Annotated in this window: 72 protein-coding genes and 2 pseudogenes (1 of these 74 running past the window's edge); 52 read left to right on the top strand and 22 right to left on the bottom strand. The window is 74.5% G+C overall.

The window, feature by feature from the left end; genetic code table 11:
- The 8 genes from AB0F71_RS16545 to AB0F71_RS16510 form a co-directional block, all read left to right on the top strand.
- Nucleotides 1-1,793 carry the 3' end of an AMP-binding protein gene (locus tag AB0F71_RS16545; protein ID WP_360233925.1) on the top strand. The gene continues 2,497 nt to the left of window position 1, outside the view, so only the last 1,793 of its 4,290 coding nucleotides appear in the window; its start codon lies beyond the left edge, outside the window; the stop codon is at nt 1,791-1,793.
- A gap of 122 nt (nt 1,794-1,915) precedes the next feature.
- Nucleotides 1,916-3,187 carry an aminotransferase class III-fold pyridoxal phosphate-dependent enzyme gene (locus AB0F71_RS16540; protein ID WP_360233922.1) on the top strand — a complete coding sequence of 424 codons (1,272 nt, stop codon included), beginning with the start codon at nt 1,916-1,918 and terminating at the stop codon, nt 3,185-3,187.
- On the top strand, nt 3,184-4,053 hold the full coding sequence (locus tag AB0F71_RS16535; RefSeq protein ID WP_360233919.1) for a TauD/TfdA family dioxygenase: 870 nt from the start codon (nt 3,184-3,186) through the stop codon (nt 4,051-4,053). Before AB0F71_RS16540 ends, AB0F71_RS16535 begins: the two co-directional genes overlap by 4 nt.
- Entirely contained in the window at nt 4,041-4,892 is an 852-nt protein-coding gene (locus tag AB0F71_RS16530; RefSeq protein ID WP_360233916.1) for an SDR family oxidoreductase, read from the top strand. Before AB0F71_RS16535 ends, AB0F71_RS16530 begins: the two co-directional genes overlap by 13 nt.
- Nucleotides 4,893-4,895: 3 nt before the next feature.
- Nucleotides 4,896-5,651 carry a methyltransferase domain-containing protein gene (locus tag AB0F71_RS16525; RefSeq protein ID WP_360233913.1) on the top strand — a complete coding sequence of 252 codons (756 nt, stop codon included), beginning with the start codon at nt 4,896-4,898 and terminating at the stop codon, nt 5,649-5,651.
- 108 nt (nt 5,652-5,759) lie between these two features.
- Entirely contained in the window at nt 5,760-6,593 is an 834-nt protein-coding gene (locus AB0F71_RS16520; RefSeq protein ID WP_360233911.1) for a hypothetical protein, read from the top strand.
- A gap of 216 nt (nt 6,594-6,809) precedes the next feature.
- On the top strand, nt 6,810-7,202 hold the full coding sequence (locus tag AB0F71_RS16515) for a RidA family protein (protein ID WP_360233908.1): 393 nt from the start codon (nt 6,810-6,812) through the stop codon (nt 7,200-7,202).
- A gap of 67 nt (nt 7,203-7,269) precedes the next feature.
- On the top strand, nt 7,270-7,968 hold the full coding sequence (locus AB0F71_RS16510; RefSeq protein ID WP_360233905.1) for an alpha/beta hydrolase family protein: 699 nt from the start codon (nt 7,270-7,272) through the stop codon (nt 7,966-7,968).
- Nucleotides 7,969-8,023: 55 nt separating this feature from the next.
- Here the strand turns inward: AB0F71_RS16510 and AB0F71_RS16505 are convergent, their stop codons facing one another.
- The gene (locus AB0F71_RS16505) at nt 8,024-8,368 is read right to left on the bottom strand and encodes a hypothetical protein (RefSeq protein WP_360233902.1); all 345 of its coding nucleotides are present in this window, start codon (nt 8,366-8,368) and stop codon (nt 8,024-8,026) included.
- Between the two features lie 311 nt (nt 8,369-8,679).
- Nucleotides 8,680-9,858: a hypothetical protein gene (locus tag AB0F71_RS16500; protein ID WP_360233899.1), complete on the bottom strand. Its 1,179-nt coding sequence runs from the start codon at nt 9,856-9,858 to the stop codon at nt 8,680-8,682.
- Between the two features lie 486 nt (nt 9,859-10,344).
- Between AB0F71_RS16500 and AB0F71_RS16495 the strand changes: the two genes are divergently transcribed.
- From AB0F71_RS16495 to AB0F71_RS16465, 7 genes are all read left to right on the top strand, one after another.
- Nucleotides 10,345-11,355, top strand: a complete 1,011-nt coding sequence (locus AB0F71_RS16495; protein ID WP_360233896.1) for a serine hydrolase — start codon at nt 10,345-10,347, stop codon at nt 11,353-11,355.
- A complete protein-coding gene (locus AB0F71_RS16490) occupies nt 11,352-12,449 on the top strand; it encodes an endonuclease/exonuclease/phosphatase family protein (protein WP_360233893.1) in 1,098 nt (365 codons plus the stop codon). Before AB0F71_RS16495 ends, AB0F71_RS16490 begins: the two co-directional genes overlap by 4 nt.
- Before the next feature lie 148 nt (nt 12,450-12,597).
- Nucleotides 12,598-13,356, top strand: a complete 759-nt coding sequence (gene cseB, locus AB0F71_RS16485; protein ID WP_360233890.1) for a two-component system response regulator CseB — start codon at nt 12,598-12,600, stop codon at nt 13,354-13,356.
- Nucleotides 13,357-13,360: 4 nt separating this feature from the next.
- Complete coding sequence (locus AB0F71_RS16480; protein WP_360233887.1) at nt 13,361-14,704, top strand: HAMP domain-containing sensor histidine kinase; 1,344 nt, start codon at nt 13,361-13,363, stop codon at nt 14,702-14,704.
- Nucleotides 14,705-14,921: 217 nt separating this feature from the next.
- Nucleotides 14,922-15,125, top strand: coding sequence for a hypothetical protein (locus tag AB0F71_RS16475; protein ID WP_360233884.1), 204 nt, complete (start codon nt 14,922-14,924; stop codon nt 15,123-15,125).
- 168 nt (nt 15,126-15,293) lie between these two features.
- Complete coding sequence (locus AB0F71_RS16470; protein ID WP_360233882.1) at nt 15,294-15,587, top strand: helix-turn-helix domain-containing protein; 294 nt, start codon at nt 15,294-15,296, stop codon at nt 15,585-15,587.
- 153 nt (nt 15,588-15,740) lie between these two features.
- Nucleotides 15,741-16,175 carry an STAS domain-containing protein gene (locus tag AB0F71_RS16465; RefSeq protein ID WP_360233879.1) on the top strand — a complete coding sequence of 145 codons (435 nt, stop codon included), beginning with the start codon at nt 15,741-15,743 and terminating at the stop codon, nt 16,173-16,175.
- A gap of 118 nt (nt 16,176-16,293) precedes the next feature.
- On the opposite strand, the gene AB0F71_RS16460 is transcribed toward AB0F71_RS16465, so the two are convergent.
- The gene (locus AB0F71_RS16460; protein WP_360233876.1) at nt 16,294-16,617 is read right to left on the bottom strand and encodes a plasmid stabilization protein; all 324 of its coding nucleotides are present in this window, start codon (nt 16,615-16,617) and stop codon (nt 16,294-16,296) included.
- A 231-nt stretch (nt 16,618-16,848) separates the two neighbouring features.
- Here AB0F71_RS16460 and AB0F71_RS16455 point away from each other — a divergent pair, with 231 nt between their 5' ends.
- The 3 genes from AB0F71_RS16455 (at nt 16,849) to AB0F71_RS16445 (ending at nt 18,774) form a co-directional block, all read left to right on the top strand.
- On the top strand, nt 16,849-17,598 hold the full coding sequence (locus tag AB0F71_RS16455) for a class I SAM-dependent methyltransferase (RefSeq protein WP_360233873.1): 750 nt from the start codon (nt 16,849-16,851) through the stop codon (nt 17,596-17,598).
- Nucleotides 17,599-17,785: 187 nt separating this feature from the next.
- Nucleotides 17,786-18,184, top strand: a complete 399-nt coding sequence (locus AB0F71_RS16450) for a hypothetical protein (protein ID WP_360233870.1) — start codon at nt 17,786-17,788, stop codon at nt 18,182-18,184.
- Nucleotides 18,185-18,231: 47 nt separating this feature from the next.
- Entirely contained in the window at nt 18,232-18,774 is a 543-nt protein-coding gene (locus tag AB0F71_RS16445) for a DUF6328 family protein (protein WP_360233867.1), read from the top strand.
- 3 nt (nt 18,775-18,777) lie between these two features.
- Here the strand turns inward: AB0F71_RS16445 and AB0F71_RS16440 are convergent, their stop codons facing one another.
- Together AB0F71_RS16440 and AB0F71_RS16435 are read right to left on the bottom strand one after the other, a co-directional pair.
- Complete coding sequence (locus AB0F71_RS16440) at nt 18,778-19,665, bottom strand: Rieske (2Fe-2S) protein (RefSeq protein ID WP_360233864.1); 888 nt, start codon at nt 19,663-19,665, stop codon at nt 18,778-18,780.
- A gap of 132 nt (nt 19,666-19,797) precedes the next feature.
- A complete protein-coding gene (locus tag AB0F71_RS16435; protein ID WP_360233861.1) occupies nt 19,798-20,301 on the bottom strand; it encodes a hypothetical protein in 504 nt (167 codons plus the stop codon).
- A 262-nt stretch (nt 20,302-20,563) separates the two neighbouring features.
- On the opposite strand from AB0F71_RS16435, the gene AB0F71_RS16430 reads away from it, so the two are divergent.
- Genes AB0F71_RS16430 through AB0F71_RS16415 form a run of 4 tightly spaced genes read left to right on the top strand, consistent with a single transcriptional unit; the run spans nt 20,564 to nt 27,195 of the window.
- On the top strand, nt 20,564-21,715 hold the full coding sequence (locus AB0F71_RS16430; RefSeq protein WP_360233858.1) for a hypothetical protein: 1,152 nt from the start codon (nt 20,564-20,566) through the stop codon (nt 21,713-21,715).
- A complete protein-coding gene (locus tag AB0F71_RS16425; RefSeq protein WP_360233855.1) occupies nt 21,712-22,374 on the top strand; it encodes a hypothetical protein in 663 nt (220 codons plus the stop codon). Before AB0F71_RS16430 ends, AB0F71_RS16425 begins: the two co-directional genes overlap by 4 nt.
- A 4-nt stretch (nt 22,375-22,378) precedes the next feature.
- A complete protein-coding gene (locus AB0F71_RS16420) occupies nt 22,379-23,032 on the top strand; it encodes an RES family NAD+ phosphorylase (RefSeq protein WP_360233852.1) in 654 nt (217 codons plus the stop codon).
- Nucleotides 23,029-27,195 (top strand): CHAT domain-containing protein, encoded by a 4,167-nt coding sequence (locus tag AB0F71_RS16415; protein ID WP_360233849.1) that lies wholly within the window; start codon nt 23,029-23,031, stop codon nt 27,193-27,195. Before AB0F71_RS16420 ends, AB0F71_RS16415 begins: the two co-directional genes overlap by 4 nt.
- A gap of 7 nt (nt 27,196-27,202) precedes the next feature.
- Here AB0F71_RS16415 and AB0F71_RS16410 read toward each other — a convergent pair whose 3' ends face one another.
- Nucleotides 27,203-29,095, bottom strand: coding sequence for a caspase family protein (locus AB0F71_RS16410; RefSeq protein ID WP_360233846.1), 1,893 nt, complete (start codon nt 29,093-29,095; stop codon nt 27,203-27,205).
- 196 nt (nt 29,096-29,291) lie between these two features.
- Here AB0F71_RS16410 and AB0F71_RS16405 point away from each other — a divergent pair, with 196 nt between their 5' ends.
- The 6 genes and pseudogenes from AB0F71_RS16405 to AB0F71_RS16380 all read left to right on the top strand — a co-directional run.
- Nucleotides 29,292-29,768, top strand: a complete 477-nt coding sequence (locus AB0F71_RS16405; protein WP_360233843.1) for a hypothetical protein — start codon at nt 29,292-29,294, stop codon at nt 29,766-29,768.
- Between the two features lie 40 nt (nt 29,769-29,808).
- The gene (locus tag AB0F71_RS16400) at nt 29,809-31,596 is read left to right on the top strand and encodes a hypothetical protein (RefSeq protein WP_360233840.1); all 1,788 of its coding nucleotides are present in this window, start codon (nt 29,809-29,811) and stop codon (nt 31,594-31,596) included.
- Nucleotides 31,593-31,778 (top strand): hypothetical protein, encoded by a 186-nt coding sequence (locus AB0F71_RS16395; RefSeq protein WP_360233837.1) that lies wholly within the window; start codon nt 31,593-31,595, stop codon nt 31,776-31,778. The genes AB0F71_RS16400 and AB0F71_RS16395 overlap by 4 nt, the downstream gene beginning before the upstream one ends.
- A 20-nt stretch (nt 31,779-31,798) precedes the next feature.
- A complete protein-coding gene (locus AB0F71_RS16390) occupies nt 31,799-32,380 on the top strand; it encodes a hypothetical protein (RefSeq protein WP_360233834.1) in 582 nt (193 codons plus the stop codon).
- 81 nt (nt 32,381-32,461) lie between these two features.
- Nucleotides 32,462-34,027: an AAA family ATPase gene (locus tag AB0F71_RS16385; RefSeq protein WP_360233831.1), complete on the top strand. Its 1,566-nt coding sequence runs from the start codon at nt 32,462-32,464 to the stop codon at nt 34,025-34,027.
- Between the two features lie 74 nt (nt 34,028-34,101).
- Nucleotides 34,102-34,485 (top strand): annotated as a pseudogene (locus AB0F71_RS16380) (FAD-dependent oxidoreductase); the annotation flags it as partial.
- 155 nt (nt 34,486-34,640) lie between these two features.
- Here the strand turns inward: AB0F71_RS16380 and AB0F71_RS16375 are convergent.
- Nucleotides 34,641-35,702, bottom strand: a complete 1,062-nt coding sequence (locus AB0F71_RS16375; protein WP_360233828.1) for a helix-turn-helix transcriptional regulator — start codon at nt 35,700-35,702, stop codon at nt 34,641-34,643.
- Nucleotides 35,703-35,844: 142 nt separating this feature from the next.
- Between AB0F71_RS16375 and AB0F71_RS16370 the strand changes: the two genes are divergently transcribed.
- The 3 genes from AB0F71_RS16370 to AB0F71_RS16360 all read left to right on the top strand — a co-directional run bounded on the left by AB0F71_RS16370 (nt 35,845) and on the right by AB0F71_RS16360 (nt 38,317).
- Nucleotides 35,845-36,129, top strand: a complete 285-nt coding sequence (locus tag AB0F71_RS16370; RefSeq protein WP_360233825.1) for a hypothetical protein — start codon at nt 35,845-35,847, stop codon at nt 36,127-36,129.
- A gap of 352 nt (nt 36,130-36,481) precedes the next feature.
- On the top strand, nt 36,482-37,225 hold the full coding sequence (locus AB0F71_RS16365; RefSeq protein WP_360233822.1) for a helix-turn-helix transcriptional regulator: 744 nt from the start codon (nt 36,482-36,484) through the stop codon (nt 37,223-37,225).
- A 153-nt stretch (nt 37,226-37,378) separates the two neighbouring features.
- Complete coding sequence (locus tag AB0F71_RS16360; protein WP_360233819.1) at nt 37,379-38,317, top strand: SagB family peptide dehydrogenase; 939 nt, start codon at nt 37,379-37,381, stop codon at nt 38,315-38,317.
- Between the two features lie 84 nt (nt 38,318-38,401).
- On the opposite strand, the gene AB0F71_RS16355 is transcribed toward AB0F71_RS16360, so the two are convergent.
- The 9 genes from AB0F71_RS16355 to AB0F71_RS16315 form a co-directional block, all read right to left on the bottom strand.
- On the bottom strand, nt 38,402-39,790 hold the full coding sequence (locus AB0F71_RS16355; protein WP_360233816.1) for an FAD-binding protein: 1,389 nt from the start codon (nt 39,788-39,790) through the stop codon (nt 38,402-38,404).
- Nucleotides 39,790-43,806 carry an amino acid adenylation domain-containing protein gene (locus tag AB0F71_RS16350; protein WP_360233813.1) on the bottom strand — a complete coding sequence of 1,339 codons (4,017 nt, stop codon included), beginning with the start codon at nt 43,804-43,806 and terminating at the stop codon, nt 39,790-39,792. Before AB0F71_RS16350 ends, AB0F71_RS16355 begins: the two co-directional genes overlap by 1 nt.
- Nucleotides 43,790-44,590 carry a thioesterase domain-containing protein gene (locus AB0F71_RS16345; protein ID WP_360233810.1) on the bottom strand — a complete coding sequence of 267 codons (801 nt, stop codon included), beginning with the start codon at nt 44,588-44,590 and terminating at the stop codon, nt 43,790-43,792. Before AB0F71_RS16345 ends, AB0F71_RS16350 begins: the two co-directional genes overlap by 17 nt.
- Nucleotides 44,575-46,101: a GMC family oxidoreductase N-terminal domain-containing protein gene (locus AB0F71_RS16340; protein ID WP_360233807.1), complete on the bottom strand. Its 1,527-nt coding sequence runs from the start codon at nt 46,099-46,101 to the stop codon at nt 44,575-44,577. Before AB0F71_RS16340 ends, AB0F71_RS16345 begins: the two co-directional genes overlap by 16 nt.
- A gap of 4 nt (nt 46,102-46,105) precedes the next feature.
- Nucleotides 46,106-49,468 (bottom strand): amino acid adenylation domain-containing protein, encoded by a 3,363-nt coding sequence (locus AB0F71_RS16335; protein ID WP_360233804.1) that lies wholly within the window; start codon nt 49,466-49,468, stop codon nt 46,106-46,108.
- The gene (locus AB0F71_RS16330) at nt 49,465-53,658 is read right to left on the bottom strand and encodes an amino acid adenylation domain-containing protein (RefSeq protein ID WP_360233801.1); all 4,194 of its coding nucleotides are present in this window, start codon (nt 53,656-53,658) and stop codon (nt 49,465-49,467) included. The genes AB0F71_RS16335 and AB0F71_RS16330 overlap by 4 nt, the downstream gene beginning before the upstream one ends.
- 64 nt (nt 53,659-53,722) lie before the next feature.
- Nucleotides 53,723-59,089 (bottom strand): type I polyketide synthase, encoded by a 5,367-nt coding sequence (locus AB0F71_RS16325; RefSeq protein ID WP_360233798.1) that lies wholly within the window; start codon nt 59,087-59,089, stop codon nt 53,723-53,725.
- Nucleotides 59,086-61,992 carry a beta-ketoacyl synthase N-terminal-like domain-containing protein gene (locus AB0F71_RS16320; RefSeq protein ID WP_360233795.1) on the bottom strand — a complete coding sequence of 969 codons (2,907 nt, stop codon included), beginning with the start codon at nt 61,990-61,992 and terminating at the stop codon, nt 59,086-59,088. Before AB0F71_RS16320 ends, AB0F71_RS16325 begins: the two co-directional genes overlap by 4 nt.
- A 110-nt stretch (nt 61,993-62,102) precedes the next feature.
- Nucleotides 62,103-64,043, bottom strand: a complete 1,941-nt coding sequence (locus tag AB0F71_RS16315) for a BTAD domain-containing putative transcriptional regulator (RefSeq protein WP_360233792.1) — start codon at nt 64,041-64,043, stop codon at nt 62,103-62,105.
- Between the two features lie 378 nt (nt 64,044-64,421).
- Here AB0F71_RS16315 and AB0F71_RS16310 point away from each other — a divergent pair, with 378 nt between their 5' ends.
- Both AB0F71_RS16310 and AB0F71_RS16305 read left to right on the top strand, forming a co-directional pair.
- Complete coding sequence (locus AB0F71_RS16310) at nt 64,422-65,120, top strand: helix-turn-helix transcriptional regulator (protein ID WP_360233789.1); 699 nt, start codon at nt 64,422-64,424, stop codon at nt 65,118-65,120.
- A 103-nt stretch (nt 65,121-65,223) separates the two neighbouring features.
- On the top strand, nt 65,224-66,564 hold the full coding sequence (locus AB0F71_RS16305; RefSeq protein ID WP_360233786.1) for an NAD(P)/FAD-dependent oxidoreductase: 1,341 nt from the start codon (nt 65,224-65,226) through the stop codon (nt 66,562-66,564).
- Nucleotides 66,565-66,639: 75 nt separating this feature from the next.
- On the opposite strand, the gene AB0F71_RS16300 is transcribed toward AB0F71_RS16305, so the two are convergent.
- Nucleotides 66,640-68,187 (bottom strand): MFS transporter, encoded by a 1,548-nt coding sequence (locus AB0F71_RS16300; protein ID WP_360233783.1) that lies wholly within the window; start codon nt 68,185-68,187, stop codon nt 66,640-66,642.
- Between the two features lie 215 nt (nt 68,188-68,402).
- Here AB0F71_RS16300 and AB0F71_RS16295 point away from each other — a divergent pair, with 215 nt between their 5' ends.
- From AB0F71_RS16295 to AB0F71_RS16250, 10 genes are all read left to right on the top strand, one after another.
- The gene (locus AB0F71_RS16295; protein ID WP_360233780.1) at nt 68,403-68,804 is read left to right on the top strand and encodes a nuclear transport factor 2 family protein; all 402 of its coding nucleotides are present in this window, start codon (nt 68,403-68,405) and stop codon (nt 68,802-68,804) included.
- Between the two features lie 85 nt (nt 68,805-68,889).
- The gene (locus tag AB0F71_RS16290) at nt 68,890-70,152 is read left to right on the top strand and encodes an NAD(P)/FAD-dependent oxidoreductase (protein WP_360233777.1); all 1,263 of its coding nucleotides are present in this window, start codon (nt 68,890-68,892) and stop codon (nt 70,150-70,152) included.
- Nucleotides 70,149-71,405 carry a cation:proton antiporter gene (locus tag AB0F71_RS16285; RefSeq protein WP_360233774.1) on the top strand — a complete coding sequence of 419 codons (1,257 nt, stop codon included), beginning with the start codon at nt 70,149-70,151 and terminating at the stop codon, nt 71,403-71,405. The genes AB0F71_RS16290 and AB0F71_RS16285 overlap by 4 nt, the downstream gene beginning before the upstream one ends.
- Nucleotides 71,406-71,432: 27 nt before the next feature.
- Nucleotides 71,433-73,097, top strand: a complete 1,665-nt coding sequence (locus tag AB0F71_RS16280) for a tryptophan 7-halogenase (protein ID WP_360233771.1) — start codon at nt 71,433-71,435, stop codon at nt 73,095-73,097.
- Nucleotides 73,094-79,240: an SDR family NAD(P)-dependent oxidoreductase gene (locus AB0F71_RS16275; RefSeq protein WP_360233768.1), complete on the top strand. Its 6,147-nt coding sequence runs from the start codon at nt 73,094-73,096 to the stop codon at nt 79,238-79,240. The genes AB0F71_RS16280 and AB0F71_RS16275 overlap by 4 nt, the downstream gene beginning before the upstream one ends.
- A gap of 79 nt (nt 79,241-79,319) precedes the next feature.
- Nucleotides 79,320-88,211, top strand: a complete 8,892-nt coding sequence (locus tag AB0F71_RS16270; protein WP_360233765.1) for an SDR family NAD(P)-dependent oxidoreductase — start codon at nt 79,320-79,322, stop codon at nt 88,209-88,211.
- A 35-nt stretch (nt 88,212-88,246) separates the two neighbouring features.
- Nucleotides 88,247-90,592: a beta-ketoacyl synthase N-terminal-like domain-containing protein gene (locus tag AB0F71_RS16265; protein ID WP_360233762.1), complete on the top strand. Its 2,346-nt coding sequence runs from the start codon at nt 88,247-88,249 to the stop codon at nt 90,590-90,592.
- A complete protein-coding gene (locus tag AB0F71_RS16260; RefSeq protein WP_360233759.1) occupies nt 90,589-91,368 on the top strand; it encodes an alpha/beta fold hydrolase in 780 nt (259 codons plus the stop codon). The genes AB0F71_RS16265 and AB0F71_RS16260 overlap by 4 nt, the downstream gene beginning before the upstream one ends.
- Nucleotides 91,369-91,384: 16 nt before the next feature.
- Complete coding sequence (locus AB0F71_RS16255) at nt 91,385-91,912, top strand: flavin reductase family protein (RefSeq protein WP_360233756.1); 528 nt, start codon at nt 91,385-91,387, stop codon at nt 91,910-91,912.
- A gap of 133 nt (nt 91,913-92,045) precedes the next feature.
- Complete coding sequence (locus AB0F71_RS16250) at nt 92,046-93,314, top strand: AMP-binding protein (RefSeq protein WP_360233753.1); 1,269 nt, start codon at nt 92,046-92,048, stop codon at nt 93,312-93,314.
- Between the two features lie 85 nt (nt 93,315-93,399).
- On the opposite strand, the gene AB0F71_RS16245 is transcribed toward AB0F71_RS16250, so the two are convergent.
- Together AB0F71_RS16245 and AB0F71_RS16240 are read right to left on the bottom strand one after the other, a co-directional pair.
- Entirely contained in the window at nt 93,400-94,857 is a 1,458-nt protein-coding gene (locus AB0F71_RS16245; protein ID WP_360233750.1) for an MFS transporter, read from the bottom strand.
- A gap of 109 nt (nt 94,858-94,966) precedes the next feature.
- Nucleotides 94,967-96,130: an MFS transporter gene (locus AB0F71_RS16240; RefSeq protein ID WP_360233747.1), complete on the bottom strand. Its 1,164-nt coding sequence runs from the start codon at nt 96,128-96,130 to the stop codon at nt 94,967-94,969.
- 122 nt (nt 96,131-96,252) lie between these two features.
- Here AB0F71_RS16240 and AB0F71_RS16235 point away from each other — a divergent pair, with 122 nt between their 5' ends.
- The 9 genes from AB0F71_RS16235 to AB0F71_RS16195 all read left to right on the top strand — a co-directional run bounded on the left by AB0F71_RS16235 (nt 96,253) and on the right by AB0F71_RS16195 (nt 110,965).
- Nucleotides 96,253-96,879, top strand: a complete 627-nt coding sequence (locus AB0F71_RS16235) for a TetR/AcrR family transcriptional regulator (protein WP_360233744.1) — start codon at nt 96,253-96,255, stop codon at nt 96,877-96,879.
- A gap of 60 nt (nt 96,880-96,939) precedes the next feature.
- Nucleotides 96,940-99,180: an MMPL family transporter gene (locus AB0F71_RS16230; RefSeq protein WP_360233741.1), complete on the top strand. Its 2,241-nt coding sequence runs from the start codon at nt 96,940-96,942 to the stop codon at nt 99,178-99,180.
- Nucleotides 99,181-99,508: 328 nt separating this feature from the next.
- Nucleotides 99,509-101,950 carry a hypothetical protein gene (locus tag AB0F71_RS16225; protein ID WP_360233738.1) on the top strand — a complete coding sequence of 814 codons (2,442 nt, stop codon included), beginning with the start codon at nt 99,509-99,511 and terminating at the stop codon, nt 101,948-101,950.
- On the top strand, nt 101,947-104,487 hold the full coding sequence (locus AB0F71_RS16220; protein WP_360233735.1) for an aminotransferase class III-fold pyridoxal phosphate-dependent enzyme: 2,541 nt from the start codon (nt 101,947-101,949) through the stop codon (nt 104,485-104,487). Before AB0F71_RS16225 ends, AB0F71_RS16220 begins: the two co-directional genes overlap by 4 nt.
- Nucleotides 104,484-104,756 carry an acyl carrier protein gene (locus tag AB0F71_RS16215; RefSeq protein WP_360233732.1) on the top strand — a complete coding sequence of 91 codons (273 nt, stop codon included), beginning with the start codon at nt 104,484-104,486 and terminating at the stop codon, nt 104,754-104,756. Before AB0F71_RS16220 ends, AB0F71_RS16215 begins: the two co-directional genes overlap by 4 nt.
- The gene (gene fabF, locus AB0F71_RS16210) at nt 104,753-106,000 is read left to right on the top strand and encodes a beta-ketoacyl-ACP synthase II (RefSeq protein ID WP_360233729.1); all 1,248 of its coding nucleotides are present in this window, start codon (nt 104,753-104,755) and stop codon (nt 105,998-106,000) included. Before AB0F71_RS16215 ends, fabF begins: the two co-directional genes overlap by 4 nt.
- A gap of 137 nt (nt 106,001-106,137) precedes the next feature.
- Nucleotides 106,138-108,018, top strand: a complete 1,881-nt coding sequence (locus tag AB0F71_RS16205) for a 2-oxoacid:acceptor oxidoreductase subunit alpha (RefSeq protein WP_360233726.1) — start codon at nt 106,138-106,140, stop codon at nt 108,016-108,018.
- Nucleotides 108,015-109,055 carry a 2-oxoacid:ferredoxin oxidoreductase subunit beta gene (locus AB0F71_RS16200; protein WP_360233723.1) on the top strand — a complete coding sequence of 347 codons (1,041 nt, stop codon included), beginning with the start codon at nt 108,015-108,017 and terminating at the stop codon, nt 109,053-109,055. The genes AB0F71_RS16205 and AB0F71_RS16200 overlap by 4 nt, the downstream gene beginning before the upstream one ends.
- 113 nt (nt 109,056-109,168) lie before the next feature.
- The gene (locus AB0F71_RS16195; RefSeq protein ID WP_360233720.1) at nt 109,169-110,965 is read left to right on the top strand and encodes an FAD-dependent oxidoreductase; all 1,797 of its coding nucleotides are present in this window, start codon (nt 109,169-109,171) and stop codon (nt 110,963-110,965) included.
- A 107-nt stretch (nt 110,966-111,072) separates the two neighbouring features.
- On the opposite strand, the gene AB0F71_RS16190 is transcribed toward AB0F71_RS16195, so the two are convergent.
- The 3 genes and pseudogenes from AB0F71_RS16190 to AB0F71_RS16180 all read right to left on the bottom strand — a co-directional run.
- Nucleotides 111,073-111,894 (bottom strand): alpha/beta hydrolase, encoded by an 822-nt coding sequence (locus AB0F71_RS16190; protein ID WP_360233717.1) that lies wholly within the window; start codon nt 111,892-111,894, stop codon nt 111,073-111,075.
- A 74-nt stretch (nt 111,895-111,968) separates the two neighbouring features.
- Complete coding sequence (locus AB0F71_RS16185) at nt 111,969-114,782, bottom strand: RICIN domain-containing protein (RefSeq protein ID WP_360233714.1); 2,814 nt, start codon at nt 114,780-114,782, stop codon at nt 111,969-111,971.
- 366 nt (nt 114,783-115,148) lie between these two features.
- Nucleotides 115,149-115,343 (bottom strand): annotated as a pseudogene (locus tag AB0F71_RS16180) (aminoglycoside phosphotransferase family protein); the annotation flags it as partial.

The raw sequence follows: 115,343 nt of genomic DNA, 5'->3' as shown, positions 1-115,343 counted from the left end.
TGCGGGCCGACGCCGATGCCGGTCCGCCCGTCCGACCGGCCGCGCTCAGCTGGGCGTTGGACGCCGAGGCCACCGCCCGGCTGGTCGCCCGGCACGGCGGTGGCGCCGGGCTGGAGGCCGTCCTGCTGGACGCCTTCGCCGATGCCGTTGCCCGTGCCGAGGTCGCCACCCGTGCCGAGGCCGCGACCGGTCGGCGCGGCGGGCCCCGGCTGGCCGTGGAGGTCGAGACCCACGGCCGGGACGCGGTCGGCGACCCGGGTGAATTCCTGGACACCGTAGGCTGGTTCACCGCCGTCAAGCACGTCGAGCTGGCCCCCGCGAGCGGCGCCGGACCGGCCGAGACGGCCCGCCGGCTGCGCGAGGCGCCCGTCCGGCCGATGGACGCCCCCGGTGCGCGGCCGGACCTCGGGTTCAACTTCCTCGGCACCTTCCGGCTGCCCGAGGAACCCGCGCTGGACTGGACCGTCGCCGACGAACAGGCCGGTACGGCCCGCTGCCCCGGCGGCGACCCGCTGTACCGGCTGCGGCTCACCGCCCGGGTGGTGGAGCGGCGCCTGGTCGCCGACCTGGTGTACGGATGGCCGAGGGTGGGGCACCCGGCCGCCCGGCGGGTCCTCGACCACTTCGCCACGGTGCTCGGCGGGCCCACCGCGGACGAGCCCGTCCGCTCGCCGCTGTCCACCTCCGGGCAGCTGCTGCACACCGGGGTGGCGCGCACCGCCCGGGCGACCGTCCGCGAACCCGCCCGGGTGCTGCTCACCGGCGCCACCGGCTACCTCGGGCGGCACCTGCTGGACGCCTTCCGGCGGCGCGGCGCCGTGGTCACCTGCCTGGTGCGGGCCGCCGACGACGCCGGAGCCGTCCGGCGGCTGGCCGGCGGCCGGGCCGCCCACGTCGTCGCCGGGGACCTCGAACGGGACGGTCTGGGCCTGTCCCCGGCCGGGCTGGAACGGGCCCGGCAGGCCCGGATCGTGGTGCACGCGGCGGCGGACGTCCGGCTGGTCGCGGCGCCCGAGGAGCTGGAGCGGGCCAACCACGCGGCGGTGCGCCGACTGCTGGGCTGGGTCGGCGAGCACACCCCGCAGGCCCGGTTCCACCACGTCTCCACGCTGACCGTGTCCGGCGGCGTGGACGGCCCGCCGCGCCGGTTCGGCGAGGCGGACCTGTGGATCGGCCAGCGCTTCCGCACCCCGTACGAGCGCAGCAAGTACCGGGCCGAGCAGGCCGTCCGGGCCTGGGCGGCCGGCGGGCACCCCGCCTGCCTGTACCGCAGCGGCCACATCGCCGCGCACAGCCGGACCGGCGCCTTCCAGGCCAACCCCGGCGACAACCGGGTCTACCAGCTGGTGCGCGGCTACCTGCTGGCCGGTGCCGCCCCCAGCCGACCGGACACGGCCTTCGCGTTCTCGTACGTGGACACGGTGGCCGCCGGGATCGCCGCGATCGCCCTCGACCCGTACGCGGCGCCCGGCGCGTACCACGTCGAGAACCCGTACCCGACGCCGCACGACGAACTGGTGGGCTGGCTCGCCGCGCACGGCCGCCCCGTCCGGCTCACCGACGAGGCGGGCTTCGCGGCCGCCATCGCCCGGGCCGAGCGGCGGCACCCGACGGCCGCCCGGCTGGCCGCCGCCTGGGCCCAGCAGGAGGAGCGCAACGTCCGGGTGGACTGCGGGTACACCACCGCCGTGCTGGACCGGCTGGGCGTCCGCTTCGCCGCGCCGACCGCGCGGTGGTGGGCGGCCGCGCAGACCTGGGCCGCCGAGGCGGGCCACCTGCCGCCACCCCGCTGAACCGTTCCGCCCGACCGGTCCCGTCCCGCTCGGTCCCATCCCACCCGCTCCGACCTGACCGCTTCGACCCGACCGCTCAGACCCCGCCCGCTCCGACCCGCCCCGAGAGAAGGCAGACTCCGTTGTCCCAGCTCTCCCCCGTGCTCAAGCAGGCCACCCCCGTCGTCGCCGTCCGCGGCGAAGGCCTCCACCTCTACGACGCCGCCGGCCGCCGCTACCTCGACTTCACCTCCGGCGTCGGCGTGACCAGCACCGGCCACTGCCACCCGAGGGTGGTCGAGGCCGTCCGCGAACAGGCCGGCCGGCTGCTGCACGGTCAGTACACCACCGTCCTGCACGACCAACTGCTCACCCTCACCGACCGGTTGGGCGACGTGCTGCCGCCCGGCCTGGACTCGCTCTGCTACGCCACCGCGGGGACGGAGGCGGTGGAGGCGGCGCTGCGGCTGGCCCGGCACGCCACCGGGCGGCAGAACGTGATCGTCTTCGAGGGCTCCTTCCACGGCCGCACCATGGGCGCCGCCTCGCTCACCACCGCCGGGACCCGCTTCCGGGCGGGCATCGGCCCGCTGCCGCCCGGGGTCGCGGTCGCGCCCTTCCCGGCCGCCTTCCGGCTCGGCCTGTCCGAGGAGGAGGCGGTGGCGCACGCCCTGCGCGGGCTGGACGAGGTGCTGGCCACCGTCGCCGCGCCCGCCGAGACCGCCGCCCTGTTCGTAGAACCGGTGCTCGGCGAGGGCGGCTACGTCCCCGCCCCGGCCGGGTTCCTGGCCGGGCTGCGCGAGCGCGCCGACCGGCACGGCCTGCTGCTCGTGCTGGACGAGGTGCAGACCGGCTTCGGCCGCACCGGCCGGTTCTGGGCCCACCAGTACGAGGCGGGGGTGCGGCCCGACGTGCTGATCACCGCCAAAGGCCTGGCCAGCGGCTTCCCGCTGTCCGCCGTCGCCGCGCCGACCGAGCTGATGCGGCGCGCCTGGCCGGGCTCCCAGGGCGGCACCTACGGCGGGAACCCGGTGGCCTGCGCCGCCGCCCTGGCCACCCTGGACGTGCTGCGCGAGGAACGGCTGGTGGAGAACGCGGCCGAGCAGGGCGAGCGGCTGCTGGACGGCTTGCGGACGGTCGCCGCCGGGGCGCCGGGCATCGGCGACGTCCGGGGCCGCGGGCTGATGGCGGCCAGCGAGTTCTGCCGCCCGGACGGCTCGCCGGACCCGGAGACGGCCCGGCGGGTCCAGCAGGCGGCGGCCGAGCTCGGACTGCTGCTCCTGCTCTGCGGGATCCACCTCAACGTGGTCCGGATGATCCCCGCGCTGGTCGTCACGGCCGCGCAGGTCGACGAGGCACTGGCGCTCTGGTCCAAGGCCGTCGCGGCCGGGACGGGGCAGGAGGAGACGCTGTGAACGAGCACACCGTGACCGAGATCGGCTGGAGCAGCCTGGAGTTGGAGGCCCGGCGGCAGCTGTGGTCGCTGCCGCTGAGCGACGGCGAGCGGCAGCTGCTGTGGGCCGACGCCCGGGCCCGGCGCTGGGGCGCGGCCGGGCCGGTGCGCGAGCGGCTGCGGTCCTTCGTCGGGGCGGCCGTCGACTCGGTCGGGCTCACCCACGTCGCCAACCTGGTCGACCCGGACCGGCCGGAGCGGGAGATCACCGAGGTGCTGTCCTTCCTGCTGCGGGACTACGGCCGGATCGTCCCGCAGAACGGCCGCGGCGACCTCACCTCGGTGCTGCGCGACCACGACGGGGACGGCAACACCGAACTCGGATTCCACTGCGACACCTGCGACCTGCTCGTCCTGCTCTGCCTCCAACCCGCCCACCACGGCGGAGGGTTGACCAAGCTGGCGAGCGCCCGGCACGTCCACGACCTGATCGGCCGGGAGCGGCCGGACGCCCTGGCCACGCTCGGCCAGGACTGGACCTTCGACCGGACCGGCCGGGCGGGCCCGCAGCTGGTGGTCACCCCGATCCTGTACCCGAGGAAGGACGGCACGATCGGCTGCTACTACCAGACCCGCACCGTGCGCTCCTCACCCGACCGCGGCGGGCCGGAGCTGACGGACCGTCAGTGGGAGGCGCTCGGCGTGCTGGACGAGGTGCTGTACCGCCCGGAGATCGCCTTCGGCCTGCCGATGGCCGCCGGAGACCTGCTGATCATCCGCAACAGCCGTGTCCTGCACGGACGTTCGGCGTACCTCGACGAACCCGGCCGGCACGCCCGGCGGATGCTGCGGATCTGGCTCAACGAGGGGGAGACATGGGCGCCGTGAGCCGACCGGACGGGAAGGTCGCCCTGGTCACCGGCGGCGGCAGCGGGCTCGGCCGGGCCTCCGCGCTGGCCCTGGTCGGCGCCGGCTGGACGGTGGTGGTCGCGGGCCGCCGCAAGGACGCGCTGGAGGAGACCGCCGCACTCGCCGCCGCACTCGCCGTCGGCTCCGGAGCCGTGGACTCCGGAGCTGTCGATACCGGAGCCGTCGGCTCCGGAGCTGTCGACACCGGCGTCGTCGACCCGGAACGGGTGCTGGCGGTGCCCACCGACATCCGCAACCCCGAGGAGGTCGCCCGGCTGTTCGACGCCGTCCGCGACCGCTACGGCCGGCTCGACCTGCTCTTCAACAACGCGGGCGCCGCCGCCCCGCGCCGGCCCATCACCGAGACGTCCTTCCACGACTGGAACCGCGTCCTGGACACCATCGTCACCGGCAGCTTCCTGTGCGCCCGGGAGGCCTTCCGGCTGATGAGCACCCAGCACCCGCAGGGCGGCCGGATCATCAACAACGGCGCGCCCTCCGCGCACGTTCCGCGTCCCAACTCCCATGCCTACACGGCCGCCAAGCACGCGGTCCTCGGCCTCACCAAGGTGCTCGCCCTGGACGGCCGGCCGTACGGCATCACCTGCGGGCAGATCGACGTCGGCAACGTCAGCCCGCCGGACGGCGCCCCGCAGCCCGCCGCGACGCAGGCCGACGGGACCTCGGCGGTGGAGGCGACCATCCCGGTCGAGCGCTTCACCGACGCCCTGCTGCTGATGGCCGCGCAGCCGCCGGACACCACCATCCAGTCCCTGGTGGTGCTGCCGGCCACCATGCCGTTCGTCGGGAGGGGTTGAGACGTGCTGGTCAGCGCCCGTTCCTTCGCCGAGTACCGCGCGATGTTCGCGCTCACCGACGGCGACCTCGACCAGCGCGTCCTGGACTGCCCGGCCGGGGCGGCGAGCTTCGTCGCCGAGGCCGGGCGGCGCGGGATCGACGCGGTCGCCGTCGACCGCGAATACGCCGTGCACCGGGAGGAGTTGGGCCTGCTGGTGGAGCGGGAGACCGGTTTCAAGCGGGACCTGCTGGTTCAGGAGACGGCAGGCTTCACCCCGTCCTGGTACGCCGACACGGACGACCTGGTCCGGCAGTGGACCGCCAACTCCCGACTGTTCCGGGCCGACATCGCCGCCCGCCCGGAGCGCTACGTCGCCGGGGCGCTGCCCGGACTCCCCTTCCCGGACGCCTCCTTCGACCTGGTGCTCAGCTCGCACCTGGTCTTCTCCTACGGCAACCGGCTGGGCGAGGAGTTCCACCGGGCCGCGCTGCTGGAGCTGGCCCGGGTCGCACGGCGGGAGGTCCGGCTGTTCCCCCTGATGGTGTACGACACCGGCGAGCGGTACCACGGCCTGGACCGGCTGCGCGAGGAACTGGCCGGGGCCGGGATCGGCAGCCGGGTGGAGCGGGTGGCGTACGAGTTCCAGCCGGGGGACGGCGAGATGCTGGTGCTCTCCTGCGCCGGGTACCGCCCGCCGCCCGCGGCGCCCCGGACCACCGCCGTCGACCCGGTGCGGTGGCGGCACCGGGAGGCCGCCTTGCCGCCCGCTTGTGGGTGACGCCCCGACGGTAGGGGGCCGCGCGTGGGCCGTCGTGGGCCGCACGAGTTCGCTCGGAGCGGACGCCGGCGGGGAACGCGGGCGCAACGGGCTGCGTTCGTGGACGGTATGAACACGCATCAGCATCACAGCCACCAGCAGCACCAGCAGCACGAGCACCACGCCGGTCACGGCGACCACCACGACCACCACGAGCACCACGAGAGCCACGGCCACGGCGACCACCACGCCGGTCACGGCGCTCCGCAGGGGCTGACGGCCTCCGACCAGGGCTACACCCTGATACCGGGGACCGTCGGCCCCGAGGGCGAGTTCACCTTCCGGATCACCGGGCCGGACGGCGAGGCCGTCACCGCGTACGAGCCCCAGCACGAGGCCCTGCTGCACCTGATCGTGGTCCGCCGCGACCTCTCCGGCTACCGGCACGTCCACCCCACGCTGGACGCGGACGGCACCTGGCGGGTGGCCAACCCCTTCGACGGCCCCGCCGCCTACCACGCCTACGCCGACTTCAAGGCCGTCGGCGCCGCCCCGCTCACCCTCGGCGTGGACCTCACCCTCCCCGGCGAGAGCGCCGGGCACCCGCTGCCGGAGGCCTCGGCCACCGCCACGGTCGACGGCTACACCGTCACCCTGGCCGGGCAGTTGACGGCGGGCACCGGCGCGCCGCTCACCTTCACCGTGACCCGCGACGGCGCCCCCGTCGCCGACCTCCAGCCCTACCTGGCCGCCTACGGCCACCTGGTCGCCCTGCGCGCCGCCGACCTCGCCTACCTGCACGTCCACCCGAACGGCGAGCCCGGCGACGGGGTCACCGCGCCCGGCCCGGAGATCACCTTCCACGCGGTGGCGCCGACGGCCGGCCCGTACCGGCTCTACCTCGACTTCAAGCACGGGGACGCCGTCCACACCGCCGAGTTCACGGCCGTGGCCGGCTCCTGATCACCGGGGGCCTGTCCATCCCGGTCGGGCCCGCGCGGCTGATCGGCCGCCTGGCGGACCGGCGTCCGGTCCGCTGAGCAGCTGCTCCGCCGCTCGACCGAGCCGGGCCGCGCCCGTCCGAACCGCGCCCGTCCGAACCGCGCCCGTCCGAACCGCGCCCGTCCGATCCTCGGGACGGCGTGGCCGGTCCGCCCGCCGCTCTGCCAGCATGGCGCGATGGACAACACGCGTCGGCTGGTCAGTTCGGGTTCGCCGTTGGAACCGCGCATCGGGTTCTCCCGGGCGGTCCGCAAGGGTCCCTACGTCGCGGTGGCGGGCACCGCGCCGATCGGCGCGGACGGCGGGACCGTCGGGCCCGGGGACGTCCACGCCCAGACCGTCCGGTGCCTGGACATCGCCGAGGCCGCGCTGGCGGAGGCGGGCGCCTCGCTGACGGACGTGGTGCGGACCAGGATCATGCTCACCGACGTGACGGCCTGGGAGGAGGCCGCCCGGGCGCACGGGGAACGCTTCGGGGCGATCCGCCCGGTCACCACCTTCGTCGAGGTCTCCCGCTTCATCGACCCGGACTGGCTGGTCGAGGTGGAGGTCGACGCCGTCCTCGGCTGACCGGGCCCGGGCGCCGGTCACCGATCTCCGCGCGACGCCCTTCGGGCCGCTCCACTACGGTGCGGCCATGGTGAACTTCGTACTGGTCGCCGGTGCCCGGCTCGGCGCCTGGGCCTGGGCCGACGTGATCCCGACGCTGCGCGCGGCCGGGCACGCCGTCCACCCGCTGACGCTGTCCGGGCTGGCCGGGGAGCGGGACGTCCCGGCCGGGCAGCGGACCCACGTCGAGGACGTCGTGGTCGAGGTCGAACGCCAGGACCTGCGCCGGGTCGTGCTGGTCGGCCACAGCTACGCGGGCGTCCCGGTCGGCCAGGCCGCCCAGCGGATCGGCGACCGGCTGGCCCGGCTGGTCCTCGTCGACGCGGCCGTCCCCGTCGACGGCCGTTCCTTCGCGGACGGCTGGCCGGACGGCGGCACGGCGCTGCGGGCCGCGCTCGCGGCCAACGGCGGCTCCTGGCCGTGCGCCCGGCCCGAGCACTTCGCCGGGCACGGCCTCACCGCGGAGCAGACCGCCCGCATCGTCGGCGGCGCGACCCCGCACCCGGGCGCCACCCTCACCGAGTCCGCCACCCTGACCGGCCCCCTCACCACCCTGCCCACGACGTACGTCAGGTGCCTCCTCGCGGGCGAGGAACCCGACGAGGACGTGGCCGAGCTGCTCGCCGCCCCGCACTGGCAGCTGGCCGAACTGGCCACCGGCCACTGGCCGATGTTCTCCCGCCCGACCGACCTGGCCCACCTGCTCCTCACCGCCGCAGCGCAGTGACGCCCGGCGCCGTCGCCCCCGGTGTGGGTGGGACGGGGGCGACGGCGGGGGCGGGTCAGGGGGTGTAGCTGACCCAGCCCTTGGTGACGGTGGTGTTCGGCGGGCAGTACAGCTGGACGTTCAGGAAGGTCGTGTGCGGGCCGTCGCTCCGGAACGAGCCGTCCGAACAGTTGACGTTCACCCACCACTTGGTGGTGCCCCAGGCGGAGCAGGAAATCCCGTAGTACCACTGGCCGTTGAGGAAGGCGATGGTCGGGGTGCTGCAGTTGATGCCCTCGACCCGGGCCGGTGCGGCCGACCGGGCCTGGGCGGCCGGCGCCGCGACGACGCCGATGGCCGCGAGCCCGGCCAGCAGGCAGGCGGCGGTTCCGAGTCTCCTGCTCCTGGTGTTCCTGCGCACGATGGTTCCGTCCTCGTCGTCGGTCGTGCCGAGCGCCGCTGCGACCCGCGGCCGGGACGTGCTCCGGCGAATCGTAGGGATCGTAGGGAGGGACGGCGCCGCTCCGCACATGACGTCCGCACATGACGGGGGAGAAGTCGCCACCGCGGCCGCACCCTGCCGCGTCCCCCGCGCCGCGGGGCAGGGCTCACCACCCGAGGCGCGCCGTACCCCACCGCCCCCGCGATCCGGACCCCGCCGGCCGCCCTTCGACCGGAACCCGCCCTCCCCGGTGCGGCAGCCCGCCCGGTGGGCGTCCGACGGCGGCGCGCTCAGTGGGTGCCGGTGATGAAGACGTCGAGGGCCTGGGTCACGATGTCGATCGGGTTCGCGAACGCCCTGCTCTGATCGGAGGCGCCGGCGAAGTGCAGGCCGACCGGGTTGCGGCTGTCGTCATCGGTCCAGACGATCGCTCCGGAATCCCCGCGCCCGGCGAACGGCCCGAGGTTTCCGGTGATCGCGATGGAGCCGGAGAAGAAGGCGGAGTTCCCGCCCGGGTAGTCGGCCCAGTGCGAGGCGCCCACCTCCTGGACGGTTCCCGCGGTCACCTCCGTCGTCCGCCCGCTCTTGCCGACCGCCAGGCCGACCGTCGCGGCCGCGGTCGTGGAGCTGATCGCCAGTTCGAACGTCCCGCCGGGCCCCCGGGCCAGGACGTTGGGGCTGACCTTGGCCGGGTCCGCCCATGCCGTCGCGCAGTCCACGATGTTGACGGGCCCGCCGAAGGCCACCGGGACGAAGCGCTCCAGGACGGCTATGAGGTCGTCGGGGCAGACTCCGAAGTCACCGGTGGCGGGCTGGTCGACGCAGTCCCCGAGCCGGCCCAGGTTGCTGTTCGCGAGGATGTGGTTGCAGCTGAGGATGAGCGTCCGCTGGTCGCGTGGGGAGGAGCGGCCGGTGGTCAGGCAGCCCAGCGTGCCGAAGCCGAGGCCGAGGGCGTTGGGGTTGCCGAGAACGGACGCGCCGCCTGGCGCCGGCCGCTGCCGCAGCTCGAAGGTCTGCGCCTCGATCGGCCCGGTCACGACCGGGACCACGACCACCCCGGATGACGCGGCGGCTCCGACGCCCATGCGGTCGACGAGCACCGCCCTGATGTCCTCGGCCGTCCTCGGCCGGGTCAGGTAGACCGTCAGCGTCGGCCGCCCCGGCTCCACGGCACCGCCGGCCGGACCGCGCTCGGACGGTGCGGACTTGCCGATGCCGATCCCCTGGATGTTGGTCAGCTCGGTGATGTCGGTCAGCTCGGTGACGTCGTCCGCGGACCGGACTCGGCTGCGCTCGTCACCCTGCCCGCTCAGGACTCCCTCGATCGCGGCCCGCGCCTCCAGCAGCTCCGGCGGGAGCTCGGCGGGGTCGAAGCCGGGGACCTCGGGCAGGCCGTCGGGTGGTCGGAGTTCCACGCCCTCGCCGGACCGTGCGAAGTCCTCGGGCGGTGGCTGAACGGGCCTTGACATGGGAGGAACTCCTCACGGATGTGCACCGAAGGTGAGCAGGTCCCGCGCCGAGAGCCCGGAAGCCCGCGCAGTACGGTCCATCCCCCGGAACCGGAAGCAGAGTCTCCAGGTCGCCGGGCCTCGGGTCTCCGGAGATCCAGGCTGCCGGATGGCCGTCATCACTACGACCATGCTCCCATTCCGGCAACTCGTCCGCCTTCGCACGGGCGTGGTCTCCGACGGCATCGGTACGGGCCGAAGCGCGTCGGCGGCCACTGGTACACAGCTGATACACGACTGCGCGCCGGTGGAAGTCCCGCTCCGACCGGGCGGAAGCGCTGGTCGCGGAGGCTGTGGGCACACCCGGTGGCCGTCGGTGGCACCGGGGTCCGTGTCCCTCTGCTCCGGGAGGCAGCCGTCGTGTCCGTCGTCGCGAAGTCCGTTGCGAAAGTTGCCGAACCCGCAAGCCGAGACTGCCGTACCGCGTCCGGCCGGGGCCGGGGCCGGGTGCCCCGCCGCGGGGTGCTGTGGGCGCTGGCCGGGGTGCTGGTCGCGGGGGCCGGCGGGGGCGCGCTGGCCGCCCTGCCCGACGGCGGCCCGGGTGCGGGCCCCGGCGCGGGCGGGGACGCCAGGGCGGACGGGGCACTGGTGCTCCCCGCGCCCGAGGCCGTCGCCGACCTCGACCTCCCGTGGCCGACGGACGGGCAGTCGGCCGTCGCCGTGGCGAAGGCCGGCGTCCTCGGGGTCAAGGGGCCGCAGCAACAGCCGGTGCCGATCGCGAGCGTCACCAAGGTGATGACGGCGTACGTCGTCCTCCGGGACCACCCGCTCAGGGACGGCGAGGACGGGCCGACGATCACGGTCGACGCGCAGGCCGCGGCCGAGTCGGCCTCGGCGAGCGAGTCCACGGCCCCCGTCACCGAGGGGCAGCGGCTCACCCAGCGCAAGCTGCTGGAGGTGATGCTGCTCCCCTCCGCCAACAACGTGGCCCGGCTGCTGGCCCGTTGGGACGCGGGCAGCCAGGAGGCGTTCGTGGCCCGGATGAACGCGGAGGCGGCCAGGCTGGGGATGACCAGCACGACCTACACCGGGGCCAGCGGCTTCGAGGCCACGACCGTGTCCACCGCCGCCGACCAGCTCAAGCTGGCCCGCGAGGCGATGAAGGAGCCGGCGCTGCGGGCCACGGTGGCGCTGCGCAGCACCACGCTCCCGGGGCGGGCCGAACCACTGCGGAACACCAACACCCTGCTCGACCGCCCCGGGGTGGTCGGCTTGAAGACCGGGTCGAGCACGCCGGCGGGCGGCAACCTGATGTGGGCCCTGGAGGTCCCGGACGGCAAGGGCGGCTCGGGCCGCCGGCTCGTCTACGGCGTGGTGCTCGGCCAGCGCGCGGGGACCACGCCCACCGAGGGCCTGCGGGCGGCGCTGGAGAACAGCGGTCGGCTCGTCGACGCCCTGCGGCAGAAGCTGCCGGGCGCCCTGGCGGCGCTCGACGGCGGTCAGCGGGAGTGGGCGTGAGCGCGGGCGCGAGCGCCGGGGCGGCTCCGGTGGTGCCGCTGGCGGCGCCTCCGGCGGTGGCCGGGGCGGTGGTCGGGGAGACGGGCCGGGAGACGGTGGCCGACGCGCCCGGGCCCGGCCGTCGCCGTCCGGCCCGTCGTCCGGTCCGCCGCCGTCCGGCCCGCCGTGCGGCGCGGCCGCGGCGCCCGCGTGGGCGGCTGATCGTGGTGGCCGCCGTGCTCTGCGCCGCCCTGATGGCCCTGAACTCCCAACTCCCCAACGGCGTCGGCAATCTCGGCAGCCTGTGGCAGACGGTGCTGCCCTGGTCGGGCCTGGGCGTCGCGCTGCTGCTGCTCCTGGCGGCGGTCCGGCGGTCCGCCCTGGCGGCGGCCGCGGTGCTCGTCCCCGCCCTCGTCTGGACCGTGCTCTTCGCTCCCGCCCTCGTCGACAAGCGCGCCGGCGGCGGGGACCTCACGGTGGTCAGCCACAACGTCAACGAGGAGAACCCCGACCCGCGCCGGACGGCCCGTGCGCTGGCCGCCTCGGGCGCCGACGTCCTGGCGGTGGAGGAGCTGGCGAGCCGGGCGCAGGAGACCTACCGGCACGAACTGGCCGCCGCCTACCCCTACGCCGAGGTGCGGGGCGGCGTCGGACTGTGGAGCAAGTACCCGCTCCAGGCGGTGGAGCCGGTGGAGATCATGCCCTGGACCAGGGCCCTGCGCGCCACCGTGCAGACCCCGAAGGGGCCGGTGGCCGTCTACGCGGCGCACCTCGCCTCGGTCCGGGTGCACCCGGCGGCCGGCTTCACCACGGCCCGCCGCAATGAGGCGGCCGCCAAGCTGGCCGAGGCCGTACGGGCCGAACGGCTCCCGCGGATCGTCGTCCTGGGGGACTTCAACGGCTCGGTCGACGACTCCGCGCTGGACGCGCTCACAGGGCCGTTGCGGTCGGCGCAGCGGGAGGCCGGTGCCGGCTTCGGCTTCACCTGGCCGGCGTCGTTCCCGGTGGTCCGGATCGACCAGATCCTGGTGAAGGGCATCACCCCGCGCTCGGCGTGGACCCTGCCCGACACCGGCAGCGACCACCTGCCGGTCGCCGCGACCCTGCGGCTGTGACCGGCCGCCGTCCGCCCCCTGGGCACCGCCCGGCCGTGCCCCCACGTGCCGCCCCGGGCATCCTCGGTGCCGCGCCCCGTCCGGCTACGATCGGTCACCAGTGAGCTCGAACGAGCACGAATCCCCAGGCCAAGACACGGGAGAACTCTTGTCCGGAACCCGCGTACCCGACCCGGTCAGCGTGCTGGTCGTCGAAGACGACGCGGTCATCCGCCGCTCGGTCCAGCTGGCCCTGGAGCGCTACGGGTACCAGGTCGAGGTCACCGGGGACGGGCTCGACGGCCTGGAGGCCTTCCGGGCCGGGGCGCACGACGTGCTGATCCTGGACGTGATGCTGCCCGGCCTCGACGGCATCGGCCTGTGCCGGCGGATCCGCGAGGAGGGCCTCACCCCGATCCTGATGATGTCCGCCCGCGGCGACGCCCTCGACGTCGTGGCCGGGCTGGAGGCCGGCGCCGACGACTACGTGGTCAAGCCCGTGGACATCCCCGTCCTGGTCGCCCGCATCCGCTCCCTGCTGCGCCGCGCCACCTTCCACCGGGGGCCGGCCGGGGAACGCACCCAGGAGCCCGCGCCCGGGCCCGCGCCGGAGCGCCCGCAGGACACCCGGACCGAGTCGGACCTCCTGGTTTTCGGCGACCTGACCATCGACCTGCGCGGCCTGGACGTCCGGCTGGACGGGCGGGCCGTCCCCCTCACGCCCACCGAACTGCGCCTGCTGCTGGCCTTCGCCGAGAACCCCGGCACGGTCCTGGACCGCCGCCGCCTGCTGCACGACGTCTGGGACTACGGCTGGGAGGGCGACACCCGGGTCGTCGACCTCTGCGTGGTGCGGCTGCGCAAGAAGATCGGCGCCGACCGCATCGAGACCGTCCGGGGCTTCGGCTACAAGCTCGTCCGGGGCTGACCGGATGACCGAGCGAACCCGCGACCCGGGAACCCCCGACCCGCGCCGCCGCCCCGACCCGTGCCGCCGCCGTGACCCCTGGCGCCTCAACCCGCGCTCCCTGCGCTGGAAGATCGCCGCGCTGGTCGCGCTCGCCTGCTGCACGGTCGCCGCGACGATCGGCCTGCTCGTCCACCGGGCGACCGCGGAGCGCGGCGACCGGACCGGACGCGACCGCGCGATCGCCCAACTGAGCTCCGCCGAGAAGGAGTTCGCCCGCACCGGCCGCCGCCCGGACCCCGCCGACCTCCAGCCCCCGGCCAACCTGCCCGCTCCGCTGGCGCACGCCGTCGCGAACCTGCGGACACCGGGGGAGTACGCCCTCTGGTACGACGTCAAAGCGCCCAACTGGTACTGGATGTGGGCGGCCGTGCCCGTCGGCGACAACCAGGTGCTCACCGTCCGCACCGACATGAGCGCCGAGGTGCGCAACCTCCAGCTGCTGGACCGCAACATGGTCAAGGCCGCCCTCGTCGCCCTGGCCGTGATCGTGCCCGTCACCGCGCTCGCGGCCGAGCAGATGAACCGGCGGCTGCGCCACGGCTCCCGGACCGCCCGCCGGATCGCCGACGGCGACCTCGACGCCCGGATCGGCCGCCGGGGCCGCGCCCGCGACGAGATCACCGAGATGTCGGCGGCCGTCGACGAGATGGCCGAGACCCTGCAAGGGCGGCTGGCCGCGGAGAAGCGCTTCACCGCCGACGTCGCCCACGAACTGCGCACCCCGCTGATGGGCCTGGTCACGGCCGCCGGACTGCTGCCCGAGGACGACGAGGCGGCCGACCTGGTCCGCACCCAGGTCCGCACCCTGCGCGGACTGGTCGAGGACCTGCTGGAGGTCTCCCGGCTCGACGCCGGGGCCGAGCGGGCCAGGCTCGACGAGGTGCCCCTCGGCGACCTCGTCGCCCACGCGATCGAGCAGGCGGGAGGCGACACCCGGCTCGGGCTGTCAGCCCCCGCCGTGGTCCGCACCGACCCGCGCCGGGTGGAACGCATCGTCACCAACCTGGTGGCCAACGCCCACCGGCACGGCGCCTGGCCCGTCGAGGTCACCGTCGCGGGCAGCTGCATCACGGTGCGCGACCACGGCCCTGGCTTCCCGGCCGACCTCCTCGCCCACGGGCCGCAGCGCTTCCGTACGGGCGCCGCCGAACGCGGCCAGGGCCACGGCCTCGGCCTCACCATCGCCGCCGGCCAGGCCGCGGTCCTCGACGCCCGGCTGACCTTCGCCAACGCCCCGGACGGCGGAGCCCTCGCCACCCTCGACCTCGCCCGCCCGGACGCTGCAGAACGCCCGGACAACAGCTGAGGGCGTCATCCGGTAGGCGGCGACGCAGGGTGAGGCCGGTGAGGCGGCCGGCGTCCTCCTGGCGTTCGCCGCCCCACTGCTCCCGGGCCAATTCGAGTACGGCCAGCACGCCGTTCGCCGTAGTAGACCTCGATGTCGGCGAGTGTGGAACCCGCGAAGCGGGGCAGCCGCCTGGTGCCGCCTCCGCCCGGAGGAGGCGCCAGGGAGAGGAGCAGTCATGAACACCCCCGACACAAACACCCCCGACACGAACACCACCCACGGGGACACCACGGCCCGGGGAGACGAGCAGGCACGGGAGCGGTCCGCGGAGACCCGGGAGATCGTGGCGCCCACGCCGGCGGACGTCCGAGCCAAGGGCGAGGACCCGGAAGACGACGACGAGCCGCACGCGCCGGCGGCCGACACGCGGGCCCCGTGACGGACGGGCACGCCGGGCCGGGCACGCCGGCGGTGAAGTCGTTCCGCAGGTCGGCCGCACATCGCCCACGTCCGCATTCGCCCGTGCCCGTATTCGTGCGTTCCACCTCAGAGGAATACGTGAATCTTGTTTCGTGTCTCGCCTATCGCGTCGGCCTATCCTGAGAAGGTGGAAGAACAACCGGCGCCCGGGCACCAGTGGACGTTCCTGACCAACCATGCGCGGGTCCTGGTGCAGATCGCGCGGGACCCGGGCATCAGGGTGCGGGACATCGCGGCCCGCTGCCTGCTGACCGAGCGGGCGGTCCAACGGATCATCGCCGACCTCGAAGCCGAGGGTTATCTCAGCCACCGCCGCGTCGGACGCTCGAACGTCTACCGCGTCATCGACGGCAAACAGCTGCGCCATCCCGCGGACAGCGGCCCCACGCTGGCCGAACTGCTGGCAGTCCTGCTGCGCTGACCGACCGACCGCACCAGTGGTATCAACGGTGATACCGAGCGTGATCATATGCAGTGTTATTGACGAATTTCCGTTCACGTATCGGTTGACGTGAGAAGGGATTCGGCAGACGCTGAATGTGTCATCCCGTGCTCCCAGGCAGGAGAAGGTGACATGAGCGGTGAGCTGCCCGTGGCGCGCTTCGCCACCCCGAATCCTCCCCCGCCCGAGCTGGTCGGCGGAAAGTCGCCCGCCGACCGGTGGATTGCCGACGGCCTGGTGGTCAAGCTGGACACCGTAGGCAGCCGAACCCGTGCGACGGTGTGCGGCGAGATCGACCTCGACGTCGCCGACGGCCTCGGCGAAACCCTTGAACGCGCGCTGCACGCCAGCGACGCAGGGCTCGAACTGGACCTGTCCGCGGTCACCTTCTGTGACAGCGCCGGTCTCAACCTCCTGGTGGGCCTGCGCAGAAGCGCGCACCGCAGTAACCGCACCCTCACGATCAGCGCGGCCAGCAGCCGGGTCGAGCGCCTGCTCGAGATAACCGAGACAACCAGCCTCTTCACCCCCGAAGAAGCCGGGGAAGGCCGCTCCGACGGTCCGTAGGTGCGGACGGCGCGTCCTGGCCCGGGCACCCCTGGGTGCCCGGGCCGGGTGGGTGCCCGTGGTGCGGGTGGATGCCCGGGTCGGGCGGTGCGGGAACGGTTCCCGCGGTCACCAACTCCTATCGGCCCAGGGCGTGTTCGAGTTCCTTCTTGTTCATCTTCGAGCGCCCGTGGATGTTGCGCTGCCTGGCCTCGTTGTACAGCTGCTCCTTCGTCGGCCCCTGGGCGCCGCTGTGCGAGTGCAGCCCGCCGCGACGGGCGGAGGAGATGTCCTGCACCGAGCTGCGGCTGGCGGTCTTCGACTCCCCGTGCCGGGCCCGTTCCTTGTTCACCGTACGGGCCGCGATCTCCTTGGCGCGCTTCTCGCTCTCACCGCGTTCCAGCGCACTCTCCTTGATGTGCTCGTACTGCCGCTCCCGCTTGGGACTCGATCCGCGAGGCATGTCACACCCTCCTGTCCGATGACCGTGGGGCTCGTTCCATGCTGTTGCGGCTTTCCCGGAATCGGCGGGGCAAACGGGCCCCGCGCCGCATGCACGGCCGGTCGTCGGGCCGTAGCGTCGACAGGGTGGACCCGCCCAGGGCAGGAGTGAGGGAGGCCTCGATGTCGACGGCACATTCCAGCCGGCTTGCGGACCCGCCGCGTTTGACGCCCGTCCACGGCTGAGTGCGCCGTGAACGACTCCTCCGTGAACGACTCCTCCGGCGGCGGATACGCGGTCTCCGCAGAGTTCTACGACCTCCTGCAGGCCGAGACCGACCGCCGCCTGGCCGAGCGGCGGTTCGCCGAGGCTGCCACCCGGGCCCGCCACGCGGTCCTGGACGTCGGCGCCGGCACCGGAATCGTCACCGAGGTGCTGCTGCGCGCCTCCAGCGTGCCCGTCCACGCCGTCGAACCGGCCCCGGCCATGCGCGCCGCCCTGCTGTCGCGCCTGGCCCACCTCGGGGCGGACCAGCGTGCCCGCGTCACCGTGCACGCCGAGACCCTTGCGGCGGCAGGCCTGGCGGCCGTGGCGGACCTGGCCGTCGCCTCCAACGTGGTCGCCTGCCTGGATCCCCCGACGAGGCGCGCCACCTGGCAGGCGATCTCGGCCGCCCTCCTGCCGGGCGGCCTGCTCCTGTTCGACCCCCCGCCCACCGACCTGCCCGCCGGGTGCGAGGAGGTGGGACGACTCGGTCCGGTGCGGGTGGGCCCGGACCTGTACAGCGCGGACGTCACCCGTCGGCCCCACCGCGGCGTCCTGCGTATGGTCTTCACCTACCGCGTCGAACGCGGGCAGGAGCTGCTGCGCGAGGCCCGGGAGGCGTTCGACCTGTGGCCTGCCTCGCCCGAGCGGCTCAGCGAGGAGCTCGAGGCCGCCGGCCTGCGACTGGTGCAGGCGCCGGGCGCGGACCTGATGGCCGCGCGTCGCCCCACCGCGTGACACCGACCCGGACGGGCCGGGCCCGGCCCGCCTCGGCCTGTCCCGCCCCGGCCGATGGTGGCGGCCGCCGCCGGGTGCGGTGGTTCACCCGAATGCCCGGGCATCCGACAGGGCACGCCCGTGCCGACGGGCCGTCCGGCCGTCCTGCCGCGCGGCGGGCAGTGGCAAGTCGTCGTAGGTTGCGGGCATGACCAGTGACGAGACGGAGATCCCGGCGGTGGGGGTGCGGGTGCTGGACGAGGTGTTCGACGCGATCGAGACCTCCAACCGGCGCCCGCAGCCCTGGACCCGGTTCGACCACGGTGTCCTGGGGGCCTACCGCTGGGCCGCCGGAGCCCAGATCGCGGCACCGGTCACCGCCGCCGCCGTGCTCGGGACCAGCGGACCGTGCCGGGCACAGCTGCTGGCCGAGTGCCAGGCCGCCGCGGTGCGCCTTCGCGACACGCTGGCAGACCGCGACGCGCTGGAAGGCCGAGGCGCGTTGGCAGATCGCGACGCGTTGGAGAACCGAACGGACGCCGGGCACGCCCTGGGCGTCTACCAGGCGCTGGCCTGGCTGTGCGGCCACCACGAGGACCGCCCCTGACCGGTCACCACGACCGAGGCCCCACCGCGCCAGGCGGGGAGGATCCGTTGACGAAGAACGACAGCACACCCGGCCGGGACGAGACGCCCCAGGAACGGGCCGACCGGCTCTGGAACGAGATGCTCCAGGAGGTCCGCGTGTGCCAGACCGGCGCGCAGATCCTCTTCGGCTTCCTCATCGGCGTGGCCTTCACCCCGCGCTTCGACGCCCTGCCCGACTTCGACAAGAACCTCTACGTCGCCACGGTCGTCCTCGGCGCCGTGGCCACGGGCGCCCTGATCGCACCCGTGGCCTTCCACCGCTTCCTCACCGGCCACGACATGAAACCGGAACTCATCCACGTCGCAGGCCGCCTCATCGCCACCGGGCTCACCACCCTGGCCCTGACCATCGCCGCCGCCCTGCTGCTCCTGCTGCGCACCGCGACCGGCAACCCGGCCGCGGCGTGGGCGCTGAGTGCCGCCGTCCTGGTCTGGTTCACCGCCACCTGGCTCGTCCTGCCCCATGTGGTGCTGCGCCGCACGGCGGCCCGCCGGGCGGCCGCGCGGGAGTACGGCGACACCGGCGGTGGGGGCGGGCCGCTGGGCTGACGGTCAGCCGGCGCCGGGCAGCCGGGCCTCCAGGTGCCCGGAGAGCACCCGGGTCTCGAACACCGGCTGCGGCGAGGTGGCCGGGCCGCTCACGACCTCGCCGTCCCGCAGGCGGAACTCGCTGCCGTGCCACGGGCAGCGCAGGCAGCCGTCGGCCACCGTGCCGTCGGCGAGCGGGCCGGAGAGGTGGGCGCAGCGCTCCGCGAGCACATGGCAGCGCTCGCCCTCGCGGACGACGACCACGGGCAGGTCGCCGGCCGTCCTGCGGACGGGTTCGCCCGGTGGGAAGTCGTCGACCGGGCCGAGTCCTATCCAGTCGGCGGGCGCGAGTCGGGGCGCGTCGGCGGCCCGGTTGGGGCCGGCGGCCTGTCCGTAGGCCAGGTGGCCGCCGAGGACACCGCCGCCCGTGATGGCGACGAGCCCGGCCAGGCCGAGCAGCCGGCCGCGGGCGCGTCGGCCCCGGCAGCGGGCCAGCAGCGAGCCGGCGTACAGCAGCACGCCGGTCGTGTTGGCGAGGGCGTGGACCAGGCCGGTGCGGCGGCGCGGCGGGTCGAGCCGGGCCCAGTCCACCCAGCCGGACAGCGCGGTCGGCACGGCCGTCAGCAGCCCGGTGGCGACGAGCGCGTCGGCCGACCGCCGAGCTCCCGGGGTGAAGTCCAGCAGGCCTGCCGATGTCCAGCAGCCGATGGGCAGTTGGACCAGGCCCGGGTGGAGCGGGTGGCCGAGCCACACGCCGCGCAGGGCGTCGCGGTACGGCCCGAGCGGGAGTGCTTCCACCGCGTCGGCGAGTTTCCCGGAGGGGAGGTCGAGGACCTCCCAGTGTGCCGGTGCGTCGAGCGTGCGGCGCAGTCGGCGGGACCAGCGGCGGTGGTGCAGTGCTGAAACGTCCATGCCTGGCGGCTTGCCGGACGCCGGGAGGCCAAACCCCGTCCGGGGTGCGCGTTGAGCCGCCCTGCACTCGTCGTGGCGTCGTGATCACGCTGCGGCGCCAACCGCCGTGACCACCGACGCCTCACCGACGTCTCAGGCGGTGGCCTTGCCCGCGGTGACCAGGGCGGCGAGCGCGGTGCGCTGGACGTACACCAGCAGGCCGACGGTGACGCCGGCCATCACCAGGGCCATCAGGACGTGGCCGAGTGCCGAGACGAGGGCGAATCCGAGTGCGCTGAGCAGGAGGTGGGTGCCGAGCCGCAGGCCCACCAGGGCGAAGGCCACCTTGCGGGTGCCCTTGCCGCGCCACAGGAGCTTGGCGAGCTGGAGCCGCTTGCGCAGCAGGGTGAGCGAGACGGTGATGTTGACCGCCACGAGGACGATCAGGGCGGGCCAGGCGGACGGGAAGGCCCGCAGCAGGTCGAAGGCGCCGGCCAGGACGCCCTCGAAGCCGAAGAACCAGGCGGGGAGCCGCATTTCGCCGATCGAGGGCAGCACTTCACCGGCCGCACCGGCCGCACCGGCCGCGCCGGCGACGTCGAGGCCGACGGCGGATATGGATTCGGATGCGGCCGCGTCGGTGCCGGTGTTCTGCATGGTGTTCCCCGTGGTGTCGTCCCCTGCCGGGGACCTGCGCTCTGCCGCCCCGGTGATGATCATCAGTCTCGCACGCCGGGCCGTCCGCCGGTAGCTCGACGGAGCTGCCTACCGTCCGAAGGTGCGGCGATGCCGTTTTCAGGTCGCCGAGCAGAGCGGCGCCGATGTGGATGGGCAAGCCGCCGTTGACGATCTCGGTGGCGAGGAGGCCGGTGCGGATCCGGCTTGTCGCCGCCGTCGGCGCGGTGCGATCCTTTCGGGCATGGTGCACAGCGACCCGCCGGACCACGCGTCAGTTCTCGGGGAGGTGCGGGAGTTGCGGCGGGTCGGCCTGGTGCGGCTGCGTGAGCTGGAGCTCCCGGCGCTGGTCCGGGCCGCAGGCATGATCGACCTGCCGGCCGGGCGGGAGTCGCGGCCCGCCGCTGTGGAGCGGCTGCTGCGGCTGGCGGTGGCGCGGATCGATCCCGGCAGCCTTCACAAGGCCGCCGAGTACAGCCTCGGCCTGGCCCAGGGCACTCGCGACTGGCCGCCCGCCGACCGTCGGAAGCATGCCGCGCGCGTGTACGGGGTGAGCGTGGAGCGGTTCCGCAAGCACCACGAGGCGCTGGTGCTGGGTGAGGTCGCCGAGCAGGTGATCCGGATGGCCGCGCGGGCGGGGCAGCCGGGTCGGGCGGCGCAGTCGCGCCAGGCGGACCAGGCAGGGGACGGCGGGGATGTCGGGCCGCCCTCGCCCGCGTCCTCGGGTCACCGGTCGCTGCGGGTCCGGGTGGGCGGGCGGACCGCGCTGGTGACGGTGCACGTCCACCCCGTCGATCTGCTGCGCGATGTGGACGTCGTGGTCTCGCCGACCAACACCTATCTGGCGCTGCCGGAGCCGTACAAGTCGTCGGTGTCGGCGTCGCTCCGGCGGGTGGGAGCGCTGCGCGGGCCGACCGGGGAGCTCGTCGAGGACCTGGTGCACGAGGAGTTGCGGAGGTGGGCCGTCCGGCACGGGGCGCCGGGCCGGGCGGTGCTGCCGGGAACCGTGGCGGCGGTCGGGGCGGGGGCGCTGGTGGAGCAGGGCGTTCGGCGGATCTACCACGCCGCGGTGGCGGTCCCGCGCCTGGGGACGAACGACTACGACGTGCTGCCGGCGGACGTGACCCGGGCGGTCGCCCGGGCGTTCGCCGTGCTGGCCGAGGAACACCGGCAGTTCGATCCTCCGCTGCGCTCGATCTGTCTTCCGCTGCTCGGTTCCGGCCGGGGCGGGCTGCCGTACGAGGTCAGTCTCGGCATGCTCTGGGCCGCGGTGGAGGCCGAACTGATCCGCGGTGCGCAGTGGGAGGTGCACCTCGTGGTGCGGCGGCCCGCTGTAGCAGATCTGATTGAACGTCAACTCACGGCCGTGAAGGCCGTCGACGGAAGGACCCGATGAACCCGTACCAGGTGCTTGCGGCGGCCGCCGCCGACTGGGACCGGTTGGCCGGCCTGCTGGAACCCGCGTCGGGCCGCCAACTGGAGGCGCTGCTGCAGGCGTTGAGATCCGCCGAGCAGGACGGGCCGGACCGACTGCAGGCGGCCGAGGAGGCGGCCCGGCTGCTGCTGGAAGCGCTGCCGGACGCCGAGTCCGGACGGCTCGACGACGCGTCCGGTGCCCGGTTCGCCGGGGACACGCAGGACCGGGCGCACCTCGGCTTCCATGCGGACGACCTGGCCGTGCTGGTGCTCGACGGCCACCGCATGGTCGGCCCGGTGCTCGGCCCGATCCGGGCGAGGATCCTGGCCGTACCGGCGCTCGACCCCGACGAGGTGCGGCTGCTGGGCGGTGATCCGGGCGCTGCCGGGCTGCTGAGGTTGACCGGGCCCGGCGGGAGGCCGCGGCTGCCCGGCTTCCAGTTCGGCGTCGCGGGCACGCCGTTGCCGACGGTGGTGGAGGTCAACACCGTTCTGGACGCCGAACGCGACCCGTGGGGCGTCGCGGACTGGTGGCTGTCGGCCAACGCCTGGCTGGGCGGCAACCCCGCCGACCTGCTCGGCGCCGGGCGGGACGGCCAACTCGTCGACGCAGCACGGTACCTGTCGGAGGAGGAGTAACCGGATGGCGAACACCAGGCCCCCGCGGGTGCTGCCGGGCACGCCCGCCAAGCTGACCCTGCCGGCCGGCACCCCGCTGTACCGCCTGCACGCGGCCCGCCACCCGGCGACCGCGTTCAATCCCGTACCCGCCCACTGCCTCTACGGCGGCGGCCGTTTCGACGCCACCAGGTGCGACCCGTTCGGCTATCTCTACGCCGGGCTCACCGCCGAGTCGGCGGCGTGCGAGTCGCTGCTGCGGTCGGTTCCGTTCGATCCGGGCGGGACGCCGCGGCTGGTGCCGAGGGCCGCGGTGCGCGGCCGCCGGCTGTCCTTCCTGAGGCTGGCCGCAGAGCTGGACGTGGTGTCCCTGGTGACCGGCCGGGAGCTGGCGAGTGTCGCCCAGGACTCCTGGCTGGTTCAGGCGGAGGCCGCCGAGTACCCGTTCACCCGTGACTGGGGCCACTGGATCCGCGAGCACACCGACCCGTGGGCGCAGGGCTTCCTCTGGCCGTCCAAGCGTGAGCCCGGCGACCGGGTGGTGGTCCTGTTCGGTGACCGCTGCGTGCCGGATGTTGTCGAGGAGACGGGCGTCCCGCCGGTCGACTTCGACACCGCCGAGGGGGAGAGGCGGCTCAACTCCTTGCTGGAGCCCTACCACGCGAGGATCGCCCCGTGACGCCGGAGCGGGCGACGGACCCGGACCCGGACCCGGACCGGGACCCGGACCCGGACGAGGTCTCCGACGACGAACTGCGTGCCGAGCGGGACGAGTTGCTGGAGCAGCTGGCGGGTCTGCGGGCGGACGACCCGCAGGCACCGAGGGCGTGGGCGGTCGCCGGGGACTTCAGCTACCAGCTCTTCCTGCGGCAGGCCCGCCCGGAGGACCTGGACCTGGCGGACGAGGCGTTCGAGCGGGCCTTCGCCCGGCCCGGTGAGGAGGAGATCTGGGACGCCTGGCGGATCCTCCGCGCCCGCGTGCTGCTGTTCCGGTACGACGACCGGCCGCAACCCGAACTGCTCGACCAGGCCTGGGCGTTGCTGGTCGACGGCCTGGCCGAGCAGGTCGCCGGGTCGTCGTTCGAGCACCTCAGGGTGCTCGGCAGGTACCTGGTGGCCCGGCTCGCCCGGTTGCGGTGGGTGCAGTCCGACGACCGGCCCGCCCCGCAACGGGCGGCCCTGCTCGCCGAGGCGCTGCGCCGGTACGACGCCGCGCTCGACGACCACGCACCCGGCAGCCCGGAGTCCGCCGAACTGCACGGGGAGGCCGGTGCACTGCACCACGAGCGGTACCGCACCGGCGGTGACCTGCCCGACGCACAGGCCTCCGTCCGGCATTTCCGCGCGGCTCTCGAGGCGGCCACGCCGGACAGCGACGTCCCGCTGCTGCGCTACGGACTCGCCACCGCCCAGCTGGTGCACGGCCAGCGCGCCCGGGACCGGGAACTGCTGACGGAGGCCCGGACCCAGTTCGGCCGAGCGCTGGCCGAGGCCGGCGAGCGATCCGCGGAGCGACCGTGGTGGGGCCGCGAGGCAATGGCCCGGATGGTCTACATCCGGGCGATGCTGTGGTGGCACTGGGACGACAGCACCCAGGTCGGGCCCGCCGAGGCGGAGTTGGTGCCACTGCTCGCCGAGCCGGGTGCCGTCGACGAACTGCTGCCCACGTACCTGGACTGCTTCGGACGGCTGCTCTACCAGCGTGCCACCGAGCGCGACGACGACGCCGGACGGGACCGGGCGCTCCACCTGCTGCAGCGGGCTCTCGACCGCTGGCAGCCCGAACACGACGGCGGCTCGGCCGCGCCGCTGGCCCTGCTGGTGGCGACTCTCCAGTGGGCCCGCTACCGGGCCGACGGCGACCCGGCGCGCCTGCCGGTGCTCGCCGCGGCCAGCGGGCGTGCCCTCGAGGACGAGAGCCAGAGCGCCGAGTTCCGGCGGATGGCCGTCATGTGCCACGGCTGGGTCAGACACGAACTGGTGAGCCAGGGCCTTGCCGAGGCGGGCCCCGAGGTCGACGCCCTCCTCCAGGAGGCCCACCGCGCCACCATGGGGACATTGGCGGACGTCGAACACGGCGGGGCCTTCGTGAACCTCAGCGATCAGGAGTTCAACGGTCTCGCCAACGACATCGGCGGCCTCGACCGGCTGTCCGTGGAATTCGACCGGCTGTACCGGACCTGGCGCGAAATGGACCCGGACAGCCGGGAGTCGGGGGAGACGGCCGCGTTCCTGTACGGCCTGGTGCCGTTCCTCGATCCGCACGGCACGCACGTCACCACCGAGCAGAAGACCGCGCTCCTGCAGGCCGCACTGCAGCACCGGAAGGGGGATGCCGCTGGGCTGAGCAACGTCCACGCGGTCGCCGGCCTGATCGGCCTGAACGAGGCGACAGCCGGAGACGGGTCGGGCCTGGACGGGGCGCTGGAGCACATCGATGCGGCCCGCGACCTGCGCACCGGCCAGGACGGGCGGATGACCGACGGCATCGAGCTGCTGCGCTCGGCCGTCCAGGGCCAGCGAGGTCAACTGCGCGGCGGCCTCGACGAGGTGGAGACGGCCGCGAGCGCCATCGCCCGGTTGCGCGACCGGCCCGGCACCACCCCCTACCTCCGGTCGCTCATCGACGGCCAGGTCGCGGGCATCGAGGCCATTCGGTGCGCGCGGCAGGGCGATCTGGCCGGCAGCGACCGGGCCATCGCGCGGCTCGCCGAGGTCCACGGCGCGCTCGACCCGGACGACCCCGCCCGCGGGGAGCTGTGGACGATGCTGGAGAACGCCCGGATGGGCCGCGACCAGCTCGCCAGGAGCCTGGGCCTGCCGACCACCCCTGCGGCGACCCACGGCGGTGCCACCCTCGACGAACTGCGCCGCCAAGCCGCGCGGCTGCCGCGCGACCACCGTGCCTGGGTGCTGGGGGACGCGGGTATCGCCCGCACCGCACGGGCGATGGAGCGGTCCGACCCTCGGCTGCTCGACGAAGGAATGACCCTGCTCCGGGAGGCCCTGGAGCTGTCCGACGAGGGAAGCGACGACTGGCTGCGCTACGCCTCCGTCCTGGGCAGCGTCCACTGCGCCAAGGCCTCCCGGAGCGGCGACCGCCGCGAGCTGGAGACCGGCATCGACCTGCTGGAGCGGGCCGCCCGGCTGGCCGGCGGCCCCGAGCACCGGCTCTGGGCGGTGTGCAACCTGACCCTCGGCCGGGCCTACCGGCTGCGCGCCGACCCGGCCCGCGACGACCGCCGCCGGGGACGCCTCGCCGGGCTCGAGTCGCTGCGCGGACACTCCTGGGCGGCGCTGCTCCAGTCCGGCACCGGGCACGCCGCCGAGGGCGCCGCCGAGGCCACCGCCGCGGCCCTGGAGGTGGCCGCCTGGTGCCTGGCCGACGACGCCCCCGAAGCCGCCGTGCAGGCACTGGACGCCTGCCGCGGACTGGTGCTGCACGCCGCGAACACCGCGATGACGGTGCCCGAGCTGCTGACCGCCACCGGCCGGCCCGATCTGGCCGAGGAGTGGCGGGCCGCGGGCGGTGCCGAACCGCCCGGCGGAGCGGACGGCTGGACCGGGCCCGGCGGCGTCCCGAGCGAACTGCGCCGCCGCGTCCTGACCGCGCTGACCGCCCCGGGCCCGGACGGCGGGCCGTCGGCCCGGCTGCTCGGCACCCCGGCCCCCGCGGAGATCGGCGAGGCGCTGCGCAGCTGCCGGGCGGACGCCCTGGTGTACCTGGTGCCGGCCTCCGACGACCGCGGCGGGGCGGCGGTCCTGGTCACCGCGGACGGTGGCGCGCACTGGCTGCCGCTGCCGCTGCTGAAGGAGGACGCCGGACCCCTGCGGGCCTACACCCCGGCCGGCCGGTCCGTCCGGGACATGGGGCCGGCCCCGCACGCTGCCGCACCCGACTCGGCCTCGCTGCGCCGGCAACTGGACCGGCTGTGCTCCTGGGCCTGGTACGCGGCGGTCAAGCCGCTGCTGGACCTGCTCGTGCCCCCACCCGGCCGCACCCGCCCGCCGTCGCTGGTCCTGGTGCCCATGGGCGCCCTCGGCGTGGTGCCGTGGCACGCGGCCTGGTCGGAGCCGGACACCACCGGACGCCGCCGGTACGCCGTCGAGCAGGCCGAGATCTCGTACGCCGCCTCGGCCCGGCTGCTGTGCGACGTGGCCGCCCGGCCGTCCGCACCGCACACCGGTGCCGCCCTGGTGGTCGGCAATCCGACCGGGGACCTGCGCTACGCCGGCGAGGAGGCGGACGCGGTGCAGCGGGCCTTCTACCCGCGGGGCAGCTTCCTCGGGCGGCGCGCGGCGGGCGAGGCCGACGGCCCGGGCACGCCGGCCGAGGTGCTCGCCTGGCTGCGCCGCGGCGGTGGTGGCGTCCTGCACCTGGCCTGCCATGCCACCGTGGCCGCCAACCAGCGCTACAGCTCGTACCTCTCCTTCAGCGGCGGTGAGCTGGCCGCCGAGGAGCTGACCGAGGCGGCCGGGCGGAGCGGCGACGGGCTGGAGCTGGTGGTCCTGGCGGCCTGCCGGAGCCACGTGTCCGGGCGCGGCCACAACGAGGCGTACAGCCTCGCCACGGCCTTCCTGGTGGCCGGAGCCCGCTCGGTGATCGGCTCGCTGTGGCCGGTTCCCGACGACGCCACCTCGGTCCTGATGTTCATGACGCACCATTTCCTGCGCCGGGAGCAGGAACAGGCGGGCCGGGCGCTGCGCCGGGCCCAGCTGTGGATGCTCGACCCGGACCGCCGGCTGCCGCCCGGTATGCCCGGCGCGCTGGCCGCCCGCGCCGCCGCGGTGGAGCCGGACGACCTCTCGGCCTGGGCCGGTTTCACCCACCTGGGGCAGTGACGGCGGATCAGTCCGGGACGACCGTGCGGAGCGGGAGGGTGAGCGCCGCCCAGCGGCCGGGTGAGGCCGCCGGGCGGCCGGGCAGCATGTCCCGGCTGCCGCCCGGGGCGAGCGGGCGGAACACGCCGTCCGTCGACCGGCCGCTCTGCCGGTCCGCGGGCAGCGCCGGGTCCCAGGGCCCGAACTGGAACGGCACGGTGTTCAGTTCGCCCTCGGCCACGATCAGCTTGAGCCAGTCACGGACGTAGGCGCCGGGCCGGACCGGTCGGGTGGACGGGAGACTGAGGTGAACGGGATCGCCGTTCAGCGCGTAACCGGTGCCGCCGGGGGCGATGAAGGCCCCGGGGAAGAGGACCGATCGGCTGGCGTAGCTGTCCGTGAGGTTCAGCAGGACGCACCAGAGGGCCTTGCTCGTCGAACGGTTGTGAATGCGGACGGACACCCTCGGCTCCTGCCGGCCGTTCGGCCCGCGACCGTAACTGCAGACGATCTCACCGGAGCCCTCGGGCATGATCGGGGCACCGCTGCCCCAGGGCGTCACCTCGACCCGGACGTGGGATCCGAGCGAGGGATCGGGGTTGGCGAGGTCGCGCAGCTGATGCCAGCCGGCCAGGTGGACGAGGCAGTCGACGATCCGCCGGGCGTCGGCCGTACCGCCCCACGGCAGCGCCGGGACGGCGGGGGATCCGTCCCGGAACAGCACCCGGGCCTGCGCCCGGTCCAGGACGACCCGCAGCAGCGTCCCGGGGGCGTCCCGCGGATCGTCCACGAGGCGAAGCAGCGGCGAGCGGGCGGTGCGCAGGGCGTCGGTCAACTCGGCATCCACCGCAGGGCGTTCTGCTGCCTCGACCAGTACCGACACCGGCGGCAGGGCCAGCGCGGAGAGCGTCACCGGGTAGCTGAGCGACGGATCGGGTGACCAGCCGGACGGCTCCACCAGGGTCCGGTCGACCCGGACCTCCCGGGCGGTCAGCAGGTGCCGGTCCTGGCTGCCGGGCCCGGGTTCGACGCTGAACTCGGTACCGCCGGCGTCCGGGCCGCCGCGCAGCCCGTGGACGGTTCCACAGTCCACCTCCCAGCCCGAAGCACTGTGGCGGAGCAGGTGAGGGCTCGGGGCGCGAACGGCCCCGCCGAGGAACGGCCGGTCGGCAGGGCCACCGGCCTCCAGGGGGAGCAGGACCGGGTGCTGGCGTTCACCCGAGCCCTGCACCCGGCACTGTACGGCCGCCATCAGCCGGCGGTAGCTCAGCTCCGGGCCGCCCTGCTCGCCGAGCGCGCCGAGGAGTGCGTGGGTGAACACGCCGTGCGTGCGTCCGTCGAACCAGTCCTCGAACGCGGGCTGGTTCAGCCGGCTCGCGGCCAGCAGGACGTGACCCGGCCCGGCCGCGGGAGCGGTGACGTCGCGGGCCGTCGCGAGCGCCGCCCAGGACGGATCCGGTGGCAGGAGGCGCGCGTTGCCCTCGGCGTCCCGGGTCGCGCCGCCCGAGAAACAGCAGTCGAGGACCGCGACGACATGGGCGCCGCGGGCGGCGACCTCGTCCAGCAGGGCCCCCAGCTCCTTGTCCAGCAACGGCCCGTCGGCGCAGACCAGGGCCTGGCAGCGGCCGGTGGACTCGACCTTCAACTGCTCGGCCGTGGCGTCGAACTCGGTCCCGTGGCCGGAGAACCAGAGCAGTGCGGTGTCCTGCGGCCCCGCCTGCCCGAGATGCCCGCGGATGCCGTCGGTGACCGCATGCACGGTGGCGTCGGAGTCGAGCAGTGTCCGCACGACCGGCTCCGTCACCTTCGCGTCCAGCCAACGCTCAGCAGCGGCCGCGTCGTTGACGCACCCTCGGAGCGAAGCGCGGCCGAGCGCCGAGTAGTCGTTGATCCCCACCAGGAGTGCAAATACCGTCCTCATGGTCAGAAGTGTTCCAGGCGGACACCGCCCCGGCGGTCCGGTCGACCGGGCGAATGGTGGGCGGGAACAGGTCGTCATCCGGCCATGCGCGTGCGATCACCTGCACGGCTTCGCAATATGGCGGTGCGATCACTATCCTTCCCTTCTCGACCGCGCGCTGTGAGCGCGGTGTCACTCCATGGTCATCGGGGGATTCATGGGTTTCATTGAGCAGCCCCGCCGCGTCGTGCGACCGGGCCAGGCGACCGCGCCCGGTCGGGCTGCGGCGAGCGGTCCGGCCACCGGCGGGCGACCGCCCCAGACCCGCGTCGGGGCGGACCGGCTGCGCGCGAGGCCGGTGGGCTTCCTGAACGCCGTACGCCGACTCGACGCCGGACTCGACCCGGCCGCCTGCAACGAGCTGGCCGACTGGCTCAAGGAGCACTACACCAACGAGTTCGGCGACGTCCCGCTCGGCTTCCTCGCCACCTGCTACCTCGGTGCACCGTACGTCGACCACCAGCTGAACCTCTTCCACTCGATCGTGGACCACTTCGCCCCCGGGGATCCGATGCCCCACCCCTTCGCGGCCGCCCGGATGCTGGTGCGCACCGGCGCCTACGCCTTCGTCGAGGTGTACGACGGCGGCCTGGTGCTGCCGGTGCTCCCGGACGGCAGCGTGGTACGCCCGTGAACCCGTCCCGCCGACTGCCACACCGTGAACGGAGACCCGCATGACAGAGGTGGACCACGTCCTGCGCAACCAGGTGGCGCAGGTCGACAGACTCGTGCACCGGCTCTCCGAGCAGGTCGGCCAGGTGTCCGGCAAGGTCTCCGCCGTCGGCATCGCGCAGCAGCAGACCCAGAGCGAACTGCAGCAACTGCGCGCCGACTTCCTGGCCTTCGTCCACCAGTCCCAGCTGACCGCCAACGTGCAGCGGGCCGAGACCCGCATCGGTGTCATCCAGGACAAGGTCGACCACGAGTTCGGCCACCACAAGGTGGTCCGGCGCACCGCCGTCGGCATGCTGCAGGCCTTCGACCTCGGCCTGGTGTCCGAGGCGACGGTGACCTCGGTGAGCGAGCAGCTGATGATCCAGACGCCGCGCTACTGGCTCGCGCCCGCTCTGGTCGCCCTCGCGGCCTGGTCCGCCGACGACCCGGCGCTGTGCGAGCGGGCGGTGGACGAGGCGTTCCGGCGCTCACCGGAGCGCACCTCGCTCCTCTTCGCCCTGGTGCTGCGCAGACAGGGCCGCCAGCAGGCCGCGGTGCGGTGGCTGCGGCACTACCTGATCGCCCAGGACCCGGCCGCCCTCGGTCGGGAGTTCGCGGTCATCCTGGAGTCCATCTCGCAGGGGGCCTTCGGCGCGGGCGGCCGCGAGATGCTGCACGAGACGCTCGGGCGGTGGCGCGAGACCCTGCTCGGCGACGACGAGGCCCGGGCCGCCCAGGTACGTCGGTGGCGTGCGGAGATCGACAGCCTGCGCGCACCGTCGGCCGCCGGCGAGTTCCCCCGGCTCTCCCAGGTGTCCCCGCAGTGGCCGCAGTTGGACGCCGTACTCGCCTCGGCCCGGGCCCAGCAGGCGATCCTCGCCAAGTACACCGCGATGATGGCGGGCGAGTCCCTCCCGTCCGAGCGGCTCGAGGACGCCATCGACGACATCCTGGACCGGCTGGTCTCGGAGTACGACAACGAGGAGCTGCCGCTCCGCCGCGACCTGGCGTTCAACCAGGCGGTGGTGGCGTGCGACGGCGACCTGGACGCCGCCAGGCAGGCCGTGGACGTGGACTCCGCTTCGCTGGAGGAGACGCTCGACTACCTCACCATCCAGTCCACCGCGGCACTCAACCCCTCGGCCATCGGTGCCTCGGCCTCCACCCAGCGGCTCGCCGTCGCCGCCTGCCACGAGTGGTTCGCGCAGGCCCACGCCGGTTTCAGCCGGGACTACCGGATGGCCGAACCGCCGGACGTCCACGCGGTGTTCGCCACCAGCCACACCTTCGGGGCCCAGGTCTTCAACCTGCCGCAGTGGGCAGGTTCGTTCAACACCCCGCTCCCCGCCCTGGAACAGTCGCTCGCCCAGCACTGGGACCAGCACACCGCCCCCTTCCTGGCCTCGCTGGCCTACCCGCTGCAGCGCCAGCTGGTCATGCTCGGCGGCGCGCTCGTGCTGCTGCTGCTCGTCGTCGGCCCGATGAACATCGCGGTCGCCCTCGGCCTGGCGGTCGTGGCCGGCGGCATCTGCGGAGTGGTGCTGTACACCCGCTCCGAGGCCGCCCGGAGGGCCACGGACTCGGCCAAGGAGCTGCTGGCGCGCGCCAAGAGCGACTCCATCCTCCAACTGCGCGGCGCGTGCGCCGAGTACACCGACTGGAAGACCGCCTACCGGAACGCGGACCAGGTGGAGGCCCGGACCCGCGAGTTCATCGGTTCACTGGCCGCCGCCGGCCACGCCCACAGCCCGTTCGACGGGCGCACCGTCCGACCCGCCGCCGCCCCGCAGTCCGGAGGAACGCAGTGACCACGCCCTACTCCGCCCCGCCACCACCGCGTCGCCCCGCCGCCTCCCCGTGGGCGGCCAGCCCCAAGTCCACCACGGAGCGGGCCACCAGTCGGCTGCGCCGGATCGTCGAGGGCCTGCCGGACTGGGAACCGCTGCCGCCCGGCGAGGTGACGGTGCGCCGCCCCGGAAGCGGGCTGTGACACCGGCCTGGCGGCGGCGCGTGAAACCGGCCGGGCAGCAGGCAGCGGGAACACCCGGACCACTCGGCGGCCGGTACCACGCCTGGGCCGACTTCCTGGAGCGCTGGTCGGCGGGCGAGCCGGTCGACGACACCGGCCTGCCCGCGCTCACGCCCACCGACTTCCCCGAGGACACCTGGCAGCGGCTCGGGGCGCGGATCACGGAAGCGCTCCAACAGCGCCTCCAGGCCTGGGCGGACGCGCTCGTCGCGGCGGTCAACGCGGCCGACGACGAGTTCGCCGTGGGCCGCGCCCTCGCTCAGGCACGCACCGGGCTGCACCGGATCCGGTCGCTCGCCGGCCACCCGCAGCTCCCGGCCGACCTGAGGGAGAAGCTGACCGCGATCATCGACGGGCAGACCCGCCGGGCCCAGGAGGATCTGGAACGCGAGCTGGAGCGCCGGGCGTCGTACGAGCACGACCAACAGGCCGTCGACGCGCGCCGCCGCACCCTGCGCGACAACCCGCTCACCGCCGTCATCACCGCCACGCCCCCGGCCGACCCGGGCGGCTGGTCCTACGACCCCGCCGACGGGCCGCGCCGCCGCATCGTCCCGGGCTGACCGGGTCCTCGACCCGCCGTCCTACCGCGTCCCGCCGAACTGCCGTCCCGCCGAACCGCTGAACCGAGACCCGAGGCCCAGATGTCCAACTACGCCGAGAGCCGAGACGACCTCGACAACTACCTCACCGCGCGAGTACCGGTGATCGGCCTGCGTACCATCGAGCAGCAGCGGGCGCTGCGGCTGGTGAAGGAGGTGGCGACCCGGTCGCGCCGTAGCAGCCAGCCGTTCTGGATCTACACCAGGGCCACCGGCCTGCGCGACCTGCGCTCCAACGCCACCGTCCAGGACGACCGCTCCCTGACCGGCGCCATGGAGTTCGCCGCCGCCCAGTTCACCAGCCGCCCGCAGGCCACCCTGATCCTGGTCGACCCGGACGGGCTGGAGACCGACACCCACTTCACCCGGCACGTCGCCGAACTCGCCCGGCTGGCCGACGCCAACGCCGGCAGCATCGTCCTGATCACCGACAGCCCGATCTGGAGCGGACTGCAACGGCTCGGCATGAGCCTGCAGCTCGAACTGCCGGACGCCGACGAGATGTACGGCACCATCAAGAGCTTCCTCGACGACCACCACGGCGTGGTGCCGATCGAATGGAACGAGGACGACGCGCGCCGGGCCTCGGAGTTCCTGCTCGGCGTGACCGAGGCCGAAGCGGTCAACCTGATGGCCACCATCGTCGCCAAGGGAGCGGTCCAGCGCGACGACGTCCTCGCGCTGGCCCGGGCCAAGGACCGGATCTTCAGCGACCTCGCCGGCCTCGAGCGGGTCCAGCTCAAGGCCTCGGACTACTCCGTCGGGGGCCTGAGCAGCCTGCGGGGATGGCTCCAGCGCAAGCACGAACTGATGCACGCCGATCTGCGCGGCACCGACCTGCGGCCGCCGCGCGGCGTGCTGCTGGTCGGCGTGCCCGGCTGCGGCAAGTCGCTGTCCGCCAAGGCCATCGCCTCGCAGTGGCAACTCCCGCTCTACCGGCTCGACATGGCGAGCATCCACGGCAAGTACCTCGGCGAGTCCGAGGGCCGGATGCGGGAGGCGCTGGAGACCGCCGACCGGGTGGCGCCGTGCATCCTGTGGATCGACGAGATCGAGAAGGGGCTGGCCGGCAGCCACGACATGTCCGGCGTGCCGCAGCGCGTCATCGGCCAGTTCCTCTTCTGGCTCCAGGAGTCGGACTCCCGCGCGTTCGTCGTCGCCACCGCGAACGACGTCCGCAGCCTCCCGCCCGAGCTCCTCCGCAAGGGTCGCTTCGACGAGCTCTTCTTCGTCGACCTCCCCGACGCACAGGACCGCAAGGAGATCATCGATCTCTACTACCGCAAGTACGTCAAGGTCGAGCCCGACCCGGACCAGGTGGACCGTCTCGTCGACCTCTCCGAGGGATTCGCCGGCTCGGACATCGAAGCCGCCCTCCACGAGGTCGGCGCCGAGGTGCACCTCAACGGCGGAGCCGCCAAGCTGCTCCCGTCGTTCGTGCTCGACACCTTCGCCAACACCACGCCGCTCAGCCGGACCAACCCCGAACAGATCGAGGAGATCCGTACCTGGGGCCGCGACCGAGCCGTCCCGGCCGGCCGCACCACGACCACCACGACCTCCGGCACCTCCGGCACACCCCGTCGCGTCGTCTTCATGGGCGAGTAACCGTCGGTGAGATCCGTGGATCTGCCATCCTGTGGCCCGCGTCACATCCAACTCCTGTCAGCAATCGGGGCGCCGTCACCGTCGTCAACGCCCTGCCCGACTTCGTCGAGCGGATGCGGCTCCACCAGGTCGAGACCGGCCGGGACCTCGCGTTCCGCAAGCTCGCCGACGTGTTCGCGGGCACCGGGGTGCGGCTGCGCCTGGCGAGCGTCACCGGCGTCGACCCCATGCGCAGGACCGTCGCATTGACCGGCGCGGACGGCGACGGCGAACTCGGGTACGACACGCTCCTCTACACGCTCGGCAGCTCCGTCGCCCACCACGGCGTCCCCGGAGTGGCCGAGTACGCCTTCGACGTGACCGGCCTGTCCTCGGCGCTGCGCCTGCGCGAGCGCCTGGCCACTCTGGGCGAGGGCGGCACACTGCTGGTTGTCGGGGAGGGCCTGGCCGGCATCGAGGCCACGCCTCGCTCGGGGGATGGGCAGACCTGCTCGCTGGGATTCCCCGCCCTCCCAGGGCTGTGGCTTGGGTGGGGAACGGCGCGCTTTCGTGGCGAGGTCTGACGTCCGGGGACCAAGGAGGGGCCGGGGGGCGTCCGAGGTTGGCTGTCAGCTCACTGGGTTCCCAAGGCGTGGGCGAGCAGGGTTTGCCGGGTGCGACTGCCCGTCTTCGCGAAGACCGACTTGAGGTGGTCCTGGACGGTGTTCTCGGACAGGAACATCAACCGGGCCACCTCGCGCGTGTTCGCGCCGGTGCGGAGGTGGGCCAGGAGCTCGGTCTCGCGGGTGCTGAGGCCGTAGGACCGCGCGAACAGCGTGAGGCGCTCGCTGGGGGCGGTGGTTTCGATGGTGACGGCGATGTCGCGCTCGGGCACCGGCGCGCCGGAGTCCATCCGGGCGGCGCGCAGGGTGAGCCAGTGGCCGCTGCCCAGGTGGACGCGGGCGCGTGCCGGGTTCGCGTCCACTGCGGCTTCACGGGCGAGGAGCTGGGCGCCCACGTTGTAGGCACCCGCCGGGATCGGCGCCCGGCCCGGGGAATCCGGCGGGATGAGCTGCCGAAGGTAGTGCTGCGTCGGCGGTGTCGTGGCCCGCACCTGGAGTTCCGGGGAGAGCAGCATGATGGCCGGTCCGGCGGGAGGCGGGGCCCCTGCGTGTTCGGTCGTGAACGTCGCCGCCTGGCTGCGGCGCAGCGCCGCGGTGAGCGGCGCGGTCACGCTGTGCAGGAAGTCCAGCTCCGCCGTTGTGAACGCGGGTGCGTCCTGCAGGCGCCACAGGTCGAGGAATCCCCAGCAGCCGAACCTGTCCCGGAAGACCGAGGAGGCGATGTCCGTGACCTGGTAGTGGCGCAGGAGGTCCCGCCACATCAGGCTGCGCTCCAGGTCGCCTCCCGTCGCCTGGTGCAGGGAAGCCACCGGGGCGCTCAGGCCGGTCCACCTGTTGACCGTGGTGCAGTACTTGAGCCGGATCAGCCGTGGCAGCTCCGGCAGGCACGGGACGTCCGCCAGCGGTGCGGAACCCACCGATGTCTCCGGGTCGGTGGCCAGCCAGACGTAGGCGTCGAACCCGATCACGCGCCGCAGCAGAGGGAGCAGGGCCAGACGCAGCGTCCGCACGTTGGTGTCCTGCTCGCACAGCAGCACCAGCTGTTCCCTGACCCGGGCGGTCCTGTCGGTCACGATCGCAGGTTAAACCCCGGTCGCCGCGCGCAACGGGAGTCGGCGCCTGCGAATCCCAGGAATCTGGGATGGGCTCGTCGGGAGGGTGCTTCTAGCGTGAGCAGCAAGAAGACAAGGCTGTATCGAGCCAAGGAGCGGGGCCATGTACACGATGGTGGTGCGGATGTCGGTCGACCCGTCGCGGACCGAGGTGGTCACGCGGCACCTGCGCGAGGACATCGTCGGCTGGGCAATGCGCCGGCCGGGTTTCGTGAGCGGTCAGTGGCTGCTCGGCCCCGAGGGCGACCAGGGGCTGGGCGTCGTCGTCTTCGCGTCCCAGGATGCCGCCGACAGTGCGGCGCAGGGCCCGAGCGGTTTCCGGCGCGACGAAGGCCGCGCCTGGAACGTCGAGGAGGTGACCGTCTACGAGCAGGTTGCGTCGGCCTAGGAGGAGTCATGGCTGCTGCTGGGGGAGTTGGCCTGATCAGCTGACGGTCCGTCGAAAAGTGCCATGCTTCGTGTCGGCCTGGGCCGTGTCCACAGTTTGGCGTGGACACGGTCAAATTCTTCTGTAGTGAGTCTCTAGAAATCGCAAGATTGAAGAAGACATTCGTGCCTCCACCCTGTGACCATGAGTGAGTGGCGCAGCTAGGGCTCCCCTCCAGGGGTGAGCGGTTCCGGCGGGCGTCCACGGGTTCGGTGCTTCAGCCGTCTCCGCTCTCGTGCGGGCGCGCCTGCGCCATCTGGCGCTCCGGCTCGGGTCAGCGGGTCGAATTGCAGGGGGAGCTCATATGGAGCGCATGATCGAGTCTGCCGTCAGCACCATCCGCTACAGATACTTCGAACCGCTGACCCTCGATGATCTCGCCCAGTCGGCAAGGGTCAGTAAATTCCATTTCCTGCGCACGTTCAGGCGTGTCACCGGCGTCACTCCCGGGCGATTCCTCACGGCCGTCCGCCTGGAGGAGGCGAAGCGCCTGCTGCTCACCACCTCGCTGAACGTCTCCGACGTCTCGGCGCAGGTCGGATACAGCAGTACGGGAAGCTTCACCCGGCGCTTCACCGAGTCGGTGGGCTGCTCGCCGACCCAGTACCGGCAGTACGGCCCGGGTGAGTCCGTCGGAGGGCCGGCGCTCGGACCGGCCGCCGTGACGGGCGGCAGGGACGGGCGGGGCGGGACCGTGACCGGCATCGTCCGGGTCTTCGACCCCGGGGTCACCGCCGTCTACATAGGAGTGTTCGAGAGTTCGATCCTGGAACGATGTCCCGCCGTCAGGGCGGTCATCATCGAACCCGGCTCCTTCCGGTTGACCGGCGTCCCCGAGGGGACCTGGTTCATCCACGCGGTCGGACACGGGACGCACCCGGACGGCGTCCCGAGTCCTGGAAAGCAGAACCTCCTCGTCGGCACCGTGGGGCCGATCGACATCGCCCCGGGCGAGGTGGTAGACCTCAACCTCACCGTGCGCCCGCCGGCCTGGCACCACCCGCCGATCCTGCTCGCCCTGCCCGACCTGGTCGAGCAGCCGTCGATCGCGGCCTGAGCGGCCTGAGCGGCCTGAGCGGCCTGAGCGGCCTGAGCGGCCGGAATCGGACGGGATTCGGACCGGTTTCGGCCCGGATTCGGACCGCGGCCCCGGGCGGGGCCGCGAGCGCACACGCCCACGGCCGGACGAGGACCGGCCTCTCCTCGGCAGGTGAGGAAGCTGAGTACGATTTCTGAGACCCACGGCACCTGGCGCGCCGTCGGAAGCACCGTGGCCCGGGGTCCCGAGCGGCTGCGGGCCGCCGTCGGCCTGCTGCCGGCGGCGCCGGCGGGCCCGCGCGAGCCCTACTTCGCGGACGGGCCGGCCGCCCCGGACCGGCGGTACCACGAGGAGAGCAACTTCGTGGAGGCCCGGATGACCGACCAGCGGCCGGGTTCGTCCCGGGAAGCGCCGGGCGCCCGGGCGGAGTTCGGGCCGGTGCTCGCGACCGTCCCGCTGCCCGATCCGGGGCTCGCGGCGTCCGCCGGGACGGCCGCCTCGTTCACCGAGGTGCTGCTCGCCCGGCGCACCGGGTACGGCCGCTACCGCGGGCCGTTCGGCCTCGCCGAACTGTCCGCCCTGCTGCACCACGCGGCCGGGATCACCGCCGTCAGGCGGCCCGGCCCGGACACCGTCCAACAGGTACGGGCGTACCCGAGCGGCGGCGCCCGCTACCCGCTCCAACTGCTGCTCTACTGCCACGGGATCGAGGGCCTGGAGCGCGGCCTGTACCGGTACGAGCCCCAGGCGCACACCCTCGAACAGCTCGACACCGCCGACCTGTCGGGCCGGCTGCGCCGCTGCGCCCCGGCCACCGACCCGGACGAGCCGGGCGGCGGCGCGATCGACGCCGAGCACTGCCCACTGTGGGTGTTCACCGTCGGGGACCTCAGCTACCAGCGGTCGCAGTACGGGCTGCGCTCCTACCGGCTGGTGCTCCAGGAGTCCGGACACCTGGCGCAGAATCTGGCGCTGGTGGCGACCTGGCTCGGCAAGACCTCGATCGGGCTGGCCGGGTACTTCGACGAGGCGGTCAACCACCTGATCGGCGTGGACGGGGTGAACTCCGCGGTGCTCTACCTGCACCTGTTCGGTGCCGCCGGGGACTGAGCGTCCCCTCCCCGCAGGCGTGGGCCGCCCCCGCCCCCGTTCGAGGAGAACGGGGACGGGGACCGGGGGCCCCGGGGGGAGGGCTCAGCGGGGCGGGATGTTGTGGTTCACCCGGAAGAAGTTCTCCGGGTCCCAGGTGCGCTTGGCCTCCTGGAGGCGGGACCAGTTGGCCTCGGTGTAGGCCGTCCTGGTCTTCGACCCGTCGGTGAGGAAGTTGAGGAACGTCCCGCCGGTGGCGAAGGGCTCCAGGCGGGCGTGCAGGCCGTCCGCCCACTCCCGCACCGGGGCCGCCATCGCGGGGGCCGGGATCATCGCCGTCGTGATCACCGAGAACGGCACGTCACGGTGGCCGACCGGTCCGGCGTCCGGGCCCGGGGTCGCCATCGCGCCGGACCAGTGGCGGATCTCCACCGTGGACATCGGCGGGGCCGCCGAGCCCGTACCGGCCGCCGCGACCATCGCGTCCACGCCCGCCTGCGGGACGGTGTGGAACAGGTCGATCACCTGGTGCGCCACCATCGGGGGCGGCGGCGGGCCGGCGATGGCCGGGCCGGCCTGCGCGAACGGCATCTCGGTGAGCGCGCCGGCCACCGGCGCGTCCAGGGTGTCGAACAGTGGCTTCAGCAGCCGCTCGCCCTCGGTGGCCGACCCGTCGAAGCACACCCGCAGGCAGAGGAACTGCTTGCCGCGGAACGGCTCCGGCACCGGCGGGCCCGGGGGCATTCGCATCATCAGCAGCGCGGTGGACAGTTGGCCGGGCTGCTGCGGCGCCCACTCCAGGTAGTGCGGGACGCCCTCGGGGGCCCGGTCGAGATCGAACAGCAGGTGGCCCGCGTACACCGTCGCGACCGGGTACAGCCGGACGGTGAACTCGGCGGCCACACCGAAGTTGCCGCTGCCGCCGCGCAGGGCCCAGTAGAGGTCCGGGTTCTCGGCGGCGCTCGCGATGCGCAGCTGCCCGTCGGCGCCGACCACCTCGGCCGAGACCAGGCTGTCGGCGGCGTAGCCGAACTCGCGGGAGAGCCAGCCGATGCCGCCGCCCAGCGTGAAGCCGGCCGCTCCGACCATCGGGGTGCCGGACAGCGGAGCCAGGCCGAACGGCGCGGCGGCCGCGATCACGTCGGACCACAGCGCGCCGGCCTGCACCACGGCGGTACGGCTCGCCGGGGCGACGGTGACCGCGTTCAGCGCCGAGGTGCGCAGCAGCAGCCCGCCGTCCGAGGGGTGGACCGCACCGTGGCCGGTGCCCTGCAGGGCGAACGGCACCCCGGCCTCGCGGGCGGCCCGGACGGCGGCCTGGATGTCCTCGGTGCCGGTGGCCATGGCGACGGCGGCGGGGCAGGACTCGACGGCACGCATCCAGGCGAGCCGCTCGGTGTCGTACGCCTCGTCACCGGGCAGGTGGACGGCGCCGGCGAAGGCCGGGCGCAGGGCGCGGGCCACCGCCTCCGAGGCCTGCGGACGGTCGGTCATCAGTTGTGCTCCCTTTCGTCACGGGGGGTTGCCCCGGGTGGCGTGTTCTTCAACCAGGTGGTCAACTCGCCGACCAGTAGGCTGAGTTCCTGAGCGGAGACGATCGTGTAGTGATTCTGAGGCCGCGTCAGAACGGCCAGGTCGGGGCAGAGTTGGCGCCAGTCGGCAGCCGGGTCGGCGCCGGGGTGGGCGTGCTCGGCCACCACCAGGAGGGCCGGGCGCTCGACCACGCCCGGGTGGTGCGCCGCGAGCAGTGCCAGGTTCCGGGCGTGGACCCGGGACAGCCGCCGGTGGGTCGGCAGGTCGGCCTCGGCGGGCAGCAGGCCGTGCGCGACGGCCGCGTCCCGGGCGGCGGCCGCCTCGGTGCCGGGGGCGGCGGCGCGGACGGCTTCGGCGGCCGCCTCGGGCAGCTCTCCGCCCGCCAGGTCGCTCAGGAACTCCAGCTGCCGGGCGGTCTCGTCCGACGGGACCCGGTGGTCCCGGACGGTGCTGTCGATCATGAACAGCCAGGATTCCCGGCCGTGTTCGGCGAGCTGCCGGGCGACCTCGTGGGCCAGCACCCCGCCCATCGACCAGCCGCCCAGCAGGTACGGGCCGTCCGGGCGCAGCCGTTCCAGTTCCTCCCGGTAGCGGGCGGCCAGCGAGGCGAGGTCCGGCGGCTCGGGTGCGTCGGATTCTCCGGAACCAGAGCCGAGCGCCGGGTGCTGGAAGGCCAGCACCGGGCCGGGCCACGCCTGGGCCAGCGGCAGGTAGCTGCTCACCGAGCCGCCCACCGGGTGGAACAGCACCAGTTCCGGGCCGGGCCGGTCGGCCAGTCGCACCGCGCAGGAGGCCGTCCGGCCGCCCTCGGCCAGCCGGGCCCCGAGCGCACGCAGGGTCGGGGCCTCGAACACCTCGCCGAACCGCAGCTCGACGCCGAACTCGGCGCGGATCCGGTTGACCAGCCGCAGCGCCAGCAGCGAGTTGCCGCCGAGCGCGAAGAAGTCGCTGTCCGGGCCGAGCGCCGGCACCTGCAGCAGTTCCGTCCACAGCTCGGCGAGCCGCTTGAGCAGCCCGTCGTCCAGTTCGCCGCCCTCCTGCTCGGGGCCGGGGGCGTCGAGCAGGGCCAGCGCGGCCCTGGCGTCCACCTTGCCGTTGCCGGTCAGCGGCAGCCGGTCCACCGGGCGGATCCGACCGGGCACCAGGTAGGAGGGCAGCCGGGCGCGCAGGAAGCCGGCCAGCTCGGCCGGGTCGCAGGCGGCGCCCTCGGCGGCCACCACCAGGGCGGCCAGGGCCAGTTGGCCACCGGGCGCGGGCACCGCGCAGACCGCGCACTCGGCCACCGCCGGGTGGGTGCGCAGCGCCGTCTCGACCTCGCCGGGCTCCACCCGGAAGCCCTGGATCTTCAGCTGCCGGTCCTCCCGGCCGAGGAACTCGATGGTGCCGTCCGGCCAGTACCGGCCCAGGTCGCCCGTCCAGTACAGCCGTTCGCCGGTCACCGGGTGGTGGTGGAAGCGTTCGGCGGTGCGCTCCTGGTCGCCCGCGTAGCCGCGGGCCAGGCCGGTACCGCCGATGTGGATCCGGCCGGTGGCGTGCGGGGGACGCAGCTCCAGCCGGTGGTCGAGCACCCGCATGGTCTGACCGCGCAGCGGCGTGCCGTACGGGACGGACCGCCAGGCCGGGTCGGGCTCGCCGACCTCGTACAGGTTGGACCAGATCGCGGCCTCGGTGGCGCCGCCCATCGCCAGTATCCGTACGTCCGGGCGGCAGCGGCGCATGCGTGCGGGCAGGGTGACCGGGATCCAGTCGCCGCTGAGGAGGAACGCCCGGACCGGCGGCGCGGCGGGGGTGTCCGGCTGTTCGACCACCTCGACCAGCATCTCGGCCAGCGCGGGCACCGAGTTCCACACCGTCACGCCGTGCTCGGCGGCGCAGCCCGCCCAGCCGGCCGGGTCGGGGCGGGAGGTGGCGGCGGGCAGGACCAGGGCGGCGCCGGCGGCGAGGGTGCCGAAGACGTCCCAGACCGAGAGGTCGAAGCTGAGCGAAGAGATGCCGAACACCCGGTCCTCGGGGCCGAGTTCGATCCGCTCGTCGATGTCGAGGACGGTGTTCAGGGCGGCCCGGTGCTCCACCGCCACGCCCTTGGGGACACCGGTGGAGCCGGAGGTGTAGATGACGTAGGCGAGGTCCTCGGCGGAGCCGGGCGCGGCCGGGGCCCACCCCGGGCGCGGGTCCACCGCGTCCACCTGGATCGGGGCGACCGTCGCGGGCAGCTCGGGCGAGCGGTGCGACTGGGTCAGGACGACCGGGCAGCCGCAGGCGTCCAGCAGGGCGGCGATCCGCTCCGCCGGGAGCGCGGCGTCCACCGGGCAGTACGCGGCCCCGGCCCGGAGCGTGCCGAGCACGGCGACGACCTGCTCCCAGCCCTTGCTCATCACCACCGGCACCACCTGGCCGGGGCCGACGGCGAGGTCGGCCAGCCGGGCGGCCACCGCGCCGGACAGCGCCTCGAGTTCGCCGTAGTCGAGGGTGCGCCCGGGGGCGATCACGGCGGGCGCGGCGGGTCGGCGGGCGGCCTGCGCCAGGAAGGGGTCCTCCAGTCGGCCGGTGGGCGCGGGGGCGGGCCGGTTGAGCGCCTCGACGGTCTCCCGGTGGCCGGGCGGCAGCAGCTCGGGCAGCCGCTCGGCGCCGTCCGGGGCGGCGAGGTCCTCGACCAGCCGGCGGTAGGTGTCGAAGAGGGTCTGCGGCAGGCCGGGCGGGAACGCCTCGTCGACCACGTCCCAGACGCACTCGATGCCGCCGTCGGCGGCGTCCTTGGTCTGGTTGTCGATCAGCACCTGCGGGGTGCGCAGCCCGGTGTGGACGGTCCGGCAGGCCGGGCGCGGGGCGGCGGCACCGTGCCCGACCGGGGCGAGCATGCTGTTGAACACGTACGGCAGGGCCGCCGAGGAGGTCCAGCCGCGCCGGGCCGCCAGCTCGCGGGTGACGTGGACGCCGGAGACGTCGGCGTGCTCCAGGTCCCGCCAGAGCTGCTTCTGCAGCCGGACGGCGCGGGCCCAGAAGTCGCCCTCGGTCAGGTCCGCCTCCACCGGCAGGGTGGCGCTGAACTGGCCCACCACGCCGGCCGCCTCGGGGTGCAGGTTGGTCCAGTTCTGGTGCAGCACGTTGAGGCAGAAGCGGGGGCTGCTCGCCCAGGCGCCGAGCACCTCGGCGTAGATGTGCAGCAGCGCGGTGGTCGGCAGGATGCGGTGGGCGCGGAAGTTGGCCCGCAGCCGCTGCCACCGCGCCCGGTCGATGGTGAAGCTGCGCCGGGTCAGCAGGACGGGGGAGATCGCCGCGGGGCGGCGCTCCATCGGCAGCCGGGGGGCCTCCGGCAGGGTGTCCAGCCGGGCCTCCCAGTACTCCTGGTGGGCCCGGTGCTCCGGGGTGCCGACCCGCGCGGCGGCGGCCAGCACGCAGTCGCGGAAGGTGCCGGTGACGGGAGGCAGTTCGGCGTCCGGGTCGAGGTAGAGGCGCCACCACTCGTCCTGCAGCAGCCGGGTGGAGCCGGAGTCCAGCAGCAGCAGGCTCATCGCCAGGTGCAGCCGGACGCGGTGCGGGCGCAGCCGGACGGCGGTGATCTCGAACAGCGGCCAGCCCGTGGGGTCGGGGCCGGTGTCGCGCATCCGCTCCCGGACGGCGGCCAGCCCGGCCCGCCGCTCCTCGGCGCCGGCCGCGCTCAGGTCGACCACGGTGAGCCGGAACGGCGCGGCCTCGCCGGGGTCGAGGACGCGCTGCTCGCCCTCCGGCAGGACGACGGTGCGCAGGTGCTCGTGGCGGTCGATCAGCTGCCGGACGGCCCGCTCGGCCCGGTCGGTGTCCAGCCCGACCACGTCGAGCTCGTAGTACAGGTTGGGCCGGAAGCCGCCCAGCTCCATCAGCGGGCTGGCGCCGACCAGGTAGGCGGCCTGCAGATCGGTCAGCGGGAAGGTCGGGGAGGTCGGGACGGCCGGCGAGGTCGGCGGGGTCGGGACGGTGCGGTCATGCGGCGCGGTCATCGCGGCCTCCGGCCGGGTGCTGGTCGGGCGGCAGCAGGGCCCCGGACACGGCGTCGACCACCGGGTGCGGGTCCTGGTGCAGGAAGAAGTGGTGGCCGGGGAACTGCCGGACCGTGCAGCCGGCGCTGGTGTGCAGCCGCCAGGCCGTGAGCTCCGCGAGGTCGGCCACCGGATCGTCGGTTCCGCCGAACACCGAGACCGGGACGGCGAGTTCGGGCCCGGGGCGCCACCGGTAGGTCTCCGACACGGAGAAGTCGGCGCGGAGCATCGGCAGGACCGTGCCGAGCAGGCCCGGGTGCTGCAGCAGTTCGTCCGGCGTGCCGTTCAACTCGGCGAGGTGGGCCAGTAGTTGCTCGGTCGGGGCGGCGTGCACGGGGGCGGCCCGGTCGGGCAGGTGCGGGGCGCGCCGGCCGGCCACCAGCAGCCGTACCGGCCTGGGCAGGCCGCGCCGCTCCAGTTCCCGGCACACCTCGTACGCCAGCAGCGCGCCCATGCTGTGCCCGAACCAGGCGTGCGGACCGTCGAGTTCGGGGGCGACGGCGTCGACCAGGGCGGGCACCAGCTCGTCCAGCCCGGCGTACGGGCGCTCGCGGAAGCGGCTCTCCCGGCCGGGCAGCCGGACGCAGCGCAGCTCGATCCGCGGGTCGAGCCGGGTGGCCCAGTGCCGGTAGACGCCGGCGCCGCCGCCGGTGTGCGGCAGGCAGAACAGGCGCACCGCGGCGGCGGGGCGGGGGCTCCAGCGGACGGTCCAGGCGGCCGCGTCGGCGATCACTGGCACATCCATGCGGCGGTCCTCTCGGCGATCATCAGGCAGGTCAGGTTGGTCGGGGCGCTGGGCATGGCGGGCATCACCGAGGCGTCCGCGATCCGCAGGCCGGTCAGCCCGCGGACGGCCAGCCGCTGGTCCACCACGGCCTCCCGGTCGTCGTCCGGGCCCATCCGGGCCGTGCCGACCGGGTGCCAGGCGGGGAAGACGAAGGAGGTCACGGCGCGGCGCAGCAGCTCGTCCTGGTGGACCATCCGCTCCGTCCACAGCAGCCGCTTGTCCAGGTGGCGGTCGAGCTCCTGATCGTGCGACAGCTCCCAGACCAGCCTGGTCCCGGCCATCAGCACCGCGACGTCCTCGGGGGTGGTGGCCAGCCCGAGGGTGATCTCCGGCTCGCCGTCCCGGAGCGTGACGCTGCCCCGGGAGGTCGGGCGCAGCGCGGTGGAGTGCAGCGACATCGCCGGGCGGCCGCGCAGCACCTGGGCGGCGCCGGGGACGGCCAGGCCGGCCAGGGTGTTCACCAGCGTCAGGTTGAGGTCGGGGCGGGAGCCGCCGGTGCTGTCGACCCGCGCCAGCACCTGGTGCATCTGCTCGCCGGGCCGGGCCACGCCGGGGCGGGTGACCGCCCACAGCGCGACGATCGGGTGGTCGATCAGGTTGCGGCCGACGCCGGGCAGGTCGAGGACCGGGGCGATCCCCTGCCCGGCCAGGTCGTCGGCCGGACCGATGCCCGAACGCAGCAGCAGCGCGGCGGTGTTGACCGCCCCGGCGGCCAGTGTGACGGACCCGGCGGACAGCGTCAGCTCGCGGCCGTCCCGGACGGCGGTCACGCCGGTGGCCCGGCCGCCGCGGACCTGCACCCGCCGCGCCGTGGTGCCGGTCCAGACGGTCAGGTTGGCGCGGTCGGCGGCGGGCTCCAGGTAGGCGTCGGCGGCCGAGTAGCGCCGCCGGCCGACCACGTTCAGCGGGATCGGGCCGGCCCCGAGGAGGCTGCCCGGGTCGTTCAGGTCAGCGGCCCGCGGGATGCCCAGGTCGGCGCAGGCCCGCAGGAACCCGGAGGCCAGCGGCGCGAGTTCGGACGGGGCGGTGCGCCGGACGGGCACCGGTCCGTCGGTGCCGTGGCCGGGGCCCAACACGTCGGCGTCGGACTCCAGCGCGGCGTACCAGGGCAGGACCTCCGTCCAGCCCCACTCGTCGAGCCCTGCGGCGGCCCAGCCGTCGAAGTCGAACGGCAGGCCGCGCAGCGCCAGCGCGCCGTTGACCGCCGAGGACCCGCCGAGCACCCGGCCGACCGGGTACGGGCAGCTGCGCCCGTCCGGTCCGCCGTCGCCGACCCGGGCCTCGAACTCCCAGTTGGAGCCGGACAGGACGGGTTGGTCGCCGCGGTCGGTGGGGCGCGGCCCGGCCTCCAGCAGCAGCACCCGCCGGTCCGGCCGCTCGGAGAGCCGGGCGGCCAGCACAGCGCCCGCGGAGCCGCCGCCGACGACGATGTCGTCCCAGATCAGCTGTTCGCGGTTCGAGGTCTCCATCGGATCAGCGACCCACCCGCTCGGACAGGGTGCGGGCCAGCTCGGCGACCGTCGGGTTGTCGAACAGCATCTCCAGGTCCTCCTCGGCGTCCTGCACGATGCCGAGCTCGGCGCGGATCTGGGCGATGATCCGCACCGCGTGCAGCGAGTCGCCACCGAGTTCGAAGAAGTTGTCGTGCACCCCGAACTTCTGGTCGCCGAGGGTCTCGGCCCACAGCCGCAGCAGCCGCTGCTCCATCTCGTCGCGCGGGGCGACGGCCGCCTCGCCCTCGCCGTCCTGCCAGGGCTCGGGCAGCGCCGCGCGGTCCACCTTGCCGTTCGCGCTGAGCGGCAGCCGCTCGATGAACATCAGGTGGTGCGGCACCATGTAGCCCGGCAGCAGCCGCTCCATGGCGGCCCTGAGGGTGTCGGCGTCGGTCGGGTCGCCGGGCGCCCCGACGATGTGGGCGACGAGCTGGCGGCGGCCGGTGCGCGGGTTGGTGCGCAGCGAGCACAGCGCCTCGGCGACGCCGGGCTGGGCGCGCAGCGCGGCCTCGATCTCGCCGAGCTCGATCCGGTAGCCGTTCAGCTTGACCTGGAAGTCCATCCGGCCGAGGAAGTCGATGTCGCCGCCGGGCAGGTAGCGGCCCAGGTCGCCGGTCCGGTAGAGGGCCTCGCCGGTGACCGGGTGGGTGACGAACCGTTCGGCGGTGCGCTCCTCGTCGGCCCAGTAGCCGCGGGCCAGGCCCGCGCCGCCGATGAAGATCTCGCCGGGCGTCCACACCGGACAGGGGCGGAAGTCCTGGTGCAGGACGTACGTCCGCTGGTTGGCCAGCGGACGGCCGTACGGGATCCGGGTCCAGTCCGCGGGGACCTCGCCGATCGGGTGGTGGATCGACCAGATCGACGCCTCGGTGGCGCCGCCGAGGCCGATCACCCGCGCGTGCGGGTGCGCGGTGCGGACTGCGTGCGGCAGTCCGACCGGGATCCAGTCGCCGCTGAGCAGGACCAGCCGCAGCGCCGTCGGCTCCGGGCCGGCGGTGGGGCTCTCGGTCAGCGCCTGCATCAGCGCGGGGACGGAGTTCCACACGGTGACCCGGTGACGGCGGATCAGCTCCTCCCAGTGCGCGGGGTCGTGCAGCCGGTCGGCGGCGGGCAGGACCACGGCCCCGCCCGCCGCCAGGATGCCGAACACGTCGTACACCGAGAGGTCGAAGCTGAGCGCGGACAGTGCCAGCACCCGGTCCTCGGGGCCCACGCCGAAGCGGGTGTTGAGGTCCTGGATGGTGTTGGCCGCGGCCCGGTGGTCGATCATCACGCCCTTGGGCCGCCCGGTGGAGCCCGAGGTGAAGATCACGTACGCCAGGTCGGCGGGCGCCGGGTGGTGCGGGGGCGCGGCGGTGTCGGCGGTGCGGACCTCCTCGTCGGCGGGGGACAGCACCCGCACCCCGTCCGGCAGGCCCGCCCCGTCGGCCGGACGCGCGGTGGTCACCACCAGCTTCACCCCGCCCTGCTCCAGCAGCCGGCGGCGGCGCTCGGCGGGCCAGCCGGGGTCGACCGGCAGGTACGCGGCGCCCGAGGCGGCCACCCCGAGCACGGCGGCGACCTGGTCGAAGCCCTTGTCCAGGACCACGCCGACCAGCTCGCCGGGGCGCACCCCGCGGGACTGCAGCACCCGGGCCAACCGGTGGGCCTCATCGAGTAGTTCGCGGTAGGTGTGGGAGCCCGAGGCGGTGATCACGGCGACCGCGTCCGGGGTGCGGCGGGCGCTCTCGGCGACCAGCCCGTACAGCGTCAGCTCGGGGATCGGCTGCTCGGTGGCGTTGATCCGGGCGCGCTCCGCGGCCTGGGCGGCGGGCAGGCCGACCAGCGCCGTGGCGTCCCAGACCGCCGGGTCGTCGGCCAGCCGGTCCAGCACCGCGCCGAAGGCGGCGAACATCTCGTCCACCAGTCCGGCAGGGAACAGCTCGTCCACCGCGTCCCAGTTGTAGACCAGGTCGCCGTGCTCCTCGGTGACCTGGTGGTCCAGCCAGACCTGCGGGGTCTGGCTGATCTGGTGCACCAGTCGGCCGAAGAACTCCATGCCGGCGGACGGGTCCTCGTCCTCGTTCCCGGCGATCATCGCGGTGAACACCACGGGCATGCCCGCGCCGAGACCGCCGCCGCCCGCCCTGGCGCGCTCGCGCAGCACCCGGACGCCGCTGAACTCGGCGTGGTCCACGTCGCGGAGCAGTTGCTCCTGCATCGCCCGGACCCGGGCGGCGAACGGCTCGCCGGGGGCGTCCGGGGCGGCCAGCAGCACGGTGGAGGTGAAGTCGCCGACCAGGCTGTCGATCCGGGGGTGCACCGGCGGGCGGTTCAGCAGCGTCAGGTTGAGCGTGAAGTCGGGCTGCTGGGACCACTGGCGCAGCACCTCGGCGTAGCCGGTCATGAGCACCGTGGACGGGGTCAGGCCGCGGGCCCGGGCGGCCGCCTTGACGGCGCGCCAGCGGGCGGCGGGCATCCGGCCGTGGTGGTGGGTGAACCGGGGCCGGCCGAGCACGCCGGGCTGCACGGCCAGCGGCAGCGCGGGTGCGGCCGGCAGCTCCGGCACGCGGGCCCGCCAGTACTCCTCGGCGGCCTGGTGCCGGGCGCTGTCCCGGGCCTCCTCCTCGGCCAGGACCACGTCCCGGAAGGAGAGTTCGAGCGGCTCGGGGGTCCAGTCGGGCTGCTCGTAGAAGCGCCGCCAGTCGCCGAACAGCACGTACATGCTGAACCCGTCGACGACCAGGATGTCCAGGCCGACGTGCAGCCGGACCACGTCGTCGTCCAGCAGCGAGGCACGGACGTCGAACAGCGGCCAGCGGTCGGTGGGCAGCACCTGGTGGTCCATCTGCTCCCGGGTCGCGGCGAGCCGCGCGGCCTGCTGCTGTTCGGGCAGGCCGCGCAGGTCGTCGACGGCGATCCGGTACGGCTCCACCTCGGGCAGCACCTGCTGGCGGCCGTCCGAGGTGATCACGGCGCGCAGCATGTCGTGCCGGGCGATCACCCTGCGCAGGCTGTCCTGGAGCCGTTCGAGGTCGAGGCCGGTGCGCTCGCGCTCGGTGTAGAGGTAGGTGGCGACGCCGCCGAGCTCGACGGCCGGGCGGCGGCCGACCCAGTAGGCGTGCTGGATGTCGGTGAGCGGGAACGGCTCGTGCCGCTCGGCGGGCCGGGGCACCAGCGCCGGGCGGGCCTCCCCGGCGGCCACGCCGCGCAGCACGGCCAGCAGGTCGTCGCGACTCGCCTTCAGCCGGTCGCGGAGCTCCGGGGTGAGCGAGCCGGCCGGGGCGACGACGTCGAGGCGGTCGTCGGCCAGCCGGAGTTTGATGCCGCGCCGGTGCAGTTCGGCGAGCAGGTCCTCGGTCATCGGGAATCGTCCTTCGCGGTGGACCGGGTGATCGCGTGCGCGACGGCGCCGGCCGACGGCCCGGTGAGGAGGGTGTGGTGGGTGCCGGGCACCCCGGTGGCCGTGACCCGGCCGTGGGTGAGGGCCGACCAGCCCCAGGCGGGTTCGGCGGTGTACGGGTGGTCGGCGAACTCGGAGACCGTGCCCTCGGTCGCCCGGACCACCGTGACGTCCGCGCCCGTGCGGGTCGCGGTGTAGCGGTTGCAGGCGAGCACCACGGCGCGGAACACCGTGTACGCGGCGGCCAGTTCGGCGGGGCCGAGGTCCGCGCCGGGGCCCGCCAGCCGGTGCAGCAGTGCGCCGGTCCCGTCCGCGACGGCCGCGACGGCGGGGTCGGCGGGGTCGGCCGGTTCGGCTGCCTCGGAGAGCAGCTTGAGCGCGTCCGGGTCGGCGGCGGCCGGGTCGAGGCCGAGGTCCAGGTCCTCCAGGAACCAGCGCGGCAGGTCGAGCGGCTCCGGCTCGCGCGCCTCCAGCGGGGCCGGCGCGTCGATCACCACCAGCCGCTCCACCCGCTCGCCCAGCGACTCCAGCCGCTCGGCCAGGGCGGCGGCGATCACCGCGCCGGAGGACCAGCCGCCGAGCAGGTACGGCCCGTGCGGGCGGACCTCGCGCAGCGCGTCCACGTACAGGGTGACCAGCTCGGCCATCGTCTCCGGCGGGTGGGCCGGGGCCTGGAGGGCGTGGCAGGCGCCGCCGAGGCGGTCCGCGAGCTCGCGGTAGCAGAGCACGTTGCCGCCCGCCGGGTGGACCAGGAACCAGGGGTTCTCCGGCCCCTCCCGCAGGGTCACCAGCGGCGACCAGGCGGTCTCCCCGGCCTCCAGCCACTGGGCCAGCCCGGCGACGGTGCGCCGCTCCAGCAGCGTGCCGAGCGGGACGCGGCGGCCCAGGCCGTGGGCGATCCGGCCGATCACCCGCAGCGCGGTGAACGACTGCCCGCCGAGCGCGAAGAAGTCCTCGTGGACGCCGACCCGGCCGGTGCCCAGCACGGCGGCCCAGATCTCGGCCAGCGCGGCCTCCAGCGGCGTGCGGGGCGCGGTGTACGGGCGGGGGGTGGCCGCGTCCTCGGCGGCCAGCGCCTGCAGGGCGGCGCGGTCGAGCTTGCCGTTGGCGGTCAGCGGCAGCCGGTCCAGGACGCTGATCCGGCTCGGCACCAGGTAGCGGGGCAGCCGGTCGGCGAGCCGGGCGGCCAGCTCCTCCGGCGTGGGCTCGGGCCCGCCCGGGGCGGGCGTCACGTACGCGGCCAGCTGCATGCCGGAGTCGGTGCGGTGGGCCACCACGGTGGCGCGGGCGACGGAGGGGAGTTCGGCGAGCGCGTGCTCGACCTCGCCCGGCTCGATCCGGAAGCCCTGGATCTTCACCTGGTGGTCGGCCCGGCCGAGGAACTCGATCTCGCCGCTGGGCAGGTAGCGGCCCAGGTCCCCTGTGCGGTAGAGCCGCTCGCCGGTCACCGGGTGGGTGACGAACGCGGCCCGGGTGCGCTCCTCGTCGCCCAGGTAGCCGAGGGCCAGGCCGACGCCGCCGATGTGCAGCTGGCCGGTGACCCAGGTCGGGGCGGGGCGGCCGTACTCGTCGAGGACGTGCCAGGTCTGGTTGGCCAGCGGACGGCCGTACGGGATCGAGGTCCAGTCGGCCCCGACCTCGTGGATCGGGTGGCAGATCGACCAGATCGACGCCTCGGTGGCGCCGCCCAGCCCGATCACGGCCGCGTTCGGGGCGACCGCCCGGATCCGGTCCGGCAGGTCGACCGGGATCCAGTCGCCGCTGAGCAGCACGGTGCGCAGTGACGGGCAGGTGGCGCCGGTCGCCTCCGCCTCCTCGACCAGCAGCTGCATCAGCGCCGGGACGGTGTTCCACACCGTCACCCCGTGCTCGCGCACCGCGGCGAGCCAGGCCGCCGGGTCGGGCTCGCCGGACTCCGGCAGCACCAGGGTGGCGCCGGCCCGCAGCGCGCCGAAGACGTCGTAGACCGACAGGTCGAAGCAGAGCGAGGACACCCCGAACAGCACGTCGGAGGCGGTGACGCCGAACCGGCGGTTGATCTCGGCGACGGTGTTCAGCGGCCCCCGGTGGTCGAGCATCGCGCCCTTCGGGCGGCCGGTGGAGCCGGAGGTGTAGATCACGTACGCCAGGTCGGTCGGCGCGGCCTCGGGCGCGGCGGGCGCCGGGTCGGCGGGGGCCGGCGCGGTGACGTCCAGCACCGGCGCGGGGGTCAGCACGGCGATCCGGTCGCGGTCGGCCGGGGCGGCCAGGACGGCGTCGGGGGCGGCGTCGCCGAGCACGGCGCGCAGCCGCTCGTCCGGCCAGGCCGGGTCGAGCGGCACGTACGCGGCGCCCGCGGCGAGCGCGCCGAGGACGGCGGCGATCTGGAACCGGCCCTTGGGCAGCACCACGCCGACCAGCCGGCCGGGACGGGTGCCGGCGGCCCGCAGCAGGGCGGCCACCCGGTCCGTCTCGGCCCGCAGCTCCCGGTAGTCCAGGGTGCCGTCGCCGGCGCGGACCGCCGGGTGGGCGGGCCGCTGCTCGGCCCAGCTGCGCAGCGGGTGGTGCAGCAGCCCCGAAGGCGGTTGGCAGGAGGGCCGGTTGAGGGCCGCACGGAGCTCCCGGTGGCTCTCCGGCAGCAGGTCGAAGGCGACGGTGGTCCAGGCGTCGTCGGAGGCGGCGAGCCGCGCCACCATGCTCCGGTAGCCCTGCTCCATGGCGTCGATCAGCCCGGCCGGGAACATCGTCTCGATGACGTCCCAGACCACCCAGAGCCGACCGTCCGTCAGGTCCCAGAACTCGCAGTCGATCAGGGTCTGCGGGGTCTCCAGGCGGCTGGCGACCGGCCGCTCCTGCTTGCCGACGAACAGCGCGCTGCCGATCGCGAACGGGCAGACCGCCCGGCCGGGGGTGCGGCGGGCCTGGTTGAGCGCCTGGAGCACCTTGACGCCGCTCCAGTGGCAGTGCTCGACGTCGGCCAGCACCCGGGCCTGGAGGCGGCGGACCCGGTCCTCGAAGGACTCCTCGGGGCGCCAGTCCACCTCCAGCGGGTAGAGCGAGGCGAAGTTGCCCAGCACATCCGGCATCTGGTGGTGCAGCGGCAGCCGGTGGGTGATCATGTTGTTCAGCAGGAAGTGCCGCGAGCCGCTCCAGTACGAGAGCACCTCGGCGTGCACCGCCGACAGCACGTTGGTGGTGGTCAGGTTGCGGGCGGCGGCCTTCTCCTTGAGCGCCGCCCACACCTGCGGCTCGAACAGCAGCTCGCGCCGTCGCAGGTCGGACCGGCAGCGCGGGTCGGCGTCGGCGGCCAGCGGCACCGGCGGCGCCTCCGGCCAGTCGGCGATCCGCTCGGTCCAGTAGGCCCGGGCGGCCCGGCCCGGCGCGGACTCCTCCAGCTCGGCCAGCGCCTGCACGCACTCGCGGAAGGTGATCTCCAACTCGGCCGGGGCCCAGTCGGGTTCGCGGTAGCGGCGGAGGATCACCGGGATGAAGCGGAGCAGCGAGGGGGCGTCGCTGAACAGGTTGTTGTTGTTGAGGTGCAGGCGGGCGCGGCCGCCGGGGAGCCGACTGAGCCGCAGGTCCACCCATGGCCAGCTGTCGTGCACCGGCTCGGTGTCCTCCATCTCCCGCCGGACCCGCTCGACCTCCCGCATCGCTTCGGCTTCCGGCAGGTGCCGGACGTCCAGCACCGGCAGCGGGGCCGGGGCCGGGTCGCGGACGGCCTCCAGCCGCATGTCGTCCCGGACCACCACCAGGTTGTGGCGCTGGTGGTGGAGTTCGGCGTTGAGGGCGGCCTCCAGCCGTTCCGGGTCCAGGTCCTCGACCTCGTACTCGAAGTACTGGTGCGGGCGGACGTAGTACTCGAAGCCCTCCCGGCTGCCGATCATGAACGACGCCTGCAGGTCGGAGGGCGCGAACGGCTCGTACCGGGAGGCCACGTCCGGCACCACCTGCGGCAGCACCGCGTCGGCCGGCCGCTCGGTTTCCAACGAGCCGAGCCAGGAGAGCAGTTCGGGCTTGAGGCGGCCGATCCGGTCGCGCAGCTCGGCGGTCAGCCGGCCGGCCGGGGCCTTGACCTCCAGCCGGCCGTCCTCGGTGGCGCGCAGCCGGATGCCGGTACGGGCGAGCTCGTCGAGCAGGTCGGCCACGGCCGTCGTGGCGGTTGCACTCACAGCGGTAGCTCCTTGTCCAGCAGGGTGTCGGGGCGGGGCCGGGCGGCGGGCCGGGGGGAGGGGATCACAGGGTCAGCACCTCGGTGTCGGCGTCGTCGTCGAAGCCGTCGTCGGCCAGGACGGACAGGGCGGTCAGCTGGCGGCACACCAGGTCGGTGATCTCGCCGCCGGTGCTGGAGAAGAGGACCTCGGTCGGCACGAAGGCGCCGAAGTCGGCCTGCAGCCGGTTGCGCAGCTGGATGATGGTGAGCGAGTCGTAGCCCAGCTTGTTCATCCGGCGGTCGGCGAACTCCGGTCGCAGCTCCTCCCGTTCGGCCTCGGTCAGGCCGAGCGTCCGGGCGGTGCGGGCCAGCAGCTCGGTCAGCACGGTCTCCCGGGTCCTGGCCGGGTCGGTCGCCGCCAGCAGGGCCAGTTCGCGGATCCGGTCCGGGTCCGACGCGTCCTGCTCGACGCCGCCGCCCGCGCCCGCCGGCCGCAGGTCGGCCAGCAGGGTGTACGAGGAGCGGCCGGGGCCGGTGGCGAAGCGCGCCCAGTCCACCGCGACCACCGTGGTGTGCGCCGCGCCGCCCAGGGTGCCGAGCAGGGTCAGTGCCTGGTCGGCGGGCAGCGGGGCGATGCCGGTGGCGGCGAAACGGGCCAGGATCTCCGGGGTGGCCGCCATGCCGAACTCCTCCCACGGGCCCCAGTTGACGCCCAGGGCGGGCAGTCCGTGGTGGCGCCGGTGCTCGGCCAGCGCGTCCAGGAAGGCGTTGCCCGCGACGTAGCCGGCCTGGCCGGGGGCGCCGAAGACCGAGGCGATCGAGGAGTAGAAGACGAAGAAGTCCAGGTCCAGACCGGCGGTGGCCCGGTGCAGCAGCCAGCCGCCGCGGACCTTCGGGTCCATGATCCGGCGCAGTTCGGCGGCGTCCTGGTGCTCCAGCACGACCTCGGACTGCACACCGGCGGCGTGCACCACACCGCGCAGCGGGGGCAGCCGGTCGCCGGTGGAGGCGACCAGGGCGGCCACCGCCGACGGGTCGGTGACGTCGGCGGCCACCATCTCGACCCGGACGCCCGCCGCGCGCAGCCGCGCCACCTCGGCGGGCTCCGTGGCGGGCACCCGGCGGCCCGTCAGCAGCAGGCAGCGGGCGCCCCGGTCGGCCAGCAGGGCCGCGGTGGCCAGGCCGAGCGCGCCCAGGCCGCCGGTGATCAGGTAGCTGCCGTCGGGGCGGACCGGCAGCGGATCGGCCGGGGCCGGGGCCTGCTCGCGCAGGCGGGCCTCGTACCACTGTCCGTCGCGGACGGCGAGGTGCCCGGAGCCGGGCAACCGCGCGGCCAGCCGCAGCAGTTCGGCCGGTTCGGGGGTGGGGGCGGCCGGATCCAGGTCCAGCTGCACGCAGCGGACGTCGGGGTACTCGGCCAGGACGGCGCGCAGCAGACCGGCGGCCGGGGCCTGCCGGACGTCCGGATCGTCGGTGCCCGGGCGCGGGGCGGTGGCGCCGGTGGTGCACAGCACCAGGTCCGGCCGGCCCGCGGCGTGGTCGCGCAGGAAGGCGGCGACCGCGTCGAGCACCGACTCGGCCAGGGCGGTGGCCCGGTCCATCGCGAGGGAAGGCTCTGTCGCTCCGGTCGCTCCGGTCGCTCCGGTCGCGCCGGGGGCCAGCCGGATCAGCAGGCCGCGGGGGACCGTGCTCTCGGCATCCACCGTCAACTGCTCGGTTCGGGAGGGGAGTTCAGCGTCCACGGTGTGCACCGTCCAGCTGCCGGACGGGGCGGTGGCCTCGGCGTCGCGCGCCGCGAGGGGCTGCCACCGGACGGTGTACCGGCCGGGCCCGACCGGTGCGGACGGGAAGGCGCCGCGCGGGACGGCCCGCATCCGCAGGCCCCGGACGGTGGCGAGCGGCGCGCCGTCCTCGGCCAGCAGGTCGAGGTCGAGGGTGCCCTCGGCCGCCCCCTCGGCGCGCTGCCAGCGGGCCAGGCACCAGAGCCGCTCGGGCAGCCGGTCGTACACGGTGAGCGCGGCCAGTCCGGTCGGCACCCACGGGTCGGGCTCCTCCTCGGTGAACGCCCCGACGCTCTGCACGCAGGCGTCCAGCACCACCGGGTGCAGCACGCCGTCCTCCGGCTCGGCCCGGCCGGTCACGTCGACCAGGGCGAGCGCCCGGTGGCCGTCGCGCCAGGCCCGGGTGATCGCGCGGAACGGCGGGCCGTAGTCCAGCCCGACCCGGGTGAAGCGTTCGTACAGTCGGGCCGGGTCCAGCTCGGTCATCCCGTCCCGCAGGCCGTCCGGGTCGACGGGGGCGGGCGCGGGAGCGCCGCCGGGGGCGACGGTCGCCGTCACGTGGGAGGTCCAGGCGCCGCCCGGGGCGGACCGGCCGAGGCAGCGGATCCGGCCGTCCTCGCCGATCACGGTCTGCACGGTCACGGCGCCACCGTCGGGTACCGGCAGGAAGCTGGTGAAGGCCGCGTCGGTGACCGTCCAGCCCGCCGGGCCGCCGTCGCGGCCGGCCCGGCCGGCGGCCAGCACCCACTCGAGCATCGCGCTGGCGGGCAGCACCGCGCCCGCGCCGAGCCGGTGGCCGCCCACGTACCAGGGGCGTTCGGTGGTGAGGGTCTGCCCGAACCGGCGCTCGGCCGTGTCGGCGAGCTCGATCTCGGCACCCAGCAGCGGGTGCCCCTCGGCCGCGCGCGGCCCCGCGGCCACCGGCTCCAGCCAGTGCCGGCGGCGCTGGAACGGGTAGGTGGGCAGGTCGATCCGGCGCGCCCCGGGCCCGTACAGCTCCTCGGGCCAGCGCACCGCCACGCCGTCCGCCTGCAGCCGGGCCAGCGCGGCCAGCAGGGTGCGGACCTCGGGACGGCCGCGGCGCAGCACCGTCACCGCGCCCTCGGTGCGGCCCTGGACGCCGCTCTGCTTGACCAGGCCGGTCAGGGTCGCGCCGGGGCCCAGTTCCAGCCAGTTGGCGACGCCCTGGCCCGCCAGGTGCCGTACGCCGGCCAGGAAGCGGACCGGGCGGCGGAGCTGGTCGGCCCAGTGACCGGGCGAGCGCAGCTGCTCGGGGGTGACGGGCAGGCCGGTGAGGTTGGAGACCAGGGGGATCCGCGCCGGGCGGAACTCGAGACCGGCGGCGGCGCTGCGGAAGTCGTCGAGCACCGGGTCCATCTGGGCGGAGTGGAAGGCGTGGCTGACCCGCAGCCGGGTGGTGGTGCGGCCGCGCGCGGCCCAGGCGGCGGCCACCCGCAGCACCGCCTGCTCCTCGCCGGAGACGACCGTCGCCCCGGGGGAGTTGACGGCGGCGACGGACACGGCGGGCTCGGCGGCCAGGGTCTGCGCCAGCTCCTCCTCGGTGGCCTCCACCTGCACCATGGCCCCGTTCCCGGGGGCGGCCTGCATCAGCCGGGCGCGCGCGCCGACCAGCGCGCAGGCGTCCGGCAGGGACAGCACCCCGGCGGCGTACGCGCCGCTCAGCTCGCCCACCGAGTGGCCGAGCAGGAAGTCCGGCTCGACGCCGAAGGAACGGACCAGCCGGTACAGCGCGGTCTCCAGCGCGAACAGCGCGGGCTGCGCGTAGCCCGTCCGCTCCAGCAGGGCGGAGGACTCCTCGGACTCCTCGGCGAACACCAGGTCGCGCAGCGGGCGGTCGAGCAGGGGGTCGAGCAGCGAGCAGGCCTCGTCGAAGGCGTCCGCGAACATCGGGAAGGCGGCGTGGAGTTCACGGCCCGTGCCGGGCCGCTGGGCGCCCTGGCCGGAGAACAGGAAGGCGGTCCGGCCGGGGCGGGCCACGCCGCGCACGGCCCCGGCCGGGTCCTCGCCGCGGGCCAGCGCGGCCAGGCCGGTCAGCAGGTCCTCGCGGCCCTCGGCGAGCAGCGTCGCGCGGTGCTCGAACAGGGTGCGGCCGGTGGCCAGCGAGCGGCCGAGGTCGCGGGGCTGCGCCGCCGGGTCGGCGGCGAGCCGGTTACGCAGCCGGTCGGCCTGGGCGCGCAGCGCGCCGGCGTCACGGGCGGCCAGCGTCACCGGGACGGGGTGCGGCGCGGGGGCCTGCTCGGTGGCGGGGGTCTGCTCGGTGGCGGGGGCCTGTTCCAGGATCAGGTGGGCGTTGGTGCCGCTGATGCCGAAGGAGGAGACCGCGCAGCGGCGCGGCCGCTCGGCGGCGGGCCAGGCGATGGGCTCGGGGACGAGCGCGATCCGGCTGCCCTCCCAGTCGACGTGCGGGGTCGGCCGGTCGGTGTGCAGCGTGGCCGGGACGATCCCGTGCCGCATCGCCAGCACCATCTTGACCATGCCCGCCGCACCGGCCGCCGCCTGGGTGTGGCCGAGGTTGGACTTCAGCGAGCCGACCAGCAGGTCCGCCGCCCTGCCGCGCCGCTCGCCGCCGTACGCGGCGATCAGGGCGCCGGCCTCGATCGGGTCGCCCTGGACGGTGCCGGTGCCGTGCGCCTCGACCACGTCGACCTCGGACGGGGTGAGCCCGGCGGCCTCCAGGGCCTTGCGGATGACCCGGGTCTGGGCGGTGCCGCTGGGCGCGGTGAGGCCGTTGCTGGCGCCGTCCTGGTTGATCGCGGAGCCGCGGATCACGGCCAGCACGGGGTGGCCCTCGCGCTGCGCGGTGGAGAGCCGCTCGAGGGCCAGCATCACGGCGCCCTCGCTCCAGCCGGTGCCGTCGGCGGCGGCGGCGAAGGGCTTGCAGCGGCCGTCGGGGGCCAGACCGCGCTGGCGGGCGAACTCCAGGAACATGCCGGGGTGCGGCATCACCGAGGCGCCGCCGGCCAGCACCAGGTCGCACTCGTCGGAGCGCAGCGACCGGCACGCCTGGTGCACGGCGACCAGGGAGGAGGAGCAGGCGGTGTCGAAGGTGACGGCGGGGCCGGTCAGGCCGAGGGTGTACGCGATCCGGCCGGAGGCGACGGCGTCGGAGGTGCCGGTGAGCAGGTAGCCGGCCGAGTCCCCGGTGGACTCGGCCAGGGTGCCGCCGTAGCCGTTGTGGCTGAGCCCGACGAAGACGCCGGTGGCGCTGCCGCGCAGCGAGGCCGGGTCGACGCCCGCCCGCTCGACGGCCTCCCAGGCCGTCTCCAGCAGCAGCCGCTGCTGCGGGTCGGCGGCGGCCGCCTCGCGCGGGGAGATGCCGAAGAAGGAGGCGTCGAACTCGGCGGCGCCGTGCAGGAATCCGCCGCTGCGGGTGTACGTCGAGCCGGGGCGGCCGGGTTCGGGGTGGTAGAGGCCCTCGACGTCCCAGCCGCGGTCGGCGGGGAAGTCGGTGACGGCGTCGCGGCCGTCGACCAGGAGCTGCCAGAGGTCCTCGGGGGTCTCGACGCCGCCGGGGAGGCGGCAGCCGATCCCGACCACGGCGATCGGTTCGGTGGCCCGCTCCTCGGTCTCGCGCAGCCGGGCTTCCGTCGCGTAGAGATCGAGGGTGACCTTCTTCAGGTACGTGCTGAGCCGGTCCGCGTTCGTCACTGTTGGCCTCTGTTGTCGATGAGATCGAGAATCTCTTCGGTGGTGGCGGAGAGGATGGCCTGGGCCAGGCCGTCGTTCGTCGCCTCGGGCGGGTCGATCTGCCGGAGCAGGGCGCGCAGACGGGCCGCCGCGGCGCCGCGGGTGGCCCCGTCGGTCTCGGCGGCGAGGTCGGGGCCCAGGGCGTCGATCCGGTCGAGCAGGGTCGGGGCGGCCTCGGCCGGGTCGGCGAGCAGGGTGTCCAGGTGCTCGGCGAGGGCCTCCGGGGTGGGGTGGTCGTAGACGAGCACGGTCGGCAGGTCGAGGTCGAGGTCGACGCCGAGCAGTTCGAGCAGCTCCTCGAGGCCGAGCGAGTCGAAGCCGAGGTCGCGGAAGGGCACGCCGGTGGGCAGGTCGGCGGCCGCGCGGCCGAGGACGGTGGCGGCGTGGGCGGTCACCAGCTCCCGGACCCGGCGCGGGCCTTCGGGGGCGGCCGTGGGCGCGGGCTCCTCGGTGGCGGGCGCCGGGGCCGGTCGGGCGGGCGCCGGGGCCGGTCGGGCGGGCGGGGCCTCGTCGAGCCAGTGCCGCTCGCGCTGGAAGGCGTACGTCGGCAGGTCGATCCGGCGGGCGGGCGCGCTGCCCAGGACGGCGGCCCAGTCGACCGGGGCTCCGTGGAGGTGCGCCTCGGCGAGCGCGGTGCGGAAGCCGGCCGGGTCGGCGGGGCCGGGGCGCAGCGCGCTGCCGGTGAAGGCCCGTCGACCGGTGCCGGTGGCGGCCCGCTCGAGCGGGCCGAGCTCCAGCAGGACGGTGTGACCGTCGGCCAGCAGGGTGTCGACGGCCTTGTCGAGGGGGCCCCGGCTCGGTACGCCGTGCCGCCAGTACGCGGCGGTGGGCCCGGCGGTGGGCCCGGCGTCGGGCCCGGCGCCCGGCACCGGTCGAGGGCGGGCGGCCAGCCGGGCGGCCTCGTCGAGGGTGAGCGCCCCGGCGGCGTGGGCGGCGGCGGGTTCGCCGTCGCCGGTGCCGAGGACCGCGTCGGGGCGGACGCCGGCCCGGCGCCAGAGCTCCGCGAGGGCGGTGGTGAGCGCGAACAGCGTCGACCGGGCGACGTCCTCCCGGGCGAGCAGGGCCGGGTCGGCGGCGGTGCCGGCCCGCAGCAGGTCCATCAGCGACCAGTCGGTGTGCGGGGCGAGCGCGTCCGCGCAGTCGGCCAGCCGGCCGGCGAACACCGGTTCGGTGGCGGTCAGGTGGTCCAGGACGGGCTCCGCGAAGATGCCGCGCCACCCGACGCCCCGGCCGGGGAACAGCAGGGCGACCGTGCCGCCGGTCGCGGTGCCGGTGAGCAGCCCGGAGGCCGTACGGCCTTCGGCGAGCGCGGCGAGCGCGGCGTGCCGGGTGGCCCGGTCGGTGCCGATGACCGCGGCGCGGTCGGGGAAGGCCGTACGGGTGGTCGCGAGGGCATGGCCGACGGCGGCCGGGTCGAGTTCGGGCCGGTGCTGGGCGAACACCAGCAGCCGGCGGGCCTGGCCGCCCAGCGCGGCGGGGCTGCGGCCGGAGAGCAGCCAGACCACGGGCGCCGGGTCCGGGGCGCCGTCGGAACCGTCGGCGTCGACGGAGGCTTCGGCGTCGAGCAGGGCTTCGGGCGCGGCCAGCACCACGTGGCAGTTGGTGCCGCCAACCCCGAACGAGCTGACCCCGGCCAGGAGTCGGCGCCGCGGATCCGGCCAGGGCCGGGTCTCGCGGACCACGGCGAGGTTGAGCGCCTCGGTCGGGATGTCCGGGTTGGGCCGCTCGTGGTTGAGGCTGGCGGGCAGCAGCCGGTGCTCGAGGCTGAGGGCGGTCTTCAGCAGGCCGACGATCCCGGCGGCGCCCTCCAGGTGACCGACGTTGGTCTTGGCCGAGCCGACCAGCAACGGGTCGCCGGCGGGGCGGACGGCGCCGACGGCCTCGCCCAGGGCGGCGGCCTCGATCGGGTCGCCGACCCGGGTGCCGGTGCCGTGCAGTTCGACGTACTGGAGGTCGGCGGGGGAGACGCGGGCCTGGCGGCAGGCCGCCCGGACGGCCTCGCCCTGGGCGGCGGCGGACGGTACGGTCAGGCCCTCGGAGGCGCCGTCGTTGTTGACGGCGCTGCCGAGGATCACGCACCGGATCCGGTCGCCGTCGGCGAGGGCGTCGTCCAGCGGTTTCAGGACGACCAGGCCGCCGCCCTCGCCCCGGACGTACCCGTTGGCGCGGTCGTCGAAGGTGTGGCAGCGGCCGTCGGGGGAGAGGCCGCCGAACCGGAGGACCCGGAGGGTGGAGTCCGCGAGCAGGTTGAGGTTGACACCGCCGGCCAGGGCGATCGCGGACTCGCCGCGGCGAAGGCTCTCGCAGGCCAGGTGGACGGCGACCAGCGAGGAGGATTGCCCGCTGTCCACGACCAGGCTGGGGCCGCGCAGGCCGAGCACGTACGAGAGCCGGTTGGCGATGATGCCGCGCTGGGTGCCGGTGAGGGTGTGGCGATCGATCCCGGCCGTGCCCAGACGGTCGGTCAGGGCGGCGTAGTCGTCGAGGATCGCGCCGACGAACACGCCGGTGGGAGTGCCCGCCAGGGCGGCGGGGAGCAGCCCGGCGTGCTCGAGGGCCTCCCAGCCGAGCTCCAGCAGCAGCCGCTGCTGCGGGTCGGTGGCGGCCGCCTCCCGGGGGGAGATGGTGAAGAAGTCGGCGTCGAACAGGTCGATTCCGTCGAGGAAGCCTCCGAACCGGATGTCCTCGGCCAGCGGCTCGTCGCGTCGCCAGCGGTCTGCGGGGGCTTCGGACACCGCTGACCGCGCGTTTATCAGCGCATTCCAGAAGGAATCCGGATCAGGCGCACCGGGAAGTCGACAGGATAAACCGATGACAGCTATCGGCCGTGCCGCCGACGACAATTCGGGTGCAATTCGCCGCATAACCCCGTGCTCCCCCGATGAGTTCTTTGCCACCGCGTTTCTTCCGGTCCGTCGGCGGGGCGGTTGAAATTCTGCACGATCCGTTGAACGCATTGCATCTCCGATATTGCTCAGCCGTCCCGCTCGGTGGAGCAGGCGACCAGCTCCGGCAGCTCGTCGTCGGCCGGGACCGGCTCGCGGTCGAGCCGGTCGCGGGCGGTGGCCCGGTCGGTCCGCTGGCCGCGGGCGCACTCGGCGGCGTACAGGCCGATGAGGTTGTGGAACCGGTAGCGGTCCCGGCCGACCTCCTCGAGCAGGTGGTGGTCGGCGAGGGCGGCCAGGCGGCGGGCGGCGGACTCCCGGTCGGTGCCGGTCAGGGCGGCGGTGAGCTCGACGGTGATCAGCTCGTTGCCGTGCTGCCCGAGGGCGCTGAAGGTCCGCGCGACCTCCGCGGTCAGCGAGCGGACGGAGGCGGCGAAGGCACTGCGCAGGCTCGCGGCGACGTCGTCCTCGATGGCCAGGCGGTCGAGCCGGGCGGTGTCGTCGGCGGCGTCGTCGACCAGTTCGGCCAGGGTGACGGCGGGTTTGGCGACCAGGCCGACGGCGGCGATCCGCAGGGCCAGCGGCAGGTTGCCGCAGATCCGGGCGAGGCTGTAGGCGGCCGCCTGCTGGTCGGCCACCCGGTCCTCGCCGAGCAGCCGGGTCAGCAGTTCGACGGACTCGGTGGGGGCCAGCGGGGCCAGTTCGAGGCGGTAGGCGCCGTCGCGGGCGGCCAGGCCGAACTGCCGCCGCCGGCTGGTGACCAGGACGCAGGCGGGGCCGCGCGGGACCAGTGGGCGGACCTGTTCGGCGTTCAGCGCGTCGTCGACGACGATCAGCACCTTGCGCCCGTGCAGCAGGCTGCGGAACAGGGTGGTCCGGCCGGGCAGGCCCCGGGGTAACTGGTCCTGCTCCACGCCGAGGCTGCGCAGCAGCAGGGCGAGGGCGCCGTGGGCGTCGACCGGCTCCTCGCCGGGGCGGGAGCCGCGCAGGTCGACGTAGAGCTGGCCCTCGGGGTAGTGGTCGGCGAGCTGGCGGGCCAGCCGCAGTGCGACGGCGGTCTTGCCGACGCCGGGCGGGCCCTCGACCACGGCGGTCACGGCGTGCTGCTCGGAGCGGCCGTGCTCGCGCAGGACGACGTTCCGCAGCCGGGCCAGCTCCTCCGTACGGCCGGTGAAGTCGCGGGTGCCGGGGGGGAGTTGGGCGGGCTTGACCAGCGGCGGGGCGATCGGCCGGACGGTCGGGGCGAGCGGTCGGGGGCCGGGGGCGGGCAGGTCCAGGTCGGCGTGGTCGCCGAGGATCTGCTGGTGGAGGCGGCGCAGTTCGGCGCCGGGGTCGATGCCGAGCTCCTCCTGGAGCAGCTGCCGGGTCTGCCGGTAGACGGTGAGCGCGTGGGCGCGTCGACCGGCGCGGTGCAGGGCGAGCATCAGCAGCCAGCGCAGCCGCTCGCGCAGCGGCTCCTTGGCGACGAGGTCGGTGAGCACGGTGGTGGTCTCCGCGTGCCGGCCGGTCTCCAGGGTGGCCTCGGCCCACTCCTCGACGGCGGTGAGCCGCAGCTCGTGCAGCCGGGCCTGTTCCAGGGCGGCGAACGGGCCGGGGACGTTGGCGTACGCGTCGCCGTGCCAGAGCGCCAGCGCGCTCTCGTAGGCCGCGATCGCGCCGTCCCGGTCGCCGGCCGCGAGCAGTCGGCGGGCCCGGGTGTGCTCCGTGGTGAAGCGGTCCACGTCGACCGCGTCGGGGTCGAGCCGCAGCGCGTAGCCGCCGCCGGCCGATACCAGGAGTCCGCCGGACTCGCGTGGTCCACGGTTCGGTTCGAGCGCGCGGCGCAGTCCGCCCACGTACGTGTGGACGCCGTTGACGGCGGTCGGGGGGACGTCGGTGCCCCAGACCGCGTCGATGATCTGGTCGATACCGGCCACCTGGTTCGGTCGGCTCGCCAGCAATCCGAGGACGGCCCGCTGCTTCGGCGGCCCGAGGACGACCTCGCGGTCCGCGTACCACATTCTCATCGGGCCCAAGAGCTCTAGGTGCATTCTTCCCCCGGATCTTCGGTCGCCGAAATGTTCGGAGCCTTCACTATGCTGTTCCGGTTGAATTCCCGTCACCGCCGAGATTGCTCACTGCCGTGGAGTTCGGAGTCACCGGCTCCAGTTGTGTGCAAACTCAGGGTTCGGTGAAGGCCCGGTTTGCCGCACGGTGTGCGGCGGTGGTGTCGGTCGGTGACGTCCACGATCGGGACGTCCGCGACCGGGCGGTCGCGCTCGCCGGGACGGTCCTTGACGGCGGCTCCGCCCTCTGTTTCCCTGTCTCGAACTGATCCTGGCCGCAAGGCCGTTGGTCGACGGGGGATTCCGATGAGAGTGGAGATCGAACGGGTTGTCAGTGGAATAAGAGAGGGGTACGCCGAGGGGTTGACCCTGGCGGAACTCGGGGAGATGGCGCGGCTGAGCCCGTTCCACATGGCGCGGCTGTTCCGGCAGGAGACCGGTCTGCCGCCGGCGTCGTTCCTGACCACGGTGCGTCTGGAGGAGGCGCGGCGACGGCTGCTGCGCAGCTCGGACAGCGTCGCCGACATCGCCGTCCGGTGCGGCTACACCAGCGTGGGGGCGTTCACCACCCGGTTCACCAAGGAGGTGGGCGTACCGCCGGGCCGGTTCCGGCGGCTGTCCAGGCTGGGCGCGGAGGCGGTGGACTTCGTCGCCGGCGGCGTGGAGTCGGCCTGCGCGTACGGGTCGGTCCGGGGCCAGGTGGAGCGGTCCGACGGGCTGGTCGACGAGCCGGTGTTCGTGGCGGCGTTCGCCGCGCCGCCCGGCGGGCAGCTCAAGCTCGGACGCGCCGCCCGGCCGGCCCGCTGCCACCGGATCGCGCAGGCCGGGGCGTGGCGGATCCCGCACGTCCCCGAGGGCACCTGGGTGATCCAGTCCGTGTCCCGCGCGGGCGGGACCGGCCGGGACGCGGTGGTGGTCGCCACCGCCGGGCCGCTGCGGGTGGTGGCGGGCGAGGGGGTCGTGGTCCGGCTACGGCTGGCGCCGCCGGACGGCGACCACCCGGACAACGACGTCCGGGCGGTGCTGGGCTACGCCCTGCCGGACCTCTTCGTGTCCAGCTGATCCACGGTTGAGCAACCCGGGAGGCGACAGCCTCCCGGGGGCTCGCACAGACTCCCGATGATGCCGCGAACCAGCGTGGCGTATCTGCGAGTTGGGAGTGCTGATGGGTGTGATCGGCGGCCACGCGGTGGTGATCGGCGGATCGATGGGCGGCATGACGGCCGCTCGGGTGCTCGCCGACAGATACGGGCGGGTGACCGTGCTCGACCGGGACGCCCTTCCGGACGGCCCGGCCGACCGGAAGGGCGTCCCGCAGAGCGGCCACTCCCACGCCCTGCTGATCAGCGGGAAGATGATGCTGGAGCAGCTGTTCCCCGGCCTGTCCGCCGAGTTGGTCGCCGGCGGCGCGGTGCACTTCGACCCCGGGAACGACCTGCTGTTCCACCAGATGGGTGCGCTGCGCACCCGGTTCAACAGCGGCAAGCTCGGGATCAGCCTCACCCGGGCCTACCTGGAGTACGTGGTGCGGGGCCGGGTGCGCGGGATCGGCAACGTCGACATCCGGGAGCGGACCACGGTGAGCCGGGTGATCGGCGGGCCGGGCCGGGTGACCGGGGTGGAGACCGACACCGGTGAGGTGCTGCGGGCGGACCTGGTGGTGGACGCCACCGGCCGCAGCGCGGGCCGGTCCGACAAGTGGCTGGCGGACCTGGGCTGCGACAGCCCGGAGACCGTCACGGTCAAGATCGACGTCGGCTACACCACCAAGCTGCTGCACCGGAAGGCCGGTGAGCGGATGCTGGACGGCGGTCTGCTGTACCTGATGTCGGCCGTCCCGCCGCAGGACAAGCGGGCCGCGGCGGTGTTCGCGGTCGAGGGCGACCGCTGGGTGGTCACCCTGGGTGGCTGGCACCGCTCGCACAGCCCGGTCGACCCGGCCGGTTTCCGGGCGTACGCCGAGAACCTGCCCAGCCCGCACGTCGCCGAACTGCTCGGGCGGTGCGAGCCGACGGAGCCGGGCGACGCCCGCAAGTTCACCTACCCGCAGGCCCGGCGGCGGTACTTCGAGAAGGTGCGCCGGCACCCGGCCGGGTATGTGGCGCTGGGCGACGCGATCTGCAGCTTCAACCCGCTGTACGGGCAGGGCATGACGGCCGGCGCGATGGAGGCGGCGGCCCTGGGCCGGACGCTGGACCGGTTCGGGTCGGCCTCGCCGGAGATGGCGCGGGCGTACTACCGGGCCGCGTCGAAGATCATCGCGACGCCCTGGCAGATGGCCACCGGCGGGGACTTCATGTACCCGGAGACGGAGGGCCCGAAGCCGCTGGGCGCGGACCTGCTGAACCGCTACGTGAAGCGGGTGATGCTGGCCTCCCACGTCTCGGCCGACGTGCACCGGGTGATGCTGGACATGCAGCACCTGCTGGTCCCGCCGACCGCCGTGATGCGGCCCGCCACGGTGGTCCGTTCGCTGCTGGCGGCCGGCCGCTCGCCCGCCGCCTGACCCGCCGGGAACGACCGAGCGCCCGCCGCCCTTCCCCGGGGCGGCGGGCGCTCGGTCGTGCGACGCCGGCCGGGATCAGACGGCGGCCATGCCGGCCGCGCCGCTGAGCGCGGCGAGGTCGCTGCGGCGGACCTTGATCACGAAGATCGAGGTCAGCAGCGCCAGGCCGATCAGCGCGGTGCCGGCCCAGTAGGCGGTGGCCACCCCGTGGGTGAGCACCGCGTGGCCCCACTCGCCGGGCAGCATGTGGGACTTGGCGAAGTCGGCCTGCTGCTCCGGGGTGGCGGAGGACAGGAAGGACGGGATCTGTGTCTTGGCCTCGTCGCGGCTGGCCGTGCCGAACACGGTGACCAGGATGGACAGGCCGAGCGCGCCGCCGACCTGCTGGGTGGCGTTGAGCAGGCCCGAGGCGGCGCCGGCCTGGTCGGCGGAGATGCCGGAGACGGCGGTCAGGGTCAGCGTGACGAAGGTCAGGCCGAGGCCCAGGCCGAAGAGGATCATCGGGCCGAGCACCCCGGTGGTGTAGCTGCTGTCCGGCTCGATCTGGGTGAACCAGAGCAGCGACGCGGTGGTGAGCACGGTGCCGGCGACCAGGAGCGGCTTGGGGCCGACCCTGGGGAGCAGCGGCTGGCTGACCCCGGCCGCGATCAGGATGGCCACGGTGATCGGCAGGAAGCTGACGCCGGACTTGATCGCGCTGTAGCCCAGCACGTTCTGGACGTACAGCACCAGGAAGAAGAACAGGCCGAGCAGGGCGGCGCCGAGCCCGAGCATGATCACGTAGCTGCCGGAGCGGTTGCGGTCGGCGAAGAGCTTCAGCGGGGTGATCGGCTGCGGGACGCGCCGCTCGACCAGGACGAACGCGATCAGCAGGACGGCGGCGGCGCCGAAGGAGGCCATCGTCCAGCCGTCCCGCCAGCCCTCCTCGGAGGCGCGGATGAAGCCGTAGACCAGGGAGGCCATGCCGAGGGTGGAGGTGAAGGCGCCGGGGAGGTCGAAGCGGCCGGGCCGGCGCTCGGCCTCGGCGATGGCCACCGGGGTGAGCAGGGCGATCGCCAGGCCGATCGGCAGGTTGATGAAGAACACCCAGCGCCAGTCGAGCCACTGGGTGAGCATGCCGCCGGCCAGCAGGCCGACCGCACCGGCGCCGCCGGAGACCGCCGCGTAGATGCCGAGGGCCTTGGTGCGCTGCGGCCCCTCGGTGAAGGTGGTGGTGATCAGCGCCAGCGAGGTCGGCGAGGCGATCGCGCCGCCGACGCCCTGCAGGGCGCGGGCCGCGAGCAGCTGCCAGGGCTCCTGGGCCAGTCCTGCCAGCAGGGAGGCGAAGGTGAACAGCAGGATGCCCGCGGTGAAGACCCGGCGGCGGCCGAGGATGTCGCCGACCCGGCCGCCGAGCAGCAGCAGGCCGCCGAAGGTCAGCGTGTAGGCGTTGACCACCCAGGACAGGTCCGAGGTGGAGAAGTCCAGGGCGCGCTGGATGTGCGGGTTGGCGATGTTCACGATCGTGGAGTCGAGGACCACCATCAGCTGGCAGCCCGCGATGACGGTGAGGGCGAGGCCGGGTCGGCTCGTCCGGGAGGTCAACGCGGGCACCTCCTCGGCCTCGAACTGATCAATCGTCACAGTCCTTCTCCTCCTGGAGAGATGAGCGAATCGGGCGGCGGGCCAGGTTTTCGTAGCGCGAAACTAGAGTTCAACTCTAACTATGCCGAGCGGAACCGTCCCAGGCAACTCGCCAATTGCGCAACCCGGGAGATGACGCCCCGTCACCCGCGCCGCGAGACTCGGCAGACGCGGGCCGCTCCACCGGGGTGGCCGTGACACGTGAGGAGACAGTGATGTCGGAGCAGACCAGGGCCGTCGTGGAGCGGCTGTACGAGGCCCTGTCCAAGGCGGACGTCCCGACCCTGATGGAGATCTTCGACCCCGAGGTGGACATCACCACCCCGGCCGCACTGCCCTGGTCCACCGGCCACTACACCGGCACCGCCGGAACCGCGCAGTACTTCGCCGGGGCGCTGGAGTACCTGGAGGAGACCGCCTTCGAGGTGACGGAGCTGCGGGTCAGCGGCGACTGGGCGGCCGCGATCGGCAACTGGACCGGCCGCTTCCGTCAGGGCGGCGGCGAGTTCGACGTGCGCTTCGTGCACTTCTGGGAGCTGCGCGAGGGCCGGGTGGTGCGCACCGAGGGCATCTCCGACACGGCCGGCATCGTCGCCGCCCACGCCGTCGGGGCCTGATCTTCAGACGGCGTCCAGAGGCTCTTCAGGTGCCCCGATCAAGACTGTCCGTACCGCACCGACTGAACGCAGGAAAGGACTTGGCATGCCGTCCACACTGTTCGGGGTACCTGAGGAGTTCGACGTCATCGTGATCGGCGGGGGCCCCGCCGGCTCCACCACCGCCGGGCTCCTGGCCAAGCGCGGCCACCGCGTCCTGGTGCTCGACAAGGAGCGGTTCCCGCGCTACCACGTGGGCGAGTCGCTCATCCCCGCCTTCATGCGCCCCATGGAGGAACTGGGCCTCACCGAGCGGATGGACGCCCGGGGCTTCGAGCGCAAGTACGGCGGCACCCTCGTCTGGGGCAACCAGCAGATCCCGTGGCACTTCTCGTTCGTCGAGGGCGGGGCGCAGCCGTACGCGTACCACACCCGCCGCGCCGACATGGACTCGATGATCCTGGACCGGGCCCGCGAGCTCGGCGCGTTCATCATCGAGGACGCGACCGTGAAGGAGCCGATCGAGGAGGACGGCCGCGTCGTCGGCGTCCGCTTCAACCTCCGCGGCGCCGACCAGCAGTACGAGGCCCGCGCCAAGCTCGTCGTCGACGCCTCCGGCCAGTCCCGGCTGCTCAGCCGCCGCTACGCGGACGTGACCTGGCACGAGGAGCTCCGCAACGTCGCGGTCTGGACGTACTTCGACAACTGCGAGCGCCTCCAGGGCGACGAGTACACCAACATCCTCATCGAGGGCCTGGACGAGGGCTGGTTCTGGGCGATCCCGCTGGACAAGGGCACCATCAGCGTCGGCTACGTGACCCGCTCCTCCGAGGCCAACAAGGACGGGCAGTCGCTGGAGGACCTGTTCAGGTCCGAGGCCCAGCGCACCACCAAGCTCAAGCGGATGCTGACCAACGCCAACCAGGCGGCCGGCTGGCGCACCGCCCGCGACTGGTCGTACACCAGCCACACCTTCCACGGCGACGGCTGGGTGTGCGTCGGCGACTCCGCGGCCTTCGTCGACCCGCTGTTCTCCACCGGCGTGGCCCTGGCCACCCTGGCCGGCAGCACCCTGTCGAAGATCGCCCACCAGATCCTCGAGCACCCGGAGATCGAGGAGCAGGCGCTCAAGCGCTACGCCACCGCCTACCGCGCCTTCTTCGACGAGATCCGCACCTTCGTCGAGCGCTTCTACGACCGCACCAAGTACAAGGAGTTCTACTACAGCCTCGCCCAGGAGCTGGTCGACCCGGAGAAGGAGCGCACCCCCTCGGCGGACTTCGTCACGCTGATCTCCGGCCTCAGTGGCAAGCACCCGATGCTCAACCTCTCGCTGGACGACCTCATCGGGGGAGCGGAAGCCCCGTGACCAGTCACCAGGTGGAGCTGCTGTTCGTCGACATCGCGCTGATCCTGTTGCTGGCCCGCGGGCTGGGGCGGCTCGCCGTGCGGATCAACCAGCCGCCGGTGGTCGGGGAGATCCTGGCCGGGGTGCTGCTCGGACCGACCCTGTTCCACGGGGCGATGTCCGACGCGTTGTTCCCCGGTGACATCCGGCCGCTGCTCACCGGGATGGCCAATGTCGGCGTGGCGCTGTTCATGTTCGGCATCGGGCTGGAACTGGACGGCGCGGCACTACGCGGGCGGGGCCGAGCCACCGCCGGCACGGTGCTCGGCTCCACCCTGGTGCCGTTCGTGCTCGGGATCGCGCTGGCCCTGTACCTGGCCCGCGACCAGGCCCCGCACAACAAGGCGGCCTTCGTGGTGTTCGTCGGGCTCGCCGTCTCCGTGACGGCGTTCCCGGTGCTCGCCCGGATCCTCGCCGACCGCGGGCTCACCACCACCGCGGTCGGCGGCCTGGCCCTGGCCACCGCGGCCGCCGTCGACGTGATCGCCTGGGTGGCGCTGGCCGCGGTCCAGGCGTCCGTCGGCGGAGGGTCGGACCACTGGCTGGTGGTGCTGATCCTGCCGTTCATGGGCGCGCTGGTGGTCATCGTCCGGCCGCTGCTGCGGCGCCTGCTGATGCCCGGTGGCAAGCCCGGCACGCTCTCCGCCGAGAAGCTGGCCGCCGTGCTGATCGGCGCCCTGCTGTCGGCCGCCGCCACCGAGGCCCTCGGCATGCACTACATCTTCGGCGCGTTCATGTTCGGCGTGGTGATGCCGAAGGCCGGCGCGGACGGCCTGCGGCTGGAGATCCACCGGTGCACCGAGCAGGTCACCGGCCTGCTGCTGCCGGTCTACTTCGTCGTGGCGGGCCTCAAGGTGGACCTCAGCGGGCTGAACGCGGGCCAACTGGTCGACCTGGCCCTGATCCTGGCCGTCGCGGTGGTCGGCAAGTTCGGCGGCACCTACCTGGGGGCGCGCTCCCAGCGGCTGGACCCCCGGCCGGCCGCCGCGCTGGCCGCGCTGATGAACACCCGCGGTCTCACCGAGCTGGTCATCCTCGGCATCGGCCTCCAACTGGGCCTGCTGGACGGCTCGCTGTACTCCCTCATGGTCGTCATGGCGGTGGTCACCACGGCCATGACCGGACCGCTGCTGTCCCGGGTCTTCACCAAGGCGGTGGAGGTCCCCGTAGTCCCCGAGCGCGGCCGCGAGCGGGCCGCCGCGGGCCGGAGCTAACCGCAGATCAGACGGAAGGAACGGAAGATGGCAGGCACGAGGCGGGCACAGCAGCAGCACAACGCCTACGACGTGGCGATCCTGGGAAGCGGCATGGCCGGCGGCATGCTCGGCGCCGTACTCGCGCGCAACGGCGTCCGGGTGCTCCTGCTCGACGCCGGGACGCACCCCAGGTTCGCCGTCGGCGAGTCCACCATTCCGTACACCTCCGGGATGACCCGGCTGATCGCGGACCGGTACCAGGTCCCCGAACTCATGCCGCTGTCCAGCTTCAAGGGGATCCGGCAGCGGGTCTCGCGCAACTGCGGCCAGAAGCAGAACTTCGGCTTCGTCTACCACCGGGAGGGCTCCGCCCAGCGCCCGGACGAGGTCAACCAGCTGGTCGTGCCCTCGGCCATCCGCACCGAGACCCACCTGTTCCGGCAGGACATCGACGCCTACCTGTTCCACGTCGCGGTGAAGTACGGCGCGCACCCCCGGCTCGCCACCCGCATCGCCGACGTGGAGATCGACCCGGACACCGGCGCCGTGCTCCGCACCGACAGCGGCGAGGAGTTCCGGGCCAACTACGTGGTCGACGGCAGCGGCTTCCGCTCGCCGCTGGCCGACAAGTTCCAGCTGCGCGAGACCCCGACCCGGGCCAACACCCACTCCCGGTGCCTGTTCACCCACATGGTCGGGGTCAAGCCCTTCGACGACTCGCGCACCGCCGCCAAGCACGGCCAGCCCAACCCCTGGCACCACGGCACCCTGCACCACGTCTTCGACGGCGGCTGGCTCTGGGTGATCCCGTTCGACAACCACCAGGACTCGATGAACCCGCTGTGCAGCGTCGGGCTCACCCTGGACCCGCGCAAGTTCCCCAAGGGCGAGCTGTCCGCGCAGCAGGAGTTCGACGACTTCCTGGCCCGCTTCCCGGAGATCGCCTGGCAGTTCGAGGGCGCCAAGGCCGTCCGTCCGTGGGTCTCCACCGGTCGGCTGCAGTACTCCGCGCACCAGGTGGTCGGCGACCGGTTCTGCCTCACCTCGCACGCCGCCGGCTTCATCGACGCGCTGTACTCGCGCGGCCTGACCAACACCCTGGAGCTGGTCAACGTCCTCGGCTGGCGGCTCATCGCGGCCTCCCGCGACGGCAACTGGTCGCGCGAGCGGTTCGACTACGTGGAGAGCCTGCAGCAGGGCCTGTTCGACTTCCACGACGACCTGGTGTTCAGCTCCTTCGTCGGCTTCCGCGACTACGAGCTGTGGAACGCCGTCAACCGCACCTGGATGCTCGGCACCATGCTCGGCAACGTGATGCTGGAGGACGCGTACTACCGCTTCCAGCGCACCGGCCGCGACGAGGTCTTCCTCGACCTGGAGCAGAGCAAGCAGCCCGGCTCCCCGCTGCCGGTCAGCGCCGGGTTCAACGAGATGGGCACGCTCACCCGCGACCTGTGCCTGGCCGTCGAGGCCGGCAAGGTCAGCACCGGCCGGGCCGCCGAGCAGATCCTCCAGCACATCAAGCACGCCGACTTCATCTCGCCCGGCTTCCGGCTCGGCGAGCGCGACACCCGCTGCTTCAACATGTCGCCCGGCAAGATGGCCAAGAACGCCGTCTGGTGCCGCCGCGAGGCGCCGCCGGAGATCGGCCCCCGCATGATCAACGCCTCCAAGGGCCTGGTCCGGATGCGCCTGCGGGGTGGCGAGTGACCGCGGAGGAGCCCATCGCGGTCGTCGGGATGGCGGGTCGGTTCCCCGGCGCCCCCGACACCGACAGCCTGTGGACCCTGCTGATGGGGCGCGGCGACGCGATCGGCCCCGTCCCGGCCGACCGCTGGGACACCGACCGCCCGCTCGACCCGGAGAAGGACGTCCAGACGGTCGGCGGCTTCCTGGAGGGCATCGACCGCTTCGACGCCGCCTTCTTCGGCGTCTCCCCGCGCGAGGCCGCCGCCATCGACCCCCAGCAGCGCCTGCTGCTGGAGGTCGCCTGGCGGGCCCTGGAGGACGCCGGCGTGCCCGCCGCCGCCCTCGCGGGCAGCCGCACCGGCGTCTACGTCGGCGCCTCCTGGCACGACTACGAGCTGCTCCGGATCAACCGCGGCGCCCGCCCCACCCCGCACAGCCTCTACGGCAACGCGCTGGACGTGGTCGCCGCCCGGCTCTCGTACGTCCTCAAGCTGCGCGGCCCCAGCCTCACCGTGGAGACCGGCTGCTCCTCCTCGCTGGTGGCCCTGCACCTGGCCGCCCAGGCGCTGCGCAGCGGCGAGGTCGAGGCCGCCCTGGTCGGCGGCGTCAACCTGATGGCCGACCCGTACGTCACCGTCGGCCTCACCCACTTCGGCGGGCTCTCCCCGGACGGCCGCTGCCAGGCGTTCGCCGCCTCCGCCAACGGCTTCGTGCGCGGCGAGGGCGTGGCCGCGCTCTGCCTCAAGACGCTGTCGCGCGCGCAGGCCGACGGCGACCGGATCCACGGCCTGGTGGTCCGCACCGTCGTCAACAACGACGGCGGCGGCGACAGCCTGGTCACGCCCAGCCCCGAGGGCCAGGAGGACCTGCTGCGGCAGGCGTACGGCACCGGCGCGGTGCCCGTCGGGCAGCCCGTCTACGTGGAGGCGCACGGCACCGGCACCGGACGCGGCGACCCGATCGAGGCCACCGCGCTCGGCACGGTGCTCGGCCGGCACCGGGACCCCGCGAACCCGCTGCACATCGGCTCGATCAAGACCAACATCGGCCACCTGGAGGCGTCCGCGGGCCTGGCCGGCCTGTTCAAGCTGCTGCTGGCGCTGCGCCACCGCACCGTCCCGCCGAGCCTGCACTCGGCCGAGCTCAACCCGGCCATCCCGTTCGAGGACCTGAACGTCCGGGTGGTCCGCGAACCACTCGCGCTGGACCCGGAGGGCCCCGTCCACCTCGGCCTCAACTCCTTCGGCTGGGGCGGTACCAACGCCCACGTGGTGCTGGCCTCCCCGCCCGCGGCCGGGCCCGCCGAGCCGGCCGCCGCCCCGGCGACCGGCCTGCCCGCCGTCGTCCCGCTCTCCGCCCGTGAACGCGGGGTGCTCGCCGAGCGGGCCCGCGAACTCCTCCCCCTGGTCCCCCAGGACCCGCAGGGCGTACGGGAGTTCGCCGGCACCCTGGCCTGGCGTCGGGACCACTTCCAGGTTCGCGCCGGACTGGTCGCCGACACCCCCGAGGAACTCCGCGCCGCCCTGGAGACCCTCGCCGCCGACCGGGAGAGCGAGGGCGCCGGCCGCGCCGTACCGCGCGGCCGGACCGCCTTCGTCTTCCCCGGCCAGGGCTCCCAGTGGGACGGCATGGGCCAGGAGCTGTACCGGGACAGCCCGGTCTTCGCCGCCACCGTCACCCGCTGCGCCGAGGCGCTGCGCCCGCACACCGACTGGGACCTGCTGGAGGTCTTCGCCGGCCGGGCCGGGGACGAGTGGACCACCCGGATCGACATGCTCCAGCCCGTGCTGTGGGCGATGTCCCTCGGCCTGGCCGAGCTGTGGCGGGCCAACGGCGTCGAACCCGACGTCGTCCTCGGCCACAGCCAGGGCGAGATCACCGCCGCCACCCTGGCCGGGATCCTCAGCTACGAGGACGCCGCGCTGGTGATGGCCCGCCGCAGCGCCATCGCCCGCCGCACCTCCGGGCAGGGCCGGATGCTGGCCGTCGACCTCGACCGGGAGGGCGCGCTGGCCGCCCTGGAGGGCTTCGAGGAGAGCATCTCGCTCGCCGTCCACAACGGCCCGCACTCCTGCGTGCTCTCCGGCGAGCAGGAGGCCGTGCTCACCCTGAAGGAACTGCTGGAGGCCGAGGGCACCTACTGCCGGCTGGTCAACGTCGACTACGCCTCGCACAGTCCCCAGATGGACCCGCTGCGCGAGGACCTGCTGGAGGCGCTCGCCCCCACCGCCCCCCGGGGCGGCGCGATCACGCTGATGTCCACCGTCCGGGTCCGGCAGCTGGACGGCCCCGAGATGGACGCCGCCTACTGGGTCGAGAACCTGCGCAGCCCCGTGCTGTTCGCCGACACCATGGCGGCCCTGCTCGACGAGGGCGTCACCCACGTCGTGGAGATCAGCCCGCACCCCGTGCTCGCCCCGGCCATCGAACAGCTCACCGCCGACCGCGCCGAGCCCGCTGCCGTGCTCACCACGATGCGCCACCACCAGGGCAGCCCGGCCGACTTCGCCCGGGCGCTGGCCACCGCCTACACCGCCGGGCTCGAACCGTTCGGCGCGCTGCCCCGCGACGCCCGCCTCACCCTGCCCGGCTACCCGCTCCGGCAGGACCGGTACTGGATCGACGAGCGGCCGCGCAGCCGCGCCGCCGCCCCCGGCCTCGAGCCGGAGCTGACCCCTGCGCCCGGCCAACCCGGCCGCCGACACGGCGCGTTGGAGCCCTCGACGGCCGACCTGCCCTGGCTCGGGGACCACCAGGTCCACGGCACCCCCGTGCTGCCCGGCGCGGCCGTCCTCGGCATCGCGCTCGCCACCGTACGGGCCCGCACCGGCCACCTGCCCAAGGCGCTGGAGCAGGTCGCCTTCCGCAAGGGCGTCCCGCTCGGCGACACCCCGGCCCGGCTCACCGCCGAATGGACCGACGACGCCGAGGACGGCGGCGCGTTCCGGCTGCTCGCCCTCCCCGAGGGCGGCGAGCAGTGGGAGGAGAGCGCCACCGCCCGCGCCGTCCTGCGCGAACTCCCGTGGCAGGCACCCGGGTTCCCCGGCTGGGGCGAGAGTGCCGAGCCGGGGGCCGCGGAGGAGCTCTACCGCACCTGGGCCGCCCGGGGGCTGGAGTACGGCCCGGCGTTCCGCACCGTCGGCGCGCTGGCCGTGGCCGAGGACGGCGAGCAGGCCGTCGGCCGGGTCGCCCTACCCGAGCGGCTGCGCCCGGCCAACCGCCCGTACGGGCTGCACCCCGCGCTCTGGGACGGGGCCCTGCAGGTCTCGCTCGCCCTCTGTGCCGCCGACGGCCCCGGCGACGCGGTGGTCCCGACCGGCGTCCAACGCGTGGTGGTCGTGGACGAGTTGGCGGATCCCGTCAGCGATCTGTGGTCGCACGCCCTGCGGCGCGCCGACGGCCTGATCGACGTCCACCTGTTCACCGCCGAGGAGCGCACCCCGCTGCTCAGCATGATCGGACTCACCCTCACCCCGCTGCCCACCGCGGACCGGGACGGGCGGACCGACGGCGAACGCCTGCACCGGATCGACTGGATCGAACTCACCGACGCCGAACTCACCGACGCCGAACTCACCGACACCGAAGCGAAGGTGCCGGCCGAACCCGGCCGCTGGGTGGTCTGCGGCGACGGGCCAACGGCCGAGGCACTGGCCGAGGCGCTCGCCGCCCGGGATGCCAAGACCGCCCGGATCCGCCCTGACGAGGAGATCGGCGCCGCCGACGGCGTGGTCTTCCTCGCCCCCGGCGCCGAGGCCGGCCCCGCCGCCCAGCAGCAGGGCCTGCTCCACCTCGCCGCCCTGGCCACCGCCTGCACCGCGCAGCCCGTACCGCCCCGGCTGGCCGTGGTCACCCTCGGCGGCCAGGCCGTCCTGGCCGCCGACCGGCCCGACCCCGGCGCCGCCCTGTACTGGGGTTTCACCCGGGTGCTGCGCCGCGAGCACGGCGAACTGACCCCCCGGATCATCGATCTCGACCCGAACGACGAGGGCCTGGCCGCCGCCTGCGCGGCCGAGCTGCTCACCGACCCGGCCGAGGCGGACGACCAGCTGGCCCTGCGCCCGGGCCGACGCCTCGCCGCCCGGCTGGCGCGCGGCGCCGCCGCACCGGCCGAGCTGCCGACGCCGCTCACCCGCCGTCAGCCGTTCCGGATCGACCCGGACGGCCGCCCGGCCGGGATCGCCCGCCGGGCCCCCGGGCCCGGCGAGATCGAGCTCGAGACCGCCGCCGCGACCCTGCCCGGGCGCGGCACCGGAACGGCCACCGGCCTGGTCGGCCGGGTGGTCGCGGTCGGCGAGGGCGTCACCGGCCTCGCCGTCGGCGACCGGGCCGCCGCCGTCACCGCCGACGGCCCGGTCAGCCACCTGACCGTCCGGGTCGACCACGCCGTGGCCGTCCCCGACACCCTCGGCGACGCCGAGGCGGCGGCCCTGCCGCCGGCCGTCGCCACCGCCCACCAGGCGCTGGTGGAGGCGGCCCGGGTAACCGCCGGGGACACCGTCCTGGTGCACGTCACCGACGGCACCGGGCTCGCCGCCGCCGCCCTGGCCCGGCGGCTCGGCGCCCGGGTGCTCGCCACCGTGCCCGGCGGCGCCGCGACCGGCCCGCAGCTCGAGGGTGTGGAACTGCTGGACGCGGAGGACCCCGGCTGGCCGCAGGCCGTCCGCTCCGCCACCGGCGGGTCCGGCGCGGACGTGGTGCTCGGCCGGCCCGCCGGGGCCACCCCCGCGCGCGCCCTCGCCGCCCTGGCCGCCGACGGACGGGCCGTCGCCCTCGACGGCCTGCGCCCCGGCCCGGAGGAACTTCCGGACGGCGCAGCCCAGTTCGCCGTGGACGCGGCCGGGTTGCTGCGCCGCCGCCCGGACCGGTTCGCCGCCGTGTTGGCCGCCGGCTGGGCGGGCGCCGCCGCCGCGCCGCTGCCGGTCGCCCCCCGCGGCCTCGCCGAGGCGGGGGAGGGGGCCGGGGCACCCGGCGCCACCGCCGTCCTGCTGCTCGGCCCGGCCGCCGTCGAGGCCGTCCCGGCCGCCCCGCTCACCGACGGCGCCTTCCGGGCCGACGGCAGCTACCTGATCACCGGCGGCCTCGGCGCCCTCGGCCTCTCCCTCGCCGGATACCTGGCCGAGCACGGCGCCGGAGCCCTCGTCCTGCTCGGCCGCTCCGCCCCGACCCCGGCCGCCGAGGCCGAGATCGAGCGGATCACCGCGCTCGGCGCCACCGTCAGGGTGGTGCGCTGCGACGTCGCCGACGCCGCCGCGCTGGGCGCCGCCCTGGAGACCGTCCGCGCCGAACTGCCGCCGCTGCGCGGGGTGGTGCACGCCGCCGGTCTGCTCGACGACGCCACCGTCCGCAACCTGACGGCGGAGCAGCTCGACCGGGTGCTGGCGCCCAAGGCCACCGGCGCGCGCCACCTGGACGCGCTGACGACCGAGGACCCGCTGGACCTGTTCGTGCTGTTCTCCTCGGCCGCCGCCCTGGTCGGCAACCCCGGCCAGTCCGCCTACGCCGCCGCCAACGCCTACCTGGACGCCCTGGCCGAGGCCCGGCGCCGGTGCGGCCGCCCCGCCCTCAGCGTGCAGTGGGGCCCGTTCACCGACATCGGCCTCGCCGCCACCGACGAGACCCGCGGTGCCCGCCTCGCCGAACGCGGCATGGGCGGCATCCCGGCCGAGGAGGCGTGGCCCGCCCTGGTCCGGATGCTGGAGCGCGACCGGCCGGTGGCCGGGTACGTCCCGATCGACCTGCGCCAGTGGTTCGACGCCAGCCCCGACACCGCCGCACTGCCGAGCTGGCAGCTGCTGCACGCCGCGGGCCGGGCCGGAGTGGCCACCGGCGGCGAGTTCCTCGCCCGGCTGCGGGCCGCCGCACCGGAGGAGCGGACCCCGCTCGCCGCGCGGCAGATCCGCGAACTCGCCGGACGCGTCCTGCGGCTCGATCCCGAACGGATCGAACCCGACACGCCGTTGAAGGCCCTCGGCCTGGACTCGCTGATGAGCCTCGAACTGCGCAACCGGCTCGAGGGCGCGTTCGGCACCAGGCTCTCGCCGACCCTGCTCTGGGCCTACGGCACCGCCACGGCGCTCGCCGAGTACCTCTGCGCCGAGTCGGACGGCGGGCCCGCCCGACCGCCCCGGACACCCACCGGTCCTGACACCGACCGGTCCTGACACCGACCGGTCCTGACACCGACCGGTCCTGACACCGACCGGTCCAGACACACCGGACCAGACCGCGAGGAACCGATCCATGCCTGAGACAAGCACCACCGACGGATCCCGCCAGACCCCGCTCACCCGGGCACTCGCCACGATCCGCACGCTGCGCCGCCAACTCGACGAGCAGCAGGGCGGGCAGGCGATCGCCGTCATCGGCGCCGGGCTCCGCCTGCCCGGTGGCATCGACGGCCAGGACGGCTACTGGACGGCCCTCGCGGAGGGCCGCGATCTGGTCGGTCGGCTGCGGCCCGAACGCAAGGGGCCGTTCGCGGCCGCCTGGGAGGGCCTGCCGCAGCGCGGCGGGTTCCTGGACGAGGTCCTGGACTTCGACGCGGCGTTCTTCGGAATCAGCCCGCGCGAGGCCCGGCACCTCGACCCGCAGCACCGCCTGCTGCTGGAGGTCAGCTGGGAGGCCCTGGAGAACGCCGGCCTGGCCGCCGACCGCCTCCAGGGCAGCCGGACCGGCCTCTACCTCGGCATCATGTGGCAGGACTACCGGGAGTGGCTGGCCGGGGACCCGGACGCGTACTGGACCACCGGCAACGGCCACAACTTCGCCGCGGGCCGGGTCGCGTACGCGCTCGGCCTCACCGGCCCGACCGTCTCCGTCGACACCGCCTGCTCCTCCTCGCTGGTCTCCGTCCACCTGGCGGTCCAGGCGCTGCGCCGCGGCGAGTGCGAGACCGCGCTCGCCGCGGGCACCAACCTGATCATGTCCCCGCAGTCGATGCGGCTGGTCCAGGAGACCCGCTCGCTCGCCCCCGACGGCCTCTGCAAGGCGTTCGACGCCCGCGCCAACGGCTTCACCCGGGGCGAGGGCTGCGGCGTCGTGGTGCTCAAGCGCCTCGACCACGCGCTGCGCGACGGCGACCGGGTGCAGGCCGTCATCCACGGTTCGGCCGTCAACCAGGACGGCCGTTCCGGCGGGTTCACCGCGCCCAACGTGCTCTCCCAGGTCGCCCTGCTCGAACAGGCCCTCGGCGACGCCCGGTTGGAGCCCGCCGACATCGGCTACGTCGAGGCGCACGGCACCGGAACCTCGCTCGGCGACCCGATCGAGCTCGAGGCCCTGGCCACCGCCCTCGGACGGCCCAGCGGCGGCGCCCCGCTCGTGGTCGGTGCCGTCAAGACCAACCTCGGCCACCTGGAGTCGGCGGCCGGGGTGGCCGGGCTGGTCAAGACCGTGCTCTGCCTGAAACACCGTCAACTCCCGCCGCTGGTCCACTTCCGCACCCTCAACCCGCGGATCGACCTCACCGGCACCGGCATCATCCTGCCCACCGAACTCACCGACTGGCCCGCCGGGGCCGGCCGCTACGCCGGCGTCAGCTCCTTCGGCATGAGCGGCACCAACGCCCACGTCATCCTGGGCGCCGCCGACCCCGTCGAGGCGCCCGAGGCCGTCGAGGTGACCGGCTTCGACCTGTCCGCCCGGACGCCCGAGGCGCTGCGCGAGCTCGCCGTCCGCTACGCCGAACGGCTGGACGGCCTGGCGGCCGCCGACTACCCGGCGTTCGCCCACACCGCCACCGAGGGCCGGGCCCGCCACGAGGCCGCCGCCCGGATCCTCGCCGCCGACCCCGCCTCCGCCGCCCGGGCCCTGCGCGCCCTGGCGGCCGGCGCCGAGGACCCGTCCGTGGTCCCCGGCCCGAACGCCCCGTTGCCCGCCCTGCCCCGCCGGGTCCTCGATCTGCCGACCTACCCGTGGCAGCGGCAGCGCCTCGCGCCCGAGACGGCGGCCGCCCCGTCCGCGGCCCCGGCCACCGCACCGGCCGCCGCCCACCAGCTGCGCTGGCAGGACCACGACCCGGCCGCCGCCGAGGCGGCCGAACTCCTCGTCCTCGCGGGGGACGACACTCGGACGCTGGAACTCGTCGCCGGGGAGGCGGCGGCCCGGGGGCTCGAGGGTGTGCTCCTGAGCCCCGGCCCGCTGAACCCGCCCCCGGGCTGGCGGCACGAAGCGCTGCCGGGGGACCGAACCGCCTGGACGGCCCACTGGGCCCGCCAGGTCGAGGCCGCGGCCGGTCTGGTCCTCGCCTACCGGCCGCGGCCGCTCACGGAGGCCGACCCGGCCACGGCCCAGGCCGCGCTCTGCGCCGCCGTCACCGACGCGGTCGTCGCCGCCGCCTCCGCCGCCGACCGGCCCGGCCTCCGGGTGCACGCCCTGACCCGGGCCGTCCGGCGGACCGCCGAGGGCGAGTCCACCGAGGCCACCGACCACGGCGCGCTGCACGGACTCGGGCCGGTCCTCGGCCTCGAGTTCGGCACCCGCTGGGGCGGCCTCGTCGACCTGCCCGCCGAGCCGACCCCGGCCGACGCCCGGGCCCTGCTCGCCCTGCTGACCTCGCCCGACCGCGCCGAGGACCTGGCCGCCGTCCGCGCGGGAACCGTCCGGGTGCCCCGGCTGGCCCCGGCCACGGCCGCCCCCGCCGCCACCGCCACCGCCGAGCTCCGCGCGGACGCCACCTACCTGGTGACCGGCGCGCTCGGCGGAGTGGGCCGTGAGCTGACCGCCGAGCTGGTCGCGCGCGGGGCCCGCTCCCTGCTGCTGATCGGCCGCCGCCCGGAGGGTGAACTGGAGCCCGCGGCAAGGGACTTCCTCGCCGAGCTGGCCGCCGGCGGCGTCCGCGCCGTCTACCGGGGCGGCGGCTGCGACACCGCCGAGGCGCTCGCCGAGGCGTGCACCGCCCTCACCGGTCTGCCGCCCGTCCGCGGCGTCCTGCACGCCGCCGGCACCCTCACCCGCACCCCCGCCGCGGAGCTCACCGCCGAGGGCTTCGCCGACTCGCTGCGGGCCAAGGCCGGGGGCGCCTGGTGGCTGCACCGGGCCGCCTCGGCCGAGGGCTGGGAGCTGGACTTCTTCGTCCTGGTCTCCTCGGTCTCCGCGGTCTGGGGCACCGAGGACTGCGCCGCCTACTCCGCCGCCAACGGCGCCCTGGACGCGCTCGCCGCCCACCGGGTCGGACTCGGCCTGCCCGCCGTCTCGCTCGGCTACGGGCCGTGGGCGCTGGCCGGTGCCGACCGCGCGGGCATGGCGGACGCCGCCCTGCTGGAACGTTCCGCCAGGCTCGGCGTCGGCTCCTTCGACGCCGCCTCCGGCCGGGCCGCCCTGGCCATCGCCGCCGACGGGCCGGAGGCCCACCTGATCGCCTGCCCGCTGGACCTCGCCCGGCTGCGCACGGTGCTGGCGGGCCTGCGCCCGCGCGGTGTGCTCGGCACCCCCGCCGCGGTCGGGCCCGCCGTCCGGCACGAGGCGTCGGTGACCGCCCGGCTCGCCGCCCTGCCCGAGCGGGCCCGGCCCGCCGCCGCCCGGACCGAGGTCGCCCGGCTGCTCGCCGCGCAGCTCGGCCACGCGGGCGCCGACGACATCGACGAGACCGCCGGGTTCCTCACCCTCGGGCTGGACTCCATCGCCGCCGTCGACCTGGCCGCCCGGCTCGGCGAGGCGTTCGACACCACCGTCGCGGTCGGCGAGGTCTTCGACCACCCCACCGTGGTCCGGCTCACCGAGCACCTCCTCCGCCCGGAAGCACCGGCCGCGCGCACCGCGAAGGCCGCCCCGCTCCGGCCGGCCGAGCCGCCGGCCCCCGCCGCGCCGACCGCCGCGCCGACCGCCGCGCCGACCACCGCCGAGGCGGTGCCCACGGGCGCCCCCGAGCCGATCGCGATCGTCGGCATGGCCGGGCGCTTCCCCCAGGCCGACACCGTCGAGGAGCTGTGGCAGCTGCTGCGCGAGGGCCGCGACGGCATCACCCGCGTCCCGGACGACCGGCCCGCCCTCGCCGGGCTCGGCGACGGCCCCTCCGTCACCGACCAGGGCGGCTTCCTGCGCGACCTGGACCGCTTCGACGCCGCGTTCTTCGGCATCCCGGCCCGCGAGGCCGAGAACCTCGACCCGCAGCAGCGCCTGCTGCTGGAGTCCGCCTGGCACGCCCTGGAGGACGCCGGCACCGACCCCGAGCGGCTGCGCGCCACCCGTACCGGCGTGTTCGTCGGCGTCAGCTACGCCGACTACGCCCGGCTGCTCGCCGAGGCCGGACCGGACGAGGTCGACGCGTACTACAGCACCGGTACCGCGCTGAACGCCGCCGCCGGGCGCCTCGCCTACACCCTCGGCCTGACCGGCCCCGCCGTCGCGGTGGACACCGCCTGCTCCTCCTCCTTGGTCGCGGTGCACCTCGCGGTGCGCTCGCTGCGCACGGGGGAGAGCGAGGCGGCGCTCGTCGGTGGCGTCAACGTGCTGCTCGACCGGGCCTCCTGGACGGCCGTCAGCCGGGCCCACATGCTCTCCCCGGACGGCCGCTGCCGGACCTTCTCGGCGGACGCCAACGGCTTCGCCCGCTCCGAGGCGTGCGGCGTGCTGGTGCTGAAGCGGCTGGGCGACGCCGTGCGCGACGGCGACCGGGTGTACGCGGTGATCCGCGGCAGCGCGATGAACCAGGACGGCGCCTCCTCCGGCCTGACCGCGCCGAACGGCGCCGCCCAGGAGGCGATGCTGCGGGCCGCCCTCCAGGACGCCCGGCTGGAGGGCCGCGAGGTCGGCTATCTGGAGGCGCACGGCACCGGCACCACCCTCGGCGACCCGATCGAACTCGGCGCCGCCTGGCGGGTGCTGGGCGAGGGGCGCCGCCCGGGGGAGACCCTGCAGGTCGGCTCGGTGAAGAGCAACCTGGGGCACTGCGAGTCCGCGGCCGGAGTGGTGTCGCTGATCAAGACGGTGCTGTCCCTGCACCACGACGTGATCCCGGGCAACCTGCACTTCACCGAGCCCAACGCGCACGTGTCCTGGGCGGACATGAACGTCCGGGTGGTCGAGACCACCTCGCCCTGGCGGCGCGGCAGCACCCCGAGGGTGGCCGGGGTCTCCGGGTTCGGCTTCACCGGCACCAACGCCCACGTGCTGCTGGCCGACCCGCCCGCAACCGTGACCACGCCCGCCACCGTGACCATGCCCGCGCCCGGCGGGCCGGACACCGCGCACCTGCTGACGCTCTCCGCCCCCGACGAGGACGGCCTGGCCCGGCTCACCGAGGCGTGGCAGCGGGAGCTGGCCGGGGCCGCCGACACCGACCTGGCCCGGCTGACCGCCGCCGCCGGGGCCGGCCGCCGCCACTTCCCGTACCGCCGGGCGCTGCTCGGCAGCAGCCGCGAGCGGTTGCTGGCGGGGCTGCGGGAGGCCGCGCCCGCCGGTCCGGCGCTGCGCTCCCCCCGGGTGGCCTTCCTGTTCTCCGGCCAGGGCAGCCAGTACTTCGGGATGGGCCGGGAGCTGTACGAGACCGAGCCGGTGTTCCGCGAGACCTTCGACCGCTGCGACGCGGTGCTGGCGCCGCTGCTCGGCGCCTCGCTGACCGAGCTGGTGTTCTCCGGCGCGGACCGGGCCGCGATCAACGAGACCCGGGTCACCCAGCCCGCCCTGGTCACCCTGCAGACCGCGCTGGCGGCGCTGTGGGCCTCCTGGGGCGTGACCCCGGCGGTGGTGATGGGCCACAGCGTCGGCGAGGTCTCCGCCGCCCTGCATGCCGGGGTGATGGACCTGCCGGCCGGCCTGGCGCTGATCGCCGAACGGGCCCGGCTGATGCAGGCCACCGAACGCGGCGCGATGCTCGCCGTGGTCGCCGGCGAGGAGCGGGTGGACGGGTGGATCCGGGGCCGCGCGCTGGACCTGGCGGCCGTCAACGGCCCCGAGTCGGTGGTGGTCGCCGGCCGGCCCGAGGAGATCGACGCCCTGGCTGCCGAGCTGCGCGAACAGGGCGTACGAGCGCGGAAGTTGAGCGTCTCGCACGCCTTCCACAGCCGCCTGCTGGACCCGGCGGTGGAGGGACTGAGGGCCGCCCTCGCCCCCCTGGAGTTCCGCGCCCCGGAGATTCCGGTGGTCTCCAACGTCACCGGCCGGCTCGCCGGACCGGAGGAGTACGACGCGGACTACTGGTGCCGGCACGCCCGCCGCCCGGTCCGCTTCCTGGACGGCCTGCGGTCGATGGCCGGCCTGGGCATCGACCTGTGCCTGGAGATCGGCCCCGACCGCACCCTGGTCAACCTGGTCAACGGCGCCGGGCTGGCCCCGACCGCCGGCCTCGCATCCTCGCTGCGGCGCGGCACCGGCGAGCGCGCCGCCCTGCTGGACGCGGCCCGGATCCTCTACCTCGGCGGCCAGAACCTGGACTGGCGCAACGTCAGGCCCGGCGCCGACCGCACCGGCGGCCCGCGCTACCCGTTCGCCGACACCCGGTACTGGACGCCGGTCAAGCCCGGCCAGGCCACCCGGCCGGTCGCCGCGCAGGGCCCGGCCTGGGGCACCGAGCTCAGCTCCCCGGCGCTGGACGGCCGGGTCTGGGCCACCGAGCGCAGCCCCGAGTACCCCGCCCACCTGACCGACCACCGGCTGTTCGGCACCGTCTCGGTGCCCGGCGCCTCGCAGACCGCGACCGCGCTGTCCGCGCTCGGTGCGGCCGGTGAACCGGTCGTCCTGGAGGACCTGCACTTCCCCCGCGCGCTCGTACTGCGCGAGGGCGAGCGCTACCCGCTCCAGGTGATCGAGGGCCACCGGGAGGGCGGCCGGCGGACCGTCAGCGTGCAGAGCCTGGTGGACCCGGCCCGGCGCCGCTGGCAGGAGCACCTGTCGGCGCGGGTCGTCCCGGAGGGGCGGCGCCGGGCCGACCGGGCCGTCCCCGTCCCGGCGGCCTTCGCCGCCGCCGCCGAACGCCGGCTCTCCGGCGAGGACTTCTACGCGCACCTGCGTACCCTCGGCTACCACCTCGGCCCGTCCTTCCGCTGGATCGGCGAGGTCTGGGTGCGCGGCGACGAGGCGCTGGTCCGGTACCAGGAGCCCGAGGACCCGCGCGAGGACCCGGCGGGCTGGCAGATCCACCCCGGTCTGCTGGACTCCTGCCTGCAGAGCTCCGTCACCTTCGCCGTCGCCGAGGCCGACCCGGCCGCGACCGTCGAGGAGGCCGCCCTGGCGATCCCGTTCGCGGTCGCCCGGCTGTCCTTCCCCGGCCGCCCCCGGCCCGGACGGCAGCTGTGGGGCCACATCCGGGCCCTCGGCCGGGACGCCGACGCCGACGGCCTGATGCGGGTGAGCGCCGCCGACATCCACCTGTTCGACGACAGCGGCGCCACCGTCCTCGACATCGAGGGCTTCCGATTCCGGCGCGCCCCCCGCGCCCTGCTGGAGAGCTCGCTGCGCGACGCCCCCCGGCACGCCTACGTCCTCGACCGAACCGACCGCGAGCCGGGCGCCGCCGCCGGGCCGCAGCGGGTGGCCCTGCTCGGCGGCGGGACCGGGACCGGCCGCGCCCTGGCGGACGCGTTCCGCGCCCTCGGACACACCGTCACGGAGCAGGAGAGCGTGCCGCCCGTCGGCGCGCCCCTCGACCTGCTGGTGGACGCTCGCTTCGCGCTCGGCAGTGGCGGGCCCGCCGAGGCGCTGGCTGCCGCCCGCGGCCTCGCCGACACCCTGCGGGCCGCCGACCCGGCGCTGCCGTACGCGGTGCTCGGCCTGGCCACCGCCGCGGCCGCGCCCGTCCGGGAGGCGCTGTGGGGCATGCTCGCCTCGCTGGAGGCCGAGCAGCCCGGGCGCCGGCTGGTCCGGCTGGGTCTGGCAGCCGACTGGGACGCCACCGCCGCCGCCGGGGAACTCGCCCGGCTGGTCGCCGAGGAGGTGCCGGAGACCCGGCTGGAGATCACCGGAACGACCGTCCGTACCACCCGGCTGGCGCCCTGCCCCGCCGAGGCGGCGCCCGGCGCGCCCGGGGCGGTGCTGATCACCGGCGGCCTCGGCTCGCTCGGGCTGAGCGCGGCCGGGTTCCTGGCCGGACTGGGCGCCCCGGCGATCACCCTGATGGGCCGTTCCGCGCCCGACGAGGTGGCCCGCGCCGTGCTGGACGGGCTGGCCGCGCGCGGGATCGAGGTCCGGACCGTCCAGGGCGACGTCACCGACCCGGTGGACTGCCGCCGGGCGGTGGAGGAGGCCGACCGGACGGCGCCCCTGGGCACCGTGCTGCACCTGGCGGGCGTGGCCGCGGACGGGGCCTTCGAACAGCTCACCGAGGACGCCTGGACCCGGGTGTTCGCCGCCAAGGCGCACGGCGCCGCCCACCTGGCCGAGGCCCTGGCGGGCCGTCAGGACGTCACCCTGGTGCTGTTCTCCTCCGCCTCCTCCGTGCTCGGCTCCGCCGGGCAGGTGAACTACGCGGCCGCCAACGGCTTCCTGGACGGCCTCGCGGAGCGGCTGAGCGAGCAGGACGGCCCGCGGGCCGTCGCGGTGGACTGGGGTCCCTGGATCCCGGAGGCCCGGCGGGGCCTGGCCGGCACCGCCGCGACCGAGCGGGCGATCGCCCGCCGGGGCGTCCGGGCGCTGGGCGACCAGGAGGCCGAGGAGCTGCTGCGGCTCGCGCTGGCCGGCCGCCGGCACCGCCTGGTGGCGGTCGCCGTGGAGGCCGAGCAGGCGGCGGGCGGGCGGCTGTTCGCCGACCCGGTCCGGCCCGGCGAACGCGCCGAGCGCCCGGGCGCGGTACGGACCGAACCGCGCGGCGGACTGCGCAAGCAGCTCGCCGACTGCCCCGCCGAGGGGCGGGAGGAGCTGCTGCGGCAGGCGATCCGGGAGATCGCCGGAGCCGTCCTGGGCGCACCGCTGACCGGCGACGACCACCTCGGGTTCACCGAGTGCGGCCTCGACTCGATCATGGTCATCGACCTGCGGGCCAGGCTCGGCCACGCGCTGGCCGAGGAGCTGCCCGCCACCGTGGCGCTGGACCACCCGTCCGTCGCCCAACTCGCCGCCCACGCGCTGGCGCTGGTCCTTCCCGAGGAGCCCGCCCCGGCCGGGCCGGAGGAGCCCGCCGAAGACCTCCCGGGCCTGGCGGGGCTGTCGTTCGAGGACCTCGTCCGGGCCGTGCGGACGGACGTCGCAGAAGAGGGGTGAGCACCGACATGGACACCGATACGATTCGCCGACTGATGGAGGACCAGCTCAAGCTGTCCCACCGCCTCCGGAACCGGGTCCGGGAGCTGGAGGAGGAACGGCACGCCCCGCTGGCGGTGGTGGGCACGGCCCTGCGGCTGCCCGGCGGGCTGGACTCGCCCGACTCCTACTGGGAGTTCCTGCGGGGCAGCGGCACCGCCTACTCGGAGATCCCCGAGGACCGGCCCGGCCTGCGGGCCGTCCACGACCCCGTGCCGGGCCGCCCCGGGCGCTCCTACGTGGACCGGGCCGGGTTCCTCACCGACATCTCGCACTTCGACGCCGAGTTCTTCGGCATCTCCAGGCGCGAGGCCAAACTGCTCGACCCGCAGCAGCGGATGCTGCTGGAGACCGCCTGGGAGGCGCTGGAGAGGGCCGGTGTGGCCGTGCGCCGCGCCGACCGGCTCGACGTCGGCGTGTACCTCGGGATGATGGCCTCCGAGTACACCGAGCGCCTGGAGGACCGGAGCGACCTGACCAGGATCGACCCGTACTACACCACCGGCGGCGGCCTCTGCTTCGGCGCCGGGCGGATCAGCCACGTGATGGGCTTCCGCGGGCCGGTGCTGAGCGTGGACACCGCCTGCTCCTCCGCGCTGTCCGCGCTGCACCTGGCCGTGCGCGGCCTTCGCGGCGGGGAGTGCCGGTACGCCCTGGTGTGCGGCTCCAACCTGCTGCTGTCGGCGAACCTGATGGTCTCGCTCTGCCAGACCCGGGCGCTCTCCCCGGAGGGCCGCTCCAAGTCCTTCCTGGCCTCCGCGGACGGGTACGGGCGGGGCGAGGGCGTCGGCGTGCTGGTGCTGATGCGGCTGGCCGACGCCGAGGCCGAGGGCCGGCCCGTGCTCGCGGTGGTGCGCGGCACCGCCGTCAACCACGACGGCGCCGCCTCCGGCCTGACCGTGCCCAACGGCCCCGCCCAGCAGGAGGTGATCCGGGCCGCCCTGGCGGACGCCCGGGTCGAGCCCGGCGAGATCGGCTACGTCGAGGCGCACGGCACCGGCACGGTGCTCGGCGACCCGATCGAGGTCGGCGCGCTCGACGGGGTGCTCGGCAGGGCCGTCCGCGAACGCGGGCTGCCGCTGGCGATCGGCAGCGTCAAGTCCCGGATCGGGCACCTCGAGGCCGGTTCCGGTGCGGCCGCGCTGCTGAAGGCCGTGCTGATGCTCCAGCACGGTGAGATCCCGGCCGCCCGCTCCGCCGAGGACGGCGAGCTCAACCCGCACATCCCGTGGGAGCGGCTGCGGATCACCGTGCCAGACCGGAACCACCCGTGGCCGGACGAGCTGGACCGGCGGATCGTGGGTGTCAACTCCTTCGGCATGAGCGGCACCAACGGGCACGCCGTACTGGAGTCCTACCGGGGCCCGGAGACCGCTCCCGAGCCGACGGCCGACCCGCACCCGGAGCTGCTCACGCTCTCCGCCAAGGACCCGGTGGCGCTGTCCGAACTGGCGGACGCCGTGGTCCGGTACCTCAAACAGGCCGACCCGGCCCGGCTGCCCTCGCTCTGCCACACGCTGCGTACCGGGCGGGCCGTGTTCGCCCACCGGATCGCCGTCACCGGCAGCGGCCCGGGGGAGCTGGCCGAGGCGCTGGCGGCGGCCGTGCGCGGCCCGGTCGCGGCGGTCGCCGGGCAGGGCCCGCACCGGCTGGTGCTGCGGCTGCCCGAGGACACCGTCGCCACCGCCGCCTGCCTGGCCGCCCTGGCCGGGGCGTTCCCCGCACTGGCGGACGCTTCGGCGACGGACCCGGCTGCCGCGCTGGCCGCCGCGCTCGGCGCGCTCGGCCCGGCGGTCGTCACCGCCCGCTCCACCGAGCCGGGCCCGGTGCGGCTGGAGTGGGACGCCGGCGGCACTGCGCACAGCACGGCGCTCACCGATCCGGCTGTCCAACTTCCTGGTCTGCTGGCCGAGTTGTTCACCGCCGGCGCGGATCTGGCGCTGGCCGGGCTGCGCGCCCCGGGCGCCCGGCTGCTGGGCGACCTGCCCACCTACCCGTTCCAGCGCCGCCGCTACTGGGTGGAGGAGCCCGCCCTCGGCGGCGGCTCCGCCCCGGCCCCGGCCGAGGCGGGACCGGTGGCACCCGAGCCGGTGGACGCGGCGGCGGTGCAGGCGTACCTGCTGGCCCAGCTCGGCGCGGTGCTGGACGCGCCGGAGGCCCTGGACCCGGAGCGGTCCTTCCTGGACTCCGGCGGTGACTCCTTCATGTCCACGCTGTTCATCACCCGGGTCGAGGAGCACTACCGGGTCGGCCTCACCGCCGAGGAACTGCCGCTCGACCTGCCGCTCACCGAACTGCTCGGGCGGCTCGCCGAGGACATCGTGGCCGGGGCACGGGCGTGACCGCGTTCGTGCGCCCGCGCCGGGTGGAGGACGCCGAGCTGCGGCTGGTGGTCTTCCACCACGCCGGCGGCTCGGCGGCCGCCTACTTCCCGCTCACCCGGGAGCTGCCGGAGAACTGGGACGTGCTGCTGCTGGACCTGCCCGGCCGGGGCAAGCGGCACGACCGGGCAGCCCTGGGCACCGTCCCCGAACTGGTTGCCTCCAGCGTGTCGGACATCCTGCCGTGGACGGACGGGGCGCCGCTCGCGCTGTTCGGCCACAGCCTGGGGGCGGTGCTGGCGTACGAGACCGCCCGGGCGCTGGAGGCGGCCGGCGTCCGGCTGGGCTGGCTCGGGGTGTCCGGCCGGGTGGCGCCCTCCGAGGAGCCGCCGCTGGCGCTGCCGGGCCACGAGCTGTCCGACCCGGAGCTGATGACCCAGCTGACCAGGATGGGCGGGCTGCACCCGCGGATCGACGAACTGCCGGAGTTCCGCGACCGGTTCCTCCGGCTGGTGCGCACCGACCTGCGGGCGGTGGCCCGCTACCGGCCGAGCCCGGCGCGGATCCCGCTGGCCGCGCCGGTGACGGCGTTCGGCGGCGTGGACGACCCGTGGGCACCGCCCTCCGCGCTGGCCGGCTGGGCCGCCGAGACGAGGGGGGCATTCCAGTGCCGGACCTTCTCCGGCGGTCATTTCCACTTCCTCGGCCCGGCTTTCCCGGCGTTCACCGCCGAACTGGTCGAGGAGATCCGCCGGTCCGGCGCGCCCGCGGGCCGGACGGAACTCGCAAGCCGTTGAGACCAGGAGGCCCGCCATGACATCCGACCGTGCACCGGATATCCGCCCGCTGATGGCCGGATTCCCGACCGGGGTCACCGTGGTCACCACGACGACCGCGCTCGGCGAGCCCCGGGGGATGACCCTCACCTCGCTGTGCAGCGTCGCGCTGGACCCGCCGACCGTGCTGGTGTGCCTGCGGCGCGGCAGTCCGACCGTCGAGGCCGTGCGGGAGAGTGGCGGCTACGCCGTCAACCTGCTGCACAGCGAGGCCCGTTCGACCGCCGAGCTGTTCGCCTCCGGGGCGGCCGACCGCTGGGACCGGGTCGCCTGGTCCCTCGGGCCGGGCGCCCGGGGGCCGCACCTGGAGGAGTCGGCGCACACCATCGCCGACTGCGAGGTGGCCGACGTGCACACCGTGGGCGACCACTGCGTGGTGTTCGCCCGGGTTCACGCGGTCACCCTCCTCCGTTTCCAGAAACCACTGCTGTACGGAATGCGTCGGTACGGCAATTGGGCGGAGTCCGGCGAGGACAGCAATCTGCTCTACGACTACATTTCCTGACGCCCCGAATGCCGCGAATTCACATGCGGCAATCTCGGAGGCGACCCCGGGCGGTACCGGAATGCAACATCGGTAAACGGGTGGGCGCGTTTTGGCCGGCGCCATTCCCAGCGCGATCCGTACCGCAGAAACCATGGGGGACCAGGTGACCAGTCAGCCCGTACTGCTCCATCACCGCCTGCACGACGCGCGGCGGGACGGAGGAACAGCGGCCACCCGGCCGTTCACGCTCGATTCGGTGTTCACCGGGGCGGCCCGTCGGTGCCCTGCGGCCGTGGCCGTACGGGAGGAGGCGGGCCGCCTCACGTATGCCCGGGCGAACGCCAGGTCGACCCAGCTGGCCTCCGCGCTGGTGCTCGGCGGCCTGCAGCTCGGTGACCCGGTGGTGGTGCACTGCGACGACCACCGGCAGTCCGTGGTCGGGCAGTTGGCGGTGCTGCGGGCCGGCGGGGTCTGCGTCCCGGTGCGGTCCGACCTGGCGCCGGCGGAAGTCGCGAGGACGGCCCTGGTGAGCGGCGCGCGGGTGGTGCTGTGCAGCACCTCGACCCGGTCGAGCTGGCCGGACCCGGGCCTGCTGATCACCCTGGACGAGCCCGGCACCTGGGAGCGGCTGGCGGAGGTTCGGATCGACCCGGCGCTGCCCCGGTCCGGCCCGATGGACGCCGCGTACCTGCTGGTGGACGAGGACGGCGGCCAACTGGTGGACCACCGCGCCTGGCAGTACGTGCTGGCGGCCCGGATGCAGCAGATCGGCCCGGCCCGGGGCCCGGTGGCGGTGCGTCAGGCCCCGGGCGGGCCGCGCACCCTGTCGGCCATGTGGTGGGCCTTCGCCTCCGGCGGCGCGCTGTGCGGCCGGGCCGGGGACGCGGCGGCGGTGCAGGCCCTCGGCGGCGCGGCCGGATCGGTGTTCAGCCCCGAGGAGTACGCGCGGTTGCTGACCGCGGCGGCCGACCGGCCGGTCGGGGCCGGGCCCGGGGCGGTGGTGCTGTTCGGCGGGCCCTGTCCGCCGGAGCTGGTGGAGCGCCACTTCGCGGCCTACCGGGCCAGCCGGCTGCGGGGCGAGTTCGCCCCGGACGGGGGCGTGACGCCGTGGACGGCCCAGGAGCTGAGCCCGGGCGGGCCCGTCGAGGCGGCGGCCTCCGGCGTCGGCACCCCGGTGCCGAACGTGCACATCCAGGTGACCGAGCCGGGCGGCCGGGTGCTGCCGTCCGGCCGGGTCGGCGAGCTGTGCGCCACCGGGCCCGCCCTCCCGTTCGACCGGATCGGGCTCCCGGAGGTCGGTCCCGAGGCCGAGGACTTCACCGGGTCCGGCCGGGCGTACCTGCACCGCTCGCCCTGGCTGGCCCGCTGGCGCGCGGACGGCACCCTCGAACTGGTCGGCGCGCGCCCGGCCCGGGCCTGACGGCCGCCCCCGTGTCCGAGGCCGAAAGGCCGGACGGGCAGGGGCGGCCCGGACGGCTGCCCCTGCCCAGCTCTGTGAGTCGCCGTCACTCGGCGGTCACCGGATCCCCGGTCGGCTCCGGAGCATCGGCCGGCTGCCCGGTCTGCCGAGGCTCCGGCCGGATCACGGTGAGGGCCACCACCAGCCCGAGGACGGCCAGGCCGGCCGCGCCCAGGAAGGCCAGGTGGTACCCGTCGACCAGGGCCTCGGCGTGGGTGCCCCCGGCGCCGGCCGTCCGGTCCTTCGCCACCGAGGCCAGCACCGCGACGCCGAGGCCGGCGCCGAGCCGCTGGGTGGTGTTGATGACGCCCGAGACGGTGCCGGTCTCCTCGGGCGCGGCGGCCTTCACGCCCGGCATGGTGGAGCCGACGAAGCAGGCCGGCAGGCCCACCGCGAAGACCACCGCGGCCGGGAGGAAGCGGGTCAGGTACGCGGCGTCGACCGGCAGGGTGCTCAGCATGAGCAGCGCCACCGTCATCAGCGCCATGCCGCCCGCCAGCACCCAGCGGGGCCCGACCTGCTTGAGCGCCACCGGGATCAGCATCCGGGAGACCGGGATGCTGATCAGGGCGATCGGCAGCACCGCCAGGCCGGACCGGGTCGCGCTGTAGCCGTGCACCTCCTGGAAGTACATCGCGACGAACACGAACACCGGCACGTGGGTGGCGCCGACGATGAAGTTCGCCACCGCGGAGCCGCTGATGTTGCGCTCGCGGAAGATCCGGAAGGGCAGCAGCGGCTCGGCGACCCGCTGCTCGACCAGCAGGAACGCGGCGCCGAGCAGGACGGCCAGCACGGCCAGCGTCCACTGCAGGGCGCCGAGGCCGCCCTCGGTCGCGGCCGTCACCACGTACACCGCCAGCAGCAGGCAGCCGGTGCCGGTGACCAGGCCGGGCAGGTCGAGCCGGCGGCCGGCCTCCCGGGTGTCCACCTCGTCGGCGGGGAGCAGCCGGTTGCTGAGCACCAGGCCGGCCACGCCGATCGGCAGGTTCAGCAGGAAGATCCACTCCCAGCCGAGGCCCTGGACGATGACGCCGCCGAGGGCGGTGCCGCCGGCCGCGCCGACCGCGCCCATCGCGCTCCACACGCCGAACGCCCGCCGGCTGGCCTCGGGTTCCGTGAACATCCGTGCGAGCAGGGCGAGTTCGGCCGGGATCAGGATCGCCGCGCCGAGCCCCTGCAGGGCCCGCGCGCCGATCAGCAGCCAGCCCGCGTGGGCGAGTCCGGCCAGTAGTGAGGCGCCGGTGAAGATGCCCAGGCCTGCCTGGAACATCCGTCGCGGGCCGAGCAGGTCGCTGGCCCGGCCCGCGCCGAGCTGGAAGCCGCCGAAGGAGACCTGGTAGGCCGTGCTGACCCAGACCAGGGCGACGATGCCGAGACCGAGCTTGGCCCCGATCGTCGGTAGGGCCAGATTGATGATCGATACGTCCAGGAAGACGATCAGTTCGACGCCGGTGAGCAGCAACAGTGCCGCCCGCCGTCCCGCGAGTACTCCGCCGGCCATCGTGATCTCCTCCTCCCCTCGTTTGTGGGCGGGTGGTACCCGGCCGTTTACTGGAGTCTAGCTCTAGTGAACCGCTCTAGAAAAGTCCCGGTGACCGGAGAACTGGTGTTCAGGCCGCCGCGGCCAGGGTCCTGCGGCCCGCCCGGGCGCAGACCGTGGCCAGCGCGAGCATCGCGGCGACCATCAGCCAGCCACCGCCGAAGCCCGCCGCACCGTCCGCGAGCCGGCCGAACACGATCGGTCCGACCGCGAAGCCGGCGAAGAACCCCATCGACACCAGGCCGGAGGCGTGCCCCGTCAGGCCGAACCCCCTGCCCCGGGTCACCGCGACCATCGCGACCGCGTTGGCTGCCGCGGCCGCCGTGCCGAGCCCCAGGGTCCCCACCCAGGCCAGCCAACTGCCGTGCGTGGAGGCCGGGATGAGGGCGCTGCAGACCGCCGCCGTGCCCGCGATGGCGAGCAGGGCGTCGGAGATGTCGGCCAGTCGGGTGCTGATCCGGCTCCACAACAGCCGGACGGCGATCCCGGCCAGGCCGATCGCCGAGATCAGCGCGCCCGCCTCGGTGGAGCTCATCCCCAGCCGCTGGTGGGCGTACAGCGGCAGGTAGGTGTTGAGCGGGGAGAGCCCGCAGCCGATCAGCAGCGCGTAGGCCATCAACCAGCGGGTGGGGGCGTTCGGCGGCTGGGGCAGGCCGAAGCGCGTCGGCCCGGCGGGCGCCGGGTCCCGGGGGAGCGCCGTGCGTGCCACCAGCGCCGTCAGCAGGGCCACCGGGACCACCACGAGGACCGCGACCCGCCAGGAGGCGGCACCGGCCAGCGCCGGGAAGACGAGCCCGGCGCCCATGGCCGCCAGCGGTATGCCGGACTGCTTCGCGCCTATCGCCAGCGCGCGCCGCTCGGGCGGGAGATGGGCGGCGATCAGCTTGTTGGTCGAGGGGTTGGCCAGCGCCTGGGGGAGGCCCGCGAGACAGAGGGCGACCAGCAGCAGCGCGTACGAGGGGCTGGCCGCCAGCAGGGCGAAGTCGGCGCCGATCACGGCGAGCAGGGCGAGGAACACCCGCCGGCCGCCGAGCAGGTCGGTGAGGTGCCCGGCGTAGAGGGACATCACGGTGGCGGTGCCGAACGCCGCGGCGGGCAGCAGGCCCAGTCCGGAGCGGGTGATCCCGAGGTCGTCGACGATGAACGGGCCCAGCGAGCCGATGGTGTAGAGCACCAGCATGGACAGACCCATCCCGGTGGTGAGCGCGGGGACGAGCGTCCTGGGTGTCGTCACGGGCTGTTCGTGCTTGGCGCGAGTGGTATTGAGGGGCATGAGCTTGCGTCCTCCTGTGCGCTGGGTATGATTCTAGTGGCACACTCTAGAGTTGTACTATAAAAAAGTGAGCAGTGATCCCCATGGCAAAGACCGACGGCCGCCGGCTGCGCTCCCAGGCGACCCGGCGCAGAATGCTCGACGCGGCGATGAAGCTCTTCGTCGAGCGCGGATACGGCCTCACGACGATCGACTCGATCGCCCAGGAAGCCGGCGTCGCGGTGCAGACGATGTACTTCTCGTTCGGGAACAAGGAGAAGATCCTCAAGGAGCTGATCGACCTCCACGTCGCCGGTGACGAGGAGCCGGTGCCCACCCTGGAACGGCCGCCGGTCGTCGACGCCCTGTCCAAGGAGGACCCGCACCAGCAACTGCGGGCCCTCGCCGCCATCACCCGGGTCATCAACGAGCGGGTCGCCCCGCTGCTCGAAGTGCTGCGCAACGCGGTCATCTCCAGCGGCGACGGTGCCGAGCTGTGGGAGACCAACAAGCAGCAACGTCGAACCGTCCAACGGCACTTCGTGGACGCGCTGATCGCCAAGGGAGCCCTCGTCGCGGGCCTCGACGCGGACCACGCGGTCGACGTCTGCTACGGAGTGCTCGGCCCCGAGATGTACCACCTGTTCGTCACCGAGCGCGGCTGGACCCCACAGGAATGGGAGGACTGGGCGGCCAACGCCCTGTGCTGCCACCTCCTGGGGCGGTGCTGAGCCGCGGCCTCCCCCGTCGCCGCGACGCGGCGGCATCGTCCACGACGACCCGAGGAAGCCATGTCGACAACCATCCGGGCCCGCACCGGAACCGACGGCGAACCCGCCCCGGTCACCGGCCGTCTGGCCTCGCTCGCCAGGACCCTGGTCAACCGCCGGGGCATCGCCATGCTGCTGGTCGCCCTGGTCGCCGTCGCGGCGGCGGTGATCGGAGCCGACGCCGAGAGCAAGCTCTCCAGCGGCGGCTACACGCCCACCAGCGCCGAGTCCCTGCAGGCCGACCGGCTGCTCGCCGACCGGTTCCACGCGGGCGCGCCCAACCTGGTGCTGGTCGCCACCGCCGACGGCGACCTGGACTCCGCCGCCGAGGCCGGCCGCAGCCTCACCGAGCAGGTCGCCACCACCCCGGACGTGGTGTACGCCCAGTCCTACTGGACCACCGGTGACCCGACCCTGCGCTCGCCCGACGGCCGTACCGGCCTCGTCCTGGTCAGGCTCGGCGGGGACGAGAACCACGCCGAGCACCTCGCCAAGGACCTGGTCCCGACCCTGGTCGGACGGCACGGCCCGCTGGACGTCAAGGCCACCGGCACGGCCCAGGTCAACGCCGAGGCCAACGAGCAGAGCGCCAAGGACCTCACCGGCGCCGAACTGATCGCCGCGCCGATCACCCTGCTGATCCTGCTCGCCACCTTCGGCTCGCTGGTCGCCGCCGCCCTGCCCGCCGTGCTCGGCGTGGTCTCCGTGCTCGGCACCTACGCCGTGCTGCGGCTGCTCGCCAGTGTGACCTCGGTGTCGGTGTTCTCGCTCAACATCACCACCGCGCTGGGCTTCGGCCTCGCCGTGGACTACAGCCTGTTCGTGGTCACCCGGTACCGCGAGGAGCTCGGGGCCGGGCGCGGCACCACCGAGGCGATCGCCGCCTCGCTGCGCAGCGCCGGACGGACCGTGCTGTTCTCCGCGCTCACCGTGGTGCTCTCGCTGGCCGCCCTGCTGGTCTTCCCGATCTACTTCCTGCGCTCGCTCGCCTACGCGGGCATCGTCGTGGTGGTCCTCGCGGCGGCGAGCTCGCTGCTGGTGCTGCCGCCGCTGCTGGCCCTGATCGGCCACCGGATCGACCGCTGGGACGTGTTCGCCCCGCTGCGCCGCCGCCTGCCCGGCGCCCGCAGCGGCGGTCGGGGCGGCGTGTGGCACCGGCTCGCGGTCACCGTGATGCGCCGCCCGGCGCTGATCGGCGGCACCGTCGCGGTGGTGCTGCTCGCGCTCGCCCTGCCGTTCGTCCAGGCCCGGTTCGCGCTGATGGACGACCGGGTGCTGCCGCGTGGCAGCGCCTCCCAGGTCGCCTCCGACACCATCCGCAGCGAGTTCCACGGGGCGCAGACCTCCCCGGTGGTCGTCGTGCTGCCCGACACCGACCCGGGCAACGGTCAACTCGCGGACTACGCCCAGCGGTTGTCCGCCCTGCCGGGCACCGTCCGGGTGGACGCCGCCACCGGCACCTACGCCCAGGGCGCGCCGGCCGCCCCGCCCGGGCCGGGGGCCGCCGCCTTCTCCGGCAGCGGCGGCACCTGGTTGTCGGTGGTCTCCGACCGCGAGGCGAGCTCGGCGGAGGGCGAGAGCTACGCCAAGGCCGTCCGCGCGGTGCACGCCCCCGGCCGGGCCCTGGTCGGCGGCGACGCCGCGACCCAGGTGGACACCAAGTCCAGCCTGTCCGGCCGCCTCCCATGGGCGGCCGCGATCATCGCGGTCAGCATGCTGGTGCTGCTGTTCCTGTTCTCCGGCAGCGTGGTGATCCCGTTCCAGCAGCTGCTGCTGAACATGCTCAGCCTCACCGCGTCCTTCGGGGCCATGGTGTACGTCTTCCAGGACGGCCATCTCAAGTGGCTGGTCGGCGACTTCGTGCACACCGGCCAACTGGAGGTGACGGTGCCGATCCTGATGTTCTGCGTCGCGTTCGGCCTGTCGATGGACTACAGCGTCTTCCTGCTCTCCCGGATCCGCGAGGAGTACCTGGCCACCGGGGACAACACCCGCGCGGTCGCCTTCGGGATGGAGCGCACCGGCAGGCTGATCACCGCCGCGGCGCTGATCGTCGCGACGGTGCTGGGCGCGCTGGCCACCTCCGGACTGTCGATCCTGAAACTGCTCGGCGCGGGCCTCGCGCTGGCCGTCCTGGTCGACGCCACGCTGGTCCGCGGCCTGCTGGTGCCGGCCGCGATGCGGCTGCTCGGCCGGGCCAACTGGTGGGCGCCGGCGCCGTTGAAGCGGCTGCACGCCCGGATCGGCCTGACCGAGGACTGAGCGCACGCCGAACGGTCGGACCGCCTCGGCGGTCCGACCGTTCACCGGTTCCGGCACCGGCCGGAGGTGCCGCGGGGGGCCGGTCGGAGTCTTTTCATTGCTGACCATCCATCACTAGGCGTTTTCCAGGCCAAGTTGAAGGGAAAACGGGGGTTCCACGCGACTCCTGGATTGCTTGGCTGAGGCGCCGGCCCCCGGAGGTCCGCCGACCCCGTCGCGGCGTGGGCCGCGCGGCCATGCACCGTCCAGAGGATGTGCAGACCGGCTTCAGTCGCGCTGATGCAGACTCCGAGGCGTCAGCAGCACTGCCACCGGGGGGAGTCGGAGAGTGGACGGCACGACCGGCGGCTCGCAGCCGCCGCGCTTCCTGATCGCGGCCGTCGGCAAACGCCCGGCCTTCCAGCGGACCGTCGCCGCCGCGCTCGGCGACCTGGTCGAGGGCTCGGAGCGGACCCTCACCACCGCGGCCCTGCCGGTCGGGCGCAGCTCCTGGCCCGAGCCGTACCAGCGGGCCCTGGACCGCTCCCGCCGCTTCCTCGACCGCGCCCTCCCGAGGGCCCGGGTCGCTCTGGTGCTCGCCGAGACCGTGGCCGAGGCCGCGCAGCTGATCGGCGAACAGGCCGGCGAGGACCCGGCCATGCTCGCCCTGCTGCTGGTGGACGCCGCCGCCGCGGGCCTGCCGGTCGGGCCGCTGGACACCGCCTTCGCCGACGAACTCGCGGCGATGTGCGAGGAGCTGCCGGCGAACGTGGCCTGCGAACCCTCCGCGTACACCGTGCACGTGTACGAGGACGCGCCCGCCCCGCGCGCCCGGATCGCCCAGCCGTACACCAGCCGGCGGCTGCCCGACCAGCTCTGGGTGCTGGCCGCCGACGTGCTCTGCGCCTTCACCGACGTGATCCAGCTCCGGCACACCGGGGGAGCGCTGCGCGCCTCCGCCCGGACGGCTCCGCCCGCGCTGGCCGGCGCCCTCGCCGACTTCCTGGACGCCCGGGCCGGCGACCGCTGGGGCCTGCACTACTACACCGGCTCGGTGGTCTCCGGCCTGATCGCCGCGCTCGACGAGCGCGCCGCCCGGGCGGGCAACCCGGTGCTGCGCGGGCCGAGCGAGCACAGCCTGGCCTGCGGCGCGCTGGCCCGCTGGCAGCTCGACGCGGCGCCCGCGCTGGTCGTGGTCACCAGCGGCATGGTCGACGAGTTCCGCGGCACCCTCGCCAACCTGCGCGAGGCCCGGGCCCGGGGCTTCCTGCTGTGCGCCGACTCGCGGGAGCAGAGCTGGTTCCCGTTCCAGGGCACCGTGCACTCCGCCGAGGACTCCCGCGAGGTGCTGCGGGCCCGCCGGATCCCGTACGTCCACCTCGACGACCCGGCCCGGCTCGACGCGGACCTGGCCGCCGCCTTCGCCCTGTACGACGAGGACCGGGGCCCGGTCGTGCTGCTCGCCACCGCCGAGGTCCTGGAGGCCGCCGGCCCCGTGAGCGCCCCGCCGCCGCCCGCCCCCGCCCCGCGCACCACCGTGGCCGAGGACGCCCTGGCCCCGGTGCTGGAGCTGCTCAACCACGGCCCCGAGCGGGTGCTCTGGCAGCTCGGCCCGCTCTCCGGCCCGGAACGCGACCTGGTCCACGAGATCGCCGCGGCCGCCGGCATCGGCCTGGCCGACTCGCTCACCCGCCCCGGCAGCGTCTCCCGCTACCGGGACGGCGCGGTCGTCCCCGAGTACCTCGGCACCCTCGGCCTGTACGGCTTCTCCGAGCGGGTGCACGCCTTCCTGCACCACGAGGGCCGGCTGCGGCCCCGCTCCGAGCAGTGCCTGTTCTTCGTCAACAGCCGGATCGCCGAGGCCGCCACCCCGTTCTCGCCCCGGGCCCTGGACCGCTCGCTGCGGATCGTCCAGGTCACCCGGGAGGCCGCGCACCTCGCCCCGTTCGCCGACCATCCGGTACGGGCCGAGGCCGGCGCGTTCCTGAGCGCCGTCCGGGCCCGGCTGGACGTGCCGCCCGCGCTGCTCGAGGCCCGCCGCCGCGCGCTGGCCGAGACGGCCGACAGCGCCTCCGACGTGGTCCACGGCGTGCCGGTGCAGCCGATCAGCCTCAACTACTTCGGCAGCCGGCTCGGCGCCGTCCTCGAGGACCTGATCCTCCACCACGGGTACGGCTACACCGGCGTGTACGACGTCGGCCGGGGCGGGCTCTCCGCGATCCGCAACCTGCCGCGCACCGGCCCCGGCTTCTCCGGCTGGTACGGCCGCGCCCTGATGGGCGACGCCCTGCAGGCCGTCCCGAGCATCGCGCTCACCCGGCCGGGCAACACCCTCGCCTTCATCGGCGACGGCGCCAGCGCGCTCGTCCCGGACATCCTGCCCAGCCTGATCCAGCAGGTCTGCTTCAACGGGCACCGGCTGCGCGGCAACCTCAGCATCTTCACCCTGGTCGACGGCGGGCACTCGGTGATCCGCACCTACCGCGAGGGCCGCAGCGCGGCCGGCGCGGGCCGCCAGACCCAGGTGCTCCACCTGTTCGCCGAGGACGACGAACGGACCTTCGGCCCGCTCACCGTGGTCCGGCGCCGGCTCGACGACCTCGACCCCCGGACGCTCAAGGCGGACCTGCAACGCCGCTCCACCGTCAACCTGTTCGAGGTGCCGATCGCGCACAACAACGAGGGGGACGGCCTCAGCCTGCTCTCCTCCCTCGGCTGGCAGCGCGACACGCTCCCCGAACTCACCTTCGCCATGGCCCGCACCGGGCGCAGCACGGGAGGCACCCGATGAAGTTCGGCTTCCTCGCCCACCCGATCAGTGACGGCCACCGCCACCAGGTCCGCGGCCTCGACCTGTTCGGCCGACTGCTCGACGAGCACCGCGGGATCCCGCGCGAACCCGGGCCCCGCCACCACGTCCCGATCCCCGAGTTCACCCTGACCTCGGCCACCGGCGCCCGGTGCACCGGCGCGGTCCGCTACCTGCCGTACACGGCCGAGCAGATGCTCCGCCGGCCCGGCACCGCCCGGGACATGGTCGCCGCCGAGGCCGCCGAGCTCCGCGACGCCGGGGCGGAGCTGGTCGGCCTCGGCGGTGCCACCTCGATCGTCGGCGACCGGGGCCTGTGGACCGCCAAGGCCGTCGGTCTCCCGCTCACCAGCGGCAACTCCCTCACCACCTACGCCTCCCACCGGGCCGTGCTGGCCTGCGCCGAACGCCTGGGCCAGACCCCCGGCCGGGCCCGGATCGCCGTGGTCGGCTACCCCGGCTCGATCGGCCTGGCGATGGCCCGGCTGCTGCTCGCCGACGGCTACGAGCTGGACCTGGTCCGCCGCCCGAGCGCCCGCACCGACGAGGCGATGCTGCGCTACCTGGACCCGGCCGAGCGGAGCCGGGTCACCCTGTACGACGACCCGGCCGTGCTCTACGGCGCGCCCCGGATCTACGTGACCGCCTCCTCCGTCGGCGGCGTGCTGGACGCGGGCCGGCTGCACCCCGGCTCGGTGGTGGTGGACGTGGCCCTGCCGCGCGACGTCGCGGTGGAGCCCGCCGAGCGCCAGGAGGTCCTGGTCATCGACGGCGGCCTGGTCAGCGCCACCGACGCCGTCCGGCTCGGGGACGGCACCCTGCCCGCCCCCGCCCAGCAGCTCAACGGCTGCCTCGCCGAGACCATCGTGCTCGCCCTGGAGGGCCGCGCCGAGGCGTGGTCGCTCGGCCGCGAACTCGACCTGGACCGGATCCGCACCATCGGCGAACTCGCCACCGGGCACGGCTTCCTGCCCACGCCGCTGGCCGCGTTCGGCCGGCTGGTCCCGGACGAGCGGCTCGACCGGCTGGCCCGCCACTACCCGTCCGGCCGCCCCTCGCGCGGGAACCGCACCCAGGAGACGGTGCGCCGCTTCCGCACCCACATCAACCCGCCGATGGGGCGTCTGTTCGCCGCCCACGGCATGGACCGGGTCTTCACCCGCGCCGAGGGCTGCACCCTGACCACCGAGGACGGCACCTCGTACCTCGACTTCGTCGCCGGCTACGGCTGCCTCAACCTCGGCCACAACCACCCGGCCGCCACCACGGCCCTGCGCGACTTCCTCGACCAGGGCGCCCCGACCTTCGTCCAGTACGTGTCGATGCCCGCGCACACCGCCGAACTCGCCGAGCGGCTCAGCGAGTTGGCCCCGCCCGGGCTCGAGCGGGTGTTCTTCTCCAACTCCGGCACCGAGGCCGTGGAAGCCGCTCTGAAGCTGGCCCGCGCCGCCACCGGCCGCACCCGGCTGGTGCACACCGAGAACAGCTACCACGGCAAGACCCTCGGCGCGCTCTCGGTCACCGGCCGCAAGGGCCACGGCGCCGCCTTCCACCCCCTGCTGCCGGACTGCGTGGCCGTCCCGTTCGGCGACACCGCCGCGCTGGCCGCCGCCATCGAGGGCGCGGCCGCCTTCATCGTCGAACCGGTGCAGGGCGAGGGCGGCGTGATCCTCCCGCCGCCCGGCTACCTCGCCGAGGCCCAGCGGCTGTGCCGGCGAGCCGGCGCGGCGTTCGTCCTCGACGAGATCCAGACCGGCCTCGGCCGCACCGGCGCGATGTTCGCCGCCGAGCACGACGACCTGCGGCCCGACATCCTGTGCGTCGCCAAGTCCCTCTCCGGCGGCCTGGTGCCGATCGGCGCCACCTTGGCCCGTACCGAACTCTGGGACCAGGCGTACGGGTCCACCAGCAGGGCGATGCTGCACTCCTCGACCTTCGGCGGCGGCAACCTCGCCGCCGCGGTCGGCCTCGCCACGCTCGACACCCTGGTCGCCGAGGACCTCCCGGGGCGCGCCGCCAAGACCGGCGCCCACCTGCGGGACGGGCTGCGCGAGGCGTGCGCCCCGTACGGCTTCGTCAAGGAGGTCCGCGGGATCGGCCTGATGAACGCCATCGAGTTCGACGGCGACTTCACCGGCGCCGCCCAGGCCCTCGCCGACGAGGCCCTGGCCCGGCTTCCCGGAGACCTCCACGGCCTGGTCGACTGGCTCCCGGACGAGGTGCTCGGCGCCCTCCGGCGCGCCGGGAACGCCGTGGAGAACGCCCTCGGCGACCTGATGTGCCTGCGGTTCGTCTCCCAGCTCAGCCGGGAGCACCGCATCCTGGCCTTCGTCACGGCCAACAGCAACCGGACCCTGCGGATCCAGCCGCCGCTGGTCCTCGGCCTCGACCAGGCCGACCGGTTCACCGGCGCCGTCCGGGCCGTCTGCCAGGACTTCGCCCTGCACGCGGACCTGTCCGCGTGGCAGGCCGGCGATCCGTCCCACACCCCGACCAACGACCAGAGGTGGCCGCTGTGACCAACCAGACCGCTGCCGGCGAGGCCCTTCTCGCGCGGATGACCGACCTGCTGTGCGACCGACTCGGGCTGCTCCCCGAGGAGGTCACCTCCGACGCCCGGCTCCGCGAGGACCTCGGCATGGACTCCCTCGACCTGGTCGAGCTGGTCACCATCATGGAGGAGCACCTCGGCGGCACCGTCGACGACGAGGTCGCCCTCTCCCTCACCACCGTCGGCGAGGTGATCGCCCACGTCGTCGACGCGGAACGCCCCGGAGCGCTCGCATGACCGAGAGCGACCGGCGGGTGGTGGTCACCGGGCTCGGCCCGGTCACCGCGATCGGCGTCGGTGCCGACGACTTCCACGCCGCCCAGCTCAAGGGCCTCAGCGGCATCCGGACGATCACCCGGTTCGACGCCACCGACTTCCCGGTCCGGATCGCCGGCGAGGTCGACCTGCCCGAGGACCTCACCCTCCCGCCCCGCCAGGCCGTCAGCGCCGACCGCTGCACGCAACTCGCGGTCGCCGCCGCCACCCTGGCGCTGCGCGACGCCGAACTCGACCTCGCCGCCGAGGACCGCACCCGGATCGGCGCCGTGGTCGGCACCGGCACCGGCGGCGTCACCACCTGGGAGACCAACAGCGCCGCCATGCTCAAGGGGCCGCACCGGCTCGGCGCCCGCTTCATCCCGATGAGCATGGCCAACGCCCCGGCCAGTCGGCTCTGCGTGGACCTCGGGCTGCTCGGGCCGAGCAGCGCCGTCGTCACCGCCTGCGCCTCCGGGGCCGAGGCGCTGATCGTGGCGGCGCAGATGATCGCCTCCGGCGAGGCCGACGTGGTGCTGGCCGGGGGCACCGAGGCCCCCGTCAGCCCCATGATGGTCGGCGGGTTCGCCAAGATCCGCGCCCTGGCCACGCGCAACGACAGCCCCGAGCAGGCCAGCCGGCCGTTCAGCGCCGACCGCGAGGGCTTCGTCCTCGGCGAGGGCGCGGCCGTCCTGGTCCTCGAGTCGGCCGCCCACGCCGCCCGGCGCGGGGCCCGCGTCCTCGCCGAACTGCGGGGCTACGGCAGGACCTCCGACGCGCACCACGTCACCGCGCCCCACCCCGAGGGGGCGGGGGCCGCCCGGGCCCTCGAGGCGGCCCTGCGCTCGGCCCGGCTCGCCCCCGAGGACGTCTCGCACATCAACGCCCACGGCACCGGCACCAGCTACAACGACTCCGCCGAGGCCCTCGCCCTGCACACCGCGCTCGGCCGGGCGGCCCCCCGGATCCCGGTCTCGGCCACCAAGTCGATGACCGGCCACTCCCTGGGCGCGGCCGGGGCGATCGAGGCGGTCGCCTCCGTGCAGGCCCTGGTCCACGGCGTGGTGCCGCCCACCCTCAACCTCGACCGGCCCGACCCGGCGATCGGCCTCGACGTGGTCGGCGACGTTCCGCGCGAACTCCCCGTCCGGGCCGTGCTGTCCAACTCCTTCGCCTTCGGCGGGCACAACGTGGTGCTCGCCTTCACCGCCCCCACCGCGGCCTGACCGCCGCCCCACGCGGTACGGGCCGGCCACCCGCCCCACCGGGGGCCGGCCGTACCCCTCCTCCTCGCAAGCCACGGACCTCTCCACAGTCACGGACCTCTTCACGGTCATGGACGTCGACAGCAAGGGACAGCCTCATGGTCGGCACGGTCAGCAGATCCAAGCCGGTGACGAAACTCGACCGGGTGATCATCCGCTTCGCGGGTGACTCGGGTGACGGCATGCAGCTCACCGGGGACCGGTTCACCTCGGAGACGGCGGCGTTCGGCAACGACCTGTCCTCGCTGCCGAACTTCCCGGCGGAGATCCGGGCCCCCGCCGGGACGCTTCCGGGCGTCTCGTCCTTCCAACTGCACTTCGCGGACCACGACATCCTCACCCCCGGCGACGCGCCGGACGTGCTGGTGGCGATGAACCCGGCGGCGCTCAAGGCCAACCTGCCGGACCTGCCGAAGGGCGCCGAGATCATCGTCGACACCGACGAGTTCACCAAGCGCGCGCTGGCGAAGGTCGGCTACGACGAGGACCCGCTGGGCGACGGCTCGCTGGACGCGTACCGGCTGCACCCGGTGCCGCTGACCACGCTGACGCTGGAGGCGCTCAAGGACAGCGGGCTGGCGCGCAAGGACGCGGAGCGGGCGAAGAACATGTTCGCCCTGGGCCTGCTGTCCTGGATGTACCACCGGCCGTCGGGGGGTACGGAGTCCTTCCTGCGGCGGAAGTTCGCGAAGAAGCCGCAGATCGCGGAGGCGAACGTCGCGGCGTTCCGGGCGGGTTGGAACTTCGGCGAGACCACGGAGGACTTCGCCGTCCGCTACGAGGTGCCGCCGGCGCGGCTCGCCGCGGGCACCTACCGCAACATCTCCGGCAACCTCGCCCTGTCGCTCGGGCTGGTCGCGGCGGGGGAACGGTCGGGCCTGCCGGTGTTCCTCGGCTCCTACCCGATCACCCCGGCCTCCGACATCCTGCACGAGCTGTCCCGGCACAAGGACTTCGGCGTGCGGACCTTCCAGGCCGAGGACGAGATCGCCGGGATCGGCGCGGCCCTGGGCGCGGCCTTCGGCGGCGCGCTCGGGATCACCACCACCTCGGGCCCGGGCGTCGCGCTCAAGTCCGAGACGATCGGTCTGGCGGTCTCGCTGGAACTGCCGCTGCTGGTGGTGGACATCCAGCGCGGCGGCCCGTCCACCGGCCTGCCGACCAAGACCGAGCAGGCGGACCTGCTGCAGGCGATGTTCGGCCGCAACGGCGAGGCGCCGGTGCCGGTCGTCGCTCCGGCCACCCCGGCCGAGTGCTTCGAGGCGGCCCTGGAGGCGGCCCGGATCGCGCTCACCTACCGGACGCCGGTGTTCCTGCTCTCCGACGGGTACCTGGCGAACGGCTCGGAGCCGTGGAAGCTGCCGGAGATCAGTGAACTCCCAGACCTGCGCGTCGAGTTCGCCACCGAGCCGAACCGTCCCGACGGTTCCTTCTGGCCGTACCTGCGCGATCCCGCCACCCTGGCCCGCCCCTGGGCGGTGCCCGGCACTCCGGGCCTGGAGCACCGGATCGGCGGCATCGAGAAGCAGGACGGCACCGGCAACATCTCCTACGACCCGGCCAACCACGACTTCATGGTCCGCACCCGCCAGGCGAAGGTGGACGGTATCGAGGTCCCGGACGTGGAGGTGGACGACCCGACCGGCGACGCCCGGCTGCTGGTGCTCGGCTGGGGCTCCACCTACGGGCCGATCACCGCCGCCGTGCGCCGGGTCCGTACGGCGGGCGGGGCCGTGGCGCAGGCGCACCTGCGGCACCTGAACCCCTTCCCGGCCAACCTCGGCGCGGTGCTGGCGCGGTACGAGCGGGTGATCGTGCCCGAGATGAACCTCGGGCAGCTCGCCCTGCTGCTGCGCGCCAGGTACCTGGTGGACGTGCAGTCCTGCAACCAGGTGCGCGGACTGCCGTTCAAGGTGGCGCAGTTGGCGGACGTGCTGTGGGCGGCGATCGGCGGCCTGGACGAGGAGGACCACCGATGAGCGAGCACCCGTTCCCGTCCTTGAAGCTGGTGCCCAAGGCCGACGGGCCGCAGAGCGCCCGGGACTTCAAGACCGACCAGGAGGTGCGCTGGTGCCCGGGCTGCGGGGACTACGCGATCCTGGCCGCGGTGCAGTCCTTCATGCCGGAGCTCGGCATCAAGCGGGAGAACACCGTCTTCGTCTCCGGCATCGGCTGCTCCTCGCGCTTCCCGTACTACATGAACACCTACGGGGTGCACTCGATCCACGGTCGGGCGCCGGCGATCGCGACCGGGCTGGCCTCCTCCCGGCGGGACCTCAGCGTGTGGGTGGTGACCGGGGACGGCGACGCGCTGTCGATCGGCGGCAACCACCTGATCCACGCCCTGCGGCGCAACGTCAACCTCAAGATCCTGCTGTTCAACAACCGGATCTACGGCCTCACCAAGGGCCAGTACTCGCCGACCAGCGAGCTCGGCAAGATCACCAAGTCCACGCCGATGGGCTCACTGGACGCGCCGTTCAACCCGCTGTCGCTGGCGATCGGCGCCGAGGCCTCCTTCGTCGCCCGCACCATCGACTCGGACCGCCAGCACCTGCAGTCGGTGCTGCGGGCGGCGGCCGAGCACGAGGGCACGGCGCTGGTGGAGATCTACCAGAACTGCAACATCTTCAACGACGGCGCCTTCGAGGTCCTCAAGGAGCCCGGCACCCGGGACGAGGCGCTGATCCGGCTGGAGCACGGGCAGCCGATCCTGGCCGGCGCGGACCACCACGTGGTGCGGGACGCGGACGGCGAACTGCGCATCGCGCCGCGCGGCGAGGGCAGCGCGCTGGTCCACGACGCGCACACCGCCAGCCCGCTCACCGCCTTCGCGCTGACCCGTCTCGCGGACGCCGACACCCTGCACCACACCCCGATCGGGGTGCTCCGGGACGTCCGGCGGCCGGTGTACGACACCCTCATGGCCGACCAACTGGCCCGGGCCGCCGCCGAGAAGGGCCCCGGCGACCTCGCCGCGCTGCTCGCCGGCACCGACACCTGGACCGTGGCCTGACCCTGCGCCTCGGCCTCGGCCCGGGCCCCCAGCCCCCGGCCCTGGTTCAGGCCTCGCCACGCCCTTCGGACCCCGGTCGCCCGACCCGGCGACCTTCTCGCAGAGGAGTCATCATGTCCGTGAACGCCCCCGAGGCCGCCGCCCCCTGGGAATCCGTCCGTGCCGACGTGTGCGTGATCGGTTCGGGCATGGTGGGCCTGATCAACGCCATCGCGTACGCGAAGCGCGGGCTGTCGGTGGTCTGCATCGACCAGCCGACCGAGAAGCAGCTGGCCAGCTACAAGGTCGGCGAGTCGCTGCTGATCTACTCCAACTCCTTCCTGCGCGTGCTGGGCGAGTTGGACGAGTCGTTCCAGAAGTCCTTCCACAAGGCGGGCTTCTGGATGGCCCACGGGATGGAGGGGCGGACCGAGTTCGACGAGTCCGTCTCCGAGTGGGGCTTCGAGAGCGGGCTGCCGCAGCACTGGATCGACAAGGCCGTCAACCCGCTGTTCCCGCGCGTGATGTTCGAGGACTCGCAGATCGTCCGCCCCGAGATCGAGGCCGAACTGCGGGAGAAGGCACGGAAGATGGAGGGCATCACCTTCCTGGACCGCGGTCTCGTCCGCGAGGTGGACCTCTCCCCGGAAGGCGGCGACCACCTCGTCACCTGGCAGTCCCGCAACCGCAAGGAGAAGGGCCGGATCGACGCCCGCTGGATCGTCGACTGCTCCGGCCGCACCCGGCTGCTGGCGCGGCGCTTCGGCCACGACCTGCCGCTGGACTCCGGCTTCGAGACCACCGCGGCCTGGGGCCAGTTCTCCCACTGCACCGACGACCTGTTCGACGAGCGCTGGACGTACCACTTCCCGGACGGCGACACCGCCCGCCGCGACCGCAACACCCTCCACCTGTGGGGCGCGGGCTACTGGATCTGGATCATCCGCCTGAACGGCGACCGGGTCAGCGTCGGCGTGACGTACGACCGCAACCGGCCGCCGGAGGAGGGCAACGCCCGCGAGGTGTTCTGGAAGATCCTGCGCCGGTACCCCGTCCTGGACTGGCTGGACGAGAAGAACCTGCTGGAGTTCAGCGCCTACAAGGACGTCCAGCACTGCACCGACACCTTCGTCTCCCCGCAGCGGTACGCCATGGTCGGCGACGCCTCGTCGATCATCGACGCGTACTACAGCCAGGGCCTGTCGCTCTCCATGACCACGTCCTGGCACATCGCCAACATCGCCGAACAGGACATCCGCGACGGCGGGCTGGACGTCGACTACCTCAACCACGTCAACCGCGCGGTCACCGCCGACTGGCGGATCATGCGGTCCATGGTGCGGTCCAAGTACAGCGAGGCGATCGCGGACAGCCGGTTCTTCATCCTCGACCACCTGCTCGACCTGACCGTCTTCGGCGCCGCGATGCTGGGCCGCTTCCGGGCCACCCGCTGGCTGATCGAGACCGAGGGGCGCACCGCCGACGAGACCCCGGAGCACGTGCGGCTGCGGACCGGGCTGAGCCGGCGCATGTACCTCTCGCAGTCCGCGCCCTGGCACCACCTCGACCCGCAGCGGGTCGCCGACCTGGTCGAGGCATGGCACCGCGGGCTGGAGCGGCGCGCCAAGTGGCGCCTGGAGAACGGCGTCGACCTCCCCGCCACCAAGGCCGCCATGCGCGCCTACGCCGCCCTGCCGGGCATCTGGCGCCTGCCGTTCCTCGACCGGATGCCGAAGGCGGACCTCACCCTCAAGGCGGTCAAGGAGCCCGGCTTCACCTCCGTCACCGGCACCGAGTACCGCCCGCCGGTGATGGCCGTCTCCGGCAGCCTGGTGCTCGCCCTGGCCGGCCTGGGGACGCTCTTCGACATCGCCGACACCAACGCCCGCAAGCTCCGCAAGCTCGTCCGCAGCCTCCGCCACCGCCGGTAGGGCCGTACTCCAGGTGACGGGGCTGTCGGCCGTGCCGGAGACCGGCCCCGTCCACGGTTGCAGGCAGCACCTGCGGCGGGACTCGCGCTCATCGAACCCTGCCGCCGCTACGCGTTGAGGTAGCTCCCCAGTTCGGCGTACATCTCGGTCGCTGCCTTGTTCACCGCCTGGGACTTGGTATCGAAGCTGATGAAGCCGTGGATCAGGCCGGGGTACAGGTGCTTGTGCACCGGCACCCCGGCGGCGGCCAGGGCGTCGGCGTAGGCCAGGCCCTCGTCGCGCAGCGGGTCGCACTCCCCGCAGCCGATGACGGCCGGGGCCAGGCCGGCAAGGTTGTCGGCCAGCAGCGGCGAGGCCGGGGCACGCTCGGCTGCGGACGGGTCGGCGGTGAAGTAGAGCCGCATGTCGTTCTCCACCTCGGCGGTGGTCAGCAGGAACCCGGTCGCGTTCTCCACCCTGGACGGATACCGGTCCCCGGGCCGCAGGTCGGTGGCCGGGTAGGCGAGCAGCTGCGCGGCCAGCGGGCGTCCCTCGTCGCGGAAGGCCAGTGCCACCCCGGCGGCCAGGTTCGCCCCCGCGCTGTCGCCGGCCACCGCGAGCTTGCCGCCGCCGAACTCGCCGATGTGGTCGGACACGTACGTGGACACCGCGATGCAGTCGTCGTACCCGGCCGGGAACGGGAACTCCGGGGCGAGCCGGTAGCCCACGCTGACCACGACCGCGCCCAGGTCGTGGCACAGTCGGCGGCACACCCCGTCGTGGGTGTCCAGATCCCCGACGATGAACCCGCCGCCGTGGAAGAACAGGATCGCCGGCACGGTGCCCCCGGCCTCGGGCCGGTAGATGCGCACCGGGACTCCGACCACGGACCTCTTGGCGAGGACGGCCTGGCTTGGTTCCGGGTCGTCGAGGGCGGATGAGTGCGGCATCGACGACCACGCGTGCCCGGGGGCCGACCACCGTCATTGGTCGGCACCCCGGGCGTGGTTGCGTCAGGTCGGGGTCAGGGCAGGCGCCAGATCTGGTTGGCGGCGGCGGAGCAGTCCCACAGGATCAGCCCGGTGCCGGCGGGGCCGGCGCCCGAGTCGTCCAGGCACTTGCTGCTCTGCGGGTTCTTGAGGGTGCCGTCGGCCTGGGGCTGCCAGACCTGGTTTCCGGCGCCGCTCACGCAGCCGTACAGCTGGATGGGGGTGTTGTCGCCGGGGTTGGTGCCGGGGGCGGTCATGCATTTGCCGAGGGTGCGCAGGGTGCCGTCGGTGCCGACGGTCCACTGCTGGTTGGCGGCGGTGCCGCTGCAGGCCCAGACGACGATCGGGTTGCCGTCGGCGGCGCCGGCTCCGGAGTCGTCGACGCACAGACCGTTGATGCCGGTGATGTGGCCGGTGCCGGTGGTCCTGTCCAGGCCGATCTGGACGGTGCCCAGGTGGCTGGCCGCTGTCGCCGGTGTGCCGGAGAGCCGGCTGAACGTCATGCCGGAGACCGGGGCCGACACCTGCTGGACCAGGTAGGACTTGCCGGCCGTGGTCGGGATGGTGAACTGTCCGGCCCTGGTGGGGCGGACGATGACGGTCGACCGGTCGGTGCCGTCGACGACCGACACGCTCTGGCCGGGCCAGGGGTTGCGGATGTTGATGGTGCCGGTGGAGCCGGCGTGGATGCCGACGGTGCCGATGACGCCGCCGTGGACCTGGACGGAGACGGTGCTGCCGCCGTGGATGTACTGGGTGCCGTCGGCGTCCCAGCCCCGGGGCAGGGCCGGGGCGATCCGCAGCAGGCCGTCGTAGTCCTGGACCAGCGACTCGTTGACCGCGAGCGCGACGTTGGCGGCCTGCTCGATGTAGGGCTCGGTGCCGCCGGACTGGCCCCACAGGTTGGCCAGGCCGGTGGGATAGGTCTGGTACTTCTGGGTCAGGGCGGTCAGGTCGGCGGCGACCCGCGTGCCGAGGCCGAGGCGGGCGGCGTGGACGGCGTCGAAGCTCCAGTCGTTCTGCTGGACGTTGACCCGGCTGTTGTAGGTGCGCTGCGCCAGGGACAGCAACGGCGAGTTGTCGCCGATCAGGTTGTAGGGCCAGACGGCTTCGAGGTCGTCGTTCTCGGTGTTGTGGACCGGTGCGGTGGGCTGCGAGGACTGGCCGAGCACGTCGGTGCCGGAGGCGTCGGCGGCGGCGGTGAGGCTCTGCCGGTGGGTCGCGGCGTCGGTGCGCGGGTAGTCGGGGATCTGCGGGATCGCGGCGCGCAGTTGGGAGATCAGCGAGGCGTCGGTGTTCAGGATCTCGGCGGCGGAGATCGTGGCGGGGAAGAGGCCCTTCATCGCGTCGATCACGTTGACCGGGTCCTGCACGTTCCACTGGTTCTCGTGGACGTTGGCCACCGCGTGCCGCTTGCCGTCGGTGCCGACCGTGGTGAAGGCCAGCAGGAACTGGGCGGACTGCTGCAGGAGCGGGTAGTTCGCCGCCAGGAAGGCCTTGTCACCGGTGGTCAGGTACTGCTGCCAGACCCAGAGTCCGATTTCGGCGCCGGTGGAGACCGTGGCACCGTTCCAGGTGGTCAGCGACTGGTCGCAGGAGGCGTCGCCGAACGGGTCGCCGTCGTTCTGGAAGCCGTTGCCGTTGAAGCGCATGGTCTCCGGCACGCAGATCCCCGGCCGGTTGCCCATGTGGGTCCTGGTCCAGGCCTGGATGTCGGCCAGGTTGGAGGTGTAGAGGTTGTAGAGGCCGGTGTTGAGCTCGAAGGCGCCGGCGCCGAGGTTGGCGGCCACCTGTCCGCGGATGTTCCAGAACCAGTAGCCGGCCGGGTACCAGTTCTGGGTGTCCTGGGAGAAGTTGAAGAGGTCGGCGACTCCGGCCTGGGAGCCGGGCAGCGGCCCGCGGGACTCCTCGGCGGTGTAGAAGTAGTACAGGGTGCGCAGCTTCTCCAGGTAGGCGGCGGTGCCGTCCGCCGAGGAGAGCTTCACCAGGCCGAGCTTGCCCCAGTAGTCGTGCCACCAGGCCAGGTGCGGTGCCTGCAGGGCGTCGGAGCTCGCGGTCGCGTCCGAACCCAGCAGCGAGGCGGCGGTGGCGGCGGCGTTGCCGCCGGTCCAGCTCGGGCTGCCGACCAGGATCCGGAAGCTGCCGTCGGCGTTGGGGGTGAGGTTCACCTGCACGGTCTGTGCGTCGGCGACCGTGGCGGTGACGTTGCGCCCGCCGGCGGTGAGCGCGGCCAGCGAGCCGAAGGTCCGGCCGGAGCCGGTGGTGGCGTCGCTGTCGACCCAGGTCTCGGCGAGCGTCGCGACGCCGCCGGAGGCCGCCGCGGCCGGGGTGCGCCCGGACCACAGGTTGACGGTGGCGGACTGGGCGGTGTTCGGGTCGGCGCCGGTCACGTCCACGACCAGCTCGTCCTTGTCGGCACGGACGTAGATCGTCGCGCTCATCCCGTCGCCGGACTCGCGCAGCACGCCGTCGTACGGGTCGACGGTGGCGGTGAAGTCGGCGGCGTTGGTGATCCGCGACAGGCCGGGGATCTGCAGCCGGCCGGGGGACTTGCGGCCGGGCAGGGTGTCGGCGCGGTTGAGCTGGGCGGTGAAGCCGTTGGCGGCCCAGACCGCGGTGCCGAGGGTGCCGTTGCCCAGCGGCATCGACTGGGTCGCCGCGGTGTTCGGGCTGCCCAGGACGATGTTCGCCTCGCGGACGAGGCTCGCGGTGTCGACGGAGAACGCGCCGCCGGACCAGGCGGTGGTCGTGGTCGAGGAGGAGGCGGTCGCCGTGGTGGGTGACCAGGCGGCGGCGGTGGTACCAAGGGCCAGGGCGACTATCGCCCTGACCACCGGTGCACTTCGCATGGTGCGGCCCTTCAGTGGGGGGTGGGTGGGGGAGCCATCAGTGGTCGTGCACAGACCGGAGTCCCGTCGTCCCGTTCTCGCGGTGGCTGCCGGTCAGTCATCGGATGTCCTGTTGGGTCACGAGGACCATACGAGCCTGACATCTGACTGACAAGAGGGAGCCCCGGGTCATTCCCAACCGTGACGTCAGGTTTCCGCTCCACGTCACGGGCGGCGCGTGATACCCGGTCCTAGCCGTGTAATTGAAGACTCGTCGGAGAGTGCGCGATCCGATGTGGCCGACAGCCGTCGGAGGACTTCTTGCGGCGGTTCGACTGAGGCTCGTATGGTCGGGCTTCGCAGATTCATCCGATGTATTTGGCCGGGCTACACCGACGGCAGGAGCGCCAGCGCCTCTTTCGCGTTGTACTCGGCGATCGCCTGCATGAACGCCCGGTCGGGGAAGTCCCCATCGAGGAGACGCAGTGGACCGGCCACCAGCGACAGGCGCATCGCGAGCATGTAGAGGTCGAGCCGCCGCGGATCGAGACCGGGCCGGGCCAGTGCGGCGTACCGCTCTCC

The sequence above is a fragment of the Kitasatospora sp. NPDC028055 genome, assembly GCF_040637885.1.
Lineage (GTDB): Bacteria > Actinomycetota > Actinomycetes > Streptomycetales > Streptomycetaceae > Kitasatospora.
This window is presented reverse-complemented; position numbering and strand designations above follow the sequence as displayed.

What these genes read in the sequence shown, in the direction of transcription:
- AB0F71_RS16190 (WP_360233717.1), bottom strand. Translation starts at nt 111,894, where the DNA reads ATGCCGCACTCATCCGCCCTCGACGACCCGGAACCAAGCCAGGCCGTC.
- AB0F71_RS16320 (WP_360233795.1), bottom strand. Translation starts at nt 61,992, where the DNA reads ATGCGGCGAATTGCACCCGAATTGTCGTCGGCGGCACGGCCGATAGCT.
- AB0F71_RS16230 (WP_360233741.1), top strand. Translation starts at nt 96,940, where the DNA reads ATGTCGACAACCATCCGGGCCCGCACCGGAACCGACGGCGAACCCGCC.
- AB0F71_RS16405 (WP_360233843.1), top strand. Translation starts at nt 29,292, where the DNA reads ATGGGTTTCATTGAGCAGCCCCGCCGCGTCGTGCGACCGGGCCAGGCG.
- AB0F71_RS16400 (WP_360233840.1), top strand. Translation starts at nt 29,809, where the DNA reads ATGACAGAGGTGGACCACGTCCTGCGCAACCAGGTGGCGCAGGTCGAC.
- AB0F71_RS16235 (WP_360233744.1), top strand. Translation starts at nt 96,253, where the DNA reads ATGGCAAAGACCGACGGCCGCCGGCTGCGCTCCCAGGCGACCCGGCGC.
- fabF (WP_360233729.1), top strand. Translation starts at nt 104,753, where the DNA reads ATGACCGAGAGCGACCGGCGGGTGGTGGTCACCGGGCTCGGCCCGGTC.
- AB0F71_RS16500 (WP_360233899.1), bottom strand. Translation starts at nt 9,858, where the DNA reads ATGTCAAGGCCCGTTCAGCCACCGCCCGAGGACTTCGCACGGTCCGGC.
- AB0F71_RS16450 (WP_360233870.1), top strand. Translation starts at nt 17,786, where the DNA reads ATGACCAGTGACGAGACGGAGATCCCGGCGGTGGGGGTGCGGGTGCTG.
- AB0F71_RS16205 (WP_360233726.1), top strand. Translation starts at nt 106,138, where the DNA reads ATGGTCGGCACGGTCAGCAGATCCAAGCCGGTGACGAAACTCGACCGG.
- AB0F71_RS16350 (WP_360233813.1), bottom strand. Translation starts at nt 43,806, where the DNA reads ATGACCGCGCCGCATGACCGCACCGTCCCGACCCCGCCGACCTCGCCG.
- AB0F71_RS16250 (WP_360233753.1), top strand. Translation starts at nt 92,046, where the DNA reads ATGGGGGACCAGGTGACCAGTCAGCCCGTACTGCTCCATCACCGCCTG.
- AB0F71_RS16305 (WP_360233786.1), top strand. Translation starts at nt 65,224, where the DNA reads ATGGGTGTGATCGGCGGCCACGCGGTGGTGATCGGCGGATCGATGGGC.
- AB0F71_RS16340 (WP_360233807.1), bottom strand. Translation starts at nt 46,101, where the DNA reads ATGGAGACCTCGAACCGCGAACAGCTGATCTGGGACGACATCGTCGTC.
- AB0F71_RS16255 (WP_360233756.1), top strand. Translation starts at nt 91,385, where the DNA reads ATGACATCCGACCGTGCACCGGATATCCGCCCGCTGATGGCCGGATTC.
- AB0F71_RS16440 (WP_360233864.1), bottom strand. Translation starts at nt 19,665, where the DNA reads ATGGACGTTTCAGCACTGCACCACCGCCGCTGGTCCCGCCGACTGCGC.
- AB0F71_RS16315 (WP_360233792.1), bottom strand. Translation starts at nt 64,043, where the DNA reads ATGCACCTAGAGCTCTTGGGCCCGATGAGAATGTGGTACGCGGACCGC.
- AB0F71_RS16280 (WP_360233771.1), top strand. Translation starts at nt 71,433, where the DNA reads ATGGCAGGCACGAGGCGGGCACAGCAGCAGCACAACGCCTACGACGTG.
- AB0F71_RS16270 (WP_360233765.1), top strand. Translation starts at nt 79,320, where the DNA reads ATGCCTGAGACAAGCACCACCGACGGATCCCGCCAGACCCCGCTCACC.
- AB0F71_RS16520 (WP_360233911.1), top strand. Translation starts at nt 5,760, where the DNA reads ATGAACACGCATCAGCATCACAGCCACCAGCAGCACCAGCAGCACGAG.
- AB0F71_RS16510 (WP_360233905.1), top strand. Translation starts at nt 7,270, where the DNA reads ATGGTGAACTTCGTACTGGTCGCCGGTGCCCGGCTCGGCGCCTGGGCC.
- AB0F71_RS16195 (WP_360233720.1), top strand. Translation starts at nt 109,169, where the DNA reads ATGTCCGTGAACGCCCCCGAGGCCGCCGCCCCCTGGGAATCCGTCCGT.
- AB0F71_RS16385 (WP_360233831.1), top strand. Translation starts at nt 32,462, where the DNA reads ATGTCCAACTACGCCGAGAGCCGAGACGACCTCGACAACTACCTCACC.
- AB0F71_RS16435 (WP_360233861.1), bottom strand. Translation starts at nt 20,301, where the DNA reads ATGCAGAACACCGGCACCGACGCGGCCGCATCCGAATCCATATCCGCC.
- AB0F71_RS16460 (WP_360233876.1), bottom strand. Translation starts at nt 16,617, where the DNA reads ATGCCTCGCGGATCGAGTCCCAAGCGGGAGCGGCAGTACGAGCACATC.
- AB0F71_RS16200 (WP_360233723.1), top strand. Translation starts at nt 108,015, where the DNA reads ATGAGCGAGCACCCGTTCCCGTCCTTGAAGCTGGTGCCCAAGGCCGAC.
- AB0F71_RS16220 (WP_360233735.1), top strand. Translation starts at nt 101,947, where the DNA reads ATGAAGTTCGGCTTCCTCGCCCACCCGATCAGTGACGGCCACCGCCAC.
- AB0F71_RS16410 (WP_360233846.1), bottom strand. Translation starts at nt 29,095, where the DNA reads ATGAGGACGGTATTTGCACTCCTGGTGGGGATCAACGACTACTCGGCG.
- AB0F71_RS16515 (WP_360233908.1), top strand. Translation starts at nt 6,810, where the DNA reads ATGGACAACACGCGTCGGCTGGTCAGTTCGGGTTCGCCGTTGGAACCG.
- AB0F71_RS16530 (WP_360233916.1), top strand. Translation starts at nt 4,041, where the DNA reads ATGGGCGCCGTGAGCCGACCGGACGGGAAGGTCGCCCTGGTCACCGGC.
- AB0F71_RS16265 (WP_360233762.1), top strand. Translation starts at nt 88,247, where the DNA reads ATGGAGGACCAGCTCAAGCTGTCCCACCGCCTCCGGAACCGGGTCCGG.
- AB0F71_RS16475 (WP_360233884.1), top strand. Translation starts at nt 14,922, where the DNA reads ATGAACACCCCCGACACAAACACCCCCGACACGAACACCACCCACGGG.
- AB0F71_RS16480 (WP_360233887.1), top strand. Translation starts at nt 13,361, where the DNA reads ATGACCGAGCGAACCCGCGACCCGGGAACCCCCGACCCGCGCCGCCGC.
- AB0F71_RS16370 (WP_360233825.1), top strand. Translation starts at nt 35,845, where the DNA reads ATGTACACGATGGTGGTGCGGATGTCGGTCGACCCGTCGCGGACCGAG.
- AB0F71_RS16465 (WP_360233879.1), top strand. Translation starts at nt 15,741, where the DNA reads ATGAGCGGTGAGCTGCCCGTGGCGCGCTTCGCCACCCCGAATCCTCCC.
- AB0F71_RS16365 (WP_360233822.1), top strand. Translation starts at nt 36,482, where the DNA reads ATGATCGAGTCTGCCGTCAGCACCATCCGCTACAGATACTTCGAACCG.
- AB0F71_RS16420 (WP_360233852.1), top strand. Translation starts at nt 22,379, where the DNA reads ATGGCGAACACCAGGCCCCCGCGGGTGCTGCCGGGCACGCCCGCCAAG.
- AB0F71_RS16185 (WP_360233714.1), bottom strand. Translation starts at nt 114,782, where the DNA reads ATGCGAAGTGCACCGGTGGTCAGGGCGATAGTCGCCCTGGCCCTTGGT.
- AB0F71_RS16345 (WP_360233810.1), bottom strand. Translation starts at nt 44,590, where the DNA reads ATGGATGTGCCAGTGATCGCCGACGCGGCCGCCTGGACCGTCCGCTGG.
- AB0F71_RS16290 (WP_360233777.1), top strand. Translation starts at nt 68,890, where the DNA reads ATGCCGTCCACACTGTTCGGGGTACCTGAGGAGTTCGACGTCATCGTG.
- AB0F71_RS16425 (WP_360233855.1), top strand. Translation starts at nt 21,712, where the DNA reads ATGAACCCGTACCAGGTGCTTGCGGCGGCCGCCGCCGACTGGGACCGG.
- AB0F71_RS16355 (WP_360233816.1), bottom strand. Translation starts at nt 39,790, where the DNA reads ATGACCGACCGTCCGCAGGCCTCGGAGGCGGTGGCCCGCGCCCTGCGC.
- AB0F71_RS16430 (WP_360233858.1), top strand. Translation starts at nt 20,564, where the DNA reads ATGGTGCACAGCGACCCGCCGGACCACGCGTCAGTTCTCGGGGAGGTG.
- AB0F71_RS16245 (WP_360233750.1), bottom strand. Translation starts at nt 94,857, where the DNA reads ATGGCCGGCGGAGTACTCGCGGGACGGCGGGCGGCACTGTTGCTGCTC.
- AB0F71_RS16295 (WP_360233780.1), top strand. Translation starts at nt 68,403, where the DNA reads ATGTCGGAGCAGACCAGGGCCGTCGTGGAGCGGCTGTACGAGGCCCTG.
- AB0F71_RS16335 (WP_360233804.1), bottom strand. Translation starts at nt 49,468, where the DNA reads ATGACCGAGGACCTGCTCGCCGAACTGCACCGGCGCGGCATCAAACTC.